A 107,936-nucleotide genomic window follows, 5' to 3' on the forward strand; every position below is an offset into this window, starting at 1 on the left:
CCCACTCCCCCACCCGGCCACCCATAGAATACCGTGCCGTGGGTGGCCGGGTGGGGGAGTGGGCTGGTGCCGCCGCAAGGTCGGGACGGATGTCCCGACCGCACGCAACGAACTACCGCATGGTATTCCGCGCAATCCGCGCGACCAGTACGCCCATCCCTGCGTGATTGGCGCCGTGATAGCTCGAATCCGCTTCGAGCTCGGCGACCAGGCGACGGTGCGCCTCGGGCAGCGAGTGATAGGGCATCGATGGCATCAGATGGTGCAGTGCATGATAGCGCAGGCCCACCGGCGCCCACAGTTCGGCGATCATGCCGGGCGGCGGGACATTGACGCTGTCTAGGAACTGCGCGGTAACGGTCATCGCCTCGCCCTCGTTCTCCCAAAGATGGGCGACCAGCGTACGCAGCTGGTTCAGCAGCGCGACGACCGAAGCCACCGCGAAGGCGACGAGCAGCGGTTTCCAGCCGAAAGCGAAGACGCTGCCGATCAGCGCCCAGCTCCACAGCATGCCGCCGACTTCCTGCAACACCACACGCGGACGCAGATCGCCTTCGGGCGGGCGGCGGCGGAACTCGGGATTGATTGCCAGCGCGCTGAGGCGCTGCCAGGTCAGCCGGCGGATGGGCGGGATGATCGCGCCGAGGGGGACCAGCACCGCAAACCGGAACAGCAGCGCGGCTGGCGCCAGCAGGGCGATCAGCACGAACGCGGGCAGGCTCCACGGTTTCATCAGCGCCAGGGGCAGGTATTCCGGATCCGCCACGGTCCCGTATTGCGTGCGCTTGTGGTGCAGCGTGTGGACCTGTTCGTACATAAACGACGGCGTCAGCATGGGAACGCCCACGAAGGCATTCCACGCGGTGCGGAAGCCGGGCAGCGCGCCATTCCGGAAATGCGAGATTTCATGGATGAACAACAGCGCACGGTAGAGCGCGAGAACCGAAATCACCGCAAGCCCGATCGCGACCGGCACGCTATCGACGAGAATGGCCCCCGCGAGCGAGGCATAGCCCACCACGGCGGACCCGATCATGTCGGGCCAGTAGATTGCCGCACGGTGATCGGCGATGTCCTTGGTCAGGTCGCGCGCGGCGCGCAGCATTGCCTTGTCATCGGGAATTTGGGCATGCCAGCCCGATCCCGCGTCGCGACGCGAGACGATGTCGGCAGCCGAAATCTGTGTCTGTTGCACACTCATGGTCGAAATTCCTGGGAGGCCTCTAGCCGAAAACGCACGCGCGATACAGCGCGCGGTGTCGATCATAGTGATCGTGGACGCGCGTTTCCTTGACAAAGATCAGCTAGCGCACACAGGGCTAATCGAGGCTGAACGAAGGTAATGCGCGAATGTTGGATGCAAATGTGGTGATCGAGCCGGTCGAAGGCAAGAAGGGGCGCGCCGAGTTCGTCGACATCGGCCGTGCCTTCGCTGCGCGCGAACCGCATGCCGTGCCGCAACTACGCTCCGAGCAGCTCGAATTGGTCAATCCGGGCAAGAATCCCTTTTTCGGTCACGCTTCGCACCAGCTGTTCGTTGCACGCCGCGGCGGCAAGCCGGTGGGCCGGATTTCGGCGCATATCGACCACCTCGCGCTCGAATTGCCGCGCGAGCAGGGCTTCGGGCCCGGCGCGGGCATGTTCGGCTATTTCGACGCCGAGGACGAGGCGAGCGCGCATCGGCTGCTCGCACAAGCCGAACACTGGCTGCGCGACCGAGGGATGGACCGCGCCATCGGTCCGATCTCCATGTCGATCTGGGAAGAACCCGGCCTGCTGACCAAAGGCCAGGATCACGCTCCGCTCATCATGATGGGCCACCACCCTGCAGCCTATCAGGATTGGATCGAAAGCGCGGGTTACGCGCGTGTCATGACCTTGCTGACCTACGACCTCGACGTCACCCACGATTTCCCCCCGCTGGTGCGCCGCATCGTTCAGTCGGGCCAGCGCAACGAGCGCATAACCGTGCGCACGGTCGACAAGAAGCGCTGGGACGAGGAGGTCGAGGTGATCCTCGCCATCCTCAACGATGCATGGTCGAACAATTGGGGCTTCGTGCCCTTCACCCCCGAGGAAATCGCCTATGCCGGCAAGAAACTGAAACCCGTCATTCACGAGGAGATCAACATGATCGCCGAACTCGACGGTCGCCCGGTCGCGTTCATGCTGACTTTCCCAGACGTGAACGGCGTGCTGCGCAAGGTCGATGGCAAGCTGTTCCCGTTCGGCTGGCTTCACCTGCTGCGCTGGATGCGCAAGCCTATGGGATCGGATATGCGCGTGCCATTGATGGGCGTCTTGAAAGAGTTGCACAATTCGCGCCTTGCCAGCCAACTCGCCTTCATGATGATCAGCCAGATCCGCGAGACTGCGACCCGCCTTTACGGCACGCAGCGCGCGGAAATCGGCTGGATTCTCGATGACAATCGGGGGATGAAGGCGATCGCCGATGCCATCGAGAGCAGCGTCAATCGCGAATACGCGATCTATCAAAAGCCGCTGGCCCGCTGAGCCGCGCCTGCTGTCGCAAGAATGCCACGGTCCGCAGGAGAACGGCACGCAACGGGAACTGCCCGCGCAGCCGCTCCGTTGGGCGGATAGATGCGAGGCGATTTCCGCCCATCCTTACGGGAACCGATGACGCAACACCCCAAGACCACCGCGCGCGAGAAGTTGCCGGCCCATGTGCTGGTGGTCGAAGATGATGCGGTTCTCGGCCTGACGATCGAGCAGACGCTGCTGGATGCAGGCGTTGCACGCGTAGAGCTTTCGACATCGACCGAAGACGCGCTGCGCCACCTGCGCGAAGAGCAGCCCAAGGTCATCGTCCTCGACGTCCACCTGGCCGACCGCGATGACGGATGGGCGATCGCCGAGCTCGTCCGCACGCTCGGCCCCGACAGCCCGCGGATCATCTTCTCGACCGGCGCGCCGCAAGACATTCCCGCGGACGTGGCCGCGCTCGGCTGTATCCTGGAAAAGCCGTATGACGCGGAAGTGCTCGTCGAATTGTTGCGCCAGCCCAAACGGCGCGGGATCATTTCGCGTTTGCGCGGCGCCCTGCGCTGATCGCCCGGCAGGGGACCTGGCTTAGGAACGGTAGGCTTTCGTCCGCTCCGCCCCCTTCGTCACGCCAAAGTCGTGTCACCACCAAGAAAAAAGGCCTCCGTTGCATTGCAACGGAGGCCTTTCGGGATCGTATCACCAGCCGCTTGGACGGGAGGGGGGGTCTCGGCGGTGACATAGAGGATACGCGCTGCCAGAAAGAGGGTTCCCGGCCACCAACATTTTTTTTGAGCCCGGTCAAAACCTCCTCAAATGAAGGGCCTGCACTTGTCCTTGTCACGATCGAACTGCGCGTAATCCGCCGCCTTGGCCGGGTCCGGCACGTGGATTTCCCGCGATTTCCATTCGACCAGTCCTTCGCGCTGCAGCTGGCGCAGCGTGCGGTTGGTGTGGACGAGTGAGAGCCCGAGCATATCGGCAATCTGTGCCTGCGTGATCGGCAAAGAGACGATATTGTCGTCGTCGGCCAGACAGGTCGATTTCGCCCGGTCCAGCAACCAGACCGCAAGATAGGTCACGCGTTCGCGCGCGTTGTGCTGCCCCAGCGAGACGATATGTCCCTCGAGTGCAGTCTCCTCCTTCGCGGCGAGCCAGGTTATGTCGTAGCCGAGGCTCGGATGCTCCGACACGAGTTCCACGAAGTCGGCCCGGCGGAAGCGGCACAACCGCGCGTCGACCAGCGCCTCGATCGTGTGGCTCGAAGGCTCGTCGAAAGCGCCCTGAAGGCCTATGAGGTCGCCCGGGAACATGAAGTTCACGATTTGCCGCCGCCCATCGTCGAGAGAGCGCGACCGGATCAGCACCCCGTCGAGGACCGTATACAGGCGCTCGTGCTGCATTCCCTCGTCGATCAGCACATCGCCACGATCGAGCCAGACTTCGCCGTCCTTGAATTTCTGCATGTAGGCGAGCTGGGTTTCTTCCAGCTTGCGCAGCCCCGGACAGGATTGAAGCGGGCACGCCGGACAGGCGATGGGATCGGCAATCTCGTGCAACGCTCTCGCCTCCTCTCGGCTACGTTTCGCTGGCGTGGATGCGCCTGAAAAGACGCGTTTGTCAAACCGCGCCTTGCAGCCGGAGAGCTTGGAACCTAACCACGTGCAGTACGTTAGAAGCGCGCACCTTAAGGAAGGGGTCTAAATGTCGCTTGGTGATCAAATTGCTCGTAACCTGCCCTATTTGCGTCGCTATGCGCGCGCGCTGACCGGATCGCAGGCTACGGGAGACGCGTTTGTCCGTGCCACGCTCGAAGCCGCTCTGGCCGACAGCGAGCTCAAACAATCGCTCGAAGGCGGCCGCGTGCCGCTTTATCGGGCATTCAACAAGGTCTGGTCGAGCGCCTATATGGATGTGCCCGAAACCGTCGGCGGCGATGGGCACGAAGGCGCGGCCCAGGACCGCCTCAAATCGGTCACGCCGCTCAACCGCCAGGCGCTGCTGCTGACGACGCTGGAAGATTTCTCGTCGGATCAGGCCGCCGAGATCATGGACATGTCGGCCGACGATATCGAGCGACTGGCGCAGGAAGCGGTTTCCGAGATCGACCGCGAATCGACGACGAGCGTGCTCATCATCGAAGACGAACCGCTGATTTCCATGCAGCTCGAAGACCTCGTGACCTCGCTCGGCCACGAAGTTTGCGGCACGGCTGCCACGCGCACGCAGGCGCAGGAAGTGGTCGCCGAAAAGACCCCCGGTCTCGTGCTCGCGGATATCCAGCTTGCCGACGGCTCCTCTGGCCTCGACGCGGTCGACGACATTCTCGCGATCAGTTCCGTGCCGGTGATCTTCATCACCGCTTATCCCGAGCGCCTGCTGACGGGCGATCGTCCCGAGCCGACCTATCTCGTGACCAAGCCGTTCCAGGAGCAGACGGTCCGCGCGGCGATCAGCCAGGCGCTGTTCTTCGGCTCGAGCCGCCCGCTCGGCTGACACGTTCCGAAGCATATTGGTAAGATGCAAAAGCCCGGGCCGTTCGGTCCGGGCTTTTTCGTGGGCGAAGCGCTTCAGTGCCCGCGCCCGCCTGGCCCCTTGCGGCGAAGCTCGAACTCGCTCGGCTCGCGCACGGGAACGAGCAATGTGCAGCGCACGCCTTCGGGGCGGAATTCGAGTTCGACGGGGTGGCGCAATTCATGCGCGACGATCTTCTCGATCAGATCTGTGCCGAACCCGCGGCGCTGCGGGCGCGAGACGGGCGGGCCGCCGCGTTCGATCCACTCTACCTTGGCCAGCGTATCGTTCACCTGGCTCCAGCGCACCGCAACGCTACCGCCCGACACGCTGAGCGAGCCGTATTTGGCGGCATTGGTGGCCAGTTCGTGGATTGCAAGCCCAAGCGATAGGGCATCGTTGGGCGCGAGCTCGGTATGCGGACCGTCGAGTTCGAGCCGATGGTCGGCGTCGCGCGCATAGGGCGCCAGTTCGACTTCGATTACCGAGCGGATGGGGGTCGTGCCCCATTCCGACTGGGTCAGCAGGTCGTGCGTTGCCGACAGCGCGCGAATCCGCCCGTCGAGCCCTTCGGCGAATTCGTCGAGGTTTTCGGACCGGCGGCGCGTCAGTGAGACGATCGACAGCACGTTGGCGAGCGTGTTCTTGACCCGGTGATTGAGCTCGCGGGTCAACGAGTTGCGAATCGAATTCTGCTCTTCGAACCAGCTGATCGCACGTCGGTCTTCGAGGCTCTGCTGGGTCAGCAGGCGCGAGACGAGCATCAGGAGGCTGGCGACGGCGAGGCCGAACAGCAAGGTGATCATCGACATCGATGACAGCCCATCCTCGCGTGCCGACTGCACTTCGAGCACCATCCGGCGATTGGCGAGGTTCACTTCGCGCGTCACCGTCGAGCGACCATCGACCCACGCTTCGGTCTGCGCCATCGAGTTTTGCGACGTCGCCTCGCCATCGAGCAGCCGCGAAGCGATGGCTTCATAGCTCACCAGATCGGATGCCGATCCGAGGAACTGCGCGGCGTTGAAGGGACTGTAGATGAATCCCTTGAGCTCGCGCGAGCTGCTGAGGCCTTCGAAGACCGGCATGTAGATCAGGAAGCCGGCCGCATCGCCGTCCCCCTCCTGCACCAGCACGATCGGGCCACTCGCCGTCGGTCGGTCGTTGGCGGCAGCAAGGTCCATCGCTGCGCGGCGGACGGGTTCGGAATACATGTCATAGCCCAACGCCCGGCGATTTCGCACCGTGTCGGGCTGCAGATAAAGGATCGGCGTCAGCGTATCGCGCGGCTGTTCCGCGATAGAGGGAGAGACCGATTGTTCTTCCACGCGGCTCATGCCGAGGCGCGCTTCGAATTCGGCGAGTTCCTCGGCCTCGACCACGGGGGCCCAGCCGATACCTTCGGCGCCGCGATAATTCGCATCGAGCCGCAGCTCCGAAACGAAGCGGCGGAACAGTTCGGGTGTCACATCGTCCTGCGTCGACAACAGCGCCGCGCCCGCGCGCAGATAGGCCGAGCTGGTGTAGGCCCGGCGTTCGATCGCCGAAGTCATCGCCTGCGCCTTGCGAGCGACATCCGCGGCATCGCGCTGCTTTTCGCCTCGCTCGATGGCGAAGACGCTCAGCACCGTGATGCCGGTGACGAGGATGAATATCAGCACCGGAATTCCGCGCGGATAATCGATCAACCAACGCCTGCGGCGCCCTTTGCGTTGGAGTTCTTCGGCTACCAGCTCATCGCCCCTGCAAACTTATGCGGCCCCATAGTATGCGATAGTATGCGGCGCAGCGCGATTGGTTCCAATGCGTTGCATTCGGGAACTTGCCGGCTAGACGTGCGTTGTGCGAAGCACATCCGGGATCGACACTCCTGCCGCAGGACCATACCCGCGCCAGGAAACCAAGAGGGTATAACCTTTCAAGCCATGAGTTCCGACACTCCGAAAAATCCGCAGCGCGTGCCCGCCGGCGGTCCGCACCCCGGTTCGGGTTCGCCCGGCAAGGGCAAGGATCCGGACTGGGCGAGCGGGCTTCGGCGTCTCTATGATTCGGTCGTAGAAGAGCCGCTGCCCGACAGCTTCCAGGACCTCCTCGACCAGCTGGACACCAAGAAGTGATGGCGGCCGAGGAACGGACGGCTTCCGAAAAGGCCGATTTCAAGCGCGAACTGACCGAAGTGGTTCCCCACTTGCGCGCCTTCGCCCGCGGGCTGTGCGGCCGCGCCGACATGGCGGACGATCTGGTGCAGGAAACGCTGCTCAAGGCATGGGCGGCGCAGGAACGCTTCCAGCCCGGCACCAGCATGCGCGCCTGGACCTTCGTCATTCTGCGCAACGCCTATCTCACCGATATGCGTCGCAATCGCTTCCGCGGGGAATATGACGAAACGGTCGCCGAGCGCGTGCTGACCGCGCCGGCCGGTCAGGAAGAGCCGATCCACCTGTCGGACATGCACCGTGCGCTGCTGACGCTGCCGCCCGAACGCCGCGAGGCGCTGCTGCTGGTCGGCGCTGGCGGCTTCTCCTATGAAGAGGCAGCGACGATCTGCGATTGCGCGGTGGGAACGATCAAGAGCCGCGTGGGCCGCGCACGCGCCGCGCTCAACGCCATGCTTGCCGATGGGAATATTCCCAAGCGCTCGATCGACGACAATGCCGCACACCGCGCGATCCTCGAGGAACTCGACGATGTCGCCGCAGGCCAGGGTGGCAGCCGCAATTAGAAAATCGAGGTGCGCTCGCCGCTTGTCACGATTCGCGGCGCAGGGCAGATAGGCGCTGATGAGCGAGACCAAGCCTCCCGAAGACACCGCGCGCCCGGCACAGACCCGCCGGTCGCGCAGGCTTGCCTTCGCCGAGCAGGAATTGCGGCTGATTTCCTCGCTCGTGCTGCTGATCGGCCTCGGCCTGTTCTTCGCGCTGCCCTTCGTCCTTTCGATCGGATCGGTGGTGTTCCTCCCCGTCGTCACCGCGCTCGTGCTTACGGTGATCCTTTCGCCGCTGGCAGACAAGCTCAATGGCTGGGGCCTGCCCAATGCGCTCGCCTCGATCACGGCGCTCTTGTTCTTCTTCGCGATCCTGCTGCTCGCGCTGGCGCTGATCCTGCAGCCCGCGATCGCGCTGTTCGACGACGTGCCGGCCATGGCCCAGGGGGTGATGGCACGGTTCGGAGAATTGCGTGAGCGGTTCGCCTGGGTGGCGACGATCAACGAACAGCTCGCGGCATTGATGAGCGACGATCGCACGCGCGAAGTCGTTCTGGCCGCGCCCAGCCTGCTGGAACAGGTCGCCTTTGCCACGCCGGGCCTGATCATCGAGACCATCCTCACCCTGCTGATGGCCTATTTCATGATCGAGGCGCGCGTGCGCCTGCGCCAGCGGCTGCTGTTCGGGCGCGCAAGCTTCGGCACCAGCATCAAGGCGGCTCGGGTGATCCGCGAAGTGCAGGACCGGGTCGCCGCCTACATTCTGACGGTCGGCTGGATCAACGCGCTGGTGGGTGTGGTCGTGGCACTGGGCGCATGGGCGCTCGGCGTCGATGCGCCGATCATGTGGGGCGGCCTCGCCGCGCTGCTCAACTTCCTGCCCTATGTCGGCCCGATCGTGATGATCGCGCTGCTCGGCCTGTTCGGTATCGGCACCGCCGACACGATCGTGCTCGGCCTGGTGCCGGCGGCCGCCTATCTGGCCCTGCATACGATCGAGGCGAATATGATCACGCCCTCGATCCTGGGCGCGCGCTTTACGATGAACCCGGTGATGATCCTGATCGCCCTGTCCTATTTCACGTGGATCTGGGGCTTCTTCGGCGCCCTTCTCTCCGTACCGATCCTGCTGATGCTGACCGCTCTGTTCGATCATATCGGGCGGCCGAATCTGGTCGGATTCATCTTCGGCGAACCGCTGTTCGCCACCAATCTCTTCGACGATCACGATACCGCCGAGCCATCGCCCAAATAGAAAACCCGCCACCATCGCTGGCGGCGGGTTTCGATTTTTCAGGCGGAGTTCCGGCTTAGGCGGGATACTGCCAGGTCGTGCCACGCGCGAGGTTCTCGCTCGCGAACTTCCAGTTCAGCTTGCCGTTGACCGCATCGAGATAGGCCGGGCGCGCGTTCTGGTGGTCGAGGTAGTAGGCGTGCTCCCACAGATCGATCACGAGCAACGGGTTGACGCCGTCCTGGTCGGCCAGCGTATCGCCGTCATGCGTTTCCTCGATCGTCAGCTTACCGCCCTTGACCGCAAGCCAGACCCAGCCGCTGGCGAAGTGGCCGGCACCGCGCTCGGCGAGCTTTTCCTTGAGCCCGTCGACCGAACCGAAGGCATCGTCTATCATGCTCTTGAGCTCGTCCGACGCAGCGGTCTCCGAACCGGCCATCGAATGCCAGTAGAAACCGTGGTTCCAGCTCTGCGCCGAATTGTTGAACAGGCCCTGGTTGCTGCCGCGGGCGGCCGCGATCACCTCTTCCAGGCTCTTGTCGGCCAGGTCGCCGCCTTCGATCGCCGCATTGGTCTTGTCGATATAGGCCTTGTGGTGCTTGCCGTGGTGGAACGACAGCGTCTTTGCCGACACGGCGGGTTCCAGCGCAGTATCGTCGTAAGGCAGGTCGATCAGCTCAAAAGCCATGGATAGTCCCCTCTTGGGTTGGTGTTGAAATCTTCCGTACTCGCGTCCTTAACGCCCGTGCGGACGCGTGGTTGCACATAGCGGCGATATTGTACGCGAAAAGGGCGCAAGGCGGTCTTTTATTCGTAGGCCATTCGCGCCATGGGGTGTGCAGGACAAGGAGACATCCCACCGATGGCACGCAAATTCTTCGGCACTGACGGTATTCGCGGCCGCACGAACGAAGGCTTGATGACCGCTTCGACCGCAATGCGCGTCGGCCAGGCGGCAGGCGCCTATTTCCTGCGCGGCGGACATCGCCACCGCGTGGTGATCGGGAAGGATACCCGGCTGTCGGGATACATGATGGAAAGCGCGCTGGTAGCGGGATTCACCAGCGTGGGAATGGATGTCATCATGACCGGGCCGTTGCCGACGCCGGCGATCGCGCTGCTTACCCGCGAAATGCGCGCCGACCTCGGTGTCATGATCTCGGCCAGCCACAATCCGTTCCAGGACAACGGCATCAAGCTGTTCGGCCCCGACGGGTTCAAGCTGTGCGACCAGGCCGAGGCGGAGATCGAGCGCTTGCTCGACCAGGAGCCGCCGCTGGTCGAGCCCGAACGCATCGGCCGCTCGCGCCGGATCGAGGATGCGCGCGGTCGCTATATCCATGCCGTGAAACAATCGGTTGCGAGCGATATTCGCTTCGACGGGCTCAAGGTCGTGCTCGATTGCGCTCATGGGGCGGCTTACCAGGTAGCCCCCAGCGCGATCTGGGAATTGGGTGCGGAGGTCATATCTTTGGGAGTCGAGCCCAATGGCACCAATATCAACGACGGGGTCGGTTCGACCGCGCTCGATGCGATCAAGGCGCGCGTGGTCGAGGAAGGCGCGGATATCGGCATTGCGCTCGATGGCGATGCGGACCGCCTGATCGTGATCGACGAGAAGGGCAAGACGGTCGATGGCGATCAGATCATGGGGCTGATTGCTACTCGCCTACAGGAGAGTGGCGACCTGCAGGGCGGCGGTGTCGTCGCGACGGTTATGTCGAACCTCGGCCTCGAACGCTATCTCGCCGGCATCGGCCTCTCGCTCGAACGCACCAAGGTCGGCGATCGCTACGTTCTAGAACGTATGAAAGGCGGCGGATTCAATGTCGGTGGCGAACAATCGGGGCACATGATCCTGCTCGATCACGGCACGACTGGCGATGGCACGGTGGCGGCGCTGCGCGTGCTGGCCAGTCTCGTGCGCTCAGGCAAACCGGCGAGCGAGCTGCTCCACGTATTCGATCCGGTTCCGCAATTGCTCAAGAACGTGCGCTATTCGGGCGGCGAGCCGCTGGAGAACGGGACCGTCCGACAAGTGGTGGCGAAAGCCGAACAAGAACTCGATGGCAAGGGCCGCTTGGTCATCCGTCCCTCGGGCACCGAACCGTTGATCCGTGTCATGGCCGAGGGCGACGACGCCGCCCAGATAGAGGACGTCGTCGACCGGATCTGCGATGCGGTAAGGGAAGCTGCCTGATGCTCGAAATGCGCCCCGATTGCGAACGGTGCGGCACCGACCTCCCGGCGGAGGCTTCGGGCGCGTTCATCTGCAGCTTCGAATGCACCTTTTGCGCCGAGTGCGCGGAGGAACTCGACGACATCTGCCCCAATTGCGGCGGCGAACTGATGGACCGTCCGACTCGCGCGAAACAGCTCCATGGGAAATTCCCGCCGAGCACGACGCGCAAATTCAAGGGATGAGCGACACGCCCCCTCCCCGCATCCTGTCGATCGCCGGATCCGACAGTTCGGGCGGTGCGGGTATCCAGGCGGACATCAAGACGATCACCATGCTCGGCGGCTATGCGATGACCGCCATTACCGCCGTCACGGCTCAGGACACGCTCGGAGTGCGCGGGGTCGAGGCGCTGTCGCCCGGGTTCGTTCTCGAGCAGGTAGAATGCTGCCTGGCCGACATTGGCGCCGATGCGATCAAGATCGGCATGCTCGGCTCGCCCGAAACCGCGCGGCTCCTGGCCGAACGTCTCGATACCTTCGCCGGGCCGATCGTGTTCGACCCGGTCATGGTCGCGACCAGCGGATCGGTTCTCGCAGATGAGGAGACCATCGCCGGATTTGCCGGGTTGATGGAAATCGCGACCGTCGTCACGCCCAACCTGCCCGAACTCGAAGTTCTTACGGGGCGCAAGGGTATCCCCGATGACGCTGTATTCGACGCCGCCAAGGCGCTCGCCGACCGCCATGGCGTGCAGGTGCTCGCGAAGGGCGGCCATGCCGGCGACGAAACACAGGTGGTCGACCGGATCGTTTCGCCTACCGGCAAGCTCGCCAGCTTCGCGCACGCGCGGATCGACACCACGCATACACATGGCACGGGGTGCACGCTATCGAGCGCGCTGGCGACCATGCTCGGCCATCGCCAGCCGCTCGTCAACGCGATCCGTATCGCACGGGCCTTTACCTATGCAGCGATCGAGAACGCCCCCGGCTACGGGAGTGGTTCCGGCCCGCTGGGTCAGCAGGCGGTGCGCCGGCTGAAGCCCGCAGAAGATAGCTAGCGATCGAGGTCGTAGAAGGCTGCGATATGCGCCCAGGCCTCTTCCGCGGTTTCGCACCAGCGGAACAGGTCGAGGTCCTTCTTCGAGATCGTGCCTTCCTCGGCCAATGCTTCGAAATCGACCACCCGGGTCCAGAATTCCTTGCCGAACAACAGGATCGGCATGGGCTTCATCTTCCCCGTCTGGATCAGCGTCAGCAGTTCGAAGAATTCGTCGAAGGTGCCGAAACCGCCGGGGAACACCGCGACGGCCTTGGCCCGCAGCAGGAAATGCATCTTGCGCAGCGCGAAGTAGTGGAAGTTCAACGACAGATAGGGCGTCACATAGCTGTTGGGCGCCTGCTCGTGCGGCAGGATGATGTTGAGACCGATGCTTTCCGCACCCGAATCGCTGGCGCCCTTATTGGCCGCCTCCATGATCGAAGGCCCGCCGCCCGAGCACACGACGAACTGGCGCTTACCCTCCTCGACGATCGATTTCTCCGAGGCGATTTTCGCCAGATTGTAGGCCTCGGCGTAATACTTGCTTTTCTTGACGAGATTCTCGACCACCCGGCACTCATCCTCGGGCAGTTCCTTGGCACCTTCGAGCGCGGTCTCGGCCGCCTCGGGTGGGGGAATGCGCGCCGAACCGTAGACGACCAGAGTCGAGCCCACGCCCGCCTCGTCGAGCAACATTTCGGGCTTCAGCAGCTCGAGCTGGAAGCGCACCGGACGCAACTCGTCACGCAGCAGGAAATCGGTATCCTGAAACGCCAGCCTATAGGCGGGATGCGCGGTCTGCGGCGTTTGGTGCAGCAGGGTTTTTCCGAATTCGGCCTCTTGGTCGGCCGCGTAGAATTTGCGATCCGAAAGGTCGCGTTCGCTTTTGTTGTCGGTCATGCCTCGCGCGATAGGGCGGGCGTCGGCGGCGCACAAGCGCCGAAAGCGCGGGAAATGGCAGGGGTGACAGGATTCGAACCCGTGGCCCTCGGTTTTGGAGACCGATGCTCTACCAGCTGAGCTACACCCCTGCAGGAAGGGCGCGCATTAATGGGCTCGCCTGCACTTGGCAAGACGCATATCGCCGGGCGTCGCGAAGTGATATGATGTGCCGCAATGCACGCCCCCGCCACCTCCCGCATCCCGGTCGACCTTTTGCTGCGCGCCTATCGCGGCGGGGTCTTCCCGATGGCCGATCACCGCGGCGACCCGGAAGTCTACTGGGTCGAGCCACGTGAACGGGCGATTATTCCGCTGGGCGGCTTCCGCCTGTCGAAAAGCCTGAAGAAGGTGCTGCGGCAGGATCGCTTCCACGTCACCTGCAATACAGCGTTCGCGCGCGTCATCGCCGAATGCGCGGCCCCACGCGAGGAACATGCCGAAAGCTGGATCAGCCATCGGATCGAAACCAGTTACAATGCGCTGCACATGGCCGGCCATGCGCATTCGATCGAATGCTGGCAGGGAAGCGAGCTGGTCGGCGGCCTGTACGGCGTGGGGTTCGATCGCGTCTTCTGCGGCGAAAGCATGTTCAGCCGGCAGACCGATGCCAGCAAGGTCGCGCTGGCCTGGCTGGTCGCTGCCATGCGCGAGGCGGGATATGCATTGCTCGACTGCCAGTTCATGACCGAACACCTGGCGCGGATGGGCGCGGTCGCGATCCCGCAAGAGAAATACATGGCCTTGCTGGCCGGAGCCATCGGCTATCCGGCTGCCTCGCTGCCCGATGTGATCGCGCGTTTTGGCGCCTATTCCTCGCCTGGAAAGTCCATCGCGCAGTCCTTGACCCAGACGTCGTAGATCGGGTGCTCGACCACATTGAGGCTGGGCGAATTCTTGAACAGCCAGCCTGAAAAGATCTTGCGGAAATCGTCTTCGGTGCCCCGTTCCTTGACCAGGACCTGGACGAAGGCGCCGGTTTCCTTCGGCATTTCCCACGGCGCGGTTCGCTCGCAGGCCTGCAGGCGCACGATCACGTCGCCCACGCGCTGCTGTTCGCCGGGCCTCATCTCGAGGTTCCGGCTGACATTGTTGCGCTTGTTGAGCAGGCCCAGCGTGGCGACGCGTTCCTCCATCGGCGTACCGATCCCCGCCTCGGCGGCGGGCTGCGCAGGCATTTCGCCCTGCTGCAAATCTTCGGGAATGGTCGTTTCGACGGCGTCGGCGGGCTCGCTTGCCTCCTCGCTGCATGCGCCCAGCACCAGCGCGAGGCCAATGAGGGCATGCGCCCCGCGCATCGTCACGCCTCGGGCGACCAGGCTTCGTAATCGCCCGACGCGCTGGCACGCCGCCCGCCGCGTTCGAGCGCACCGGCCGGACGATAGGCTGCCGCCGTGCCGGTAGCGTTGGGCGTGTAATCGGTTTCCCAGATGCGGGCCGGGGGCAAGTGACTTTCGGGAACGTCGTCGAAGGCGCCATGCAGCCAGCCGTGCCATTCGCTCGGCACGCGGCTGGCATCGTTCGAACCTTCGTAGATCACCCAGCGGCGCTCACGACCGTCGCCGGTCGTCTTTTTCGAGCGGTAGTACTTGTTGCCCTGCGCATCGGTGCCGACGTGCTCGCCATTGCGCGAGGACCAAAGGTGGGTGCCGATGGTGGCGCCGTTCCACCAGGTGAAGATCTTGCCGAGAAAGCTCATGGCCGCGCGGTTAGCGGATTCGCGCGCGCGGGCCAAGCCAGTTCGATACTTACCATTCGACCAAATCGCCCGGTTCGATGCCCAATTCCTCCGCGCGGCCTCCGCGCAATTCGAGCACGCCGAGAACCGGGCCGATCGAATAGACCGATTCGAGCGAATAGGGCTGGGTCATCGCGGCAATATTGCTGATGCGCCGGTCGGGACCGATAAAGATGATGTCGAGCGGGAGCGGCGTGTTCTTCATCCAGAAGCTTTGCGCCGTGGTGCCGTCATAGGGGAAGATCATCCCCTCGAAATCGCCCAGCTCGGTGCGGAACATCAGTCCGCGCGCCTGTGCTTCGCGCGTGTCCGCGACCTCGACCGCGAATTCGATACGCTTCCCGTCCGCGGTCACGGTAAGCGGGGCGATTTGCAGGCCCGACACCGGATGCACTTCGGCCGCGGCCGTTTCCGCAGCCGCGACGCCCTGCTCGGCAGGCGATCCGGCCTGCGTCTGCGGCGAACAACCGACTGCGACGGCGAGCGCCGCGAGCGCGCCGAGGGCCCTCAATCCGTTTCCTCTCTTGCTTCTGCGATCCATTCCTCGAGTTCCTCGATGCTGCGCGCCTCGACGACGCGCCTGGCGTGCTCGAACTCATGACCCGCGCGCACCAATGCGGCAAGCCGCTTTTCCTTGTGCTTGCGCGCATCATCGGGCGCGACATCGGCTTTTTGTTCGAAGGGGCCGAAGCCGCGTTTGCGCGCGAAAACCAGCGCCGCATTGCGCTTTTGCGCTTCCCCCGGCGCAAGCGATTGCCGCAGCCCCTCGTCGATTCCGGCCGCCCGCAAATTCTGCTCGACTCGCCGCGCGCCATAGCCTCGTGCCGCAAGGTCGTTCGCCTTGGCCCGTCCGTAGGCCTCGTCGTCGACATAGCCCTTGGCCACGAATCGCGAGACGATGTTTTCGACATCGGGCTCCTCTTCCTCGACGAATCCGCGCTCGCGAAGCTTGCGCCGAAGATAGGCCTCGAGCTTGCCCGCGCTGGTCGCGAAACGCGCCACATAGGCCACTGCCAGCTCCTCCAGCCGCGTACGATCGAGCGGTTTTGCCCGGCGGCGAGTGCGTCCGAAAGTTGCGCGTTCATCATCCATCGGCCATATTCCTGCCACACTCCTTTCAGATTGGGAAACGCGGGAGAGCGCTCGACCTTACGGATTGCGCGCAAGATCAAGCAATGAGGGAGGCCGCAAGGCCCCAGCTATTCACGGGTATCGCCGATAATTATGACCGACGCCGTACTTACGCCGACGCCGAACGACTGCGACCTGCCGCGCCGCCGTTCGGACTTCGCGACCTTCAACGAAGCCATCGACTACGCTGCGCGTAGCGCGAAGGGCCTCAATTTCCATGACATGCGCGGGACACTGGAGCGAATCTACCCCTATGCCCAGATGCGCGAGGACGCGCTCGAGGCAGCCTACCGGCTCGTCGAGATGGGCATCGAGAAGGAAGACCGCGTCGCGCTGGTCGCCGAGACCAGTCCCGAATTCGCGGCGCTCTTCTGCGCCTGCACGCTGATGGGCGCCTGGCCGGTCCCCCTGCCCCTCCCGACCACTTTCGGCGGCAAGGAAAGCTATATCGACCAGCTTTCGGTGCAATTGCAGAGTTCGGACCCGAAAATCCTCATCTATCCGGGCGAAATCGCCGATATGGCCAAGGCTGCCGCCGATCGTCAGGGTTGCGACGGGGAAAGCTGGGAAGACTTCGCCCGGCGTCCCGCGCCCAGTGTCGATCTCCCCGAAGCGCAGCCGGACGACATCTGCTATCTGCAATATTCGTCCGGTTCGACCCGCTTCCCTACCGGGGTCGCCGTTACCCACGAAGCCCTGCTGCACAATCTGCGCGGCCACGCCGAATCGATGGATATCGGCACCAACGACCGGGTGGTCAGCTGGCTGCCCTGGTATCACGACATGGGGCTCGTGGGCTGCTTCCTGTCGCTGGTTGCCAACCAGGTGTCTGTCGATCTGCTCAAGACCGAACATTTCGCGCGTCGCCCACTGGCCTGGCTCGACCTGATCAGCCGCAACAAGGGCACCACGCTAAGCTATTCGCCCACCTTCGGCTACGACATCTGCGCGCGGCGCATTTCCAGCCAGAGCCATGTCGCCGACCGCTTCGACCTGTCGCGCTGGCGCGTGGCGGGCAATGGCGCGGACATGATCAGGCCCGACGTGATGCAGAGCTTCGTCAATGCCTTCTCCGATGCGGGTTTCCAGGCGAGCAGCTTCAACCCGAGCTACGGCCTTGCCGAGGCGACGCTGGCGGTCACCGTCATGCCGCCGGGCGAGGGCATCCGCGTCGAATTGGTCGAGGAAGAGCGCCTGTCGGGCCGTCCGCGCGACCTGTCCAAGCCTGCGCGCTATCGCGCGATCGTCAATTGCGGCAAGCCGATCCCGGGCATGGAGGTCGAAATTCGCGGCGAGAACGGCCAGCCACGCGGCGATCACCAGATCGGCAAGGTCTGGTGCCGCGGCAAGAGCGTGATGCATTCCTATTTCCGCAATGAGGAGGCGACCGCCGACTGCCTCGTCGATGGCTGGCTCGATACGGGCGACATGGGCTACATGGGCGATGGCTATCTGTTCATCGTCGGCCGGGCGAAGGACATGATCATCATCAACGGCAAGAACCTGTGGCCGCAGGACATCGAATGGGCGGTCGAGCAATTGCCGGGCTTCAACCACGGCGACATCGCCGCCTTCTCGGTCGACACCGACAATGGCGAAGAAGCACCCGCCGTGCTGGTCCATTGCCGCGTGTCGGATCCCGAAGAACGGATCAAGCTGCGCAACCAGATTGCCGACAAGGTTCGCGGCGTAACCGGCATGAGCTGCGTCGTCGAACTTGTCCCGCCGCGCACCTTGCCGCGCACCAGCTCGGGCAAGTTGAGCCGGGCAAAGGCGAAGAAGCTCTATCTCGCTGGCGAAATCCAGCCGCTGGATCTCGCTGCCTGATACTTTTCGGCAACAGTGAGCGTCAGGAAATTCAAACGCTTCTCGGCTCGTCGCGGATCACCCGCTCTTAATCGAATTCCGGCGGAACGCGGCGGGCTTTCGCGTATTGAAGACGATAACCGCTCGGGTCGCACCAGCTGGTTGATAGGCGCCAAGATGCCACACAATCTTCCAGGCAAGCGGGTTCTGGTCGTCGAGGACAACCCGATCCTTGCCTATGACATCACCGATCTGGTCGAGGACGTAGGGGCGAAGGCGGTCGGCCCGGCCTTCGACGTCGCGACAGGTATGCGCCTGGTGTCGGAAGAGGAACTGGATGCCGCGCTGCTCGATATCGATCTGGGCGGAGAGCTGGTTTGGCCGATCGCCGAAGCGCTCGATCGGCACGATGTTCCCTTCGCCTTCGTCAGCGCACAATGCCAGCCCGAATTGCTGCCGGAAGCCTTCCGCGCCAGGGTCTGCATCGACAAGCCAGCACGCTACAGTCAGATAATCGAGGCGCTAGTCAGCTTCGTCACGCGGCGCGAGGATTCCTCGCCGGATTAGCCCTGCACCCGCGCGCGGAGATCGATCGACAGGCCGACCGGTCCCTGCTGAAAGTTACGCGCGACCTCCCGTATTCTTGGCCAGGGTCTGCATGGCCACGCCGCGCTCGCCGATATTCGGCGGGACGCCGACGTCGCATCGCGAAGCGCGCGGCAATTCCGATCACGAAGAGATCGGTCTTTAGGCGCGTGCCGGACGACTAACCCCCTTTCGACAAAGAGAAATCTGCGCGAATATTTGCTCACGGCCGGAAGGTGGCCCGCTGAGAATTGGCTTGCCCAATTGCCATCTGGCGCGGCATGATCCGCCCGACCCCACGCAACCGCGCTTGAAGATCGTGTATTGCCACCCTAATACAGGATTGAAGCCGCTTGGAGAGAACCGCGCCCATGAGCGATACCAAACCGCAGACTGCCACTGCCACCGAAACCGCCTTCGACCTGACACCGCCCGAACCGGTGCCCGAGGTAAAGCCGGAGAAGGCGGCGGGCCTCGTACCGGTATCCGAGGAGGTTAAGAGCAAGCTGGAATCGAAAGTCGATGGCTTCGTCGAGGACCTCATCGCCGAAGATGCCAATTCGCCCGAATTCGGCAAGAAGGTCGACCAGCTGACCAATATGGGCCGCAAGGAAATCATGGCCGCTGCGGGCATGTCGAACCGCTTTCTCGACCGGCCCGTGCGCGCGATGGACAAGGACGAAGGCGTCGGCGCCAATCTCGCCGAACTGCGCCGCGTGGTCGAGGATCTCGATCCGGGCAAGCGGGGCAAGCTGTCGGGCCCGCGCAAAATCCTGGGCATCATCCCCTTCGGCAACAAGCTAACCAATTATTTCCGCAGCTACCAGAGCGCGCAAACGCACATCCAGTCGATCCTCAACAACCTCGCCAGCGGCAAGGACGAGCTGATCATGGACAATGCCGCGATCGACGTCGAACGGCAAAAGCTGTGGGAGGCGATGGGCAATCTGGAACAGATGATCCACATCTCGAACTCGCTCGACGGGAAGCTCGAGGAAAAGGCCGCCGAACTCGACGCGACCGATCCGGCCAAGGCCAAGGCGATCCGCGAAACCGCGCTGTTCTATGTCCGCCAGCGCACGCAGGACCTGCTTACCCAAATGGCGGTGAGCGTGCAGGGCTATCTCGCGCTCGACCTGGTGAAGAAGAACAATGTCGAGCTGGTCAAGGGCGTGGACCGCGCCAGCACCACCACCGTGGGCGCATTGCGCACCGCGGTGACCGTGGCCGAGGCGATGACCAACCAACGGCTGGTGCTGGGCCAAATCACCGCGCTCAACGATACCACCGCGGGCATCATCGATTCCACCAGCACCCTGCTGCGCGACCAGACGGGCAAGATCCACGAGCAGGCCGCGGCCAGCACCATCCCGCTCGAAACGCTCCAGCGTGCGTTTCAGAACATCTACGATACGATGGACGAGGTCGACAGCTTCAAGCTGCGCGCGCTCGACAGCATGAAGCAGACGGTCAACCTGCTCAGCGACGAGGTCGAGAAATCGAAGGGCTACATCGCGCGGGCCGAAGGCCAGGCGCAGGCGCAAAAGCAGGTCTCCGAAAGCAGCCTGCTGAGCATCGAGGGCTGAGGAGCTTGGCCCAGTGAACGACCTCACTCGCGATAACGATCGCATTCTTTCCGAAGGCAAGGCGCTGCTGCGCGACAATCGCGAAGGCGGTCGCCACCGCCGCGCGCCGTCCATCGGCGAGGGTTCGGCCAAGGTGAAACGCGATCACCTGATGAAGAAGGTCCGCAATATCGCCATCGCGCTGTTCGCGCTGTGGGTGGGCATGGGCGTGCTCGGCATGATCATCGACGGGATCGGCTTCCTCGGCGTGATGGCGCTGGTGGTTGCCAGCGTGGTGGCGATCGGCGTGCTCGGCAATTACCCCAAGATGAAAACGCCCAAGCGCGCCGACATCAACAAGGGCAATGTCCAGCAGATGGTCAGCCGCACCGAATTGTGGCTCGAGGCGCAGCGCCCCGCCCTGCCCCCGCCCGCCGCGCGCATCGTCGACGAGATGGGCGTCCAGCTCGATGCGCTGGGCCTGCAATTGGAGGGGCTCGACCAGAACCATCCCAAGGCCCGCGAAGTGCGCAGCCTGGTGGGCGAACAGCTGCCCGAGATGATCGACAGCTACCGGCGGATCCCGGCGCATCTGCGCAAGGAAGAGCGCGCCGGCGCGACGCCCGATACCCAGCTTACCGACAGCCTCGGCAAGATCAGCAACGAGATCGATTCGATTACCCGCCAGCTCGCCGAAGGCTCGCTCGACGATTTGGCGATCAAGCATCGCTATCTCGATTACAAATTCGGCGAAGGGGCCCAGACCAGCCCCCGGCTCGAGGACAAAAGCTGATGCGCGTTCCCATTCCCCACAATCTCGACAAGGCCGAGGTCCGCCGCCGCCTGCATTCGCGCAGTCACGAGATCGGTCAGTTCGTCCCTGGCGGCATGGCCGACGTCGCCACCAGCTGGCCGCACGAAGACCGCATGGACCTCTCGGTCAAGGCGATGGGCCAGGGCGTCGACGGCGCGGTGATCATCGAGGACGACCAGGTGATCTTCGAGGTCAACCTGCCGCCGGCCATCTCTTTCGTCGAGCCGATGGTCGCCAGCGCCATCCGCCAGAAAGGGCAGAAACTGCTCGAGGCGAAATAATCCGGAGCCGCTCCCGGCAAAAATACTTGCGGATCGGGGAACTATTCGCGAGCATGCGCGCTTTGCGTTGAAGCGGGAATTGATCTTACCGCGCGGCGGGCCCATGCCTGCTTCAGGGCAGGACGGTACGGAAAGCGAGGCCGAGCGAATGCCGGTGACCAGTGGGGTGGGTCGCACCACCAGGGAATATCTCAAAGCCTGTACCGCGCCGAGCCACGACCGGCTCGATGGGCGCCTCGGAACGCTCACCGAAGGGAGTGAGCGCGACTATGCCGATTTTCTCGAGATTCAGTACCGCGCCCGCCAAGACGTCGAACTGTGGCTGGCCGACCGCGCGCCGACAAGCGGACCGCCAGGCCAGACCGGCCTGATCGCGCAGGATCTCAAAATGCTGGGTCGTGCTGCGCCTACCGATTTCCCGGCTCTGGAGACGCCTGCCGATGCGGACCCGATCGGCGTTTGCTGGGTGATGGCAGGGTCATCGCTCGGCAACCGGGCGATCCTCGCGCGGCTTGCCAAAACCGGTATGCAATGGCCCACCGCCTTCCTTTCCGACCGGCGTATGACCGCCTATTGGCAGGATTTGCGCCCGATACTCGAACGGCCGCATTCCCCCGATCGGGACCGGGCGGCGCTCGCAGCCGCGCAGGCAACATTTGCGCATTTCAATGCGGTCGTCGCACATGCCCTGTCGCCGGTCGCCGCGTGATGGGCGTGCAGGAGGTCAATCTTTCGAACTGCGATCGCGAACCGATCCACCAACTCGGCCGGATCCAGGCCTTCGGGGCGCTGATTGCGGTCAACGCGGACTGGTTCGTCGCGCATCGCTCGACCAATCTCGAAGCGATTTTCGGAGCGGGCCGATCTCTCGAAATCGGCGACCGGCTCAGCTCGCTGGTCGCTCCCGCCGCGCTCGAACAGCTGCGCAGCGCCGCCGCCGCACTCACGATTCCCGACCAGGTCGAGCGAGTGTTCGGGCTTGACCTATTCGACGATGGCACGCTGTTCGATTGCGCGCTGCACAGTTCGGGCGCGAATACCGTAATCGAAGCCGAACCCCATGCAGCGGGGGACCTCAATCGCCAACTCGCTCTCCTCCGCCCGATCATGGCGCGGCTCGAGAAACACCGCGATGTCCAGGCGCTGGCCGACGAGGCCGCACGCCAGCTTCGCCATGCGCTGCAGATAGACCGCGTCATGGTCTATCGCTTTCGCGAGGATCTTTCGGGCGAAGTCATTGCCGAGGCGGCGCGGGAGGATCTCGAGAAGTTCCACGGCCTGCGCTATCCCAAATCGGACATCCCCAATCAGGCGCGCACGCTCTACCTGCGCAACAGGTTCCGCATCATCGCCGACGTCGAGGCCGGCCCGGTGGAGATCGAGCCGGGCGTCTCGTTCGATGGCGAACCGCTCGATCTCGGCATGAGCACGCTGCGCGCCGTCTCTCCGATCCATATCGAATACCTGAAGAACATGGGGGTCGGTGCCTCCTTATCGATCTCGATCATCATCGGGGGGAAGCTCTGGGGCCTGTTCGCCTGCCATCATTATGGTCCCAAATTGCTGCCCTATTCGCAGCGCACTGCGGCGGAACTGTTTTCCGAACTGTTTTCGCTCATGCTCGACCGCACGCTGTCGAGCCAGGCGGCCGACCGGCGCGAGAAGGGCCGCGAGGTCCATTCGCGGCTGATGCGCGACATCGCCGCAGGCACACCGCTTTCCTCGAGCCTGCCGACGATCGAACCAGTCATCCAGCAGGTGATCCCGCACGATGGCGTGAGCGTTTTCGTCGAGGACATTTACGATTCGCGTGGCTCGGCCCCGAACGAGGAAGAGTTTCGCGCGATCCTTCCCAGCCTCAACGGCGGGGCGACCAGTAAACTGCTCGCGAGCGAGGCGATTGCCGAAAGACTGCCGCGAGCCGAGCGGTTCGCCGACCGCGCGGCGGGCGCGCTGGTGATCCCCGTATCGCGCACGCCGCGCGACTATCTGATACTGTGGCGCAAGCCGCTGACCCACACCGTCACCTGGGCCGGCAATCCCGAAAAGCCGGTAGAGGCAGGTCCGAATGGCGATCGCCTGACCCCGCGCAAGAGCTTCGAGGCGTGGCAGGAAACGGTCGAGGGGCGCGCGGAAAAATGGTCGCAGGCCGAACTCGACATTGCCGAGGGCCTGCGTGTCACGCTGCTCGAGATCATCCTGCGATTGACCGACGAGGCGGTGACCGAACGCACCAAAGCGCAACAGCAGCAGGAATTGCTGATCGCCGAACTCAACCACCGCGTGCGCAATATCCTCAATCTCATTCGCGGCCTCATCAACCAGTCGAAAAACGATGCGACCGATATCGAGACCTTCGTCGAAATCGTCGGGGGCAGGGTCAGTTCGCTTGCGGCGGCGCATGACAACATCACCAAGGGCAATTGGTCCCACGCACCGTTTTCGGAACTGATCGAGACCGAGGCCAATGCCTATCTGAGCGGCAAGACCGATCGGCTGGAGGTGAAGGGCCCGGAGGCGATGATCTCTCCCGAGGCCTATACGGTGATGGCGCTCGTGATCCACGAGATGATAACCAATTCGGCCAAATACGGCTCGCTGAGCGATCAGTCCGGCAAGCTCGAGGTCGAAGTCAGCCGCGACGACGAGGACAATTTCTGCGTCGACTGGCGCGAAAGCGGCGGCCCGCCGGTCAAGCCGCCCAAGCGGCGTGGATTCGGCAGCACGATCATCGAGCGCTCGTTGCCTCACGAGCTCGAAGGCACCGCCGAAGTCCATTACCGTTTGGAAGGCGTCGAGGCGCGCTTTTGCATCCCTGCGCGCTTCGTCGAATGGCGTGGGCGCGCCGGCGGACCAGTTGCACAGGCAAAGAAGATGAAGAACGACCGTCCCCAAAACCTGCCCGAGAGCGTCCTGTTGGTCGAAGACAGCATGATCATCGCACTCGATGCGGAAGACTGCCTCAAGGAACTGGGTGTTGAGAAGGTGCGCATAGAGAGTTCGGTCGCGGCCGCGCTCGACGCCTTGGCGAAGACGCGGCCGGCGCTTGCCATCCTCGACTACAATCTCGGCAAGGAAAACAGCGAGCCGGTGGCGGAAAAATTGCGGGAGGGCGGCGTGCCCTTCTGGCTGGCGACCGGATATGGCGAGATGGAAAGCCGGGTCGCCGAACTTGGAGCATCGGGCCTCCTGACAAAACCCTATGGCAGGGACGAGCTCGTCGAGATGCTCACCACCTTCGACCAGCAGTGAGCAGCACCGCTACCGTCGCTCAATTGAAGAAGCGCTGCTGGTAGTAGAACGTCGCGGCGACCGGCCTGCCGCGTGAATCGCGCGCCGGTTCGAAACGCAATTGGTCGAGGGCGAGCCGGCACACGGCGGCATCGGTTTCCGGGAACGGGCTCGGGCGATAGATACTGCAGCGCGTGGCGCGGCCTTGGGCCGAAACGGTCAGCCGGACGATAACCGACTGGCCGATCCGCGCTTGGCGTCCGCCTGGCGGTACGGGAAAGGCACGTGCATCGGTGATCGCGCGTGTCAGCACGGGTTTCGTCGCCACTCCGCCGCCCTGCCCGCTGCCGCCCTCGCCGCTCCCCGTGCCTTCACCCTGGCCCGAGCGGCCCGTGCCCTGTCCCTCCTCGGTCGCGCCGGAGGTAGCGGCGGTCCCCGTCGATGCCGCCCGCGGCGCGGGTGGATCTTCGCGCAGCGGGCGCTGCTGTTCGGGCGCAGTCACCGGAGCCGGCACCGCTTCGCGCCCGGGATCACCCTGCGCTCCCTTGGGCTCGGGCTCTACCGGTTCCGGCTCGGGCGGGCTCGTGACGGTTACGGTGACGGCGGAGACGACCGAACGTTCGAGGCTGCCGACCACATCGGGCGCCAGCGCGCGGACCAGCAGATAGAAGATGCCGATGTGGACGAGCACGATAAGCGCGATCACCCAGGGATTGGGGCGATGCTTGATCGCGCTGAAGTTGGACGCACCTGCAGTCATTGCCGCAAAACGGTCCAATATTGATGCCTGTTCCGAACGATCGCGGTTCTGGCAGCGGAAAAGGGAAACGGCGGCCCTGTGGGGGCCGCCGCTCCTTTGTCCGCATCACTGCGGTTACGAGGCGATTTAGAACTCGTAACGCACGCCGACCTGGATACGCCAGACCGTATTGGATTCGAACGTGTTCGCTTCGCCGTCGCCCGCATCGAAGCTCTCGATGATGTAGCGGCCCTGATCGTCGAAACTGCCGTCCACGAGGGCGACACGGCCATCGAAGCCACCAAGCGCACGACGCGTGTTCCAACCGCTGTCGAGCAGATTGAGGAAGTTGTCGAAGTCGGCGAACAGTTCGATGCGATCGCTCACCAATCCGGTCAGGCTACCGAGGAACGGTATTTCCTGGCTGATGCGCAGGTCGAGATCATAGAACCAGTCGTTCCGGCACTGATTGCGCTTGACCGTCTGGCCGGGCGTGAAGTTGCAATTGATCTTGCTGACGATGTCCGGATTGGTGTTGTTGATCGCCGAAAGGAATGCCTGCACCGCTGCCGGATCCGAATCGGGCGACAGGTTCGGATCATTCACACCGGTCGGGATGTAAGCGAGGATGTTGTTCTCGCTCGAGCTCGAGTCGGTGAACTCGCCGCCACGAATGTCGTCGAAGACGAGGCTGTAGGGGCGACCTTCCGAAGCACGGAAAAACAGGCCAAGCCCGGTGCCGAAATCGCCGAAGAATTCCTCGCGCAGATTTATCGACGCGACGAAGTTGTGGCGGGTTTCGAAGCCCGACTGCGAAATCGCAGGCGTCTGACGGTTGAACGACGGCGTATTGTCGAAGTTCGAACCGGCCGTCGACGAGCGGAAGTTGATCGTCTGCTCGCTATCGCTGAATGCGTAGCCGAAGCTGACATTCACGCGACCGCCTTCGGTGAAGACACCTTCCGAAAAGCGCTTGGACAGGATCAACGAAGCATTGTGGCTATCGAAGCTCGGCCCGTTGGTCAGCTGGAGGAAGTCGTCGATCCGGGTGCCGAAGCATGCCGACGTGACATTGTCGTAGGTCGGCGGATTGTTGTCGATCAGCGTCGCGTTACAACCTGCATTCAACGGATCGATCGGACGAATGATCGGACGACCGTCGACGGTGAAACCATTCGCTCCGAGGCTCGGGTCCACGATCTGGGTCAGATCGACGATGCTCAGCGTGTCGTTGAAACGAGTGTAGATGTAGTCGACGTTGAGGCGCCAGTTGCTGAAGAAGCCAGTTTCCGTGCCGAAGTCGGTCGCGATGCCGATGTTGGCGCGCATGGCGGTCGGGATGTCGAAGTCCGGATCGGTGGACTGGACGTCGGCACGCCCCGCCGCAGCTGCCGCCGAGCCAGCGGCAATGGCGCAGGCCGGAATGCCGGTGAAGGTCCCGCCGGTCACTACGTCGATCTGGCCGGTGGCCGGATCGATGTTGAGATCGCTTGCATTACAGTCGAACGTATCGCCGTTAGCGGTCGAGAAACCGTTGTTCGAGAAAGCGTTCGAGAAGAACACGACCGGGTCGCCGCCCGAGAAAATTCCCACACCGGCAGTCAAGCGGGTGTTGGAGAAGATCCCGGTATTGTCGAAGTCGTAGGTGGCAGCGAAACGCGGCAGCAGGACCGGGTCGATCTTGCTGAAGGGATTGGCGTTGGTGTAGCCGAAGCGTTCCAGGAACAGCGGGTTTGGACGCGGGGCGTCACCCGTGTAGAGCTGGACACGCATACCGCCCGTCAGCGTCAACTGATCGGTTGCCTGCCAGGTGTCCTGTGCGAAGAAGCTGTAGGTCGTGCGATTGAAAAGCGCTGCAGCTTCGTTGATGTCTCCCGAAGGCGTGACCGCGATCGTGGCGCCGCCAAGAGGACCGCCGTTCACCAGATCGTCGGCACCGGCAAATACGCTGGAGAAGAAGCCTGGTGCGACGAGACCCTGTTCGAAATCGTCGAGGTTCTCGAAGAAGATCGTGCCGGTTGCATTGATGGCGAACAGGTTGAACACTTCGAGGTCATTGATTTCGGCACCCAGCTTGAACTGGTGATCGCCGCCATCGATGTTCATTACGAAGCGAGCCTGGTCGATCTTGGTATCGAGCTGGTTGGCCGAACGGAAAATGCCCGGTCCGGTCGTCAGGATGCCGTTGTCGCCGTTCGGAATTAGACCGTTGGTGGCGTTGTCGAGACCGACGGCGAGGCGGACAGTGGGGTTGTCACTCTGTGCTTCTCCGAAGCCAACAGGCCCCTGCACATCGCCGACTTCCGAGCGCGAAAGCCGCAGCTCGGTGCTGACTTTATCGCTCCAGTCCGAGTAAAGGCGCACGGAGTAATAATCGCTAATCGTGCCTTCGTCTTCGAAACTGTTGAGACCGCCGAACTGATCGCTGCCGAAGTCGGTTTCGATGTTCGTTTCCTCGAGGCGCTGATAGGTTGCCTCGAGACGGTGATCTTCGGTGATGTAGGCGTCGAGACGACCGAAGTAACGGACGTCGCGCTGAGCCAGCTGAGTGGGGACAGGACCAATTTCCTGACCGTAAACGTCACGTGCGATCTGCGCGAACCGGTCGAACTGCGCCTGAGTGACGAAATCAAACTCGTCGGCCGCACCCGAGCCGAAGGGGCCGTCGTTGAAGCCGTCGCCAAGATCGGTTTCTTCATAGCCAGCGAAGAAAAACAGGCGGTCGGGAACGATCGGACCGCCAAGCGTCACGCCCCAGCGCTCTTCACGGCCCGCATTGATGTCGCGCAAGCTGCCGTCCGCCTGTTCGACCTGGTCACCCTGCATGCCACCGTCGAAATAGGTGTAGAAGGCGCTGCCGGAAAACTGGTTGGTACCCGACTTCGTAACAACGTTCACCAGACATCCGGTGAAGTCGGAATATTCAACGTCAAAGGGCGCGAATTCAACCGAGGTTTCACGGATCACATCAAAAGGGAGCGGAAGCGAGTTGCGTGCGGCGAAGGGCGTACCGTTCAGCCCGAAGACATCGGACTGGACGATGCCGTCGACGGTAAAGGTATTCGCGCGGTCATTGCCGCCGAGACAGGAGATGCGATCGACGTCGTCCGATCGCTCAAGGCTGACGCGCGGGTCAAGGCGAATGATGTCGCGGACGTCGCGATTGAGCGAAGGGAAGCTTTCGAGCGTCGTGACGCCAAAGGCGTTGCCCGGGCCGACAGCGAGCTGCTGGACGTTTGCACGTGCACCGCTGACGACGATCACGTTTTCGGCGACGTTTTGGGTCAGTTCGAAAGTGAAGTCGGTGTTGCCCGAAACGGTGATGGAGATGCCCTCGACCGTCTGGCCCTCGTAGCCGGGCGCCGTGACGGTCACGGTGTAGGGGCCGCCGGGGACGAGCGACGCAGTGCGGAACGAGCCCTCATTGTTGGCCTCGAGCGTACGAGTCTGGCCAGTACGCGTATCGGTAACAGTGATCCTCGCATCTGCGAGCGGAGTGCCGGTCTCGCTGACAACGCGTCCCTCGATGCCCGAGGTAATCTGCTGAGCTGCGGCGGGGGCTGCAACGATGCCCGCTGTGGCAGTGATGCTGACGACCGACGCCGCCAGGAGATATTTGAACTTCATCGAGATGATCCCTTCAGTCTCGTGTGAGGTGTGCGGAGGCTTGGAACGCGCTCCCTCTGGCGGGAGGACGTTGCGCCCAAGCTATCTTTTTATGACAAGGTCAAGACACTTGTTGCGGATGCGAGACGCACCTGCGGAAAATCGCAACAAATGTCTATTTTTCAAAGATTTTTGTGCGTTGCAAAATAGCAACGGCGCGAAACTTTCTCGGTTTCGGTGCTCTATTGCAACGAATTCGGCAATGCCGGAGGCCGGGTCACGCCAGATTGATCTCGCGCAAACGCTGCATGAGGAAATCGTGACTCGAAATCGGCGCGGGCCGATTCTCCGGCTGATGCGGATCGATGCAGGATGGGAGCGTCTCGATCACGTAATCGGGCCGGAAGTGGAGGAAGAAAGGCATCGAATAGCGTGCGCGATAGGCCGCCTCGCCGCGCGGATTGACCACGCGGTGGGTGGTCGAGCGCAGCTTGCCGTTGGTCAGCCGGTCGAGCATGTCGCCGACATTGATGACCAGTGCCCCTTCCGGCACGTCGACCGCCTTCCACTCACCCTGCTTGGTCAGCAGTTCGAGGCCTGCCTCTTCGGCACCGAGCAGTAGCGTGATCGTGTTGATGTCGCCATGCGCGGCCGCACGGATCGCGCCTTCGGCTTCTTCGCCCTCCAGCGGGGGATAGCGCAGCAGGCGCATGACCGAATTGCCGTCCTCGACGGTCGGCGCGAAGAACTCGCGGTCAAGCCCCAGATGCAGCGCGATACCTTCGAGCACGCGGCCGCCGGCTTCCTCGAACGCGGCGTAGAGCTCGGTGAAGGTCTTGCGGAAACCTTCGACTTCCTCGGGCCAGACGTTGTCCGCCATATATTCGGACAGTTCGTGTCCCTCGGGCAATTCGCGCCCGACATGCCAGAATTCCTTGAGGTCGTGGACCTCAGCGTCCTTGGCCTTTTCGGTGCCGAAGGGCGTATAACCGCGCGCGCCGCCGCCGCCCGGGATGTGGTAGGCCTTTTTCACCTCGTCGGGCAGCGCGAAGAATTCCTTGGCCAGCGCCTCGGCGCGGTCGATCAGGTCCTGCGGGATGCCGTGGTCGCGAATGACGGCGAAGCCGTATTCCTCGAAACTGCGGCCCAGCTCGTCGGCAATGCTCTCGAGCGGCTGTGCCAGCGACACAACCGCGATATCGGTGTTCGAATCGGTCATAGTGGGTGCGCCCTTTAGTATGGTAGGAAGAGTCCCGCCAGCGCCGCGCTCATCAGGTTGGCGAGGCTGCCGGCGGCGAGAGCGCGGATACCCAGCTTTGCAATCACCGGTCTTTGATTTGGCGCAAGTCCGCCGGTGACCGCCATCTGGATCGCGATCGAGCTGAAATTGGCAAAGCCGCACAATGCGAAGGTCACGATCGCGCGGCTGCGTTCGGACAGGACCGATCCGTCCATCGCGCCGAGATCGATGAAGGCGACGAATTCGTTGAGCACGATCTTGGTGCCGAACAGCCCGCCAGCGGTTCCGGCCTGCTCCCAGGGAATGCCGATCAGGAACATGACCGGCGCGAAGACGAAGCCGAGCAATTGCTGGAAGCTCACATCGGGATAGCCGAACCAGCCCCCGATCCCGCCGAGAATGCCATTGGCGAGCGCCACCAGCGCGACGAATACCATCACCATCGCGCCGACCGCGACGGCGAGCTTGACGCCGGTCTGCGTGCCCTGCGCGGCGGCCTCGATGACATTGGCGGGCTTATGCCCTTCCTCGAAGGTTTCGGCGACCTGCACCTCGTGCGGCTTGCCGCTTTCGGTCAGGGCTGCCGGCCCCTCGGCGCTGATCCGCGCTTCGGGGAGCACGATTTCGCCTTCGGGATCGACTCCGGCCAGTTCGGCTGCATCGCGCGCCAACACGCTTTCATCGTCGGGCATGATGATCTTGGCCATCAGGATGCCGCCCGGGGCCGACATGAAGGCCGCCGCCAGCAGGAAAGGCACCGCATCCGCACCGATAAAGCTGGCATAGGCGGCGAGGATGGTGCCAGCGACGCCCGCCATGCCTACGCTCATCAGCGTGAACAGCCGGCTGGGCGTCAGGGCGGCGAGATAGGGGCGCACAACCAGCGGGCTTTCGGACTGGCCGACAAAGATATTGGCCGCGCTGCCCAGCGCCTCGACCTTGCTGATCCCGGTGATCCAGCCGATCGCGCCGCCCACCCAGCGTACCAGCCGCTGCATGATGCCCCAGTGGTAGAGGATCGAGACGATCGCGGCGAAGAACACGATTACCGGAAGCGCGGCTATCACGAATGTGTTGGTGAAGGGGTTCGCGCCCATCGGGCCGAACACCGCCTCGATCCCGACCTTCGAATAGTCAAGCAGCGCGATGACCCCGTTGGACATCGCCTGGATCAGCTGGACGCCCCACGGCGTGCGCAATACCAGCAGCGCCATCAGCGCCTGCAGGGCGAATGCCGCACCCACCACCCGCAATTTGATTCGCCGCTTGCCCGTCGACAGCAGGAAGGCAATTAGCAGGATCGCCGCTATACCGACGAGATTGATCAGGATGGGCGACATGAAGGTCCCTTCGAATGCGGACAAGTTGCGGATGAAATCGGCTGCTGTCTTGCTTGCGGGGCTCCATTAGTCAATTTTCACCGCTCGCCGACGGCCTCGCCGTCCACGATATCTACGAGGCCGAACCCATGACCGAACCCGCCAACGAGACCCGGCTCGCAGCCGCTGCCATGCCGCGTGGCCTGTTCGTCTATACGATGCTCTATGGCGGGATGACCGTGCTGGCGGGCGTGCTGGCATTCAAGCAGGTGCAATTGTGGCCGACCGACCTGGCGGTCGAGTCGGGCATTTTCGCCTTCCTGCTGCTGGTGGTGATTTCGAGCACGATCGCGCAGCTTTATGGCGAAAAGCTCGCCAACCGGATCGTCTGGTGGGGATTCGTGCCCTTGCTGGTGGCGTCCGTGCTGATGCAGCTCGTGCTGAACCTGCCCGCCTCGACCGAAATGGTCGAATTCCGGTCGGAGGATCTCGCCGCCTTCGAGCGCGTCCATGCCACCTTGTGGCGCGTGTGGATGGCCGGGCCGGCCGCCTATATCGTTTCGCTGCTGCTCAACGTGTGGATCTTCTCGCGCCTGCGCGGCTCTTCCGAAGGAGCGTCGACCGTCTCGCTGATGGTGCGCGGCGCGATCGCTTCGGCATTGAGCCAGGCGATCGATTCGGTGATCTTCATCACGCTCGCCTTTTACGGGCAGTTCGACATCACCAATCTGCTGATCGGACAGGTGATCGCCAAGGTCGCGCTCAGCATCGTAATGGTGCCCTTCCTGATTACCGGCGGCGTCGCCCTGGCGAGGTGGCTCGACCGGCGCTAGAGCCGCTTCACGTTCTCGATCAGGGTCTCGTCGAGCCTCTCGCCATGGAGGACCGAGACATCGCCCGTCGTCTCCAGAACCACCGCGCGGACCTTGGTCAGGTCGAGCACATTGGCCTCGCGCAGCTTGGCGATCAGGTCGCTCTTGGCCACGCGCGTCGATCGGAGCGCTTCCTCGAAGAACTCGCCATCGCGCATGAGGAAAACCGGGTCGTTCTGCATCGCGCTTTCCGCTGCGTCCGAAGCCTTGCGCATACGTGCGGCCGTGTACTGCACAACGAACAAGCCCAGCATCGCAATCATCGCCTGCACGAATGCCTGCCAGTCGCTGGCCTGCCCCGCCCCGGCGACGAGACTGCCCAGCGCCACGGTCATCACGAAGTCGAAATTGGTCATCTTGGAGAGGGACCGCAGCCCGTTCACGCGGATCAGGACGACGATCCAGCAGAGCGCCGCAGCGGACAGGAGGATGCCGCGAAGGGCTAAGTCGAGCCAGGTATTATCGACGAACATGCCGAGGCAACGCACGAGACCCATGCGTCTTTCCCGCTCGGTCGTACCGAATTAGCGCGTCAGGCGCTCGGCATGCCAGCCGACATGCTCCGCCAAGAAGGTCGAGACGAAGTAATAGGAGTGGTCGTAACCGGGCTGCATGCGGATATCGGCGGGGATACCGGCCTTCTCGCACGCCTCGACCAACAGCTCGGTCTTGAGCTGGTCCTCGAGGAAATCGTCAGCCGTCCCCTGATCGACGAGCAGGTTTTCGAGCCGCGCGCCGTCCTCGATCAATGCGCAGGCATCATATTCGCGCCAGGCATCGCGATCTGCGCCAAGGTAGCCGCCCAGGGCCTTCTCCCCCCAGAGACAGTTCGAGGGGCTGACGATGGGCGAAAAGGCGCTGACCGAGCGAAAGCGGTCGGGATTGCGCAGACCGATCGTCAATGCGCCGTGGCCGCCCATCGAATGACCGGTAATGCCCTGCCGATCGAGATCGACCGGGAAATGTTCGTCCACCAGCGCCGGAAGTTCCCGTTCGATATAGCTGCGCATGGCGAAGTGCCGCGCCCACGGTTCCTGCGTCGCATCGACATAAAAGCCCGCGCCCTTGCCGAAATCATAGGCTTCATCGTCGGGCACGCCCTCGCCGCGCGGCGAGGTGTCGGGCGCGACGAAGATCATGCCATGCTTGGCGCAGGCCGCGCGATATTCTCCCTTCTCGGTGACGTTCGCATGCGTGCAGGTGAGGCCGGAAAGGAACCACAACACTGGCAGCTTGGCGCCTTCTTCGTGCCCGGGCACGAAGGCCGAGAAGGTCATCTGTGCGCCGGTGCTGGTCGAGGCGTGGGCGTAGACGCCCTGCACCCCGCCATGGCTGCGATGCTCCTCGAGGGTCTCCAGCGCGCCCGCCATCCCGCTAGAGCGCGACCTCGTATTGCGCCGTGGTCTTTTCGGCCACTTCCTCTGCGGTCACCCCCGGCGCCAGTTCGATCAGGCGGAAGGCGCTGTCGTGGTCCGGCCGGTGGAACACGCCCAGATTGGTGATGATCATGTCGACCACGTTCTGCCCGGTCAGCGGCAGCGTGCATTCGGGGATGAATTTCGGGCTGCCGTCCTTGGCATTGTGGTCCATCACGACGATGATCTTCTTCACGCCGGCGACGAGGTCCATCGCGCCGCCCATGCCCTTGATCATCTTGCCCGGGATCATCCAGTTGGCGATATCGCCGTCCTGCGCGACCTCCATGGCGCCGAGCACGGTCAGGTCGATATGCCCGCCACGGATCATCGCGAAGCTCGCCGCGCTGTCGAAATAGGCGCTGTGCGGCAGTTCGCTGATGGTCTGCTTGCCCGCATTGATCAGGTCCGCATCGACCTCGTCCGGATAGGGGAACGGCCCGATGCCGAGCATGCCGTTCTCGCTCTGCAGCGTGACATGCATGCCCTCGGGGATGTGGTTGGCGACCAGCGTCGGGATACCGATGCCGAGGTTGACGTAATAGCCGTCTTCCAGTTCCTTCGCCGCGCGGGCGGCCATCTGGTTGCGATCCCAGGCCATCAGGCGCTCTCCCTTTCGCGGGTTGTCTCGAATTCGATTTTCTTGTCGTAGGGTGCGCCCACGATCATGCGCTGGACGTAGACGCCCGGCAGATGGATGCAGTCGGGATCGAGGCTGCCGGTGGGGACCACTTCCTCCACCTCGACCACGCAGACCTTGCCGCAGGTTGCGGCGGGCAGGTTGAAGTTGCGCGCGGTCTTGCGGAAGACGAGGTTGCCGGTCTCATCGGCCTTCCACGCCTTCACGATCGCAAGGTCGGCGAAGATGCCGCGTTCGAGAATATAGGTCTCGCCGTCGAACTCCTTGTGTTCCTTGCCCTCGGCGACCTGGGTGCCGACGCCGGTCTTGGTGTAGAAGCCGGGAATGCCCGCGCCGCCTGCGCGCATGCGTTCGGCGAGCGTGCCCTGCGGGCAGAACTCGACTTCGAGCTCGCCGGAGAGGAACTGGCGTTCGAACTCCTTGTTCTCGCCGACATAGGACGAGATCATCTTCTTCACCTGCTGGGTGCGCAGCAGCATGCCGATGCCCTCGTTGTCGATTCCCGCATTGTTGCTGGCGAAGGTCAGGCCCTTCACCCCGCTGTCGCGGATCGCGGTCAATAGGCGCTCGGGAATGCCGCAGAGGCCGAAGCCGCCGCTGGCAATGAGCATGTCGTCCGTCAGCAGCCCGTCGAGGGCCGCCGCGGCGTCGGGATAAAGCTTGTCTGCCATCAATACACCACCACGCTGCGGATGGATTCGCCTGCATGCATCAGGTCGAAGCCCTTGTTGATTTCCTCTAGCGACAGGACATGAGTGATCATCGGGTCGATCTCGATCTTCCCGTCCATGTACCAGTCGACGATCTTGGGCACGTCGGTGCGGCCCTTGGCACCGCCGAATGCGGTGCCTCGCCAGTTGCGGCCCGTCACCAATTGGAACGGCCGCGTCGCGATTTCCTTGCCCGCTTCGGCCACGCCGATGATGATCGAAGTGCCCCAGCCGCGATGGCAGGCCTCCAAAGCGGTGCGCATGACATCGGTGTTGCCGGTGCAGTCGAAGGTATAATCCGCCCCGCCGTCGGTCATCTCGACGATTCTAGCGACCACCTCGTCATTGCTCATCCCCTTCGTGTTGAGGAAATGGGTCATGCCGAACTTGCGGCCCCATTCCTCGCGGTCCGGGTTGATGTCGATGCCGACGATCATGTTCGCACCCGCGAGCCGCGCGCCCTGGATGACGTTGAGGCCGATCCCGCCAAGGCCGAAGACCACGACATTGTCGCCGACCTGCACCTTGGCAGTGTTGGTCACCGCGCCGACGCCGGTGGTGACCCCGCAGCCGATATAGCAGCTTGTCTTGAACGGCGCGTCCTCGCGGATTCTGGCGACCGCGATTTCGGGCAGGACGGTGAAGTTCGAGAAGGTCGAACAGCCCATATAGTGGAAGATCGGCTCGCCCTTGTGGGAGAAGCGCGTGGTGCCATCGGGCATCAGGCCCTTGCCCTGCGTCGCGCGGATCGCGGTGCACAGATTGGTCTTTCCCGACAGGCACGACTTACACTGCCGGCATTCGGGGGTGTAGAGCGGGATCACATGATCGCCCGACTTCACGCTGGTGACGCCCGCACCGACTTCGCGCACCACGCCTGCGCCTTCATGGCCGAGGACGCTGGGGAAGATGCCTTCGCTGTCCAGCCCGTCGAGCGTATAGGCATCGGTGTGGCAGATGCCCGTCGCCATGATCTCGACCAGCACTTCGCCTGCCTTGGGCCCTTCGAGGTCCAGCTCGACGATTTCGAGCGGCTCTTTCGGGGCGAAGGCGACGGCGGCGCGGGTCTTCATAGGCAAAATGCTCCAGACGATGGATGCCGGTACTCCGGCCTAGGGCGATCGGTGACGGTGTCCAATTCCCGGGGCCCTAGTCGCTCATCATCACGGAATCCACCGCGAACTTGATCGGATCGCCAGCCAAGCGGCTCGCCACGCTCATCGTGTTCGGTCGCTTTTGTCGCTATCCGCGATGAACGGAGGCCCAGCCATCTCAGGATTTTTCACTTTGTCAGTGCGCGACTTCGTAGGTTGCGATCTGTGCCTCGTCTATCGCGGCGCGAAGCTCGCGGATTGCTTCGCCAGCGTTCAGACCCGCTAGAAACGGGATGGAGCCGAGCTTCGCCCGGAGAGGGTCGGATGCGTTTTCGCTGTCCACGACACTGGCCATGCCCCATTCCGCAAAAATGCGCGAGGGTACCGTCTGGAGGTCGAGCAGTCTCACCATCTCATGCCGGAAATCACAGCAGATCCGCTCGAATACATCTTCTAGAACGTCACCAGGTCCTTCGAGGACTTGAATGAACTGCCCTTCGAAGAAGAGCAATGCGCCGGTCACGCCGACGCGCCGATTATTCTGCGATGCGTGGGCAACAATCTCGTCGACCAAAGCCTTTTCCTCGCCCGGCGTCGGAAGTGGTGCTGCCTTGCTACTGTAAAGGAGACGTTGGAGCATTGTAATGCGCTTTCGTTGTCAAGCTGCCGCAGTCTGGCTGTCGCGGCTGTTGAACAATGCGGCAGCTCGTTCCCGCTTCAGCGGCCTGCTGAACAGATAGCCCTGGACGTGATCGCATCCCTGCCCCGAAATAAACGAGAGCTGCTCATCGGTTTCGATACCTTCCGCGGTAATCGACAGGTTCAGGCTGCCACCGAGCTGGGTGATCGCGCGCACGATCGATGCACTTCCCGCGTCACTCGGCAGTTTGTCGATAAAGCTGCGGTCGATCTTGATTCTGTCGATCGGGAATTTGTGGAGATAGGTTAGCGACGAATAGCCCGTTCCGAAGTCATCCAGCGAAATACGGACGCCAAGTTCCCGCAGTCGACTGAGTGTGGAAAGCGCCTTTTCGGCGTTCCCGAGAAGCGCAGTTTCGGTGATCTCCAGCTCCAGACGATGCGCAGACAGACCCGTTTCCTCCAGCGCCTGCGCTACCGTCTGTGCAAGACGCGGATCCATTAATTGAACCGGTGAAACGTTTACAGAGACGGTCAGGTCGCTCGGCCAGCGCGATGCATCGCTACAGGCACGACGCAGTACGGCGTTGCCGATACGGCTGATCAGGCCAAGTTCCTCGGCCAGCGGTATGAAAACTTCGGGAGAAATGTCGCCGTGGCTTTCCGACTGCCATCGAACCAGCGCTTCGGCTCCGATGTATCCGCCGCTAGTAATGTTCATGATCGGTTGGTAAACCACTTCGAATTCATCGCGCATGCACGCGCGCCGCAATTCGGTCTCGAGCTGTCGGCGGCTCTGCAATTCCACGATCAGGCTCGGTTCGAAGAAGTAGTGCCGTCCCTTGCCTTCGTGCTTTGCCGAGTAGAGCGCAACATCGACATGCTGGGTCAGCACTTCTGCTTTACGGCCGTGTTCAGGCGCCAGAACGATTCCAACACTGCCGCCGATTTCGGAAACATTTCCGTCGATGGCGAAAGGTCGCGAGAGCACCTCGACGATCCGCTCGGCAAGCTTGCCGACTTCCGCAGCATCGTCGGTGCCGGGCATGATCACCGCAAACTCATCCCCACCAATGCGCGCCACGAGATCGCTGTCCCTTACAGCATGGGTCAATCGCTTTGCCACTCTCGCTAGGACCAAGTCGCCAACCGGATGGCCCTGCGTATCGTTGATTTTCTTGAAGCGGTCGAGGTCGATCATGAGCAGGGCAAAAGGTCGGCCACTCCCCGTCGACAGTCCCTCGCATAGCGATTGCAGCTTCTCATTGAAGTGACGGCGGTTGGGGAGCTGGGTCAGCGCATCGTGCAGGGCGATATGGCGCAAGCGACTCTGCGACTCCCGTCGCGTACGCAGCTCGACAATATTGGTCGATATTCCCGTGCCGACGATAAGCATTGCGACCACCGCGATGGCTCCCGCCATTGCATCAAACGCTTCACTGTCAGCGCCTGTACCCATTCCGGCGATCGGTGCGACCGCGAATGCCGCCATTCCTACGAAATGGAGCGCCACGATCGCAGCGACGAGCAGAAACGTAGCGAGCCAGGGGTGTGTCTTGCCCGAGTGGCTCCGCAAGCGATCTATAGACAGCGCGGATAGGAGGATGGCGAAGGCGATCGATGAGAGAACGTATTCGGGTAGCCATTGGACCACACCCTCGGCGCGATATGCGAACATGCCGACATAATGCATCGAACTGATCGCCAGTCCGATTAGCCCCCCACCGCACAACGCCGCCAGCCAACGCTGCTGCATGCTCGCGAACAGCAGCCCCGCGCCGCTGCCTGCCACCGCTATCAGCGCCGATACGATGGTCAGCGTTGCGTCGAAATTCACCGGGACTCCTGGATCGTAGCCCAGCATCGCTATAAAATGAGTCGCCCAGATTGCCGAGCCTGCTGTCGTTGCCGATAGGAGAGTCCAATGCAGCTTGGCTGTACCCGTTTCGGCGAGTGTGCGCTCGAACAGCTTGACCGTGACGAAAGATCCGACGACGCACATCAGCGATGCCAGCAAGACCAAAGATAGGTTGTGTTCGTATATCAAACAGTTGAGGACGCGCATTGTGTTCCGATGTTCATGGCGAGCCGAGGAAGTCGGTCCGCTCATTCGGGCGCTATGCGCAAGCCGGTATAAGACGTGTTACAAAGACCTCAGTAGTTTCGCCCACCCTATCGTCCGTCGACGACGACGCCGTTCCCGAAAAGGGTCATCTGATGCGCTCGCTTCAGGCAAACCGGATCGCGTTGCTCTTGGGGTAACTCCCGGCGTCCCGTCATACAGCTATCCCCGTGTCATGACGCTCAGTCTCGATGCTCGGCTCATGCGCAAACCGAAGGTGCAACAGGATCGAAGGCCATGCAGGCAGCCCACCCGGCGATCCGCCCGGGCCGGCATTGAAATGCGAGTAGTTTAGGTGGTGGTGGTGGTGAGCCGTGCTGGGTTCGAACCAGCGACCTACTGATTAAAAGTCAGTTGCTCTACCGACTGAGCTAACGGCCCGACCACGGCGTGCCACCTAGGGCTGCTGTCGCGGGTGGTCAAGCCGGTCATGCCGCATTCCACCCGCATCGCTCAGGAAAGGCGTGCGGCGAGCTGCCTGACGGTATGCCCGGTTACCGGATCGCGCCAATCCGGAGCAATTTCCGCTGCGGGGCGCAGTACGAAATCGCGCTCGCGGAAGAGCGGGTGCGGGATGGAAAGATCGTGAGCATGCCACGCTCCGCCGCTCCACAGGACAATGTCGAGATCGAGCGTGCGTGAGCGCCAGCGCTGGCCGCGCCGCTCGCGCCCGAAGCCACGTTCGACATCCTGCAGGCTGGCGAGCGCCTCGGCCGGTTCGAGGTCGCCGGCAATCACCGCCGCGCCATTGGTATAGCGGCGCAGCGAGGGGCCAACCGGCGCGCTGGCCATCCAGCCGGACACGGCCTCGATATGCCAGCCTTCTTCGGCCAGCGCGGCGATCGCCGCCTCAAGCACCGCGCGCGGACTGCCGATGCCGGGCAATCGCCGGTTCGAGCCCAGCGCGATCAGATATCGGTGCCGGCCTGCCTCGGTCATGGCCCCGGCTTCGATGTGCGATCATCGCATTGCGGGCCTGTCGACGGTCGGAATATCTCGTTCTCGACCGTGCGTACGGCAAATTCGCCAAGCGTGAGACTGCGCTTTCGCTTGAGCAGGCCGCCACGCGCCAGTTCGAAGGGAGCGTGCACATCACCCGAGTAATTCGGGGCGCGCAGGCGCACTTCCATCGCTCCCTGCATGGCATGGTGCTGGACGATGGCGACGGCCTTGATCGTGCCCTCCTCGGCACGCATCCGGAGTAGCTCGGCGAATCGGTCGAGCACGGATTGCGCGCCGTCGATGGCCGCAGTTTCGAGAACGGCGACGTTCTGGATGGCACCGTTCGCGCGCAATTCGAACAGCAGTGGGAAGAATGTGCCGTCCTTCTCGATCCGGGCGATACCCGCCTCAAGGGCGACCGTGAACAGCGCATCGAGCTGAACCTGGTCGATGCCGCCGCCCAAGATCAGATGTCCTCGCAGATGCGCCCATAGAGCTGCGGTCGCCGATCGCGGAAGAAGCCCATGCCAGCACGGTGTTTCTTCGCCCGGTCGAGATCGAGCGTCGCGACCAGCACGCCTTGGCTCGAGCCGCCGAATTCCTTCACCAGATCGCCCCATTCGTCGGAAATGAAGCTGTGACCGTAAAAGCTCTGCTGGCGGTCGGCGGGGCCTTCATGCCCGATCCGGTTCGCGGCGCAAACGGGCATGCAGTTCGACACCGCATGGCCGATCATCGCGCGGCGCCACATGCGGCTGGTGTCGAGATCGGCGTCATAGGGTTCGGAGCCAATAGCGGTCGGGTAAAACAGCACCTCGGCGCCCTTCAGCGCCATGACCCGCGCGCATTCGGGATACCACTGGTCCCAGCAGATGCCGACGCCGATGCGCGCGCCGAACACATCCCACACCTTGAACCCGTCGTTGCCCGGGCGGAAATAGTATTTTTCCTCATAACCCGGCCCGTCGGGGATGTGGCTCTTGCGATAGGTGCCCATGATCGCGCCATCGGGTCCGATCATCGCCAGCGTATTGTAATAATGATGCCCGTCGCGCTCGAAGAAGCTGGTCGGGATCGCCACGCCGAGCTTTGCGGCCAGGTCCTGCATGGCCAGCACGCTGGGACTTTCGGCGGTGGGGTGGGCGAGGTCGAAGAGCTCTTCTTCCTCCTCGCGGCAGAAATATTCGCCCGCGAACAATTCGGGCGGCAGGATCACCTGCGCGCCCTTGCCCGCCGCTTCTTCGACCAGCGCGGAAACCGCGGCGATGTTGTCCGCCGCCTCCTCGCGGGAAAGCGGCAATTGCAGGACGGCGACGGTCAGGCTTCTCATTCTGGCGAGATAGGTCGCCGTCGCCGTACAGGCAATGTTTACCGGGCCTTACGGAAGAGCAGCGTCATCCGGTCGCTTTCGCCAATGGCGAGGTATTTCGCGCGGTCCTGGTCGCCGTAACGCAGCACCGGCGGCAGCGTCCACACGCCGCCTTCCCAATCGGCGGGATCGTTCGGATTGGCGTTGATCTCGCTTTCGGCGGCCAGTTCGAAGCCATTAGCCTCGAAAATCGCGACGACATCCTGCTTGCGCATATAGCCGCGCTGACGCGCGCCGTAATCGTCGTAGCTCGCCCCTTCGGGCGCACGGTGCTGGACCACGCCGACCATGCCATCGTCCTTGAGCATGCGGCGCGCGGCCTTGAGCACGTCGTCGGCGCTGTTGCCGATGTTGAGACCGTGCATCGAGCGGAAGATCAGCACCCGATCGACCGTGCCTTCGATGCCTTCGGGCATCTCGTCGATCTCGAAGGCGGTTACGCTGTCGGCCTCGACACCCAGCCCTTCGGCGACATTCTGCTTGAACCGCTCGGTCCAGCCCTTGGCGCGCGCCTCTTGCGCGCGATCGCGATACTCGCGGCCGTCGCTGTCCTGATCGAAGGCCATATATTTACCAGCGGGCAGCAGATAGGGCGCGAGTACGCGGGTGTACCAGCCACCGCCCGGCCCATATTCGGCCACGGTCATGTCGGGCGTCACCTCGAAAAAGGCGAGCGTTTCGGCCGGGTTGCGATATCGGTCGCGCGCGCGATCGTCGTCGCGCAGGTCGGCGGCCAGCACGGTTTCCAGGTCGGCCGCGTGATCGTCGGCAGCGAGCGGCGCCGCGACAAGGGCGGCAGCAGCGGCAGTCAGCATCAGGCGCATGATAGTAACTCTCCTCGGTTCGTCCGCATGGTCTTCTGGACGTGCATTGGGTGGATGACAAGGCGAAGACGGCTACCTATCTCTCCTGCGCAAAGGAGATTGACGGACATGGCTACACAGCAGGCGATCGTTGCCGGCGGGTGCTTCTGGTGCACCGAAGCGGTGATGAAGGACGTGATCGGCGTCAATGAGGTCGAAAGCGGCTATATCGGCGGCGACAAGCCCGACCCGACTTACAAGGAAGTTTGCACCGGCAATACCGGCCATGCCGAGGGCGTGCGCGTGACGTTCGACGACGAGCGGATCACGCTCGCCCAGCTTTTCGACGTGTTCATGGGCACGCACGACCCGACCCAGCTCAATCGCCAGGGCAACGATGTCGGCACGCAGTACCGCAGCGCAATCTTCCCGCTCGACGGGCAGGAAGAAGAAGCCAGGGCCGCCATCGCGCGCTGGAACGAGGAGCATCCGGGCGAGGAAGCCGTGACCACGATAGAAAGCGGGGAATGGTATCCGGCCGAGGATTACCACCAGGAATATTGGGAAGGCGAAGGCCAGCGCAATCCCTATTGCCTCGCGGTCATCCCGCCCAAGCTGATGAAGCTGCGCAAGAGCTTCCAGAAATACCTCAAGGAAGACGCCTGAGCCGAGTACCGCAGCGATGAAGATCGCGATCGTCGGCGCCGGCATGGCCGGGATGAGCTGCGCGCTGCGCCTGGGCGAGCTGGGGCACGAGGTGGCGCTGTTCGACAAGGGCCGCGGCCCCGGCGGGCGCATGGCGACCCGGCGGATCGAGCACGACGGCCGCATGCTCCACTTCGATCACGGGGCGCAGTATTTCACGGTGCGCGACCCTCGCTTCGCCGCGCAGGTCGAGGCGTGGGAGCGCGGCGGCATCGTCGCGCGCTGGCCCGAAGCGGGGGCGGAAGCCTGGGTCGGAACGCCCGCGATGAATGCACCGCTCAAGGCGATGGCGAGCCATCTGGACCTGCGCTTCGGCACGCGGATCGATAGCCTCGATCGAACGGGAGAGGGCTGGCGGCTTCTGGGGGATGGCGTCACCGACGCGATTTTCGAAGCAGTCGTCGTGGCCCTGCCCGCAGAACAGGCCGCCCCACTGCTGACCCCGCACGCCAAAACCATGGGCGCACTCGCGGCAGCGACGGCTTCCGATCCCTGCTGGACGCTGATGGTCGCTTTTTCCAAACCACTATCGAACGTCGAAGCGACACTGCGCGACGCAGGCCCGATCGGCTGGGCGGCGCGCAACTCTACGAAGCCGCAGCGCTCGGATGAGGAATGCTGGGTGGTGCAGGGCTCTCCCGAATGGTCGCGCGCGCATCTGGAGGAGGATGCCGAAATGGCAGGCGCAGCCTTGCTAGACGCGTTCTCGGACGCCGTTGGCGCCCCCCTTCCCCCGATCCTTGCCAGCAGCGCCCATCGCTGGCGCTACGCTAAATCGGGCGCCGCCGGCACGCAGCCCCTGTGGGACGACGCCCAGCGCATCGGCGCATGCGGCGACTGGCTGATCGCCCCGCGCGTCGAGGCCGCCTACCTCTCGGGTCTCGAACTGGCCGAAACCATCGGCGCCGGAGAATAAAGGCGCGCAGGATTGTCGGATCGCTGCCGACCTGCAATCCTCCCACCCATGCCCGGGGCGCATAGTAAGGCTTTCACCAGCGACCACGTCGTCCATCGGAACGGCAGCGTCGACTTCACCTGCTCGCAGGATGGAAAGGCGTGGCCGTGGACGCGCATCGGCCCACATCATCCCGGCGCGATCCAGGCGGCAAGCTACTGGCTCGGCGTCGAATGCGCTGCGGCGCTTGGGCTGCGGGATCCCAAGAAATGGTCGGCCCTGACCTCGAGCCACTGGAACTGCGGCGCGGTCGGCATCGGGCGCGTTGCGCGCGGGCGCTACGAACCCAAGTGTATCGAGGGGAAGGAAGGCGCCACGGTCCATCTCTACGATGACGCAGGAAGGCCGGTATGCCAGCTCGAGAAGCGCTGGGTGGTCTTTCGCACGCGCAATTTCGAAGACTGGCGCAGCAGCGCGAAGAGGGTCGGGGATCATGTTTCCTCGACCGGTTTCGACTACGCCGATCGAAACCGGCTCGGTTTGTCCGACGAGGACCTCCCGTTTCTCGGCCCATTGTCGGATGGCAAGGCGACCGGCCTGCTCGATCCAGCCAATTCGATGCCCCCGGCACATCCCTGGCTCGACGGATCGGGCGACCATGTGAATTCGGCCCACCTCGCCGAGATCGCACGGCAATTCGTCAGCCTGCTGCGTGGCGGCGAACCTTTTCGGGTGACTGCAGGTGCGATGCGGTTCGATCGCTATGTCGAACTGAGCGTGCCGTTCGAGATCGAGCGGATCGGACGAGATCCAGGGGTCGTGACGATGCAGTTGCGGCAGTCCGGACGAGCCTGCACCTGGGCCGAATATCGGGTCGAATAGATTCAGCGCGCCTGCCAGCGCGCAATGAAGAACCCGTCGAGACCACCTTGCTCCGGCAACATGCCCGGATCGGTGCGCAGCCAACCCTCGGTGCTAGGGGCGAGACCATCGGGCAGTTCGTCGGCGCGGATCGGCAGCAGCTCTCGATTGACCTTGCGTACCTGCTCTTCCCCCTCCTCGCGTTCGAGCGCGCAAGTTGCATAGACCAGCGTCCCCCCGGGCTTGAACCAGTTCTGCGCGCGTTCGAGCAGGGCCGCCTGCAATTCGGCCATCTCCTCGATCTGTCGCGCACCGATCCGGTGGAGCACATCGGGATGGCGGCGGGCGGTGCCGGTCGCGGTGCAGGGCGCGTCGAGCAGGATGGCATCGAACCGGTGCTTGGGCTGCCATTGCAACGCGTCCGCGCGGATCGTGCCGGCCTTCAGTCCGGTGCGCTTCAGATTGGCCTTGAGCAGATCGAGGCGCCGTTTCGATATGTCGAGCGCGGTGACCTGCCAGCCCTGCGCTGCCAGTTGCAGCGTCTTGCCGCCGGGCGCGGCGCAAAGATCGAGCGCATGGCGGCGCTCTCCCCGGCCCAGAAGGCGGGCGGGCAGCGAAGCGGCGATATCCTGCACCCACCATGCGCCATCGGAAAAGCCTGGCAGCTTCTCGACATTCTCACCACGCGGCAGGCGCAAATGGCCGGGCATCAGGCTGTCGGCGGAGAGCTGGACCTTCCAATGTTCGGTCTCACCCGGATCGCGCAGCGTCAGGTCGAGCGGCGGAGGGTCGGCAAGGCCCCCGGCAATGGCCATGGCACGGTCGCCCCAACGTGCGGCGACCTTGGCGGGCAGCGTCGGCACCCTGGGCAGCGATGCCTCGCGCCTGGTCAGCGTCGAAAACACGCCATGCGCCAACCTGCGCGGGCCGCCCGCGAGCAGGTCCAGCCCGGTCGCGACCACCGCATGCGGCGGCGTTCCCAGCCGCAGCCATTGGGCCAGCATCATGCGCAACACCATGCGCGCCTTGGCATCGCCGGGCAGCGGCTTCTTCGTGGCGCTATCGATCAATGCATCGAGATCGACCAGCCAACGCAGAACTTCGCTGGCAATCGCGCGGGCGAGCGCCTTGTCCTCGAACTTGCGCACGTCCTTGGTCGCACCGGCAAAGGCGATGTCGAGCGTCTCGCCGCGGCGCAGCACCGCATCGAGCAGGCGCAGCGCGGCACGGCGCGCGTGGATACCTTGGGGTTGAGCCATCGCCAGCGCCCCTAGCCCCACTTGAAACCGCGCGCCAGCTTGCGCATTTCCCATGCATGACCGAGCGCGCGACCAAACGACCCGAAAGCTTCGAAAAGCCGGCCCACTGGACCAACGATCCCCCGCCCGAACCGCGGAAGAGCGAGGACCAGGAAGAGCTGAGCCCGACCCGCTATGGCGACTGGGTAAAGGACGGCATAGCGATCGATTTCTAGAGATGATCCCCCGCGAAGGCGGGGGTATTTGGCCGAAAGCGCGGACCCGCCCGACTGACGTCCCCACCTTCGCGGGGACTCACAGCGCCCGCAATTCGATTTTCAGCCCGTCCTTCGGCTTGGGGATCGGCCAGGCCTGCCAGTCGGGATCGCCGCCTGCCAATTCCACGCGATAGCGCGGCAGCAGCTGCGCCATCAGGATCTTCACCTGCATGTAGGCGAAATGCAGCCCCAGGCACATATGCGCGCCGCCGCCGAAGGGGACCCAGGCATATTTGTGCCGCGCCTTCACCTTCTCGGGCGTGAAACGCATGGGATCGAACTTCTCCGGTTCGTCCCAGTAATCTTCGCTGTGGTGGGTCCAGTGGATATTGATACCCACCGGCGTGCCCGCGGGGATCCTGTAACCGCCATACTCGAAATCGCGCAGCGCGCGGCGCGGCATCGAGGGCACCGGCGGGATGAAGCGCAGGGCTTCCTTGAACGCCATCTCGGTCAGCTCGAGCTTGCCGAGGTCTTCATAGGCAAGATCGCGCGGGCGCCCGTTTGCATCGGCACCGCCCGTGACCGCCTCGACCTCCTCGCGCAGCTTCTCCTGCCATTCGGGATGCTTGGCGAGCAGCCACAAGAGCGAGGTCGCCGAAGAGGTGATCGTGTCGTGCGCGGCCATCATCAGGAAGTTCATGTGGTCGACCACCTCGTCGACCGGCATCAGGCTGCCATCGTCATATTCGGCGGTGGCGAACTGGCTGAACATGTCCTGCCCACCCCCTTCGGCTCGGCGGCGATGGGTTTCTTGCGTGAAATAATCGACCAGATAGGCGCGACCGTCGACGCCCCGCTTCATCTGGGTAAAGGGCAGCGGCTTGCGCACCGGAGCGACGCTGGCCTGCACCATATCGACGAAGGCGCGATTGATCGTGTCCGCCTCGGGACCCCAGGGGATGCCGATGAAGCTGTCGGCCGCAAGGTCGAGCGTCAGCTCCTTGATCGCGGGATAGAAACGCATAGGGCCCGCGCCCCATTCCTCGACACGCTTGGCGATCCCGCGATTGAGCGCGCCCGAATAATGCCGCATCGGGCCGGGCTTGAAAGCGATCGAGAGCGCGCGGCGGTCGGCCCGGTGATGATCGAAATCCATCAGCATCAACCCGCGCGGAAACAGCTTGTCGAGGATCGGGCCCCAGCCCTGCTCGGAGGAAAATAGCTTCTCGCGATCGAACAGCACCAGCTCGTTCGCATCGGCCCCGATCAAGGCCACGTTCCAGCCGCCGAAGGCGCGGTTCTTGTACACCCGCCCGTATTTCTCGACCATCCTGCGCGCCATGCCATGCGGATCGGCCAGCATCTTGAATGTATTACCGACCAGCGGCCAACCCTTCTCGCCGGGGATATGGGCGAGCGAGTCCTCGTCGGGATTGCCCTCGGTCCAGTGCGAGGGGATGGCTTCGGCAGGTTGGTGCGGGGCAAGCGTGGCCATAGGTAGCTCCTGACAACTTACCGCAGTGTAAGTAATTCCTAGGCGGGAATCCACCCCGCCAATTCGCGCCGCAACAGCGTCTCCAACATGGCAAGGCCCGCATCGGACGTGTTGAGGCAGGCAAGCGCGGCGAACCGCTCGCCACCTGCCTCCTCGAACTGCTCCCTGCCCTGAATTGCGAGCTCCTCCAGGGTCTCGAGGCAGTCGGCGGAGAAGCCCGGTGCCGCGATCGCGAGCCGCCTGGTGCCCGCCTGCGCCTCTTCCTCCAGCACCATGTCGGTCGCGGGCTCCAGCCATTTGGCCGGCCCGAACCGCGACTGGAAGCTGGTCCGAAAGCGCAGCCCCGGGCGGGAGAGCTTCCCCTGCAACAGGCGCGAGGTTTTCTGGCACTGGCAATGATAGGGATCGCCCAGGTGCAAGGTGCGCTCGGGCATGCCATGGAAGCTCAGCACCAGTACCTCGGGCGCGAAGTCGAGCGCGTCGATCTGGCGCGACAGGTCCTGTGCCAGCGCATCGATATAGGCTGGATCGTCGTGATAGGGCGGCAGCGTGCGAAGGCAGGGTTGCCAACGCATTTCCCGCAGCTTGTCCGCAGCCTTGTCCACAACCGTCGCCGTCGTGGCCGAGGAGTATTGCGGGTAGAGCGGAGCTAGCAGAATGCGCTCGCACCCGGCATCCATCAGCGTCTGCAATTTTTCTGGAATCGAAGGCGTACCGTAGCGCATCGCCCAGTCGACTTGCACGGCATCGCCCAGCCGCTCCTGCATCGCCACCGCCTGGTTGCGCGTGACCACCGCCAAAGGCGAGCCTTCCTCGCTCCAGACCTCGCGATAGGCCTGCGCGCTCTTCTTCGGGCGCGTATTGAGAATGATGCCGCGCAGGATCGGCTGCCACGCGATCGGCGGGATCTCGACAACGCGCCGGTCGGACAGGAATTCGGCCAGGTAGCGCTTGACCGGCCCGGTTTCGGGAGCGTCGGGCGTGCCGAGATTGACGATCAGCACGCCAATCCCGCCCGATTTCACCGGGGGATGGTCGGCAGGAATTTTCTGCGGCTGCCAGGTCATAAACCCTCCGAAAGCAATGGCAGGCGGCGAAAGCGCACTCCGGTCGCCGAGTAAAGGGCATTTGCAATCGCCGGGGGGGCAACCGCGACGCCGAGCTCGCCCGGATCGAAGGCCGGCGCATCGCTGGCTAGGAATTCGATCACGATCTCGGGGCAGTCGGCCAGCGTCGGCAGAGCGAGGCCCGCGAGACGGCCGGGGACCGGCTTGCCCTCTTCGTAGGCAATGCTCGATCCGGTGGCGAGCGACAGCCCGAAGACGAGGCCCCCCTCTATTTGCTGGCGCGCGATATCGAGATTGACTACGCGCCCGATATCGACCGCCGCGTGCAGGCGCGTCACCCGCACGCCTCCTTCGCCGAGCGCTGCCTGCGCAACGCAGGCAATCCGACCACCGCTGTCGGGCGAACCGATACGTGCCATGGCCAGCCCCTGCCCGGTCCCGCGGCGCCCGCCGTCCCAATTGGCAAGACGGGTGGCACGGCGCAGCGTATCGGCCATGCGTGGCGACTGCCCGAGCATCTCCATCCGGTAGAGGAAGGGATCGCGCCCCGCACGCTCGGCTAGTTCGTCGATGAAGCTCTCGGTGAAGAACGCGTTGTAGGCCTGCGCATTGCCGCGCAGGCGCCCGGTCGGGAAGGGCAGCGTCACGGGCAGGTGATCGACCGCGACATGTTCGATTGCATAGGGCGGTATCGCGCCTTCGCAGGCAAGCGCGTCCGATTCCTGCGCAGCGTGTTCCATCGCGGCCTGCGGGGTCTTGTTGTCGAACAGGCGATGACCGAATTCACGCACGGTGGCGGGCATGGCCAGCCGGCTGCGCCAAGCGGCGATGCGCCCGCCGCTCGCGGCGAGGAATGCCGCTTCCAGTCGTGCGCTGACGGGTGTGCGCACGGGGATCGACTGGAGCTCCTGCACGCGCGGCCAGGTCAATTGTACGGGCCGCCCGATCTCCTTCGCGATCTGCGCCACCTCGATGGCGTGCCGCCGTTCGAGCCGGGCATCGAAACTGCCGCCGGCCGCGGTCGGATAGAGCACGACGTCCTCGACCGACAATCCGATGGCCTTGGCGGCCGCGCGGCGCGTGAGCTCGGGAGCCTGCGCGGCGATCCACAGTTCCAGCTTTCCGCTGTCGTAGCGCGCGGTCGCGCTGGCGGTCTCGATCGTCGCATGCACTGCGGGGGCGACGGAATAGCTTTGCGTGTAGTCGGGCCGCGCCAGCAGATCGTCAGCATCGCCCGTCGCATATGTCCGCTCGGGTTCGATCGTCCCATGGGCCTCCTCCAGACTCTGGAGCGCCGCGGCGCTTTCCGCCGCGGGCGGCCCGGCAAAGACCGGGCGCATTTTCTTCAGGGCCTGTTCGGCGATCCACCAGCTTTCCGCGACGGCGGCAAGATACCGTTTCGACCGCACGACGCCGACCAGGCCGTCGAGCCCTTCGACCGCCCCCGCCTCGAACGCGGAGAGATCGGGTTTGCCCAGGGGCCCGTGACGGATCGAGGCATAGACCAGGCCCGGAAGGCGGATGTCGCCGGCGAACAGGAAACTGCCGTCGACCTTGGCGGGCAGGTCGAGCCGGGGAAAGGCAGGGGCGAGTTCGGCTTGTGCGGGAGAAGGATCGTCGCTGGCCGGAGCCACGCGCAGGGGCGGAGGATCGGGCGGATCAAGCTGTGCCCCATCCTCGACCAGATCGCCGAAGCCGAGTTGCTGTTCGCCATGGCGTACCAGGCCTGCCCCTACCGCGCATTCCTCCCATTCGACGTCCCAGCGCTCTGCCGCCGCCATGGCGAGCATGGCGCGTGCGGCAGCCGCCGCCTCGCGCAGCGGCTGTTCGTAGGCGGTCAGAGAGGATCCTTCGGCGGTCGCGGCGAAAGCATTGGAGCGCGCGAAGTTCTCGGCCAGCCGGCTGTCGGGATCGCTCGCAAAGCTGGGCAGGTTTGACCATAGCGGCGCCCATTTCGCCGCCAGCGGGATATTGGCATAGAGGCCCGCGGGCGGCGCGGGCTCGACGGCGACCTGGCGCCAGTCGGCGCCCAATTCCACGGCGACCACCTGTGCGAGGACGGTGGTCACGCCCTGCCCCATTTCGAGCTGCGGCACCGCCACGGTCACGACCCCGTCGGTGCCGATGGTGATCCAGCCGACGAAATCGCGCTCGTTCGGGCCCGGCGCGAGCGGGCTTGTATAGTGCCGCGGCCATAGCCACCAGGCTACCGCCAGCCCGCCGCCCGCCGCCGCACCCGCGACCAGCTGACGCCGCGTGACGGGGAGCGCGTCTAGCTTCGCGCGCCAATCCATGCGTCGACCTTGGCGGCGATGTCGTGAAACGGCTTGGCAAACGCATCGTCGCCGCTCGCGGGCGGCTCGCCCCTATCGCTGCCTTCGCGAATGGCAAGATCGAGCGGTATGCGTCCCAGGAACGGCAGCTCGAGCCGTCCGGCGGCCTTTTCGACCCCGCCCTTGCCGAAGGGATCGGACACTTCGCCGCAATGCGGACAGACATAGCCCGCCATGTTCTCGACCAGCCCGATCACCGGGACGCCCGCCTGATCGAACAATTGCCCCGCGCGAGCGGCATCCATCAGCGCGAGATCCTGCGGGGTGGAGACCAGCACTGCTCCGACCGGCTTGAAGCGCTGCAACATCGTCAATTGCACATCGCCCGTGCCCGGTGGCAGGTCGACCAGCAGCGTGTCGACATCGCCCCAATGCGCATCGACCAGCTGCGCCAGGGCATTGCCCGCCATCGGCCCGCGCCAGGCAAGCGCGCGGCCCGGCTCCACCAGGTGTCCCATCGACAGCACCGGAATGCCGAAGGCGCTTTCCACCGGCACCAGCTTCTCGTCGCGCGCCACCGGCTTTTCTCCCTGATTGCCGAGGATCACCGGCTGCGAGGGGCCGTAGATATCCGCATCGACCAGCCCGACCTTGCGGCCCGCCTTCTGCAGGGCGATGGCGAGATTGGCGGTGAGCGTCGATTTGCCCACCCCGCCCTTTCCGCTGCCGATCGCGATCAGGCGGCGCTGTGTGCGTTCGGCCGTCATCACCACGCGCACGTCCGAAACCTCGTCCCGTTCGCCAAGGATTTCGGTAATCGCGCGCTCGATTTCGGCCCGCTCCTGCTCGCCCAGACCGGCCGCATCGACGACGGCTATCGCACGACCATTCTTGATGGTCAGCGCGGAAACACGGGCGGCGAGGCTGTCGGGAAGCAGCGATTTGGGATCGGTCGAACTCATGGGGGCGGCTGCTGTAGCATCGAAAAGCGCGTCGCAACCCCTGTTTTTCCCGAGAAGCGCACCTATAACAAAGACCATGAGAGTTTTTGACGGGTTAGGACAGAGGATTTCCCTCGCAATGGCAGGCAAGAAAAGCCCCTGGGGCAGCGGCTCGGGCAATGGGGGCGATGGCGACAAGCCGGCAGGCGCCGAAAGCGGCGACAAGCCCAAGGGCCCGCGCAACCCGTGGCTCCCCCCCGGTGGCGGTGGCAATGGCGGTCGCCGCGCGCCCAATATCGAGGACATCTTCAAGAGCCGCGGCCCCGAAGGCCCGCGCCGCAGCGGCGGCGGTGGACCCGGTGGACCGAATTTCCGCTTCCCGCAGCGCCCCGGCGGCAAGAGCTGGTTCCCGATTGCCGTGGTTGCCATCGTGGGCATCGGCCTGCTGGCGACCAGCTTCCACCTGATCGGGCCGCAGCAGGAAGCGGTGGTCAAGACTCTCGGCAATTACACCCGAAAGATGGAGCCGGGGCTCAATTTCTCCGCCCCATTCCCGATCGAGACGGTCGACGTCGAGGATGTCGAAGGCGTGCGCACTGTCCGTATTCCGGGCAATAACAGCCAGGCCAAGCTGATCCTGACTGGCGACCAGAACCTGGTCGATCTGTCCTATATCGTGCGCTGGAACATCAAGGATCTCGAAGGCTTCAAGTTTCGCGTGGTCGACCCCGTGGAGACGGTGAACGAGGCAGCGGAGGCCGCGATGCGCGCTTCGGTTGCCGAAACCGAGCTCGACGAGACCTTCTCGGGCCAGGGCCGTGCGGCGATCGAACTCGATGTGCGCGAACGCATGCAGGCAACCCTCGACAGCTATGGCGCGGGCATCCGCGTTCTGGGTGTCGAAATCGAAAAGGCCGACCCGCCCGCGCAGGTGGTCGATGCCTTCCGCGACGTGCAGGTGGCCGAGCAGAATGCGGATGCGGCGCGCAACCAGGCGCGCGGCTACGCCCAGCAGGTGCTGGCGCAAGCCGAAGGTGAGGCGGAGGCTTTCGACAAGGTCTACGAACAGTATCGCCTTGCGCCGGAGGTCACCCGCCAGCGTCTTTATTACGAGACCATGGAGCGTGTGCTGAGCCAGACCGACAAGACCATAGTCGAAACCGACAATGTGACCCCCTATCTCCCGCTGCCCGAAATCCGCCGTCGGGCGCAGCAGCCCACCACTACCGTGACGGCGACGGAGGGTCAGTGACATGAGCAATTTTCTGCAGAACCACCGCACCTCGGTCATCGCGTTCGCCGTGCTGCTGATCGCCTTCATGATGAGCGCCTATGTCGTCCCCGAAGAGGAGCAGGCGGTCATCATCCGCACGGGTAATCCGATCGGCACGGTGAACACGCCGGGCGGCGAAACGGGCGCGGGCCTTTACCTGCGCGTACCCTTCATCGATTCGGTCCGGCGCGTCGAAAAGCGCCTGCTCGATCTCGAAATGAACGACGAGGAAGTGCTCTCGGCCGACCAGCAGCGTTTGCTGGTCAACGCCTATGCCCGCTTCCGCATCACCGATCCCGTCCGCATGGTCGAACGTGCGGGCACCACGGATGGCGTGCGCAATGCGCTCGAGCCGATCCTCAACTCGGTCCTGCGCCAGGAACTCGGCCGCCGCACCTTCCAGTCGATGCTCACCGCCGAGCGCGGCAGCGCGCTGGCCAATGTCCGGGCCAATCTCGACCGGCAGGCACGCCAATACGGCGCCGAAGTGGTCGATGTGAAGATCATGCGCACCGACCTGCCCGAGGCGCCGCTGCAATCGGCCTTCCGAAGGATGGAATCGGACCGCGAGCGCGAAGCCCGCACGATCCGCGCAGGCGGCAGCCGCGACGCGCGTATCATTCGCGCGGAAGCCGATGCGGAAAGCGCGCGTATCTATGCCGAGGCTTTCGGCAAGGACGCAGAATTCTACGATTTCTACCGCGCGATGCAGAGCTACGACGCGACCTTCTCCAATAACGAAAACCCGTCGGAAAGCAGCATCATCCTGTCGCCGGACAATGAGTATCTGCGGCAGTTCCGCGGGCGGCGTTGACCGTTCGTCGAGCGGCATAGGCGTCGTTCAAACGGCATTCAGCGGCGGGCGCGACATTCGCCCGCCGGAACGCAAGGCGCGCAGAGCGGTAGCCATACCGTGGCTGCAAGCCGTGTAAGCTAGAGAAGAGGACGAAAAGGACGTGAAGCCCGTGCGATATGCATATTCCGTGACGAGTGCGCTGCTGGTGGGCGGTGCCGCAATCTCGCTCGCGACCGGCTATCCGGCCGGCGCCCAGGTTGCCCAGAACGACGACAGCCAGATGGCGCGCGTCGTACCGCGTGCCGGCGCGCCCGAAAGTTTCGCCGATCTGACCGCGCAATTGCAGCCGGCGGTGGTCAACATTTCGACCCGCCAGCGGATCGAAGTAGCGACCAATAATGGTAACCCCTTCGCGGGCACGCCGTTCGAGGGATTGTTTAACCGCCGCCGTGGCCAGCAGCAGGAACCGCAATTCCGCGAAGGCCAGTCGCTCGGCTCGGGCTTCATCATCTCGGCAGACGGTTATGTCGTAACCAATAACCACGTGGTCAGTCCCAGCGGACGCGGCACGGTGGAAGAAATCACCGTCACCATGCCCGATGGCACCGAATACGAAGCCGAACTGGTCGGCACCGACGCGCAGAGCGACCTTGCCGTACTCAAGATCGCCCGCCGCGAAGCCTTTCCCTTCGTCGAGTTCGGCGACAGTGCGCAGGCGCGCCCGGGCGACTGGGTGGTGGCGATCGGCAACCCCTTCGGCCTCGGTGGCACGGTGACCTCGGGCATCGTCTCGGCGGTCTATCGCAACACCGGTCAGGGGGGCGCCTACGACCGCTACATCCAGACCGACGCGGCCATCAACCGCGGCAATTCGGGCGGTCCGCTGTTCGACATGCAGGGCAATGTGATCGGCATCAACAACGCGATCTTCTCGCCTTCCGGCGGCAGCGTGGGCATCGGCTTCGCCATCCCAGCCGAAATCGCGGCGCCGATCATACGCCAATTGCGCGACGGCGTCGAAATCGAGCGCGGCTATCTCGGCGTGCAGATCCAGCCGGTGACCGACGATCTCGCCGATTCGCTCGGCATTCCGCAGAATCGGGGCGAATTCGTCCAGGCGGTCCAGCCTGGCGAACCGGCCGAAAGCGCAGGTATCCGCCCAGGCGATATCGTGACCAGGATCAATGGTCAGGATGTGACTCCCGACCAGACGCTGTCCTTCCTCGTCGCCAATATCCGTCCCGGTACCACGATACCGGTCGAGCTGATCCGCGATGGCGAGACGCGCCGCCTCAATGTGACCGTCGGCAAACGCCCGAGCGAAGAGGAATTGCGGCAGCAGCAGCTCTTCGATCCGGACGCCGAGGAAGAAGAGGCGATGGAACCGAGCGAGAATGCCGTGATCGAGGAGAGGCTCGGCCTGCAGGTTCTTCCGCTCACCGCGCAGATCGCGCGCCAGCTGGGCGTGAGCGCTGATACCGAAGGCCTGGTTGTCGCGGGAGTCGACCAGAACTCCGATGCGGCTCGCAAGGGCCTGCGCCGCGGCGACATTATCCTGACCGCGAACTATCGTCCGGTGACCGCACTCGAGGACCTGGAAAACACCATTCTCGAGGCCCAACGCGAGAACCGCGAAGCAGTCCTGCTGCGCGCGCAGCGCCGTGGTGGCCCCGCACAATATATCGCAGTACGCCTGCGCTGATCGCTAAAGCGTCGAAAAATGGGCGGTCCTCCTTATTGGAAGGGCCGCCCATTTCTTTGCCGGCCGCCTAATTGGTCTGGCGGGGCGTGGGCGGAGGAGGCTCATCGCGTCCTCCGCCGGTCGCTTCGTCGAGGAAATCGTCGCCGACGGCCTGCGGTGCGCCATCCGCTCCGCGAGGAAGCTGCTGCGGGGGACGCGGCGATGGCATTACCGGCCGACGGGGGCGATTGGGATCGAGAGTGCGGTCGAATTCGTCGGCGAAGGGATCGTCGCGCGGCAAGTCGGACGTGCCCGGTTCGATCAGGTTGCCCTGCTCGTCGATGAAGTAGTAATCCTCAGGATCGCCGAGCATATATTCGTCGTCCGGCTCGAGCTGCCACTCGGGCAGTTGCAGGTCGGTGTCGAATTGTTCGACCGGGCGATCTTTCACCGCATAGCGCATATAGGCGGCAAAGGCGCGCGCGGGTGCGGTGCCGCCCTGCAGTCCGCCGACGCGTGAATTGTCGTCGCGTCCCATCCATACGCCGGTGGTGATGCCCGAGGAAAAACCGACGAAATAGCCGTCCTTGTTCGAGCTGGTCGTGCCGGTCTTGCCCGCTACCGGCCGACCGATCTGCGCCGCACGACCGGTACCCGTCGCCACCGCGGTCTGCAGCAGGTCGGTTATCCCCGCCGCCACGTAATCGGGCACCAGCTGCGATTGGCGCGCCGCCTCGTGCTGGTAGAGCAGTTCGCCTTCGGCTGTCTCGACCTTGAGGATGCCGTATGGTTCGACCGAATTCCCCTTGGCCGAAACGACCGCGAAGGCGCGGGTCATGTCGACCAGCCGCACCTCGTTCGATCCCAGCACCATCGCCGGATAGGTGTTGATCTCGGTCGTGATCCCGAAGCGCCGCGCCATCGAGGCAACGGTACCGAAGCCCACTTCATTGCCGAGCTGCGCGGCGACCGTGTTGATCGAATAGGCAAAAGCGGTACGCAGGTCGATCTCGCCCACATTGCGCCCGCTGGAGTTGCGCGGGCTCCACCCATTGATGGTGACCGGCGTGTCGACCACGCGATCATCGGGCGTGTAACCGGATTCGAGCGCGGCCAGATAGACGAACAGCTTCCACGACGATCCCGGTTGGCGCTGCGCATCGGTCGCGCGGTTGTAATTGGTCTCGACATAGTCGGTGCCGCCGACCAGGGCGAGGATCGCTCCATCGCGATCCATGCTCACCATTGCCCCTTGGGCACCGTCGGGCGTGTTCGCCTGGATCGCGGCGGTCGCGGCGCGCTGCATTCCGACATCGAGCGTGGTCCACACCTCGATCGGCTCGAAGGTTTCGGGCAGCAACAGGTCGAGCTGCGGCAGCGCCCAGTCGGTGAAGTAGCGCACCGAGTTCTGGCCCGCCTGCTCCTTGAGGTTCACGGCACTGGGATCGACGGTAACGTCCGGGGCGATGCGCCCCTGTTCCTTCATCAGGCGCAGCACCACGCTGGCGCGACCGACCGCAGCGTCGATATCGGCGGTCGGCGAATAGCGGCTGGGTGCCTTGACCAGGCCGGCAATGATGGCTGCCTCGGCCACCGAGAGCTCGGTTGCCGGATGGCTGAAGAATCTCCGGCTGGCGCTATCGATACCATAGGCCCCGCCGCCGAAATAGACCTTGTTTAGATAGAGCTCGAGGATCTGTTCCTTGGAGAACTTGGCCTCCAGCGCCATCGCCAACACCGCTTCGCGCAGCTTGCGATCGAACGAGCGGTTAGTGTTAAGGAAGACATTGCGCGCGAGTTGCTGGGAGATCGTCGAGGTCCCACCGACGCGTGCGCGCGAGCCGGTGATCCCCTCGATGATGGCACCCCCGGTGCGCCAGAAGTCGATTCCGAAGTGCGAATAGAAGCGCCGGTCCTCGACCGAAATCATCGCATCTTTCATGACCTGCGGAATTTCCTCGGAGGTCAGCCATTTTCCGAAGCTCGGGCCCAGTTCGACGATTTCGGTGCCGTCGCGCGCGCGCACGACGATGGTCTGCGCGGTCTGGGTCGCCTTGAGCTGGTAGTAACCCGGCATCGAACGCGCGGCGAATGCCACGGCGAGACCGACGAACAGCGCCACCAGCAATGCCAGTGCGCTGCCCCAGATCGCCAGGCGACGCGCCCAGAATTTCACCCCGCTCTGCGGCCGATCCGCTGCGGCGCGCTTGCGGCTGGCCGTGCGCTTGCGGCGGCTCCCTCTCTTATCCATCGATTATGCAGGTACCCTTGCTGTTCGCCGCCCTATAATTGCCATGATCTTGCATGGCGAGGTCTAACCGCGTGTGAACGGGACGGACCGAATTTACTCCGCGCGATCCTCCGGCTCGAAATCGAGCGCGGCCGAGTTGATACAGTAGCGCATGCCGCCGCGATCGCGCGGTCCGTCTGGGAAGACATGGCCCAGATGGCCCCCGCAATTCGAACAGGTGACCTCGGTGCGAATCATCCCGTGCGAAGTATCGCGATGCTCGTCCACCACCTCGCCCTCGGCCGGCGCGGTGAAGGCCGGCCAGCCGCAGCCACTGTTGTATTTGTCGTCGCTTTCGAACAGCTTCTGCCCGCAGCCCGCGCAATAATACTCGCCCGGATCGTAATGCTTGTCGTATTTCCCGGTGAAGGCCCGTTCGGTGCCGGCTTCGCGCAGGATGTGGTACTGCTCGGGCGTCAGTCTCTCGCGCCATTCGGCATCGGTCTTTTCGGGCTTGTCGCGCACGCCTTGTCCTTTCCAGTAGAGCGCCCCATATAGGCCCAACCGGAGCCGATGCACGCGGTTCCACTTCCCCGACGACGAATTGCTTGACGATTCGGGGCCATAGGGCTAAGTGCGCCGCTTTCCGGCGGCCCATGCCGCCCTTTCGCACGCATTACAGACATTTTCCGCCGCGCGAATTGTGCGGCCTGACGAGGACAGACCCGAGAACGTTTATGGCCAACACGCCGCAAGCCAAGAAGCGCATCCGCCGCAACGCCCGCCGGGCCGAAATTAACGGCGCCCGAATGAGCCGCATCCGCAATTTCCTCAAGAAGGTGGAAGTCGCGATCGAAGGCGGTGACAAGGACGGCGCTCAGTCCGCGCTCAAATCCGCGCAGCCCGAACTGGCCCGCGGTGTGGCCCGTGGCGTGATGCACAAGAACACGGCAGCGCGTAAGATGAGCCGCCTGACCAAGCGCGTCGCCGCTCTCTGATCCTTCACCGGTCTCAGGCCGGCTTTACTGAAAAATTCGGGGCCGCCGGTTCGACCGGCGGCCCTTTTGTCGTAATCCAGTTGCTTTTCGATACGGGCCGGAAACACCGCTGTAACATAAAGTACGGGTTTCTCACGATTCGCGTGCGCAAATTCTGGTAAGTGGCGCGATTTCATTGACTTGTACGGCAGCCTGCGGCTTACAACCGAGTCAACAACTATATTTCATATTTTTTGCAGTTATCCCCCTTGCGACTCATCCGGCGAGCGACTTACACAATGCATCTCGGCTCGGGGCGGGACAGCCCGGGCTCTTAGAAAATCGAATGAGTGAGGAAATCTCCGGACGCACCGAATCCGGAGCCGGGCCACGCTGTGCCCGGCCTTGCCGCAGATGGAAAATCGAAGCGTCGCGAGACGCCGACCGGGGGATTCAAGAGAATGCGCAAGGCATCGGAAAATGGGGCGCGGCAGTCACAGGACGATTTCATGGAAGATCAAGAAGCAGTGAACCTGGCAGCGGACTGGTCCGATATAAGCCAGGGACTGCGAAAAGATCTCGGTCACCAGCTTCATAGCCAGTGGATCAAACCGATCCAGGTCGGCGGGATCGACAAGGACACGGGCACGCTCGACCTGTTTCTGCCGACCGAATTCAGCGCCAATTGGGTCAAGGACCGCTTTGCCGACCGGCTGAGCCTGGCTTGGAAGATCGCGCGCAGCGAAGTGCGCGACGTGCGCATCCAGGTCCATCCGGGTCGCCGTCAGGTCGCCGATTTGCGGCTGCATTCGAACGGTCGCCGTCCGGCCAATGACGGCGCGGACACGTCGATGATGGCGATCGGCGCCGATACGCTGGGTGACACGGGCTTCACCAGTTCGGTCGGTCTCGACCCGTCGCTGACCTTTGCCGCCTTCATCACCGGTGAAGCCAATGTGCTCGCCTTCAATGCCGCGCAGCGCATGGGCGCGACCGAGAAGCCGCAGTTCTCGCCGCTCTACCTCAAGGCCGCGACCGGCCAGGGCAAGACGCACTTGCTGCATGCGATCGGCCACAGCTTCCTGCAGGCCCATCCCCGCAGCCGCATTTTCTACTGCAGCGCCGAGCGCTTCATGGTCGAATTCGTGCAGGCGCTCAAAGCCAACCAGATGCTCGAATTCAAGGCCCGCCTGCGCAGCTTCGACCTGCTGCTGGTCGACGATATCCAGTTCATCATCGGCAAGGCATCGGCGCAGGAAGAACTGCTCTACACGATCGATGCGCTGCTCGCCGAGGGCAAGCGACTGGTCTTCGCCGCCGATCGCGCACCGCAGGCGCTCGACGGGGTCGAGCCGCGGCTCCTGTCGCGCCTCTCGATGGGCCTCGTCGCCGATATCCAGGCCGCGGATATCGAGCTGCGCAAGAAGATTCTCACCTCCAAGCTGACGCGCTTCGCTCCGCTCGACGTGCCGGACGACGTGCTCGACTTCCTCGCCCGCACGATCACGCGCAATGTGCGCGAGCTGGTCGGCGGCCTCAACAAGCTTATCGCCTATGCGCAGCTGACCGGGCAGGAAGTCTCGCTCCAGCTGGCCGAGGAACAGCTGACCGACATCCTCTCGGCCAATCGCCGCCGGATCACCATCGACGAGATCCAGCGCACCGTGTGCCAGTTCTACCGCATCGATCGCAGCGAGATGAGCTCCAAGCGCCGCGCGCGCGCGGTGGTCCGCCCGCGGCAGGTGGCGATGTATCTTTCGAAGGTGCTCACCCCGCGCAGCTATCCGGAAATCGGACGCAAGTTCGGCGGGCGCGACCATTCGACCGTTATCCACGCGGTGCGGCTGATCGAAGACCTGCGCCAGCGCGATGCCGATATGGACGGCGATGTGCGCAGCCTGCTGAGGCAGCTCGAAAGCTGAGTGATGAGGCAGAATGCAAATCTCGATCAGATGTATCTGAACATCGAGATTAGCAGCCGCTACAATCTGCTCGATGAGATCGAAGACATCAAAGAGATCATCAAGGGTTTATCGTTTACAGCTAGGCTGCAACTGCACTCGGTTTGGTGCGATTCCAAAGCGACTGCATGCTACAGTATTGAAGCGAGCGCAGGGGCGGATCTCGATGCTTTAAAGTGGGAACTCTATGACCTGTTCCGAAGGGAACAAATGGGCCACAATGGGATCGACGTTCACTCGAAGGATGAGTCAGTACATTTAGACCCCGATTGGCCGGGCGACGAAATTTTCTAGGGCTGTGACCGTCAAGTTGGTTCTCGACAGCTGACTCACAATTCTTCAACAGCCTTTCCATGAGCTTGTCTCCCGACCGCCTCGACCGCTTTGCGCGCCACATCGTGCTGCCCGAGATCGGCGGCGCGGGTCAGGTCGCGCTGGCGGACAAGCATCTGGTGCTGGTCGGGCTCGGCGGGATCGGTTCGCCTGCGCTGCAATATCTCGCGGGCGCCGGGATCGGCAGGCTGACGCTGGTCGATGACGACCGTGTCGATACGAGCAATCTCCAGCGTCAAACCCTCTTCAACGCGCGCGATGTCGGGCATGGCAAGGCGGTGATCGCGAAGCGCTGGGTGACCGGCTTCGATCCCGAACTCGAGGTGCAGATCAGCGACCGGCGGATCACCGCCGCCAATGCGCACGACCTGGTGGTCGGGGCCGATCTGGTGCTCGACGGAACCGATAATTTCGCCACGCGGCTGGCCGTGTCCGATGCCTGCGTCGCCGAACGCGTGCCGCTGCTCTCTGCCGCGGTCGGGCGCTTTCAGGGGCAGGTCGGCGCTTTCGCCGGCCACCTTGCGGGCGAAGCCTGTTATCGCTGTTTCGTCGGCGATGCCTTCGATGCCGAGGATTGCGATACCTGCGCGGAAGACGGCATGCTCGGCGCGATGGCCGGCTGGGTCGCCACTTTCGCCGCCATGCAGGCGGTGCGCGTGCTGCTCGACGGGGTTAGCGCACTGGGCGAGGCCGACTGGGGCCGCGTCCACCTGCTCGACGGATTGAAGCCCGGCATGCGCAGCTTCACCATCGCCAAGGATCCGGCCTGCAAGACCTGCGGCTCAGCCGCCTAGAATCTCCTCCACCCATTGCGGCACCACCTCGGTCGCGGGGCCGTGGCGCGATTCGTGGAACCAGCGCGAACCCATGCTCGCTTCGAGGTTGAGTTCGAGCGTGCGGATGCGCATCGACCGCGCCTCCTGCACGAAGCCCGCGGCAGGATAGACGGCGCCGGAAGTACCGATCGAGACGAACAGGTCGGCCTCGCGCAGCGCCGAATAAATCCGCTCCATCTCGTAGGGCATCTCTCCGAACCACACGACATCGGGGCGGAGCGCGCTCGTCCCGCATGCCGGGCATGGCGGGCGCTCGATCAGCGGGCCGTTCCAGGGCGTCCGCACATCGCAGGCCGTGCACCAGGCGTTGAGATGCGTGCCATGCATGTGCAGCACGCGGCCCGCACCGGCACGTTCGTGCAGATCGTCGACATTCTGAGTGACGATCAGCAGCTCGTGTCCCGGCTTCCTGGCCCACTCCTCGTCGAGCCGCGCCAAAGCCTTGTGCGCGGTATTGGGCTGCTTCGTCTGGATCGCTTCGCGGCGCTTGTCGTAAAAACGCAGCACGAGGTCGGGATCGCGTTCGAAGGCTTCGGGCGTGGCGACGTCCTCTACCTTGTGCTGTTCCCACAAGCCGCCCGCGTCGCGGAAGGTATCGATGCCGCTTTCGGCGGAAATCCCCGCGCCGGTCAGGATCACGATGTTGCGTATATCGGCCATTGCCCTCAAGTAGCGATGCAACGGGACAGGTCAAATGGGGCCATGAACCAGCCCGGGCAGGGAGACCCAATGGCGCGGATCGGAGTTATCGGAAGCAAGGGCGCGATGGGGCAAGCGCTGGATGAAGTGATCGCGGCGAGCACGCACACGCTGGCAGGGGGCATCGACAAAGGCGGCGATGCGGCCGGCCTGGCCGATGCAAGCGATGTTCTGGTCGACTTCTCCGCCCCGGCCGCGCTGTGTGCCAACCTGCACGCCGCAATAGGTGCGGGAATCCCGATCGTGATCGGCACCACCGGTCTGGAAGACAAAAATCACAGCTCGATCGACGAAGCCGCGCGTGTTGTACCCGTGCTCCAGACGGGCAATACCTCGCTGGGTGTGACGTTACTCGCCCATCTGGTGCGCGAGGCGGCTTCACGGCTCGGTCCCGATTGGGACATCGAAATCGTGGAGATGCATCATCGCCGCAAGGTCGACGCACCCAGCGGCACGGCGCTGCTGCTCGGCGAAGCGGCCGCCAGCGGTCGCGGGATCGAGCTGGCGGGGCATTCGGAACGCGGGCGCGACGGGCACACCGGCGCGCGGACAGAGGGCGCGATCGGCTTCGCCGCGCTGCGCGGCGGGACCGTGGCGGGCGAGCACAGCGTGATCCTCGCCGGCGAAGAAGAACGCATCACCCTTGCCCACAGCGCCGAGAACCGCAGCATCTTCGCGCGCGGTGCGGTGCGCGCGGCGGAGTGGCTGATCGGCCGAAAGGCCGGACGCTATACGATGGACAAGGTGCTGGGCATCTGACGTCATGACCCTGCGCGAGCGCCTTCACCATCAATTGCACGTCGGCTCCTGGCCGAACGGCAAGCTGACCGGGCTCAACATTTTGGTGGTGTGGACGATCCTCGCCGCGCTGGGCGTGGGCATCATCGCTACCGAACCGATAATCCGCGTGCCCTACCAGCGCGAAATCCTGCTCGCCGAATTCGTCTTCGGGATGATCTTCCTGATCGAGTATGTGGCGCGCGTCTATGCCGCGCCCGAGCGCGAGGGTAAGGGCAGCGACTGGGGCAAGCGCTGGCGCTTCATGATTTCGCCCATCGGGCTGATCGACCTGCTGGTGGTCGTCGTCAGCCTTGCGCCTTTCTTCGTCGCCAATGCCGCCGTGCTGCGCGTGATCCGCCTGCTCAGGATCGTTTCGATCCTCAAGTTCAGCCGTTTTTCGGCTGCGATGCGCGAAATTGCGGGCGCGCTGAAGGAGCGCAGTTACGACTTGCTGGTCTGCGCAACGCTGGCCTTCGTGCTGGTGCTGCTCGGCGCGGCGGGGCTCTACTGGATCGAAGGGTCGATCCAACCCAAGGCCTTCGGCTCGATCCCCCGCGCGCTGTGGTGGGCGGTGATCACGCTGACCACGGTAGGATATGGCGACGTCTATCCTGTCACCACCGCCGGGCGCCTGATCGGCATGCTGGTCGCGATCGGCGGGGTTCTGCTGGTGGCACTGCCCACCGGCATCGTCGCGGCGGCTTTTTCCGATGCGATGCAGCGCCGGCGCGAGGCGATGAAGAGGGCGCTCGAAGAGATCGAGACCAAGACCGACCTATGACCTTGACCTCATGACCAAAGACCAGATTTTCGAGTTCTTCCGGCGGCTGGCGGAGGACAATCCCGCGCCCGAGACCGAATTGGAGTACGGCAATGCCTATCAGCTGGTGGTGGCGGTGGCGCTGAGCGCCCAGGCGACCGACGTGGGGGTCAACAAGGCCACCCGCGCACTGTTTCGCAAGGTCGAGACACCGCAGCAGATGCTGGACCTCGGCGAGGAGGGCCTCAAACAGCACATCAAGACCATCGGCCTGTTCAATTCCAAGGCGAAGAACGTCATCGCGCTCTCGCAATTGCTCGTCGACGAATATGGCGGCGAGGTGCCCGACACCCGCGAGGACCTCGTGCGGCTGCCCGGCGTCGGCCGCAAGACCGCCAATGTCGTGCTCAATTGCTGGTTCGGGCAGGAAACCTTCGCGGTCGACACGCATATCCTGCGCGTCGGCAACCGCACCGGGCTTGCCAAGGGCAAGACGCCCGAACAGGTCGAGGCCAAGCTCGAAAAGCGTGTGCCCCAGCCGTTCAGGCTAGGCGCGCATCACTGGCTGATCCTGCACGGGCGGTACGTGTGCAAGGCCAGGACGCCCGAATGCTGGCGGTGCAAGGTTGTCGACCTGTGCAGCTATCGCAAGAAGGTCACCGAGAAGCCGAAGGGACGCGCATAACTAGCGGATTTGATTGCAGGGACGTGGTATCGTGCCGTCGAGAGGAGACGCATTATGACCCGCACCTTCATCCTGCTGACCGCCACCGCCGCACTCGCCGCCTGCGCTCCGATGGAGAGCGATGCCGATTTCGATCCCGCCGCCGACGCTCCGCCGGTGCGCGTGGTGGGCGAACCCCGGAACTGCATCAACCGCAACCTCATCCGCAACTCTCGCGTGCGTAGCGATTACGTGATCGATTTCGAGATGACCGGGAACAGGGTGTATCGCAGCACGCTCGAGATCGGCTGCCCGCGCCTGGGTTTCGAGCGCGCCTTCATTTACGAGACGCCGACCAGCCAACTCTGCAGCACCGAAATCATCTACGTGCTCGAGGACTTTGGCGGCCAGGTCCAACGCGGCGCCGGGTGCAGCCTCGGTGATTTCGTGCCGGTCGAATATGTGGAGGAGGGGGAGGGCTAGGCGCTAATCTCCCCGGCCTCCAATGCATCCTCACACATCGTCCGCCGAGACCATCTCGGCGGTGTCGATTTCGCCGGTCATCACGCCCACCGTGGTCGCCACTGTGGCATCGCCGGTGACGTTGGTGGCGGTGCGCATCATGTCCATGATCCGGTCGACCCCGGCGACGAAGGCGATGGTTTCCAGCGGCACTTCGACCGCGGTGAAGATCGCCGCCATCATGATCAGCCCCGCGCCGGGAATGCCCGCAGCGCCGATCGAGCCGACCGTCGCGAGCACCGCGATGGTCACATAGTCGCCGGTCGAGAGGTCGACCCCGAAGATCTGCGCGCCGAACAGTGTGGCGAGGCCGAGATACATCGCGGTCCCGTCCATGTTGATCGTCGCGCCCAAGGAGGTGGTGAAGCTGGTGACCGAGCGGCTGACGCCCAGATTGCGCTCGACGCAGCGCATCGTCACCGGCAGCGTCGCATTGGAGCTGGCGGTCGAATAGGCGACCGCCATCGCATCGACGATCCCGCGGAAGAAATCGACCACCGGCAGCCTGGCCAGGAACTTCACGATTCCCGCATACATCAGCAGGATCAGCAGCAGGCAGCCGCCATAGACCAGCGCGACCAGCTGGCCGAGCGCGAGCAGCGCCGGAACCCCCAGAGTGCCGGCCACCCAGGCCATCAGCGCGAACACGCCGAAGGGGGTGAGTTCCATCACCACGATGGTGACCTTCTGCATCACCACCGCGCCCGAATCGAAGATGCGTTGGGCGGGTGCGCCATCCTCCTTGGCCATCAGGATCCCGATGCCGATCAGCAGCGAGAAGATGATCAGCGGCAGCACGTTGACGTCCGCCATCACCTGCACCGGGCTTTGCGGGACCATGCCCAGCACCATGTCGCGCCAGGTGGTGACCGCCGGCTCGGGCACCTCGCCCATCTCGATCGCGCTGGTGTCGAGCCCGATGCCGGGCTGGAACACCGTGCCTAGGCCCAGGCCCAGCCACACCGCAATCTGCCCGGTGACGACGAACAGCAGCAGCGCGCGCCAGCCGACATTGCCGAGCTTGCGCAAGTCGCCGATCGCCGCGACGCCCGCGACCAGGCTGAAGAAGATCAGCGGGACCACCAGCATCTTGATGAAGGCAATGAAGACATCGCCGATGATCTTGATGCTTTCCGCCCCCGGCCCCCACGCGAAGCCGACAATGATGCCGAGGACCAGCGCACCGATAACGCGCTGCCACAGCGGAATTGCGAACCAGGTCTTCAGCATGCGGTGTCCTCTCCCGTGATTGCGGCATGGCTACGCAATGAGCCGCGGGAAGGGAAGCACCAACACCGCCTACCCCCACAATCGTCACCCCGGACCCGATCCGGAGTCGTGCTTCCCTGCGGCGCAGTGCAAGGTTTCAAGAAGAAGCCCGACCCCGGCTCGAAAGGCCGGGGCGACGGCGATCTAGGTTGCAAGGCAATCGCGCGCAATCCGCGCGTATATGCGGCTCAGCGTCGACAGGTCCGCCACTGCCACCGCCTCGTCGCGCTTGTGCATGGTCGCGTTGCACAGGCCGAATTCGATCACCGGACACATTGCGCGCAGGAACCGCGCATCCGAGGTACCGCCGCTGGTCGAAGGTTCGGGGTCGATCCCCGTCTCGGCCTTGACGGCGGCGGCGATGATGTCGCTGAATTCGCCCGGCGGGGTGAGGAAAGGCTCGCCCGAGATGATCGGCTTGGCCACGCCGCCGTGCTTCTCCGCGATCGCGCCCACCTTCTCCGACAACGAGGCGCCCGAATGTCGGTCGTTGAAGCGGATCGAGATGCGCGCTTCGGCTTTCGCGGGGATGACGTTGTGCGCCATGTTCCCAACCTCGAGGTCCGTGATCTCGAGATTGGAGGGCTGAAACCAATCGGTCCCCTCGTCGAGCACCAGCGCGTCGAGTTCGGCGAGCATGGCGACGAGCTTGGGGATCGGATTGTCGGCCAGATGCGGATAGGCGACATGGCCCTGCGTCCCATCGACCTCGAGCCAGATATTGACCGAACCGCGCCGCCCGATCTTCATCATGTCGCCGAGCCGGTTCACCGAGGTCGGTTCGCCGACCAGGCACAGGTCGGGCTGGTGGCCGTGTTCGCGCATGAAATCGATCAGCGCGCGCGTGCCGTGCAGCGCGGGGCCTTCCTCGTCGCCGGTGATGATGAAGCTGATCGTCCCGGCATCGGCAGGCACCTTCGCCACCGCATCGACCATGCAGGCGATCGATCCCTTCATGTCGACCGCGCCGCGTCCATAGAGCAGTTCGCCGCGCTGTGCGGGTTCGAAGGGCTCGCTCGCCCAGCCGCTGCCTGGGGGCACAACGTCGAGATGCCCGGCGAAGGCAAAGTGCTTCGATCCTTCGGGTCCGCTGCGGATCGCGAACAGGTTCTCGACCGGGGCCTCGGGCGAACCTTCCTCCCCCTCACCGCGTTTGAACCGCGTTACCTCGAAACCCAGCGGGGCGAGCATCGCCTCCATCGCATCGAACACCGGGCCCGTCGCCGGGGTCACGCTGGGCGCGGCGATCAGCCGCTTGGCGAGGTCGAGAACTTCGGTCATCCTTGCCCCGCTAGCAGGAGTGCGCGACAATGCCCAAGCTCGATCTCGATGCCATTCCCCAGACCAATGCCACGGGGTATCCCGCGCCCTTCGACGCCGATGTCGCGGGCCGCTGGTATCGCCGCCTCGCGCCCGCTGCCGGCCTGACACAGATGGGGGCGAGCCATGTCGTGCTGAAGCCGGGCGCCTATTCCTCGCAGCGCCACTGGCACCGGCTCGAGGACGAGCTGCTGGTGATGATCGCAGGCGAGGCAGTGCTGATCGAGAACGAGGGCGAGACCGTTGTCCGCCCCGGCGATGTGCTCGCCTGGGCGGCGGGCGTCGAGAACGGCCACCGGCTTCACAACCGGTCGGACGCGGACTGCATCTTCGTGGCGGTCAGCGCGGGCGACAAGGACCGCGATTCGGGCGAATATCCCGATATCGACATGGTCTTCGATCCCGACGGCTACGCGCGCAAGGATGGCACGCGCTACCCGAGCAAGCGTATCCCCTGAGATCGCTAGTCGCCTCCGCGCGGTGGGGCGCGGAAGGAGCGAACGCCGCGCTCCGATGCTTGGGCGGGACCCAGCGCCTCGTCGAGCAAATCGGCAATGCGCAAGCCGGCCTGCTGCACGCGGCGGCGCAGCGCGGGCAGTTGCGCCACGATGTCCTCCTGCCTCAGCGCGGTCTTGCCGGGCAGGTCCCCCGCGCACGGATCGTCCGTGTCGAAAGCGGTGGGATAGACCAGCTCGCGCGAGAGCTGCCAGCTTTCGCGCCCCCAGTCGGCAGGGGTGCCGCCAGCCAGCGCGGCGCGTTCGACGCTGTCGTAGCGGCGCACCAGCGCCGGCTGCGCGGAGGTTATCGCGCGCTCGGCCATGGGGCCGTCCCAGATCCAGTGCAGGTTGAGCGAGGGTACGATGCCGTAATCGGTCTCGCGGTCGTTGCCGCCGCGATCGTCCTTATCGCCCGAATGCAGCGGCATGTGGATGTCGCCGGTGAAATGGACCAGCCACGCCAGCGCTTCGAGCCGCACATTGTCGGGCAGGTTGCGCCGGGAAAGCACGGTCATCGCGCGCTCGATCTGACCGTTGACGCAGGCCCCGCCGGGGCAATTGGCGAAGGCGGAATACTCCTCGCAGATCGGCGCGGTCTTGTAGTGCCACTGCGCGGTATAGCCCCAGCGGTCGCGATCGCGGCGCACGCAATCGGCCCAGACCGAAGCGTCGGCAAGGCTGTCCAGAGCGCAATCGGGCGTCCCCAGCAGCGGGGCCGCCTCGAGCAATCGCCCAATCTCGGCGCGCGTTTCGGGGCGCAGGTTTGCCTCCGCGATCTCGGCGGTCACCCGATGCGCGTAGAACCCCCAAGCCTGCGCCTGCGCGGGCAGCAGCAGCGCGGCCAGCGCCGCAAATGCGCTCAGGCAATGGTTTCGTATTGTTCGATGACCCATTCTTCGTTTTCCGATGCCTCTATCCACGCCTGCATCCACTCGTGCTCCCACACCGCCTGCATATAGGCGGCGGCGAATCCGGGAACCGGGATCTGGTAGCTGATGAACCGTGACACTACCGGGGCGAAGAAGACGTCCGCCGCGCCGAAAGTGCCGAACAGGAACGGCCCGCCGTTGCCGAACCGGCTGCGCGCTTCCGCCCACAGGCCGAGGATGCGCAATATGTCCGCCTTGCACGCCTCGCTGGGCTCGAACCCGTCGAAGCGCTTGCGCACATTCATCGGGCATTCGCTGCGCAGCGCCTGGTAGGAGGAGTGCATTTCGGCGACCATCGATCGCGCCATGCCGCGCGCCACCTCGTCCTTGGGCCAGAAGCGATCGCGCCCGACCTTGTCGCCCAGATATTCGAGGATCGCGAGGCTGTCCCACACCACCGCCTCGTCGTCCCAAAGGATCGGGACCTTGCCGCTGGAGGGCTGCGTGCCGCCATCGCTCGCCTTGAGCTCGTTCCACGCCTCGCCGAACATCGGGACGGTGATCTCCTCGAACGACAGGCCCGACTGCTTGGCCGCCAGCCAGCCGCGCAGGCTCCAGCTCGAGTAATTCTTGTTGCCGATGATCAGTTTCATGCGGTGCCCCTTGCCGTTCGAGTCGGTCGTTAGGCGTTCATCCTTCCGCTGTCGATGCTGAACAGTGGACCGCGTGGACCGCAGTCCAGCGATAAAATCGTCCATTATGGCGCGGGCGTCCTCGGGTGACAGATCGGGCAGCATGGCAGCAGGCTGGCACGCGCATTGTGCTGTAGGAAAACGAAAAGCGCTGGCCTAGGTTGCCAGGCATGAGCCTGCGCCCCTTCCACCTTGCTTTCCCCGTCGACGACCTCGCCGCAGCGCGCCGCTTCTACGGCGAGACCATGGGCTGCGCCGAGGGGCGTTCGTCGGACGAGTGGATCGATTTCGACTTCTACGGCCACCAGATCGTCGCGCACCTGGCGCCCGGGCAGGCTGGCGACCGGGCCAGCAACCATGTCGACGGCCACGGCGTGCCGGTGCCGCATTTCGGCATCGTGCTGGCGATGGAGGACTGGCAGGCGCTGGCCGACCGGCTTCAGGCAGCGGGCGTCAAATTCGCAATACCGCCGACGATCCGCTTCAAGGGCCAGCCCGGCGAACAGGCCACGATGTTCTTCCGCGACCCCAGCGGCAACGCGCTGGAGATGAAGGCATTTGCGAACGATGCGATGCTGTTTGCGAGGTAGGCGCGTTGCAGGCCGACTGTCCGCTAACGACCCGTTTGCGGACGTACGGGGAGCCAAGCCGTTTCCCCAATAGCAGACCGTTAGGCGGAAGCGGCAGGTGGCGCGATAATTGCTGTCGCGCTACGAAAGGAAATGCTCACCCAGAACGTCACCCGGGCTGCAAGGTCATTCAGTCTCACGGTTTCTGAGTTCATCGCTTTCCTTCGTCGGCCAGACGTTGGAAGCGTAGTTGAGCTATCGATCCGCGAGAAGGCTTGGACAGGCATTGGCCTATTCATTCTGTCAATAATGACCACAATGATCTTCGGCGTCCTCGCACTGCCAGTGATATTGGCGACTGATCTGACAACCGGAGAACAGCTTAACGAAGCACTTAGCGGCTCGATCTGGTCGGTTCTTCTGTTGGTGGTCATACTCGGCCCACTTGTCGAAGAAATCATCTTTCGTGGATGGCTTTCTGGCACATGGCGGTCCGCGCTCGCTTCGGCGTTCGGCCTGACAGCGATTTATGGTGGGTCTGCGCTTCTCGACCCTTACCTTGCGGAAGGTAGTGCGATTAAACCTCTCATCCTCGTGACTGGCGCAAGTGCGATCTTTTTCGCTTTCTCACCGCTTGATTATGATCGCCGCATCATCGGTTTCGATCGAGTATTCCCAATCATCTTCTATGCGCAGGCGGTCGCCTTTGGCACTCTCCACTTTCAGAACTACGCCGCGAGCTCTCTAGTCATTGCTTTGTTCGCGACACTCCCATTGATCGCGTGCGGTCTGATTTGGGGTTACGCGCGGGTCAGGCTTGGATTGGCCCCTGCCGTCATTCTTCATGCAGCGTACAATGTGCCAGCAGCAATTGGCTCGATCATCATGGTGCACTACGCTGGCTAACGTCCGCTATTTTTGACGAAAACCAGACCGTCCACTTCCCATACAATTCCGGTCAGTCGCCTCGCGAGACGACGAGCCTGAAAGCTGACCCGGCCTAAACCCCCGCGTCCGCCAGCACCGCAGCCCTTAGCTCGCCGATCCCCATGCCTTTCTCCGCGCTGGTCACGTGGATTTCGGGATAGGCGGCGACGTGCTTGCGGGCTTCGGCTTCGGTCGCCTCGATCACCTTGGCGAGTTCGCTCGCCTTCATCTTGTCGGCCTTGGTCAGCACGACACGGTAGCCGACGGCCGCCTCGTCGAGCATCTTCATCATCTCGCGGTCGACGTCCTTGGGGCCGTGGCGTCCGTCGACCAGCACCAAAGTGCGGGCCAGCACGGGTCGGCCGCGCAGATAGGTCTTCACGAGATTCTTCCACTTCTCGACGACCTTTACCGGCGCCTTGGCGAAGCCGTAGCCGGGCATGTCGACGAGGCGGAACAGCGTGGGGTCGCCGATCTCGAAGAAATTGAGTTCCTGCGTGCGGCCCGGCGTGACCGAGGTGCGCGCGATCGCCTTGCGGTTCGTCAGCGCATTGAGCAGCGAGCTCTTGCCCACGTTGGAACGCCCGCAAAAGGCGATTTCGGGCACGGTCGGTTCGGGCAGGAATTTCAGCTGCGGGGCCGAGAGGAGGAACTCCACCCGCCCCGAGAACAGCTTGTTCGCCCGCCGCTCCAGTTCCCGGCGTTCTGCTTCTTCCTGCTCGTCCATACCTTGTCCGTTCGTGTCGAGCGCAGTCGGGACTCCTATCCCGACCACGGCCTGAGGCCTCCGCTCGACACGAACGGAGGTTTGGTGGATCAGTTGGCCTCGGCCGCTTCGGCCGCCTTCTTTTTCTTTTCCTCCTCGATCGAAGCGCGCAGCTGCGGGTGCTTCGAATAGAGGTACTTCTGCTGGGCGAGCGTGAGGATGTTCGAGGTGACCCAGTAGAGCAGCAGGCCGGCGGCAAACGGCGCCATCACGAACATCAGGATCCACGGCATGATGTCGAAGATCTTCTGCTGCATAGGGTCCATCTGGCTGGGGTTCAGCTTGAAGGTCAGCCACATGGTGAAGCCGAGCAGCACGGCGAGCACGCCGAGACCGAAGATAATCATCAGCCAGCCGGGCACCTGGATGCCGACCATGGACAGCGCATTGGCGAGGTTGGCCGGATCCGGCGCGGAGAGGTCTTCGATCCAAAGGAACTCGCGGTGGCGCATCTCGATCGCGAGGTAGAGCACCTTGTAGAGTGCGAAGAACACCGGGATCTGCAGCAGCATCGGCAGGCAGCCCGCAACCGGGTTCACCTTCTCGCGCTTGTACAGCTCCATGATCTCCTGCTGCTGCTTCTGTTTGTCGTCCTTGTATTTCTCCTGGACGGCTTTCATCTTCGGCTGGATCGCCTTCATCTCGGCCATGGAAGCGAAGCCCTTCTGCGCGATCGGGAACATCAGCCCGCGCACGATGAAGGTCAGGCCGATGATCGCGATGCCGAAATTGCCCACCGCGTCGTAAATCGTGCGCAGCAGCCACAGCATCGGCTTTTCGAACCAGCGGAACCAGCCCCAGTCGATCGCGAGGCCGAATTTCTGCAGGCCGGCGTCTTCATAGCTGTCGAGGACGACGCTTTCCTTGGCGCCGGCATAAAGGCGCGAGGTCACGGTGAGCGCATTGCCCGCGGGAACGGTGGTCGCTTCGTAGATCATGTCGGCGCGGTAGGTTTCATCGCCCATCGCGCGGAAAGTGGTGTCGGGCGCGCTATCGTCCTGCGGGACGAGCGCGGCGAGCCAGTAGATGTCGGTGAAGCCTGCCCAGCTCGTGCGCCCCTCGGGGGAGATCCGCTGGTCCTCGTCGAGATCGTCGTAATCGACATCGTATTCTGCGCTGTCGCCGAATACGCCGATGGGGCCCGAATGGGCGATCCACAGATCCTCGCTGGCGGTGCGGCTGGTGCGGTTGACGAGGCCGAACGGCTGGACGACCACCGGGTTGCCGCCCGAATTGGCCACGGACTGTTCTGCGGTGACCATATATTGGTCGTCGATCGAATAGCGGATCGAGAAAGTCAGCCCCTCGCCATTGTCATGCGTGAGCGTGACGGGAGTTTCGGCGGTCAGGACCTCGCCATCGGCTTCCCACAGCGTCTGCGGGCCGGGCACCTGGAGGTTCGAGCCGACCCAGCCGAACTGCGCATATTGCTGTTCGGGCGTGCCGCTGGGCGCGAAGATGCGCACCGGCTCGCTGTCGTCCCGGGTGTTCTCGTTATAGCCCTTGAGCACGATATCGTCGATCACCCCGCCGCGCAGGTTGATCGAGCCGGCGACGCGCGGGGCGTCGATCCGCACGCGCTCGGCACTGGCAAGCGCGCTGTCGAGATCGACCACCCGACTGGCCTCGATAGCCGGATCGGCCAGCCCGCCGGTACGCGCGCGCTGCGCAGCCGCCTGGCTGGCCTGTTCGCGCGGCGTGTCCGCCCGGTCTTCGACCAGCGCCTGTTCAGGCTGCGGGTAGAAATAGTCCATCGCCGATGTCCAGCCCAGCAGCAGCAGGAAGGAGAGCGCAATGGCGAGGATCAGGTTACGCTGGTTGTCCAAGGTCGGTCCCGTCTTTGTCCGGTCGAATGTTGAATTTGGGGCGGTGTCTTAGCCTGTCAAGACAGTCAAGTTCTGGAGCCTAAGGCACCGGGTCGTGGCCGTGGCCGCCCCAGGGATTGCAGCGCAATATACGCTTCAATGCCATCCATCCACCCTTGATCGCGCCGTATTTGCTCAAGGCTTCGATCGCATACTGGCTGCAGGATGGGGAATAGCGGCAGGTGGGCGGCAGGATGCGGCTCGGGCCGAGCTGCCACAGCCGCGCGATCCAGATCAGCGGATACTTCATGCGCGCCGGCTCCGCCGGTGGCGGGGTGTGCGGGCGCGGTCGCCCTTGCCTTCGGCAGCGTGGGCGAGCGCGGCGGCGAGCTCCTCGCGCAGGGCCGCGAAATCGCGCTCGACCCCGCCTTCGCGCCCGATCAGGATATGATCGTGGTCGGGCAGCCCATGTTCGGGCAGCGCCGCCCACAGCAGTTCGCGAAAGCGCCGCTTCATCCGGTTGCGGACGACTGCATTGCCGATCTTCTTCGTGACGGTGATGCCGTAGCGCTTGCCCTCCCCGTCATTGGGTCGGGTGAGCAGTACGAAGCCGGGCCGCGCGACCCGCAGCCCGCGATTCGCGGCGAGGAAATCGCTGCGCTTGCGAATGACGGAGAGCGAGGGGTGCATGGTTACCGGATACGCAAAACGGGCCCCCGATGGGAGCCCGCTTGCATCGCAGTGATAGTCGCCGCGCTTCAGGCGCGACGGGTCACATCACGCGCAGAGGTTCTTGCGGCCGCGGGCGCGGCGGGCGCGCAGGACCTTGCGACCACCCGGGGTGGCCTTGCGTGCGAAGAAACCGTGACGGCGGGCGCGCACGAGGTTCGAGGGCTGGAATGTCCGCTTCATCGGATCGTCCTTACAAAAGAATTCGGTTGGCTGTCGGCCCGAGCGATTCGCACCAACAAAAAGGGCCGCTTCTCGAAGCGACCGCCTACAGGGCCGCGCGCCTAAGCGAAACCGGCCCCGAGGTCAAGCCCGACGATGCGTCAGGAAAAGGTGACGTTGGCATAGGCCAGCGTCGGAGCAGGCCGTGCAGGCTTGCGCTGGACAGGCGTCTTGGCCTGCTGCGGGCGACCGGTCCAGCGACGCATCTCGCTCGCGCCCAGCCACAATGCGCGGTGGTGCGGCACCGAATTGGTGAAGTCGTAGAAGGCACGCGCCTGTTCCGCGCTCATGCCCATCTCGCGATAGTAGTCGAGATACTGGCGATTTTCCGGTGCATTCATCGAGAAATCCTCAGCCTCGCGGCCATAGGCATCCATCCAGCTATGCACGGCGAACTCGGCGCCCTGGGCGATGTCGCGCTCGACGCCGGCGAAGAAGAGTTCGACTGCGCCCGAGCGTACCGAACCGATCGTCGGGACATGCGTGACGAGACGCGCTTCCCGGATCATGCGGCCGACCTTGAGGTTCGCGCGATCGTCGCGCGTGCCGGGGCATTCGACCATGTCGAGCTGCTCGAGCCCGGGAAAGGCGCGCATCATCGCACGGAAATAGCCGGGAGTTGCGGCATCGGTCTCGCCCACGAGCGCCACGCGGCGCTCGTCGAGCACGCGGAACGGGCCATATTGGGCCAACCCGCGATTATAATCGCGGAAGCGGCGGTCGATATAGGCGGGGGCCTTCCACACCGGCAGCGCGGCAGGAGTATAGGTCTGTGGACGCACGGCGGCGAGCTGCTGGCGCCGGTCTTGCGGCTGCGTCGTCGGTCGGACCGCCGGGACGGGAGCGATGGCCCGGCCCTGGTGCGTCTGCTGCACGATCGGACTGGAAACGTAGACGACCGGCAGATTGACGAGCGTCAGCGATTGTGCGGAAACGGGCGCTGCGAAGAGCGACCCGATGGCGGAAAGCAGGATTGCGGCTTGTCGAAACATGCCGATCATTTGCCGCCCGGCCACTTTCCAGCCGCCCAACAGGTTTGGATAACTCGCTGTTAACCATGTTCCTTTGCTCCACGTCGGAGGCTCTTTACCCTCGACAAACCGCGCCTTTCGAGGCATCCCTCCGTACGATCACGGAGTGGGGGTTAACGCTGGTCGCACTGGTCAAAACGGTGGCCTATCTGGGGCTCGAGGCGCGCAGCGTGGAGGTGCAGTGCTCGGTCGCCCCCGGGCTGCCCAAGTTCAACATCGTCGGCCTGGCGGACAAGGCGGTTGGCGAAAGCAAGGAGCGCGTGCGCGCCGCGCTCTCGAGCATGGGCCTCGCGCTGCCGCCCAAGCGGATCACGATCAACCTTTCACCGGCGGACCTTCCCAAGGAAGGCAGCCATTACGATTTGCCGATCGCGCTGGCACTGCTCGCGGCGATGGGCGTCACCGATGCCGAGCAATTGGGGGACTGGATCGCGGTGGGCGAACTGGCGCTGGATGCGCGAATCGTGCCCTCGCCCGGCGTATTGCTGGCGGCGATCCATGCGAGCGAGGCCGAGGTCGGTCTGATCTGCCCCAGGGCCCAGGGTTCCGAAGCCCGCTGGGCGAGCGAGGTTCCGGTCTGCGCCGCGCCCGACCTTGCCAGCCTGCTGAACCATCTCAAGGGCACGCAGCGCCTGCCCGAGCCCGAGCCCGGCGTGGTCGAGAACGAACCGAGCGGCGGCGACCTCAAGCAGGTCAAGGGGCAGGAGACCGCCAAGCGCGCGCTCGAAATCGCCGCAGCCGGCGGGCACAATCTGCTGATGATCGGACCGCCGGGCGCGGGCAAGAGCCTGCTCGCAAGCTGCCTTCCCGGGATCCTCCCGCCGCTTTCCCCTGCCGAAGCGCTCGAGGTAAGCATGGTCCAATCGGTCGCCGGCACGCTGGAAGAAGGCCGCATCAGCCGCACACGCCCCTTTCGCGCGCCGCACCATTCGGCGAGCATGGCCGCGCTCACCGGCGGGGGGTTGCGGGTGAAACCGGGCGAGGTGAGCCTCGCGCATCTGGGCGTGCTGTTCCTCGACGAATTGCCCGAGTTCCAGCGCGCGGTGCTCGATTCGCTGCGCCAGCCGCTCGAAACCGGCAAGGTCGATGTCGCGCGCGCCAATGCGCATGTGACCTTCCCCGCCAATGTCCAGCTGATCGCGGCGATGAACCCGTGCCGCTGCGGGCATCTGGGCGATCCCGCGCTTGCCTGCAGCCGCGCGCCGCGCTGCGCTGCGGACTATCAGGGCAAGGTTTCGGGCCCGATGCTCGACCGGATCGATCTGCATGTCGAAGTCGATCCGGTCAGCGCCGCCGATTTGGCCCTGCCCCCGCCTGCCGAGGGCAGCGATGAGGTCGCCGCGCGGGTGGAGGCGGCACGCGCTCGCCAGACCGCGCGCGCCGAGGCCACCGGCGCGCGCACCAATGCCGATCTCGATGGCGATGCGCTGGAGGAATTCGCCGGGCCCGACGAGGCGGGGCGCCAATTGCTGATGCAGGCCGCCACCGCGATGCGCCTGTCAGCGCGCAGCTACACACGCATGCTCCGCGTGGCGCGGACGATCGCCGATCTTGCAGGAGCGAAAACGGTCGGTCGCATCCACGTGGCCGAAGCGCTGAGCTACAGAAGGCAGCCGCCACGCGCTTGAGAGTCAGCTAATGGGGGGGGGAAAGCCGACAACTGTTGTTAGGGCTCGTCTGCTTCCCCGCGCACACTGTCTTCGATTTGCACCATAGCAATTGCCGAGCAAACGAAGAGTAGCCCGCCGATTGACGCTAGCCCAAGCGCGATAAGCAACAAAAGTGGAGGCTCGAACGCTGGAAGCCAGATGCCGACCAATGCAATCAGCCCGATCGGAATGAACCAGGGGATAGATTGCACCTGCATTTCGACTAACCGACCACCGAGACTACTCGAGGTCTGTGCCCGCTTTTGCAGGTAAGACCAGTATGATTTGACCCGAAGTCGCATCGCGTTAACCTACGGCAGTCTCGAAGATCCGCAACGGCGTCGTTACCTGCTGGTCCGCTTCTGGCCCAACGCTAGCTCGGATAAAGCGGCTACTGATGGGGGGGGGGTTAGCTGCCGTTGGTTCTAAGGACGGATGAAACAGCGATTTGCCAGTCACCCCATGATGCAGGATCGCCGGGCACTCCGTTTGCCCAGACATTGCGGTCTATATTTGAAAGCAGGTTTGCGATGTCGTCGGACGTCTTGCCGCGCAATTCCCAATAGGCCCGAATGAAAGCGATCATCGCGTCGAAAGCCTCCAACTCGTTGAGATTTCTGATCTCGGTGGGCGGAAAATGATTCATATCGCGAAATAGACCTTTGAAGCGCGATTTCCGCAATGGCGTCGTGAGTAGCCGGTCTGCTCCTGGGGCGTCGTCCACTCGATGAAACATGCGCAAAGTGGGGGGAAGGCTGACATTCAGCCTTCGGCGCTTATCCAAGGGACCGTCGCTTCAAGTTCACTGATGACAGCACTTTCGCTTTCGAACATTCCTGACTGATAACCGGGAGACCAATAGGTCCCCGCGATGTCATCGAATGCTTCAAAAAATTCCTCATACTCGAAAAAGCCATCCGGCCTCTCATAAAGCCGGATCTTCCTTTCACCCTTCGGGCTGACAAACTCTCGTAACAACTCCACGCGATTTAGATTGGCGACATTCGCCAATGTCCGCAATGGCGTCGTCAGCTGCCGGTCGGTATTTGCCTGAGAGGGTGGCTGTTCGAGTGGGATGCTCATCATGAAACCTCAATCCGGGTCGCTCACCGCGCGGTCGAGCGTCGCCGCGTACATCACAGCGCGCCAGTGGCCTTCGACCGGGGCATCGGCCGGGTAGACGTCGACGGCGACTCGTGGATCGAGGCCGTGCTCTTCGTATACCTTGCCGTCGGGCGCAGCGAAGACCTCGTTCGAAAGTTCGAGCAGCCAGCCGTTCGGCAGGCGTTTCGCGAGCGGTGTCGAGAAGGACCCGCGGGTCGTCGCCCCGACCTGGGTCACGTTCGGGTTCTGCCGCAACGCCAGCGTGGCCAGCTCGCCGCCGCTGACGGTGACATCGCTGGTCAGGACATGGACGGGGCCGAGGAAGCGGGGCCCGGCAGCTGGCTCGATGACGTGCGGGAAAGGCGCCAGGCCTGAGCCCTGGCTGACGGTGGTGAAGCCGGTGTAGGAACGATCGGTGAAGCGTCCGGGAATGGCCTTGGCGATGCGGTCCCAGCCGCCGCGATTATTCGACAAGTCGAGTACCACGCCGTCCACCCCCGCCTGTGCGAAGGCGGCGAAGGCTTCGTCCATGATGCGGTCGAATTCGGCCAGCTCCGCCTCGGCCCATTCATCGCTGCCGAAATCCTCGCGGTCGGTGAAGCCACCCATCTGGAAGATCTGCAGATAGCCCATCCGGCCATCGATCACGCCCCACAGGATCCGGTCGCGCCCCGTGTGATGCGCCGTGTCGCCGAGCGCGGCGGTGGCCTCGCCAATCAGGCCGATCAGCCACGCCCGCTCGCCGCCCTCGGCCGCACGCTCGCGCGGCAAGGTCACGCCCTGGCCGTCCTGCACGCGCCGCCGCTCGCCATCGACTTCGCCGATCAGCTTGGTGTGGCTGTCCGACAGGCCTTCCATGTAGGAAGACAGCGCATTCCATAGCCCGGCCTCGTTCATACCCGGTGTAACCAGGGCCCGCACCCGAACGGCCCGCGCCGCGTGATCGGGCGGACGGCGATCGAAGAAGGCATAATGCCGCTCGAAGGCGTCGAGAAACGCTTCGGCGACCGCTTCCGGGCCGGTATCGAGTTCGTCCCTACAGGATTCGGGAAGGTCTGCGAGGCGGTCGAAGACGACATTGGTATCGCCGCGCAGGAGCTGGAAGATCGCACTGTCGCCATCGGGGAGCATGCGGAAATAGCGATAGCCGACCGAGTCCATCGCGCTCAGCGAGCCGGAGGCGCGATCCGGTCGGTAGCAGGTGGCCCCGACCTCGTATTGCGTGAGCCCGTCGGCGTAGATGGCGACGATCCGTCCGTAGCCCCTACTCTGCCAGATCCCGCGAACCGCGGGATCGGTCTCGCCGGTATCTGCGGTGATTTCCGATAGGGGACCAGCCTCGGTCCACGGGCTGGGCAGGTCCTGTGCATAAGCCCCGGAGGCATGTGCCCAGCAGGCTGCGAGCAGCGAAGCGGCGAAAGTCCTGATAATCGGATTACTCATGCCCGCTTCCTATGGTGGAAGCTTGAGCTTTCAAAGCCATGCCGTCGAGCCGGCTACCGAGTTCGACGAAGCGCAATATCCAAGACTGGCCTCAGTCCGCCTCGCTCAGGTCGAGGTTGAGCTTGACCGGTTCGTGTTCGCGGTCGCCTTCGAATTTCTTGAGAAAGTCCTCGATCGGCACCTGTTGTCCCTTGTCGACCAGCGGCGTGACGCTTGCCGCTTCGCCGGCCTTCAGCTCCTCCGGCGTCATGCGGACGTGGATGTAGGGGACCCAGACCTCGCCGAACTCGGCCTGCTGGTACCAGACGTCGAGGATGTCGTAGGAAGCCCATTGCCCATTGGGTTCGAGCAGGCGAATCCCCTCGCCGATGCGAGGGACCGCCATCGCCTTGATACGATGCACGTTCTGGTGCGTTTCGTTCTGGACTTCGATTTCGATCACGGCGGATAGTCCGGCAATGCTGGGTGGATTCGCGAATGGGCTTCAGCCTGCCAGCGACATGTTGAGATCGTTTTAACGATGACGTCACGGTGCCACGGGGCCGTTTTACCACGCGACTGGGCCACGCTTTGCTTGTCACCACGGCGTAAATCGCGCATGCGAAGGCGCGTGTGGCACCTATCGAAATCCGGCCGCTGCCGCTGACCGTCGAGGCACGATTGCGATTGATCCGCCCAGCCGCGGCCCTGCCCACCGACTCCATCGCCTCGCTGCGCCGGCGGTATGCCGAGTTGCGGCCCGCGCTGCGCGAGCGTTTACCGGCCCTGGCGCTGGCGCTGATCCTGGAATTGCTGCTGGTCCTGGTGCTGCTGTCGCTCGGTTCGGTGCAGCGCGAGGTGACCGAGATGCGCGACACGCTGGTCGCCTTCACCACATCCGCCACTGAAGACGAACCGGCGGAGGCGCCCGCGCCTGCGCCGGCCGAAGTGCCCGAAGTCGTCCGGGCTGCTCCGGTGCCGCCGCAACGCCCGCAGGCGACAGACGAGCCGGTCCCTCCCCTTGCACCGCCGCTGCCCGCCCCGCGCCCGATCCTGCGCAATAGCTTCTCGCTCGAAAGCGTGCCGAAGGCCGCCCCGCCTGCCACATCCGCCAAGCCGCAGACCTATGGGCCCGCCTTCAGCCCGGCGGCGGGGGATACGCCGCGGGTCGCGGGCAGCGGCCCGAATGGCGAGCCGCTCTACGCCGCGCGCTGGTATAGGCGGCCCTATGACGACGAGCTTGCCGGCTATCTATCGACCGCGCGCGGGCCGGGCTGGGGCCTGATCGATTGCCGCACGGTGGCCGATTTCAGAGTCGAGGATTGCGTGGTGGTCGGCGAATCGCCGCGGGGGTCCGGGATCGGCAAGGCCGTGCAGGCAGCGGCCTGGCAGTTCAAGGTGCGCCCGCCGCAAAGGGGCGGTCGGCCGATGGTCGGCGAATGGGTGCGGATCCGAATTTCTTACGAGATCGATCCGGGCACGGCTGCGCGAGCGCGCTTCCGCGACTGAGCGGCGATCAGGCGGCGCTCTTCGCCTTGCGCGCGCTGGCGATGTCGATCACGTCGCCGCATTCGAGCATGGTCTCGGCCTTCGCCTTGGAGCCATCGGCGCGAATGCCGAGATTGGCGCGTTCGACCAGGTAGAGGTCGGCGGGGCCGAGAATGCGACCGTCATGGCTGAGGATCGAGGTCGGTCCGATCGGCAGCCGGTCGCGCTCGTCGACGAGTACCGGGTTCTCCACCACTTCGGCGCCGTATTTCTGGCCCCATTGGCGCAGCGCGACCATGGCGGGCAGCAGGTCGAAGCCCTTGTCGGTCAGGCGGTATTCGATCTTGCGCTTGTCGTCGGCGCAGGGATCGCGCTTGAGGATCCCGTGTTCGACCAGCTTGGCGAGGCGGTTCGACAGGATGTTACGCGCGATGCCCAGCTCGCTGAGGAATTCCTCGAAATGGTGCAGGCCGTTGAAACTGGCGCGCAGGATCATGAAGGACCATCGCTCGCCCATGACCTCCAGCGCCTGCGGCAGGCCGCATTCGGTCAGTTCACGCAACGGTTCGCGGATGTCACCCATAAATTCAGTCCTCTTCCGACAACCTATCTACCGCAAATTCGGCGTTTGCCAACTTTTTCGAGATTTGGGTTGCATTGGGCAACCTATAGGCATAGGTAGTGATTCGCAACGGGTTGCTATTTGAAACTCAATTGCACTGAAATCAAGACCCGTTGAAAATTTTGCAACCAGGAAGGATCTCCCCATGACCTCCACTCTCCCCCGCTCGGTCAATATCGGCGCCATCGCCGCTGCCTTCGCCTACACCTCGCTGACCTTCGGTGCCGCCATCGCGCCGACCGCCGCCGAAGCACGGTCGAACAGCACCTTCTACACCGTCGAACTGGCCCAGCCGGTCTCCGAACGCACCACCACCATTGCCGGCGGTGTCGCTTGGAACTGCAAGGGCACGACCTGTGTCGCGCAGAAGGGCAATTCGCGTCCGCTGCGCGTGTGCCGCGAACTCCAGCGCGAACACGGTGAAATCGCCGCCTTCACCGCCAAGGACGAAGCGCTCGACGCCGAAAAGCTGGCGAAGTGCAACGGCTGAACCGTCTTACCCCCACCCCTCTCCATCGGGTGGCAGACTCGGAGGCCCTGGCGAGCGATCGTCGGGGCCTTTTTCATATCAGCGCGCGGTTCGCGAGATCATCCTCGAGTCGTTTCGAGGCGCGGAAGTGATGGACCTGCCAGCCGCATCGGGCGGCGGCATCGACATTGGCGGGATTGTCGTCGATGAACAGCATCGACCTTGCCGGCAGTCCGAACCGCCTTTCCGCCAGGGCGAAGATCGCCGGATCGGGTTTCGCCAGCCGCTCCTCGCCCGAGACCACGATATCGCGAAACCGGTCGAATACAGGCGCGGTCGGACGAAAGCCGGCCCAGAACTCGGCCCCGAAATTGGTGATCGCGAACAGCGGCACATCGCGCGCATCGAGCCGCTCGACCAGGGCATGGCTGCCCGGCACCGGGCCGGGAATGGTTTCGTTGAACCGGGTGGCGTAGGCGCGAATCTCGGGTTCGAAATCGGGATAGAGCGCAATCCGCTCGGGCACCATTTCGGCCAGCGGCCTGCCGTGATCGGCCTCGAAATGCCATTCTTCGGTCACAACCTCGCCCAGCACCCTCTCCAGCCGCGCCGGGTCTTCGACGATCTTCTCGAACAAATGGCCGAGGCGCCATTGGTAGAGCACCCGCCCGACATCGAAGACAACCGCATCGACCTGCATCATACGACCTCAAATGCGAACGGCCCGCACTCCCTCGGGAGCCGGGCCGGTCTGCAAGACTGCTGCTCCCACGCGGAAGCAGCGCGCTAATCAGCCCTGGCGGGCCTTGAAGCGACGGTTGGTCTTGTTGATGACATAGGTGCGCCCGCGGCGGCGGATGACGCGGCAATCGCGATGGCGGCCCTTGAGCGACTTGAGGCTGTTGCGGATCTTCATGATGTCTCTCGTCAAATAAATACGCGCCGGAAATGGTGTTCCGACGCGCCGAAATCAAGCGCGCCGTTAAAGGCTGACGGGGATTCGGTCAACTGCTTTTGCGTGCGGGAAGCACATCCGCGCTTCCCTTGGCTGGTCCGTCCCGCTCCCCCTCCCGGCCACCCACGGCACGATATCTCATGGGTGGCCGGGAGGGAGCGGAATGGTACAGCCGAGCCGTCAGGCGAGCAAAGGAAGTCGGGGAGGTACGGCCCGAACCGAGCAGATTCGAACCGACGCCCCTAACCACGCCTCGCTATCATCGGACCCAGCGGCTGCCCGCCGAAGATATGCACGTGCAGGTGGGGCACTTCCTGCCCGCCATGCGCGCCGACATTGGCCATCATCCGATAGCCCGGCTCGACCAGCCCCTTCTCGCGGGCCACCTTGCCCACCGCGCGGACGAAACCGGCGATCTCTTCCGCGCTCGCCTGTTCGCTGAAATCGTCCCAACTGACATAGCGACCCTTGGGCACCACCAGCGTATGCACCTCGGCCTGCGGGTTGATATCCTCGAAGGCGAAGGCCCACTCGTCTTCATAGACCTTGGTCGAAGGGATTTCCCCGCGCAGGATCCTGGCGAAGATATTGTCGTCGTCATAAGGCTGCGTCGGATCGATCGGCATTATTTCTCTCCTCCATCGGGTCCCCAGAAGATCACCCAGACCAGCAAATCCTCGCCGAATTCCTCGAACCGGTGCTCGGCACCGGCTTCGACGAAGATGACATCGCCCGGCCCGAACGGCAGCGTTTCGCCGCTCTTGGTGAAAGTCCCCGAGCCGGCGCGGATGAAATAGAGTTCGTCCTGGCGGTGCGGGGTCTGCACATTCGGATGATCCGGATGGTAGAGCATCACCCGCATGGTGCCGTGGCGAAGAACGTAATCACCGGGATTCGCTTCGAACCGGGCGAAGGGAACCAGCCAAGATGCGTCCGGGTCGGCGGGCATCACTCGCTCCTGCTTGCCTTTTCCTCGATACCGGACACCCCCTCGCGCCGGTCGAGTTCGGCCAGCACGTCGGCCAGCGCAATGTCGCGCGCATTCAGCGCCACCAGCAGATGGAAAAGGATATCCGCGGCCTCGCCGACCAGTTCCTCGCTGCCGCCCGACAGCGTGGCCACCGCCGCTTCGACGCCTTCCTCGCCCAGCTTGCGCGCGATCTGCGGCAGGCCCCTGGCATGCAGGCTGGCGACGTAGCTTTGCGAAGGATCGGCCTCGCGCCGCTGCGCGATGGTCTGTTCGAGGCGGGATAGTGTGTCCATGCCCCGCGCTATGCACGGGCCGGGCGCACAGCGTCAATCGGCGTTGCGGCCGATCAGGAACCGTCCGATCAGCAGGCCACCGAGGCCCGCTGCCAGCAGCGTCAGCGCGCTCGGTTCGACCAGGCGCGCGGCGATGCCGGCGGGACCGCCGAGATCCGCGAATTGCGCGGCCAGCGAGATGATCTGGCTGGACATGGCGATACTATATCATCTGGAGGCAAACGCGCGGTAAAGAGCCGCGGCGCTGTCCCGTCGCGGGACAGCTTTCGCTCAGCCGCGTGCGGGCAATCCCGCCGCGCGCAAGGCGGCATGCGCCTCGGCGATCGTGTGTTCGCCGAAATGAAAGATCGAGGCGGCGAGCACCGCGCTGGCATGGCCGCGGGTCACACCCTTGACCAGATGGTCGAGCGTGCCGACCCCTCCGCTGGCAATGACCGGAACCGATACCGTATCGGCAATCGCACGGGTCAGGTCGACATCGTAGCCTTTCTTGGTGCCGTCGCCGTCCATCGAGGTGACCAGCAATTCGCCCGCGCCAAGGCCGGCAAGCCGGATCGCGTGTTCGACCGCATCGATCCCGGTCGGCTTACGCCCGCCGTGAGTGTAGATTTCCCATCCCCGCGTCTTGCCGGTGATCGAGGCGCGCGCATCGACGCTGGCGACGACGCACTGGCTGCCGAATTTCTCGGCGATCTCGCGCACCAGTTCGGGGCGGCCGACGGCAGCGGAATTGACCGCGACCTTGTCTGCGCCGGCCAGCAGCAGCGCGCGCGCATCCTCCACGCTGCGCACGCCGCCGCCGACGGTCAGCGGCATGAAGCAGACCTTGGCCGTGCGTTCGACCATGTCGAGCAGCGTGCCGCGCCCTTCGTGACTGGCGGAGATATCGAGGAAGCACAATTCGTCCGCGCCTGCGGCATCATAGGCCTGCGCCTGTTCGACCGGATCGCCGGCATCCTTGAGGTCGACGAAATTGACGCCCTTGACCACGCGCCCGTCGGCGACGTCGAGACAGGGAATGACGCGGATGCGAACGGTCATGCCGCCCTCGCCAGGTCCAAAGCGGCGGGCAGATCGAGCCGCCCGTCATAAAGCGCGCGGCCCGTGATCACACCCTCGATCCCTTCATGCGCATGCCGCGCAAGCTCTTCGATATCGGCGATTCCCGCGACCCCGCCGCTCGCGATGACCGGAATATCGACCTGCCGCGCGAGCCCGACCGTAGCCTCGAGATTGACGCCCGTGAGCAAGCCATCGCGGCCGATATCGGTGAACAGCAGGCTGGCGACACCCGCATCCTCGAACCGCCGGGCGAGGTCGATTACCGGCACGTCGGACACATCGGCCCAGCCCTCGGTCGCGACCATGCCGTCCCTGGCATCGACCGCCACGACCACGCCGTACGCATGTTCGCGCGCCATGTCCTTGACGAATTCGGGATCCTTCAGCGCGGCCGATCCCATTACGACCCGCGTCACCCCGGCGGCGAACCAGCCTTCGACATCCTCGCGCGTGCGGATACCGCCGCCGAGCTGTACGCGACCCGGGAATGCCGCCACGATTGCTTCGACAGCCTTGCGATTGCGCGCACCGCCCGCGAAGGACCCGTCGAGATCGACGACATGCAAATGCTCCGCACCCGCCTCTGCGAACAGTCTCGCCTGCGCGACGGGATCGTCGCCATAGACGGTCGCGCGATCCATATCGCCTTCGGCAAGGCGGACGACTTCGCCGCCCTTCAGGTCGATAGCCGGAAAGACGATCATGTTCCCGCTCCCTCTGCGGCGGTCGCGGCTGGCGAGGCTCCGATCGAACTCAAGGCTTCCACTCCAGGAACTTCGAGAGCAGATCGAGCCCATAGGCCTGGCTCTTCTCGGGGTGGAACTGCACGCCCACCAGATTGTCGCGACCGATGGCGGCCACCATCCCGCCGCCGTGGTCGGTCATCGCAAGGACGTCTTCGTGGTGGCGCACCTTGAAATGGTACGAGTGGAGGAAATAGGCCTCGCCCTCGACAATCACCTCATGTCCGCGCGCATGCGGCATCGGAGCCACATCGTTCCACCCCATATGCGGAACTTTCACGCTGGTATCGGTCGGTTGCATGAGCCGGACCGTGCCATCGATCCATCCGAGCCCCGGCGTCTCGCCATGTTCGAGCCCGCGCGCCGCGAGCAACTGCATGCCGACGCAGATGCCCAGAAACGGTGCGCCGCCGACGAAGACGCGTTCGTGCATCGCCTCGACAACGCCCTTTTCCGCGCGAAGCCCTTCGGCGCAGGCCTTGAACGAGCCGACACCGGGCAGCACGATCCGGTCCGCCGCGCGGACCACGTCGGGATCGGCGGTGACCGTGACCCTCGCCCCGACCTTGCGCAGCGCGTTTTCCACCGAGTGGAGGTTGCCGGCCCCGTAGTCGATGAGGGCGACGATTTCACTGGCAGGCATTTACGATGCCTCCCGAGCGCACCAGACAGATAGCACGTCACCCACCGAGCTGGCCCTTGGTGCTCGGGATAGCGCCGCCCTTGCGCGGATCGATCTCGACCGCGGCGCGCATGGCGCGGGCGAAGCCCTTGTAGATCGCCTCGCAGATATGGTGGTTGTTCTGGCCGTAGAGCAGCTCGACATGCAGCGTCAGCCCGCAGGCCTGCGCGACCGAATGGAACCAGTGCTCGATCAGCTCGGTGTCCCATTCGCCCAGCTTTTCCTGGCTGAACCCGGCGCGCCACACGAGATAGGGGCGCCCCGAAATATCCAGCGCGACGCGCGCCAACGTTTCATCCATCGGCGAATAGGCGCTGCCGTAGCGCGCGATCCCGCCCTTGTCGCCCAGCGCTGCGGCCAGCGCCTGGCCCAGCGCCAGCGCGCTGTCCTCGGTCGTGTGGTGCTGATCGACATGCAGGTCGCCATCGACCTTCATCGTCACGTCGATGAGCGAATGTTTGGCGAACTGTTCGACCATGTGATCGAGAAATCCGATGCCCGTGGCAATGTCATAGGACCCCGATCCGTCGAGATTGACCTCGACGAGAATCTTGGTTTCCGCGGTGTTTCGCTCGATCCGGCCTGTACGCATGCCCGCCGCGCTAGAACCGCAAGCCGCGAGGCGCAAGAAAATGCGCCTATCGACAGGGTAAAGACGCGCTTAAACCGCTTGACCCCGCCCGCACGCCGCTCCACCTAAGAAGGCATGAGCGACGATACGCCCGACAGCCTGATCCCCTACGATTCCATCGTGCAGGAAGCCCTGCGCGCCGTCGTCGGCCGCGTGCTCGGCGAAATCGAGGAAGGCGGCGGCGAACTGCCCGGTGCGCATCATTTCTACATCACATTCAAGACCCATGCCCCCGGCGTCTCGATCCCCGCGAACCTGCGCGAGCGGTTCCCCGACGAGATGACCATCGTGCTCCAGAACAAGTTCTGGAACCTCAACGTGCGCGAGGATGGGTTTGCGGTGGGCCTGTCGTTCAACCAGGTTCCGGCCGAACTCGACATCCCCTACGCCGCGATCACGCAATTCGTCGATCCCGCGGTCGATTTCGGACTGCAGTTCCAGGCGACGGTCGCCGACATGGCCCCCGCGGCCACCGAACACCCGGACAATGACGGTTCGGAACAGGCAGAAGGCGCGACCGTTGATGATACCGAAGACGGCTCGAACGTCGTCACGGTCGATTTCGGCCGCAAAAAGTAAGCGCCGGGCCTTCCCGGCCATACGGGGCAGGACATGGCGAAACTCGGGCTGACCGACGAAGACAAGCCGAACCATCTGACCGACGCGGTCGGCAAGAAGCTCGAGCGCGCGACGGACGATCTTCCCGGGCAGGACGATCCGGTGCCCGGCCCAAGCCCCAATCCGGCGACAAATCTCATCATCCACGATATCATGCTGCGCAGCGCAGGCCGCCTGTCGCGCATGGCGGTCGAGAAGGCGGTCCTGGGGCGACAATACGGACAGCAATTCGCCAAGGACGCGGTCGAGAACCGCAGCCTGGTGCACACGCTTGCCGCCTACGGCGTGACCAAGGTCGCGACCAAGTCGGTGCCCGGCGCGCTGCTGGTGGGCACGGGGCTGGTGCTCAAGGTCCTGTTCGATCGCAGCCAGTCGCGGCGTAAGTCGCGGCGCCGGGGCAATCGGACCTTGCAACGCCAGGCCGATCCCGACGGCGAGATCTGACGGCAAGCCTTGCGCGGGGGTTGATTCGCCCCCGCCCGATGCGCCAACAGCGCGCATGGCCGATTCCACCGTTTCGCACGACAAGCTCGCCCGCCGGGGCCTCATGTTCATCCTTTCCTCGCCCAGCGGCGCGGGCAAGACCACGATTTCGCGGATGCTGCTCGAGGCGGACGAGGAGATAAGGCTCTCGGTCAGCGTCACCACGCGCCCTCCACGCCCGGGCGAGATCGACGGCGTGCATTACTATTTCGTCGACGATGCGGAATTCGACCGGATGGTCGAGGAGGACGATTTCTACGAATGGGCATACGTCTTCGGCCATCGTTACGGCACCCCCAAGGGCAGGATCCGCAACGCGTTGAAAGAGGGGCAGGACTTCCTGTTCGACATCGACTGGCAGGGCACGCAGCAGCTCTACCAGAAGGACCAGCAGGACGTGGTCCGCGTGTTCATTCTCCCGCCGAGCATCGCCGAGCTGGAGCGACGGCTGCGCAGCCGCGACACCGACAGCGACGATGTGATCGCCGCGCGAATGGAGCGCGCGCGCGCCGAGATCAGCCACTGGGACGCCTATGACTATGTGGTCATCAACGAGGACGTCGACGCCTGCTTCGCGCAAGTCCGAGAAATTCTCGACGCCGAACGCATGAAACGCCAGCGCCAGACGGGGCTGATCCCCTTCGTGCGCGAGCTGATGGCCTGAGCAGGCTCATGATCCGTCTTGAGACGCCGGGGCCAAGATGCGATTTGTCGATCGACGCGCGGCATGCACGCCTGCGTGATTCGTCGCGATATGGGTTCGATTTTGCAGGGTAGCGATGGCCGCGGTTGACTTCGAGAAGGGCGAGAAAACGATGGCTTTCCTCAAGAGCCATCGTCTGCCGCCGAGCCCGCAGAATTATACCCTCGCCTATATCGCGCTGTTCGACAGCGGCTCGCCGATCGGCCGGGCCATCCAGGAAATCGTCGACGAAGGCTACCGCATCAAGCAGGAAGAAGTGGACACGATCTTCGACCGCCACGGCGGCGCGGCGATCTATGGCCTGACGGACAAGGCGCAGGGTGAGCGCGCGGCCCATCTGCGGCACCAGACGATCAAGCTGGGCGAGCTTGCCTCTTCGGCTGCGGATGCCACGGGCGCCTTCGCCCGCGAGCTGTCCGAGGAAGCCGATCACTTCACCGGCGACAGTGCCAATACGCTGTCGATCGTGGGGCGCATGATCGAGCAGTCGCAGCAGGCGCAGGGGCGGCTGACCGAAGCCATGCAGGAGGTGAAGGAGCTGCGCGAAGAGCTCGAAGCGGCACGCAACGATGCGCATCGCGACGAGCTGACCGGCCTCGCCAATCGCCGCGCCATCGAGGCCTATCTTGCCGAACTGGCCGAGAAAGGCGCGCCGCGCGTGATCGCCTTGTGCGACATCGACAAATTCAAGTCGGTCAACGATCGCTACGGTCACGGCGTCGGCGACCGGGTGATCAAGCTGGTCGCCAAAACGCTGGAGGACATCTGCCGTCCGCATTTCGTCGGTCGCTGGGGCGGAGAGGAGTTCATCTTCGTGATGAGCGATGCCGATGCCGAAGCGGGCGTCAAGCTGCTCGATCACGCGCGGCACGAACTCGCCAAGAAGGAATTCAAGCTGCGCGAAACAGACGAGCCGATGGGCCTGATCTCCTTTTCGGGAGGCGTCGCGCTGGCAGTGGGCGGCGAGGATGCCAATGCCGCCACACTGAAACTGGCGGACGAGGCCCTTTACCGAGCCAAGTCCGAAGGCCGCAACCGCATTCTGGCGGCCTGATTAGAGGCCTTCGCCGGTTCGGATCATCCCGGCTGGGCGAAGTGGCTCGGCAGCAGCGCGTTGACGATGCCGCCGTCGACGGTGAGCGTTTCGCCGACGGTGTAATCGCCCGCGCGGCTGGCGAGGTACACGGCGGTTCCGCCCATATCGAACTTGTCGCCCACCCGCTTGTTCGGGATGCCGGCAGCCGATTGCTCCTCGAAATCGCGCGCGGCGCGGTTCATGTTCGACGGGAAGGCGCCGGGCGCGAGGCTCGTCACGTAGATATGGTCCTGGACCAGCCGCGCGGCCATCCTGCGCGTGAGGTGGATCAAGGCAGCCTTCGACGCCTGGTAGCTGTAGGTCTCCCATGGATTGACCCGCTGACCATCGATCGAGGTGATGTTGATCACCTTGCCCGGCTGCTCCGCACTGGCGGCGGCGGTCAGCAGCTTGTGCAGCTTCTGCGTCAGGAAGAAGGGCGTCTTGACGTTGAGGTCCATGACCTTGTCCCAGCCGCTCTCTGGGAATTCGAGATAATCGACACCCCAGGCCGCGCCGGCATTGTTGACGAGAATGTCGAGCTTGCTTTCGCGCTGCGACAGCTCCTCGACGAGGTTCTCGATCCCTTCGATCGTCGACAGATCGCCCTGAATGCCGATCACCTTCTCGCCCAGTTCGGCGCAGGTTTCCTCGATCTCGTTGATCTTTCGCGCGCTGATATAGACGCGCTCGATCCCGGCGGCGAGGAAGCCCTCGACGATCATCTTGCCGATGCCGCGGCTGCCGCCGGTCACCAGCGCCACGCGGCCCTTGAGGCTGAACAGGTCTTCGAGGGTCATTGATCTTTTCCTTTCGTCATCCCGGCGCAAGCTGGGATCGCTCGCCGCACGGGGCGGGACGTGCCGACCGCGACCCCAGCCTTCGCTGGGGTGACGGTTTGATTAGTAGCCGCTCATCTCGGCGACGCGGCCGGCGTGGTAATACTGGTCGCCCAGGAATTCCTGCAGCGCGCGGTCGCGTTTCATATAGAGGCCGATGTCGTATTCATCGGTCATGCCGATGCCGCCGTGCATCTGCACGCCTTCGCGCACGGCGAGGCCGGCGACCTTGGCGACCTTGGCCTTGGCGACCGAGGCCATCAGATCGGCCTTCTCGCTGCCCGCATCGAGCAGCTGAGCGGCCTTGACGGTTACGGCGCGGGCGATCTCGACTTCGGAATAGAGATGCGCGGCGCGGTGCTGCAGCGCCTGGAATTCACCGATCACGCGGCCGAACTGCTTGCGCTGCTTGAGATAGTCGACAGTCATGTCCATCGCACCGCGGGCAACGCCGACGCCTTCCGCCGCCGAACCGACCCGGCCCGCCATCAGCATGGCGTCGAGCACTTCGCGGCCATTGTCGACCTCGCCGATCACCGCATCGCCGTCGAGCTCGACGCCGTCGAAGGTCACATGGCTCGCCATCGAGCTGTCGACCAGGCGCACGCTGTCGTGGCTCATGCCCGCCGTATCCTGCGGCACGGCGAACAGCGTGAGGCCGTCCCTATCGCTATCGTCGCCCGAAGTGCGCGCGGCAACAACGATCATCTCGCTGCTGGCGCCGTAGACCACGAAATCCTTCTTGCCGGTAAGCTTGAAGCCGTTGCCCGACTTCTCCGCCTTGCAGGCGATGCGTTCTGGGCGGTGCTTGCGGCCTTCGTCGATCGCCACGCCATAGACCTTGTCGCCCGCAAGCAGGCCGGGCAGCCAGCGGCCCTTCACGTCGTTGCTGCCGTGTTTCAAGGCCGTGGCGGCCAGCACCGAAGAGGACAGGAAGGGCGAAGGGGTGAGGTTTCGACCGATTTCCTCAAGCACGATATTCGCTTCGACCTGGCCCATGCCGAGCCCGCCATCGTCTTCATCGACCAGCATGCCGGTGAAACCCATTTCGGCGAACTGCTTCCACAATGCGTGGCCGAAACCGTCCTTGCATTCGCGGTCGCGCCAGTGGCGCAGCTGGTTCTTGATCGAGCCTTCCTCGGCCATGAACTGGCCCGCGGTGTCGGCCAGCATCGTCTGGTCGTCGTCGTAATAGAGAGGCATCGATCAGGCTCCCGGGAGTTCGAGGATGCGTTTGGAAATGACGTTTAGCATGACCTCGGACGTGCCGCCCTCGATGCTGTTCGCCTTGGTGCGCAGCCAGTTGCGCGAGGGCTTGCCGCCGCTCGTCTCCTCGCTGTCCCATTCGAGCGCATGGCTTCCGCCCGCCGCCATCATCAGCTCGTGGCGGCGCTTGTTGAGCTCGGTCCCGGCATATTTCATCATGTTCGGCTGCGCGGGATGCGCCTTGCCGACCTTGATCTCGTCGAGGAACTTCTCGCCCATCGCGGCATAGGCCAGCGCATCGACGTCGAATTGCGCCAGTTCGGCGCGCAGGACGGGATCGATCTCGCCATTGGCACGGGCGAGCGCTGCGCCGATCGCGCTGGTGCGATCGCCGCCGTCCGCGCCAGAGATCATCTCGCGCTCATGACCGAGCAGGTATTTCGCGACATCCCAACCACGATTGATCTCGCCGACATAGGCGGGAACGTCCTCGCCATAACTCTTGGGCACTGTCACATCGTCGAAAAAGGTCTCGCAGAACGGGCTGTTTCCGCTGATCAGCAGGATCGGCTTGGTCGACACGCCTTCGCTGGCCATGTCGTAGAGCATGAAGGTGATGCCGCGGTACTTGTCGTCCTTGTCGGTGCGCACCAGGCAGAAAATCCAGTCGGCCTTGTCGGCATAGGAGGTCCACACCTTCTGGCCGTTGACCACCCAGTGATCGCCCTTGTCCTCGCCAAAGGTCTGCAGGCTCACGAGGTCCGAGCCGCTGCCCGGTTCGGAATAGCCCTGGCACCAGCGGATTTCGCCGCGCGCGATCTCGTTGAGGAAGCGCTGTTTCTGGCCCTCGGTGCCGAAATGCAGCAGCGCCGGGCCGAGCATCCAGATACCGAAGCTCGACAGCGGCGGCCGCGCGCCGATCGCGCTCATTTCCTCGCGCAGGACCTTGGCCTGTGCGGGCGAGAGGCCGGCACCGCCATATTCCTTGGGCCATGCGGGAACGGTGTAACCCTTGTCACGCGCGGCCTCGAACCAGGCCTTCTGTGCGTCATTCTTGAAGGTGGCGTTGCGGCCGCCCCAGTAAATGTCGTCCTCGTCGCGGACCGGCTCGCGCATTTCAGGCGGGCAGTTGGCTTCGAGCCATGCGCGCGTTTCGGCGCGAAAGCTTTCCAGATCGCTGTCGGACATTGGCCAATCCTCTCTTTTCAAACCAGCGGTATGTTGACGCTTACGTTAGGGTGATTCGCCCTAATTGCGCAAGGCCAGTCGCGATGGCCCGCATTGCCGTAACGTCGGCCGGAATGCGTTGACGCATTGCCCTGCTCGCCTAAGCTGGGCGCGGAGAAATTCGGGGAGAGAGTAGGGATGCGATTCTCGGACAGGACCGTGGTCGTCACGGGGGCGGCGTCGGGTATCGGCGCGGCCGCGACTGCGCTGTTCGCGCGCGAAGGAGCGGTGGTTTTCGCGAGCGACATCGACGTCGAAAGCGGCAAAAAGCTCGCCGAAGAAACCGAAGGCGACGTGCGGTTCGTCCGCTGCGACGTCTGCGATCCGGCGGCAATCGAGGCGCTGATGGACCGCGCCGCCGAAGAAACCGGCGGCATCGATACGCTGCTCAACAATGCCGGTGCGGGCGGAGCGCGCGAAAGCATCGAGGAGATCGGGCCCGACGCCTGGGACCGCACGATGGACCTGCTGCTGCGCTCGGTCGCCATGGGCATCCGTTACGCGGTCCCGCATATGAAGGGCCGCCCCAGCACGAAAAAGGGCGGCGCAAGCATCGTCAATATCTCGAGCGTCGCCGCGGTCGGCCCCGGCTATTCACCGACCACCTATGCTGTCGCCAAGGCCGGCGTGCTGCATCTGACCAAATGCGCGGCGACCGATCTCGCGCAGCACGGCATCCGCGTGAATGCGGTGCAGCCGGGCTTCATCAATACGAATATCTTCACCGCCAGCCTCGACATCCCCGATGAGCTCAAGACACAGGCCAAGGCGATGATCGCGCAGATGTCGTCCAATGCGCAGCCGGTGGCACGCGGCGGCGAGCCGATCGATATCGCCGAGGCGGTCGCCTATCTCGCAAGCGATGCGGCGGGCTTCGTCACCGGCACCTCGCTGATCGTCGACGGCGGCATCACGCTCGGCCCGCGGCACAGCTGGGACCCGGAGGAAGGCGGCGCCTTCGAAGCGCTGATCGCGCTCGAGGAGCAGGTCAAACAGGCACAGCAGACCGCCTGATGCCCTTCGTCACCGGCCCCCTCCCCCAGCGCCTCAAGCTGATCCACGGCTTCGGCGCGGTGGCCTTCGGGGTGAAAGATTCGGGATTCTCGTTCTTCCTGCTGATCTTCTACAACCAGGCCTTGGGCATGGATGCCGGTACGGTCAGCCTGGCGCTGGCTCTGGCGCTGCTGATCGACGCCTTCATCGACCCGCTGCTGGGCAATCTGTCCGACCGCACCTGGTCGCGCTGGGGCAGGCGTCTGCCATGGCTTTATGCGGCGCCCATTCCGCTGGCCTTTGCCTGGGTGCTGATGTGGCACCCTTCGGGCGGCGGTACGCCCGGTTTCTGGGAATTGCTCGCCATCGCGGTTTCGGTGCGCATCCTGCTGTCGGCCTGCGAAGTGCCCTCGGTCAGCCTGCTGCCCGAGATCACCGCCGATTACGACGAGCGTACAACGCTGTTCCGCTATCGCTACCTGTTCGGATGGTGCGGCGGGTTGTTGATGATGTTCCTCGCCTATTTCGTCCTCATGCCGGGCGCCGAAGGCCTGCTGCAGCCCGAGGGCTATTTCTGGTTCGGGCTTGTCGGTGCTTTCGTGATGGCGATTTCGGTGCTCGGCTCGGCGCTCGGCCAGCATTCGCTCGTCGCGGGATATCCCGAAACCAAGGCGCCGCCCTTCACCTGGCGCGGTGCCTTCGGCGAGATCGTCGACGCCTTCAGCGAGAAGGCGTTCCTGATCTTCGCAGCCGGCGCGCTGGCAGCCTATATCAGCCAGGGCCTGACCTTCTCGCTGACCAATTATATCAATCTGTTCGTCTGGCAGTTCGACACCGCGGAACTGCGCATCTTCCCGGTCATCCTGTTCCTTTCGGTCATCGCGATGTTCTTCATCGTCGGGCCGATGCACCGCCGCTGGGGCAAACCGAAGAGCGCGGTCATCGGCGCGCTGGGATCGCTGGGCGTGATCCTGACCCCCTTCACGCTCTACCTGACGGGCTTTTGGCCGACGGTCGGCACGCCGACCAGCGCGGCGCTGTTCTATGCCTTCCTGCTGGTATCGAACACGTTGGGCGTGGTGGTGATGATTTCGGGCAGTTCGATGATCGCCGAGATCGTCGAGGCCTATCAGGAGCGCACCGGCCGCCGCGCCGAGGGGAGCTTCTATTCGGGCAACTGGTTCGTCCAGAAATGCGCCACCGGCGGAGGCATATTGATCGGCGGCCAGGTAATCGCGCTGTCGAACCTGCCCGCGGGCGCCGCGCCCGAAACGGTTGCGCCCGAAGTGGTGACGCAGATGATCCTGCTCTATTGCGGATCGATCACCGTGCTCGGCTGCATCGCTGCCTACTGGCTGGGCCGCTTCCCGATCGACCGCGCGCAGCACGAAGCGCGTGTCGCCGCGCTCGACGCGGCGGCGCGGGCCGATGTCGATGCGGCCGTCACCCCACCCTGATTATCGCTTGGCGTGGCCCGGCTGCCGTGCCAGTTTCCTGAAGATACGGAATCGAGAGAGAAGAGGATAGCAACGATGGATTTCGAACCGACAGAACGGCAAGCATACTGGCGCGACCGGGTGAAGAATTTCATCGACGACCATATCCGCCCCGCAGTTGCCACCTACAAGCAGCAGGACGCCGAGGGCGACCGGTGGAAGGTCATTCCGGTGGTCGAGGAGCTCAAGGCCAAGGCCAAGAAGGAGGGCATCTGGAACCTCTTCATGCCGCCGCGCAACGAGGGCCATCACCATGTCGAGGAGAGTTACGAGTTCGAAGGCCCGGGCCTGACCAATCTCGAATATGCGCTGTGCGCCGAGGAAATGGGCCGCATCGGCTTCGCTTCCGAGGTGTTCAACTGCTCCGCGCCCGACACGGGCAACATGGAGGTGTTCCACCGCTACGGCACGCGCGCGCAAAAGGACGAGTGGCTGACCCCGCTGATGAATGGCGAAATCCGCTCGGCCTTCCTCATGACCGAGCCCTTCACCGCCTCCTCGGACGCCACTAATATCGAGACGCGGATCGAACGCGATGGCGACGAATATGTCATCAATGGCCGCAAATGGTGGTCCTCGGGCGTGGGCGATCCGCGCTGCAAGGTCGCCATCGTCATGGGCAAGACCGATTTCGAGGCCAAGCGCCACGCGCAGCAGTCGATGATCCTGATGCCGATGGACGCGCCTGGCGTAAAGGTGCTGCGTCACCTGCCCGTCTTCGGCTATGACGACGCGCCGCATGGCCACATGGAGGTCGAGCTCAAGGACGTTCGCGTCCCCGTCGACAACATGCTGCTGGGCGAAGGCCGCGGCTTCGAGATCGCGCAGGGCCGCCTCGGCCCGGGCCGCATCCACCACTGCATGCGCACCATCGGCGTCGCCGAGGAAGCGCTGCACAAGATGTGCAAGCGGCTGCAGGAGCGCGAAGCCTTCGGCAAGCCGATCTACAAGCATTCGGTCTGGGAAGAGCGCGTGGCGCGCGCCCGCATCGATATCGACATGACCCGCCTGCTCTGCCTCAAGGCGGCCGACATGATGGACAAGGTCGGAAACAAGGCTGCGAAGCAGGAAATCGCCATGATCAAGGTGCAGGCGCCCAACATGGCGCTCAAGATCATCGACGATGCGATCCAGGCGCATGGCGGCGGCGGCGTATCGGACGATTACGGCCTCGCAAACGCCTATGCGCACCAGCGCACGCTGCGCCTCGCCGATGGTCCGGATGAAGTGCACGCCCGCTCGATCGCGCGGATGGAATTCGCCAAACACCTGCCCGAAAAGAGTCCCTCCGCCAATGCCCTGCGCGAAGGCGCCGCCCCGACCGCGGGAGACGAAAACCTCAGCTCGGGCGACATGGGTGTGGCGCGCTGATGGCCAAGGCAGCAATCCTCGAACAGGTCGGCGGGCTCACCATCGGTGAGGTCGAGCTTGCCGACCCGGCCCCGCACGAGGTCCTCATCGACACCAAGGCCTGCGGCCTGTGCCATTCGGACCTCCACTTCATCGACGGCGCCTATCCGCACCCATTGCCCGCCATCCCCGGCCACGAGGCTGCGGGCGTGGTGCGCGCGGTCGGCAGCGAGGTGAAGACGGTGAAGCCGGGCGATCACGTGGTCTCCTGCCTCTCCGCTTTCTGCGGACACTGCGAATTCTGCGTCACCGGACGCATGGCGCTGTGCATGGGGGCCGACACCCGGCGCGAGCAGACCGCCGCGCCGCGCATTACGCGCGGTGGTGGCGAAACGGTCAACCAGATGCTCAACCTGTCGGCCTTTGCCGAACAGATGCTGATCCATGAGCATGCCTGCGTCGCTATCGACAAGGACATGCCGCTGGACCGTGCCGCCGTGATCGGCTGCGCGGTAACCACGGGCGCAGGCGCGATCTTCAACGCCTGTTCGGTCGTCCCCGGCGAAGCCGTGGCGGTGGTCGGCTGCGGCGGCGTGGGTCTAGCGACCGTCAACGCCGCCAAGATCGCGGGTGCGGGTAAGGTCATCGCCATCGATCCTCTGCCCGAAAAACGCCAGCTCGCCCAAGTGCTCGGCGCTACGCATACGGTCGATGCCATGGCCGACGACGCGGTCGAGCAAGTGATGAAGATCACCGGCGGCGGTGTGCACCACGCGATCGAGGCGGTCGGCCGGCAGGCCAGCGCAGACCTTGCGGTCAAGCTGCTGCGTCGTGGCGGTACAGCCACGATCCTCGGTATGATGCCATTGGACTGCAAGGTCGGCCTCGGCGCCATGGATTTGCTGTCGGGCAAGAAGCTGCAGGGCGCGATCATGGGGATGAACCACTTCCCGGTCGACTTGCCGCGCCTGGTCGATTTCTACATGCGCGGGCTTCTCGACCTCGACACGATCATCGCCGAGCGCATCCCGCTCGAGAAGATCAACGAGGGCTTCGAGAAGATGAAACAGGGCACCTCCGCCCGCAGCGTGATAGTGTTCGACTAGGCAATGCGCCCCAGCGAAGGCTGGGGCCTCCACCGGCCCGGCGCCGATCCGAAGGAGGTCCCAGCCTTCGCTGGGAAACAGCTATGAGTGAAATCGATTTCGACAAGGAAATGGTCGGCACGATCGAAGTGCCAGAGGCCGATCGGATGGACCTCGACGCGCTGACCGCGTGGTTCGAGGCGCATGTCGAGGGCTTCGCAGGCCCGATCAGCTATACCAAGTTCAAGGGCGGACAGTCGAACCCGACCTACCGGATCGACACGCCGGAACGCAGCTACGTGCTGCGCCGCCAGCCCTTCGGCAAGCTGCTGCCGAGCGCGCATGCGGTGGACCGCGAATACAAGGCCATGCACGCGCTGGGGCCGACCGGATTCCCCGTACCGAAGACCTATGGCCTGTGCGAGGACCCGGAGGTTATCGGCAGCAAGTTCTTTGTCATGGGCCTCGCCGACGGGCGGAGCTTGTGGAACGGCGCGCTGCCCGATTATTCGCCCGAAGAGAGGCGCGAAATCTACAATGCCATGATCGACACCATGGCCGAGCTGCACCTGCGCAAGCCGGACGAGATCGGCCTGGGCGATTACGGAAAGCCGACCGATTATTGCGCGCGCCAGATCTCGCGCTGGTCGAAGCAGTACAAGCTGTCCGAGACCGAGCACATGCCGCAAATGGAGCGCCTGATCGAATGGCTGCCCGAGACCATCCCGCCGCAGCACGAATCGAGCGTGGTTCATGGCGACTACCGGCTCGACAATCTGATCTTCCACAAGAGCGAGAACCGCGTTTTGGCGGTGCTCGACTGGGAGCTGTCGACACTGGGCGATCCGATCGCCGACTTCAGCTATCTGATGCTCAACTGGCACAACCCGCATGACGGGCGCGCGGGCCTGCTCGGCCTCGACCTCGAAGCGCTGGGCATCCCGACGCAGGACGAGGCGGTCGAACGCTATGTCGCGCGCACCGGCTATCCGGTCCCGCCGATGGACTGGTACTTCGCCTACAATCTGTTCCGCCTCGCAGGGATCATGCAGGGCATCAAGAAGCGCGTGATCGACGGGACCGCATCGAGCGCACACGCCAAGTCGATGTCCGAACGCGTCGCACCGCTGGTCGAGCGCGCGTATCAGTTCGCGCAGGCTGCGGGGATGGACTAGCGCGGGGGGCCTGCTAACGAGCGCTCCGGAATTGCAAACGGAGACCAGCATGAGCGCCGACCTCGAAAATCGCATCACCGCCGCGTGGGACGACCGCGCCAATGTCACGCCGCAAAGCGCGGATGTGCGCGAGGCGGTCGAGGCGGCGCTGGCCATGCTCGACAGCGGAGAGGGCCGCGTCGCCGAGCCCGACGGCCAGGGCGGCTGGACGGTCAATCAGTGGCTCAAGAAAGCGGTGCTGCTCAGCTTCCGCCTCAACGACAACCGCGTGATGGAAGGCGGCAGCGCCGGCCACCCGGCCTTCGACAAGGTGCCGAGCAAGTTCGCCGGCTGGGACGATGCCCGCTTCCGCCAGGCAGGCTTCCGCGTCGTGCCCGGCGCGATCGCGCGCGAGGGCGCCTATATCGCGCCCGGCTGCGTGCTGATGCCCAGCTTCGTCAACATTGGGGCCTATGTCGGCAAGGGCACGATGGTCGACACCTGGGCCAGCATCGGCAGCTGCGCGCAGATCGGCGAGAATTGCCATATCTCGGCAGGGGCGGGCATCGGCGGCGTGCTCGAACCCATGCAGGCCAATCCGACCATCATCGGCGACAATTGCTTCATCGGCGCGCGCAGCGAGATTGTCGAGGGCGTGATCGTCGGTGAAGGCTGCGTCGTGGCCATGGGCGTCTTCATCACCCAGTCGACCAAGATCGTCTACCGCGATACGGGCGAGGTCATCCGTGGCCATATCCCGCCCTATTCGGTGGTGGTGCCCGGATCACTGCCCGGCAAGGATGGCGGTCCCGGCCTCGCCTGTGCGGTCATCGTGAAGACGGTCGATGCGCAGACTCGGGAGAAAACAGCGATCAATGACCTCCTGCGCGACTGAGCGCACAGGAACATTCGCAACAGCGGAGCGTAAATCCTCCTAGAACGAGTGGGATCGCAAAATTTCAGGGAGTACCAATTCGTGCACAAGCAAGGCGACGAAATTCATGTAACCGATACCGAGGCGAGCGGCGGCTCGAAGGAAGGCGTCGTGCGCTGGGTGCTGGCCGGCGGCCTGCTGCTGGCCGTAATCCTGATGTCGATCGTCTGGATCGTTCCCGCGCTCACCACTGGAGACGTGGAAGAAGAGGGCACCGTCAGCGGCCAGATATCGTCGATGGAGGAAGAGGGCGACACCACCGACAGCATCGTCGGCGTACCGAGCGAAACCGATCTCGGCGACGATCAGGTCGCCGCACCCGAGGGGGATCAGACCGAATTCGAGAACGGCATCGAGGTCATCGAGAACTGAGCAAGCCGGAGAGAGGTCGCCATGAGCAATTCGAACAGTTTCCAGACCGACCAGTACGTCCAGTGGGAATGGGGCAACGGCAAGGGCAAGGGCCAGATCAAGGAGCGTTTCGAACGCGAGGTCACCCGTACCCTGCAGGGCACCGAGGTCACCAAGGATGGCGACAAGGACAATCCCGCCTACCTCATCAAGCAGGATGACGGCGACGAGGTGCTCAAGCGCGGTAGCGAGCTGGAAGCGCAGGACTGAGCCATGGCCAAGGCTAAAAGCAAGGCGCAGCAACAGGCGGCCGGCGCCGCATTGGCGGCCAAGCGTGGCGAGAGCGACGCCGGTGATCTTCAAGGCGCGTCGAGGCAGATGTACGACAGCATGAGCGAGGACGAACTCGAGGAAATGGCCTCGACCGACCGCTCGGGCCTTCCCGAACAAGCCGATCAGAGCGACTGATCGCTTGGTCCGGGGCCGGTCCTGTGACGCCGTTGGCGAAGGGCCGACACTGGAGGGGCCGTGACGAACAGCCTGCCGGACGACGCGCAGGTCATCAGCGCGACGTTCAACGAACAATTGCTGATCGGCGCGGCGATGATCGCGGTTTGCGTGGTCATCCACGGGATGGGCCTGTTCACCATCCAGCGCGTGCTGTCGGGTGAGCGGATGAGCAAGCGTTTCGAGAAGCTGCGCCCGTTATCCGTCACCGGCGCCGGCTTCACGCTGATCGCAGTGTTCGCGATCATTTTCATCCATTTCGTCGAGATCTGGCTGTTCGCCTTCCTCTACGATTATCTCGGCGCGCTACACTCCTTCAGCGAGGCATTGTATTTTTCGACGATCAGCTATGCGACGATCGGCTATTCGGACGCGTCGATCCACCAGGAATGGCGCATGGTCGCCGCCCTCGAAGGCGTTGTCGGAATTATCTTGCTGGGCTGGTCGACTGCCTTCTTCGTTCGCATCCTCGGACGGCTCGAAGGCGATGACGGAAAGCGCCGTTAGTACCTAGCCTTCTTCGTCGCGCGGCTCGCCAACCGCATATTCGATCGGCGTCATGTCCGCAGCACTTGCGGCGTAGGCTTCTGCTGCGCGCATGACGCGCATCATGTTGCGCGCGGCAATCTTTTCGAGATCCTCCTGCGAATAGCCGCGCTCGGCAAGCTCTAAGAACAGCGCCGGATAGCCGGTAACGTCCTCCATCCCGACCGGTCCCGTAGGCATGCCGTCATAGTCCCCGCCGATCCCGATGGCATCGATACCCGCGACGTCGCGGATATGATCGATATGGTCGGCCATGTCCGAAATGGTCGAAACCGGCGGACGGTTTTCGGCATCCCATTTCGCCAATTGCGCTTCGACCGTATCGGGCAGGCCGGAATACAGGGCCTCGAGGCGAGCCTTTTCCGCCGCGCGGTCGGCCGCGTGCTGGCGCAGATCCTCGGTGATGAACCACGGCAGCGCGACCACCATCACGATCCCGCCGTTTTCGGGCAGGCGGGCGAGCACGCTGTCGGGCACGTTGCGCAGATGGCCGGTGACCGCGCGCGCGCCCGAATGGCTGAAAATCACCGGCGCCCGCGCCACATCGAGCGCATCGTGCATCGCGGCTTCGCTCACATGGCTGAGATCGACCAGCATGCCGATCCGGTTCATTTCGCGGACCACGTCCATGCCGAAAGCGTTGAGTCCGTCATGCTTGGGCGCGTCGGTCGCGCTGTCGGCCCAGCTCAGCGTCTTGCCATGCGTCAGCGTCATGTAGCGCGCGCCGAGGTCGTACATCTGGCGTAGCACGGCGAGGCTTGAACCGATCGAATGGCCGCCTTCCATGCCCAGCAGCGAAGCGATCCGGCCCGCCCCCATCGCTTCCTCGACCTCGTCGGCGGTCAGCGCCAGCTGGAGGTCGTTCGGATAGCGCGCGATCAGCCGCTTGGTGACATCGATCTGTTCGACGGTAGCCTGAACTGCCTCAGCCTCGGGCAGGCTGGGGCTGACATAGACCGACCACCACTGCGCCCCGACCTTGCCCTGGCGCAAACGGAAGATGTCCGAATGCATGGCATTGCGCCCATCGCGCGCGGTGTCGAGCGTGTCGCGGAAATCGAATTCGGTGATCCGGTTGCCGAAACGCGCGCGCAGCTGGATCGGCACGTCATTGTGGCCGTCCCACACTGGCGCCGCTTCGAGGGCCGCGGCGGCCGTTTCCTCTGCCGAGCTTTGCGCCGACACCGGTCCGGCAGTCGCAAGAGCGGTCGTGGCGGCAGCAGCAAGCAGGAAATGGCGCATGTTCAGGAACCCCTTGTCATCTTGCGGGCTGTCCTAGCAAAGAGGATCGGCAAGGAAAGGCCCCAATATGACCATGACCGCCCGCTGGAATGGCGAGACGCTGGCGCGCAGCGACGACACGGTCGTCGTGGAAGGCAATCACTACTTCCCCGCGGGCGACGTCGCGCGCGGCGTGCTGGTGCCGAGCGAGACCACCAGCCACTGCCCGTGGAAGGGCACCGCAAATTACTATTCGATCAATGCCGGCGGCGAAATGAACACCGATGCGGCCTGGTACTATCCCGAACCGAAGGAGGCGGCGGCCGATATCAGGGACCGCATCGCGTTCTGGAAAGGCGTCGAGGTGGTCGAGGAGTGACTTCGGCCACGACAATCATCGAAAAGCTCGGTCTGTCGCCACACCCCGAGGGCGGCTGGTACCGCGAGACCTGGCGGGTGCCGGCCCCCAATGGCGAACGAGCAAGCGCGACGGCGATCCATTTCCTCCTAGAGGACGGCCAGAATTCGCACTGGCACCGGGTCGATGCCGCCGAAATCTGGCTGTGGCATGCCGGAAACCCGCTCGAGCTGTCGCTTGCGAAAAGCGATGACGGCCCCATCGAAACCGTTCTGCTCGGCCCCGATGTGACCGGCGGACAGGTGGTCCAGCATGTCATTCCGCCGCACTGGTGGCAGGCCGCCCGACCAACCGAAGGCAAGGCAGGTTACGCGCTCATGTCCTGCATCGTCTCGCCGGGGTTCGAATTCTCCGGTTTCGAACTGGCCGCAGCAGACTGGCACCCGGGCGCATGATCCGCGCCGGGCTGCGCTGGTTGCTCGGCCTGTTCTATGCCCTGGCAGGATCTATCCACCTTGCCGAACCCGCACCTTTCCTGACCATCATGCCCGGCTGGGTGCCTGCTCCCGAAGCGGTTGTCTTCTGGACCGGCGTTGCAGAACTGCTGGGCGCGGCGGCGCTGGTACAATGGGCCAGTCTGCCGCTGCGCCGCGCGGGCGCCATCGGCCTGGCGCTCTACGCCGTCTGCGTGTTTCCGGCGAACATCCATCATTTCGCGCTCGACATGGCGCAGCCCGATGGCGGGCTCGGTCTCGGCTATCACATACCGAGGATGTTTGCGCAGCCGCTTATCGTCTGGCTGGCGCTGTGGACCGGCGGCGTAACGGACTGGCCGCTGCGCCGCCGGTGACCGCAGATCAGCTCATGTGCTTCGAGACGGCACCCGTCATCTTGAACATGGAGATCTGTTCCATGCCGATCACGCCACCCAGCGTGTCGTCGGGATTGATCATGCGCTTGTCGTTGGAATCCTGCAGGCCCTTGGCCTTGATGTAATCCCACACTTTCGAGGTCACCTGCGCACGGGTCATCGGACCCTTGCCGACCACGTTTTCGAGCTGCGGCGACAGGTTCACCGGCTTCTGCAGTGCATTGTTCTTGCCAGCCATGACTAATCCTTTCCTTGGCTATGCTTCATTCTACGTCGCCCAGATCGTCGACATCCAGTTCCTCGACCTCATGGCCTTCGAACCTGGCTGTCAGAACTGCGGCGGCGGTCACGTGTCCGTCCAGATTGCGGACGAGTTCCTCATGCGTCGCGCCCGGCATCAGTGTGAGCGGGAGGTCGATCGCAAAAAGCTGGAAAACGTAGCGGTGTTCTTCGCCCAGCGGCGGGTCGGGCAGTAGCCATTCGGAATTGCCCTGCGCGTTCTTGCCGGTGCGCGGCGGGGTCTCGCCTTCCATCAGCTTGCCCTTCTGCGGCGCGAGGCCCCAGACGGTCCAGTGGACGTGACCCTTGTCCGCATCTTCTGCCACCAACACCAGTTCCTGCGCACCGGGAGGGGGCGCAGTCCATTCGAGCGGCGGGGCCACCGCGTCTTCCTCGATCGCGGTAAAGGAGGGATCGAGCTCGCCGTCATGGCGGAACGCCGCGCTGGTCAGCGTGAGGCCACCGCGGCCGAGCACACGCTCGTCGGCGACCTTTTCCAGGGTCAGCGTATGTCCGACGGGGTTTCCGCCGACTGCCTTTTGAACCCAGGGCGCAACGCCGCTTGCCATGAATACTCCTCCAGATCGACGCTCATTGCTGCATTTGGCCAACCTTTAAGGCATAGCTCGGGGTCACAAACCATCCCGCCGGACCGAATTTGCACCGTTTTTAAGGGAAAGCGGGTCTTTGGGGCGCCTGTGCGGACCCTTGCCCGCCCCCGATTAAGCCGCCATGGGATCATTATCGCCTCGCTTACGGGGCATCGGACATATCGTACGGGAGTAATCGCATGGGGCTGGGTCGCACCATTCTAACCACAACATTGGCAATTTCGCTCGCTGCCTGCGGGGGCGGGGGCGGCTCGGGCGGTGGCAACACAGCTGGCGGCGGTAGCGGTGCCGGCACTGGCGGGGGCGGAGGCGGCACGGCCAACACCTGCTCGCTCGGCAGCCGTCAGGACTGGGTGCTCTCCCAGATCGATGAATGGTACCTTTTCCCCAACCTGATCGACCAGACCGTCAACAAGGCGAATTTCACCACGGTCCAGGACTATATCAACGCGCTGGTCGCACCGGCGCGCGCGCAGGATCGCGATCGCTTCTTCACCTATATCACCTCGATCCAGGAAGAAAACGAACTGATCAACAGCGGCTCCAGCGCAGGCTTCGGCGTCCGGCTGAGCTACAACCAGTCCGAAGGCAGGGTCTTTGTGGTCGAGGCCTTCGAGAATGCCCCCGCCTTCGCCCAGAATATCGACCGCGGCAGCGAGATCCTCGCCATCGACGGGGAACTGGTCAGTACACTTATGGCATCGGGCGGGCCGCAGGCGGTGGTCAATGCGCTCGGCCCCAACAATCCCGGCGTGACCCGCAATCTGCGTGTCCGTCAAGCCGACGGCAGCGAAATCACAGTCGACGTAACCAAGGCCGAGTACGCGCTCGATCCGATTTCCGACCGCTACGGCGCGAAGATCCTCGACAATGGCGGCACCAAGGTCGGCTATGTCAATTTGCGCACCTTCATCGTCGACGATGCCAAGCGGCAGTTGCGCGATGCCTTCACCGTGTTCCGCAACGAAGGGGTGACCCAGATCATTCTCGACTTCCGCTACAATGGCGGCGGACTGGTCTCGGTGGCAGAGGTTCTGGGCGATCTGCTGGCAGCCGACAAGGTCGGCCAGATTTTCAGCAAGACCGTCTACCGCGATTCGAAGAGTGCCTTCGACGAATCCCGCCTGTTCGCATCGGAGCAGCAGGCCATCGCGGCGACGAAGATCGCCGTGATCGGCACAAATGGCACGGCTTCGGCGAGCGAACTGGTGGCCAATGCCTTCATCCCCTTCCTCGGCAACAACATCGCGCTGGTCGGATCGGACACCTTCGGCAAGCCCGTGGGCCAGATCGCCCGCGACCGATCCGCCTGCGACGATCGCCTGCGCGTGGTCGCCTTCCGCTCCGTCAATGCCGACGATCAGGGCGACTATTACAGCGGTCTGGCCGATGTCATGCCGCAAACCTGCGCCGCCTCCGACGAGATTCTCAAACCGCTCGGCGATCCAAGCGAGGCCTCGGTCGCTGCGGCGCTCGATTTCCTCGCCGGACGCAGTTGCAACGCCATCGGCGCGGCTCCTGCGACGCCTGCAACTGCGAGCGAGGAACCGGAACAGCGCGAATTGCTGATGCCGGACGCGCCCAGCCCGGCGCAACTCGAAATTCCGGGACTGCAATGACGGACCGACGCTACTCGACCTTTGCCGAGTTCTGGCCCTTCTACCTGCGCGAGCATTCGCGGCCCGGCACGCGGGCGCTGCATTACATCGGCACCACGCTGGTCGTGGCATTGGCCGTGACCGCCATAGTGGCGGAAGAATGGTTGTTGCTCGCGGCACTCCCGCTGGCGGGCTATTTCTTCGCCTGGATCGCGCATTTCGGGCATGAGAAAAACCGTCCGGCGACCTTCACCTATCCGCTGTGGAGCCTTCGAGCGGATTTCCGCATGTGGTGGCTGTGGCTGACCGGGCGGCTCGGTCCCGAACTCGACGCGGCGGGGGTCGAGAAACGCTAGGCCAGCGCGGCGGCGACCGTCGCGAGGCCGAGACCGACCGATAGCGGCACGCGCAGCGCCATCCACCAGCGCGGCGCCAGCGCGCCCAACCTGGCATCGACACCCAGGCTCACCAACAGCGCCCCGCCGAGCATGACCAACGACGGTTCGGGCCACTGCCAGCCCAGCACCCAGGGCAAGAAGCAGGCCAGCGCGACCAGGCTCGGCGTAACGGCGGCGATCCACACCCAGCCCAGCGTATGGCGTCGCTCGGCAGCCGGGGCGGCGGCGGCGATCCCCCACCACATGCCGCCAAGGAAGG

Annotated in this window: 122 protein-coding genes, 2 tRNA genes and 1 pseudogene (1 of these 125 running past the window's edge); 58 read left to right on the top strand and 67 right to left on the bottom strand. The window is 64.1% G+C overall.

Features of this window, described 5'->3' with window-relative positions:
- Positions 1-112: 112 nt before the first annotated feature.
- Positions 113-1,201 carry a fatty acid desaturase gene (locus ASS64_RS12945; protein WP_067695311.1) on the bottom strand — a complete coding sequence of 363 codons (1,089 nt, stop codon included), beginning with the start codon at positions 1,199-1,201 and terminating at the stop codon, positions 113-115.
- Between the two features lie 149 nt (positions 1,202-1,350).
- Here ASS64_RS12945 and ASS64_RS12950 point away from each other — a divergent pair, with 149 nt between their 5' ends.
- Together ASS64_RS12950 and ASS64_RS12955 are read left to right on the top strand one after the other, a co-directional pair.
- Positions 1,351-2,514: a hypothetical protein gene (locus tag ASS64_RS12950; RefSeq protein ID WP_067695313.1), complete on the top strand. Its 1,164-nt coding sequence runs from the start codon at positions 1,351-1,353 to the stop codon at positions 2,512-2,514.
- A gap of 126 nt (positions 2,515-2,640) precedes the next feature.
- Positions 2,641-3,072: a response regulator gene (locus tag ASS64_RS12955; RefSeq protein ID WP_067695320.1), complete on the top strand. Its 432-nt coding sequence runs from the start codon at positions 2,641-2,643 to the stop codon at positions 3,070-3,072.
- 245 nt (positions 3,073-3,317) lie between these two features.
- Here ASS64_RS12955 and ASS64_RS12960 read toward each other — a convergent pair whose 3' ends face one another.
- Positions 3,318-4,064, bottom strand: coding sequence for a Crp/Fnr family transcriptional regulator (locus ASS64_RS12960; RefSeq protein ID WP_067695323.1), 747 nt, complete (start codon positions 4,062-4,064; stop codon positions 3,318-3,320).
- Positions 4,065-4,209: 145 nt separating this feature from the next.
- On the opposite strand from ASS64_RS12960, the gene ASS64_RS12965 reads away from it, so the two are divergent.
- Complete coding sequence (locus ASS64_RS12965; RefSeq protein WP_067695326.1) at positions 4,210-5,001, top strand: response regulator; 792 nt, start codon at positions 4,210-4,212, stop codon at positions 4,999-5,001.
- A 74-nt stretch (positions 5,002-5,075) separates the two neighbouring features.
- On the opposite strand, the gene ASS64_RS12970 is transcribed toward ASS64_RS12965, so the two are convergent.
- Positions 5,076-6,707 carry a CHASE domain-containing protein gene (locus ASS64_RS12970; RefSeq protein ID WP_234002405.1) on the bottom strand — a complete coding sequence of 544 codons (1,632 nt, stop codon included), beginning with the start codon at positions 6,705-6,707 and terminating at the stop codon, positions 5,076-5,078.
- Between the two features lie 237 nt (positions 6,708-6,944).
- Between ASS64_RS12970 and ASS64_RS12975 the strand changes: the two genes are divergently transcribed.
- From ASS64_RS12975 to ASS64_RS12985, 3 genes are read left to right on the top strand one after another with little or no spacing between them, the layout of a single operon-like run.
- Positions 6,945-7,136, top strand: a complete 192-nt coding sequence (locus ASS64_RS12975) for a NepR family anti-sigma factor (RefSeq protein ID WP_067695329.1) — start codon at positions 6,945-6,947, stop codon at positions 7,134-7,136.
- Positions 7,136-7,741, top strand: a complete 606-nt coding sequence (locus ASS64_RS12980; RefSeq protein WP_067695332.1) for a sigma-70 family RNA polymerase sigma factor — start codon at positions 7,136-7,138, stop codon at positions 7,739-7,741. The genes ASS64_RS12975 and ASS64_RS12980 overlap by 1 nt, the downstream gene beginning before the upstream one ends.
- Before the next feature lie 58 nt (positions 7,742-7,799).
- Positions 7,800-8,978, top strand: coding sequence for an AI-2E family transporter (locus tag ASS64_RS12985; RefSeq protein ID WP_067695335.1), 1,179 nt, complete (start codon positions 7,800-7,802; stop codon positions 8,976-8,978).
- Between the two features lie 55 nt (positions 8,979-9,033).
- On the opposite strand, the gene ASS64_RS12990 is transcribed toward ASS64_RS12985, so the two are convergent.
- Positions 9,034-9,645 carry a superoxide dismutase gene (locus tag ASS64_RS12990; RefSeq protein WP_067695338.1) on the bottom strand — a complete coding sequence of 204 codons (612 nt, stop codon included), beginning with the start codon at positions 9,643-9,645 and terminating at the stop codon, positions 9,034-9,036.
- A 174-nt stretch (positions 9,646-9,819) separates the two neighbouring features.
- On the opposite strand from ASS64_RS12990, the gene glmM reads away from it, so the two are divergent.
- Genes glmM through thiD form a run of 3 tightly spaced genes read left to right on the top strand, consistent with a single transcriptional unit; the run spans position 9,820 to position 12,199 of the window.
- The gene (gene glmM / locus ASS64_RS12995; RefSeq protein WP_067695344.1) at positions 9,820-11,157 is read left to right on the top strand and encodes a phosphoglucosamine mutase; all 1,338 of its coding nucleotides are present in this window, start codon (positions 9,820-9,822) and stop codon (positions 11,155-11,157) included.
- Positions 11,157-11,381: a DUF1272 domain-containing protein gene (locus ASS64_RS13000; RefSeq protein WP_067695346.1), complete on the top strand. Its 225-nt coding sequence runs from the start codon at positions 11,157-11,159 to the stop codon at positions 11,379-11,381. Before glmM ends, ASS64_RS13000 begins: the two co-directional genes overlap by 1 nt.
- On the top strand, positions 11,378-12,199 hold the full coding sequence (thiD, locus tag ASS64_RS13005) for a bifunctional hydroxymethylpyrimidine kinase/phosphomethylpyrimidine kinase (RefSeq protein WP_067695349.1): 822 nt from the start codon (positions 11,378-11,380) through the stop codon (positions 12,197-12,199). Before ASS64_RS13000 ends, thiD begins: the two co-directional genes overlap by 4 nt.
- On the opposite strand, the gene ASS64_RS13010 is transcribed toward thiD, so the two are convergent.
- Together ASS64_RS13010 and ASS64_RS13015 are read right to left on the bottom strand one after the other, a co-directional pair.
- Entirely contained in the window at positions 12,196-13,080 is an 885-nt protein-coding gene (locus ASS64_RS13010; protein WP_067695352.1) for an LOG family protein, read from the bottom strand. The two genes, thiD and ASS64_RS13010, sit on opposite strands and share 4 nt — an antisense overlap.
- 55 nt (positions 13,081-13,135) lie before the next feature.
- Positions 13,136-13,211 (bottom strand) — tRNA-Trp (locus tag ASS64_RS13015).
- An 85-nt stretch (positions 13,212-13,296) separates the two neighbouring features.
- Between ASS64_RS13015 and aat the strand changes: the two genes are divergently transcribed.
- The gene (aat, locus tag ASS64_RS13020) at positions 13,297-13,980 is read left to right on the top strand and encodes a leucyl/phenylalanyl-tRNA--protein transferase (RefSeq protein WP_067695355.1); all 684 of its coding nucleotides are present in this window, start codon (positions 13,297-13,299) and stop codon (positions 13,978-13,980) included.
- Here aat and ASS64_RS13025 read toward each other — a convergent pair.
- Genes ASS64_RS13025 through ASS64_RS13040 form a run of 4 tightly spaced genes read right to left on the bottom strand, consistent with a single transcriptional unit; the run spans position 13,929 to position 15,949 of the window.
- A complete protein-coding gene (locus ASS64_RS13025; RefSeq protein WP_067695357.1) occupies positions 13,929-14,417 on the bottom strand; it encodes a DUF2155 domain-containing protein in 489 nt (162 codons plus the stop codon). The genes aat and ASS64_RS13025 overlap by 52 nt on opposite strands.
- Before the next feature lie 2 nt (positions 14,418-14,419).
- Complete coding sequence (locus ASS64_RS13030) at positions 14,420-14,818, bottom strand: NADH:ubiquinone oxidoreductase subunit NDUFA12 (RefSeq protein ID WP_067696165.1); 399 nt, start codon at positions 14,816-14,818, stop codon at positions 14,420-14,422.
- A 49-nt stretch (positions 14,819-14,867) separates the two neighbouring features.
- Positions 14,868-15,368: a DUF192 domain-containing protein gene (locus tag ASS64_RS13035; protein WP_234002406.1), complete on the bottom strand. Its 501-nt coding sequence runs from the start codon at positions 15,366-15,368 to the stop codon at positions 14,868-14,870.
- Entirely contained in the window at positions 15,365-15,949 is a 585-nt protein-coding gene (locus ASS64_RS13040; protein WP_067695361.1) for a regulatory protein RecX, read from the bottom strand. Before ASS64_RS13040 ends, ASS64_RS13035 begins: the two co-directional genes overlap by 4 nt.
- A gap of 132 nt (positions 15,950-16,081) precedes the next feature.
- On the opposite strand from ASS64_RS13040, the gene ASS64_RS13045 reads away from it, so the two are divergent.
- From ASS64_RS13045 to ASS64_RS13075, 7 genes are all read left to right on the top strand, one after another.
- Entirely contained in the window at positions 16,082-17,815 is a 1,734-nt protein-coding gene (locus ASS64_RS13045; RefSeq protein ID WP_067695364.1) for a fatty acyl-AMP ligase, read from the top strand.
- A 156-nt stretch (positions 17,816-17,971) separates the two neighbouring features.
- Positions 17,972-18,361 (top strand): response regulator, encoded by a 390-nt coding sequence (locus ASS64_RS13050; protein WP_157075193.1) that lies wholly within the window; start codon positions 17,972-17,974, stop codon positions 18,359-18,361.
- 389 nt (positions 18,362-18,750) lie between these two features.
- Positions 18,751-19,965: a toxic anion resistance protein gene (locus tag ASS64_RS13055; protein ID WP_067695371.1), complete on the top strand. Its 1,215-nt coding sequence runs from the start codon at positions 18,751-18,753 to the stop codon at positions 19,963-19,965.
- Between the two features lie 13 nt (positions 19,966-19,978).
- On the top strand, positions 19,979-20,737 hold the full coding sequence (locus tag ASS64_RS13060; protein ID WP_067695374.1) for a hypothetical protein: 759 nt from the start codon (positions 19,979-19,981) through the stop codon (positions 20,735-20,737).
- Positions 20,737-21,039, top strand: a complete 303-nt coding sequence (locus ASS64_RS13065; RefSeq protein ID WP_067695377.1) for a polyhydroxyalkanoic acid system family protein — start codon at positions 20,737-20,739, stop codon at positions 21,037-21,039. The genes ASS64_RS13060 and ASS64_RS13065 overlap by 1 nt, the downstream gene beginning before the upstream one ends.
- A gap of 103 nt (positions 21,040-21,142) precedes the next feature.
- Positions 21,143-21,748, top strand: a complete 606-nt coding sequence (locus ASS64_RS13070) for a biliverdin-producing heme oxygenase (protein ID WP_067695379.1) — start codon at positions 21,143-21,145, stop codon at positions 21,746-21,748.
- Positions 21,748-24,291, top strand: coding sequence for an HWE histidine kinase domain-containing protein (locus ASS64_RS13075; protein WP_067695382.1), 2,544 nt, complete (start codon positions 21,748-21,750; stop codon positions 24,289-24,291). Before ASS64_RS13070 ends, ASS64_RS13075 begins: the two co-directional genes overlap by 1 nt.
- Positions 24,292-24,310: 19 nt before the next feature.
- On the opposite strand, the gene ASS64_RS13080 is transcribed toward ASS64_RS13075, so the two are convergent.
- From ASS64_RS13080 to ASS64_RS13095, 4 genes are all read right to left on the bottom strand, one after another.
- A complete protein-coding gene (locus ASS64_RS13080) occupies positions 24,311-25,030 on the bottom strand; it encodes a TonB family protein (RefSeq protein WP_067695384.1) in 720 nt (239 codons plus the stop codon).
- A 126-nt stretch (positions 25,031-25,156) separates the two neighbouring features.
- The gene (locus tag ASS64_RS13085) at positions 25,157-28,636 is read right to left on the bottom strand and encodes a TonB-dependent receptor (protein ID WP_067695388.1); all 3,480 of its coding nucleotides are present in this window, start codon (positions 28,634-28,636) and stop codon (positions 25,157-25,159) included.
- A 256-nt stretch (positions 28,637-28,892) separates the two neighbouring features.
- Complete coding sequence (locus tag ASS64_RS13090; protein ID WP_067695391.1) at positions 28,893-29,834, bottom strand: isopenicillin N synthase family oxygenase; 942 nt, start codon at positions 29,832-29,834, stop codon at positions 28,893-28,895.
- 14 nt (positions 29,835-29,848) lie between these two features.
- Positions 29,849-31,195, bottom strand: coding sequence for a NupC/NupG family nucleoside CNT transporter (locus tag ASS64_RS13095; RefSeq protein ID WP_067695394.1), 1,347 nt, complete (start codon positions 31,193-31,195; stop codon positions 29,849-29,851).
- 128 nt (positions 31,196-31,323) lie between these two features.
- Here ASS64_RS13095 and ASS64_RS13100 point away from each other — a divergent pair, with 128 nt between their 5' ends.
- Positions 31,324-32,007 carry a queuosine precursor transporter gene (locus ASS64_RS13100; RefSeq protein ID WP_067696171.1) on the top strand — a complete coding sequence of 228 codons (684 nt, stop codon included), beginning with the start codon at positions 31,324-31,326 and terminating at the stop codon, positions 32,005-32,007.
- On the opposite strand, the gene ASS64_RS13105 is transcribed toward ASS64_RS13100, so the two are convergent.
- The 13 genes and pseudogenes from ASS64_RS13105 to ASS64_RS13160 all read right to left on the bottom strand — a co-directional run bounded on the left by ASS64_RS13105 (position 32,004) and on the right by ASS64_RS13160 (position 41,801).
- Positions 32,004-32,543, bottom strand: a complete 540-nt coding sequence (locus tag ASS64_RS13105) for a DUF421 domain-containing protein (protein ID WP_234002407.1) — start codon at positions 32,541-32,543, stop codon at positions 32,004-32,006. The genes ASS64_RS13100 and ASS64_RS13105 overlap by 4 nt on opposite strands.
- A gap of 27 nt (positions 32,544-32,570) precedes the next feature.
- On the bottom strand, positions 32,571-33,416 hold the full coding sequence (gene fghA / locus ASS64_RS13110) for an S-formylglutathione hydrolase (protein WP_067695397.1): 846 nt from the start codon (positions 33,414-33,416) through the stop codon (positions 32,571-32,573).
- Positions 33,417-33,420: 4 nt separating this feature from the next.
- Entirely contained in the window at positions 33,421-34,062 is a 642-nt protein-coding gene (locus tag ASS64_RS13115) for a CoA transferase subunit B (RefSeq protein WP_067695400.1), read from the bottom strand.
- Entirely contained in the window at positions 34,062-34,772 is a 711-nt protein-coding gene (locus tag ASS64_RS13120; protein WP_067695411.1) for a CoA transferase subunit A, read from the bottom strand. Before ASS64_RS13120 ends, ASS64_RS13115 begins: the two co-directional genes overlap by 1 nt.
- A complete protein-coding gene (locus ASS64_RS13125) occupies positions 34,772-35,884 on the bottom strand; it encodes an S-(hydroxymethyl)glutathione dehydrogenase/class III alcohol dehydrogenase (RefSeq protein WP_067695414.1) in 1,113 nt (370 codons plus the stop codon). Before ASS64_RS13125 ends, ASS64_RS13120 begins: the two co-directional genes overlap by 1 nt.
- A 217-nt stretch (positions 35,885-36,101) precedes the next feature.
- Complete coding sequence (locus ASS64_RS13130; RefSeq protein ID WP_067695418.1) at positions 36,102-36,545, bottom strand: BLUF domain-containing protein; 444 nt, start codon at positions 36,543-36,545, stop codon at positions 36,102-36,104.
- 18 nt (positions 36,546-36,563) lie between these two features.
- Positions 36,564-38,036: a bifunctional diguanylate cyclase/phosphodiesterase gene (locus ASS64_RS13135; RefSeq protein WP_234002408.1), complete on the bottom strand. Its 1,473-nt coding sequence runs from the start codon at positions 38,034-38,036 to the stop codon at positions 36,564-36,566.
- A gap of 102 nt (positions 38,037-38,138) precedes the next feature.
- Positions 38,139-38,654 (bottom strand): annotated as a pseudogene (locus tag ASS64_RS17120) (MHYT domain-containing protein); the annotation flags it as partial.
- A 317-nt stretch (positions 38,655-38,971) separates the two neighbouring features.
- Positions 38,972-39,047: transfer RNA gene (locus tag ASS64_RS13140), tRNA-Lys, on the bottom strand.
- Between the two features lie 72 nt (positions 39,048-39,119).
- Complete coding sequence (gene folK, locus ASS64_RS13145) at positions 39,120-39,605, bottom strand: 2-amino-4-hydroxy-6-hydroxymethyldihydropteridine diphosphokinase (RefSeq protein ID WP_067695424.1); 486 nt, start codon at positions 39,603-39,605, stop codon at positions 39,120-39,122.
- Positions 39,602-40,072, bottom strand: a complete 471-nt coding sequence (locus ASS64_RS13150) for a hypothetical protein (RefSeq protein WP_067695427.1) — start codon at positions 40,070-40,072, stop codon at positions 39,602-39,604. The genes folK and ASS64_RS13150 overlap by 4 nt, the downstream gene beginning before the upstream one ends.
- Before the next feature lie 2 nt (positions 40,073-40,074).
- On the bottom strand, positions 40,075-40,938 hold the full coding sequence (aguB, locus tag ASS64_RS13155) for an N-carbamoylputrescine amidase (protein ID WP_067695430.1): 864 nt from the start codon (positions 40,936-40,938) through the stop codon (positions 40,075-40,077).
- Positions 40,939-40,976: 38 nt separating this feature from the next.
- Positions 40,977-41,801 carry a class I SAM-dependent methyltransferase gene (locus tag ASS64_RS13160; protein WP_067695433.1) on the bottom strand — a complete coding sequence of 275 codons (825 nt, stop codon included), beginning with the start codon at positions 41,799-41,801 and terminating at the stop codon, positions 40,977-40,979.
- A 108-nt stretch (positions 41,802-41,909) separates the two neighbouring features.
- On the opposite strand from ASS64_RS13160, the gene msrA reads away from it, so the two are divergent.
- From msrA to ASS64_RS13175, 3 genes are read left to right on the top strand one after another with little or no spacing between them, the layout of a single operon-like run.
- Positions 41,910-42,446 (top strand): peptide-methionine (S)-S-oxide reductase MsrA, encoded by a 537-nt coding sequence (gene msrA / locus ASS64_RS13165; RefSeq protein WP_067695436.1) that lies wholly within the window; start codon positions 41,910-41,912, stop codon positions 42,444-42,446.
- Positions 42,447-42,462: 16 nt separating this feature from the next.
- Positions 42,463-43,401, top strand: a complete 939-nt coding sequence (locus ASS64_RS13170) for an NAD(P)/FAD-dependent oxidoreductase (protein ID WP_067695438.1) — start codon at positions 42,463-42,465, stop codon at positions 43,399-43,401.
- A 48-nt stretch (positions 43,402-43,449) separates the two neighbouring features.
- On the top strand, positions 43,450-44,262 hold the full coding sequence (locus tag ASS64_RS13175) for a hypothetical protein (protein WP_067695441.1): 813 nt from the start codon (positions 43,450-43,452) through the stop codon (positions 44,260-44,262).
- A 2-nt stretch (positions 44,263-44,264) separates the two neighbouring features.
- Here ASS64_RS13175 and ASS64_RS13180 read toward each other — a convergent pair whose 3' ends face one another.
- Positions 44,265-45,500 (bottom strand): RsmB/NOP family class I SAM-dependent RNA methyltransferase, encoded by a 1,236-nt coding sequence (locus ASS64_RS13180; RefSeq protein WP_067696174.1) that lies wholly within the window; start codon positions 45,498-45,500, stop codon positions 44,265-44,267.
- Positions 45,501-45,556: 56 nt separating this feature from the next.
- On the opposite strand from ASS64_RS13180, the gene ASS64_RS16455 reads away from it, so the two are divergent.
- The gene (locus tag ASS64_RS16455; RefSeq protein ID WP_083508371.1) at positions 45,557-45,715 is read left to right on the top strand and encodes a DUF1674 domain-containing protein; all 159 of its coding nucleotides are present in this window, start codon (positions 45,557-45,559) and stop codon (positions 45,713-45,715) included.
- A gap of 79 nt (positions 45,716-45,794) precedes the next feature.
- Here ASS64_RS16455 and ASS64_RS13185 read toward each other — a convergent pair whose 3' ends face one another.
- The 4 genes from ASS64_RS13185 to ASS64_RS13200 are packed head-to-tail and all read right to left on the bottom strand — an operon-like array spanning position 45,795 to position 51,497.
- Entirely contained in the window at positions 45,795-47,195 is a 1,401-nt protein-coding gene (locus ASS64_RS13185; protein ID WP_067695444.1) for a cytochrome P450, read from the bottom strand.
- A gap of 38 nt (positions 47,196-47,233) precedes the next feature.
- Entirely contained in the window at positions 47,234-48,262 is a 1,029-nt protein-coding gene (gene hemH / locus ASS64_RS13190; RefSeq protein WP_067695447.1) for a ferrochelatase, read from the bottom strand.
- On the bottom strand, positions 48,259-50,556 hold the full coding sequence (locus tag ASS64_RS13195; protein ID WP_067695450.1) for a xanthine dehydrogenase family protein molybdopterin-binding subunit: 2,298 nt from the start codon (positions 50,554-50,556) through the stop codon (positions 48,259-48,261). The genes hemH and ASS64_RS13195 overlap by 4 nt, the downstream gene beginning before the upstream one ends.
- Entirely contained in the window at positions 50,535-51,497 is a 963-nt protein-coding gene (locus tag ASS64_RS13200) for an Mrp/NBP35 family ATP-binding protein (protein WP_067695452.1), read from the bottom strand. The genes ASS64_RS13195 and ASS64_RS13200 overlap by 22 nt, the downstream gene beginning before the upstream one ends.
- A 118-nt stretch (positions 51,498-51,615) precedes the next feature.
- Here ASS64_RS13200 and hflK point away from each other — a divergent pair, with 118 nt between their 5' ends.
- The 3 genes from hflK (at position 51,616) to ASS64_RS13215 (ending at position 55,247) form a co-directional block, all read left to right on the top strand.
- Positions 51,616-52,728: a protease modulator HflK gene (hflK, locus tag ASS64_RS13205; RefSeq protein ID WP_067695455.1), complete on the top strand. Its 1,113-nt coding sequence runs from the start codon at positions 51,616-51,618 to the stop codon at positions 52,726-52,728.
- Position 52,729: 1 nt separating this feature from the next.
- A complete protein-coding gene (hflC, locus tag ASS64_RS13210) occupies positions 52,730-53,563 on the top strand; it encodes a protease modulator HflC (RefSeq protein ID WP_067695458.1) in 834 nt (277 codons plus the stop codon).
- A 151-nt stretch (positions 53,564-53,714) separates the two neighbouring features.
- Positions 53,715-55,247 carry a Do family serine endopeptidase gene (locus tag ASS64_RS13215; RefSeq protein ID WP_067696177.1) on the top strand — a complete coding sequence of 511 codons (1,533 nt, stop codon included), beginning with the start codon at positions 53,715-53,717 and terminating at the stop codon, positions 55,245-55,247.
- Between the two features lie 67 nt (positions 55,248-55,314).
- On the opposite strand, the gene ASS64_RS13220 is transcribed toward ASS64_RS13215, so the two are convergent.
- Both ASS64_RS13220 and msrB read right to left on the bottom strand, forming a co-directional pair.
- Positions 55,315-57,477, bottom strand: coding sequence for a transglycosylase domain-containing protein (locus tag ASS64_RS13220; protein ID WP_067695461.1), 2,163 nt, complete (start codon positions 57,475-57,477; stop codon positions 55,315-55,317).
- A gap of 93 nt (positions 57,478-57,570) precedes the next feature.
- Positions 57,571-57,981 (bottom strand): peptide-methionine (R)-S-oxide reductase MsrB, encoded by a 411-nt coding sequence (gene msrB, locus ASS64_RS13225; RefSeq protein WP_067696180.1) that lies wholly within the window; start codon positions 57,979-57,981, stop codon positions 57,571-57,573.
- A gap of 212 nt (positions 57,982-58,193) precedes the next feature.
- On the opposite strand from msrB, the gene rpsT reads away from it, so the two are divergent.
- The 4 genes from rpsT (at position 58,194) to ASS64_RS13245 (ending at position 61,521) form a co-directional block, all read left to right on the top strand.
- Complete coding sequence (rpsT, locus tag ASS64_RS13230; protein ID WP_067695465.1) at positions 58,194-58,454, top strand: 30S ribosomal protein S20; 261 nt, start codon at positions 58,194-58,196, stop codon at positions 58,452-58,454.
- A 488-nt stretch (positions 58,455-58,942) separates the two neighbouring features.
- Complete coding sequence (gene dnaA / locus ASS64_RS13235) at positions 58,943-60,355, top strand: chromosomal replication initiator protein DnaA (protein ID WP_234002409.1); 1,413 nt, start codon at positions 58,943-58,945, stop codon at positions 60,353-60,355.
- A gap of 30 nt (positions 60,356-60,385) precedes the next feature.
- Complete coding sequence (locus ASS64_RS13240) at positions 60,386-60,688, top strand: hypothetical protein (RefSeq protein WP_157075194.1); 303 nt, start codon at positions 60,386-60,388, stop codon at positions 60,686-60,688.
- Between the two features lie 59 nt (positions 60,689-60,747).
- Positions 60,748-61,521 carry a HesA/MoeB/ThiF family protein gene (locus ASS64_RS13245; protein ID WP_198147717.1) on the top strand — a complete coding sequence of 258 codons (774 nt, stop codon included), beginning with the start codon at positions 60,748-60,750 and terminating at the stop codon, positions 61,519-61,521.
- Here the strand turns inward: ASS64_RS13245 and ASS64_RS13250 are convergent.
- Positions 61,510-62,223, bottom strand: a complete 714-nt coding sequence (locus ASS64_RS13250; RefSeq protein ID WP_067695471.1) for an NAD-dependent deacylase — start codon at positions 62,221-62,223, stop codon at positions 61,510-61,512. The genes ASS64_RS13245 and ASS64_RS13250 overlap by 12 nt on opposite strands.
- A 69-nt stretch (positions 62,224-62,292) precedes the next feature.
- On the opposite strand from ASS64_RS13250, the gene dapB reads away from it, so the two are divergent.
- From dapB to ASS64_RS13270, 4 genes are read left to right on the top strand one after another with little or no spacing between them, the layout of a single operon-like run.
- Entirely contained in the window at positions 62,293-63,021 is a 729-nt protein-coding gene (gene dapB / locus ASS64_RS13255; RefSeq protein ID WP_067695474.1) for a 4-hydroxy-tetrahydrodipicolinate reductase, read from the top strand.
- Between the two features lie 4 nt (positions 63,022-63,025).
- Positions 63,026-63,823, top strand: coding sequence for an ion transporter (locus ASS64_RS13260; protein WP_067695475.1), 798 nt, complete (start codon positions 63,026-63,028; stop codon positions 63,821-63,823).
- Positions 63,824-63,833: 10 nt separating this feature from the next.
- Positions 63,834-64,487, top strand: coding sequence for an endonuclease III (nth, locus tag ASS64_RS13265; protein WP_067695478.1), 654 nt, complete (start codon positions 63,834-63,836; stop codon positions 64,485-64,487).
- Positions 64,488-64,541: 54 nt separating this feature from the next.
- Positions 64,542-64,949: a hypothetical protein gene (locus ASS64_RS13270; RefSeq protein WP_067695481.1), complete on the top strand. Its 408-nt coding sequence runs from the start codon at positions 64,542-64,544 to the stop codon at positions 64,947-64,949.
- Positions 64,950-64,979: 30 nt separating this feature from the next.
- On the opposite strand, the gene ASS64_RS13275 is transcribed toward ASS64_RS13270, so the two are convergent.
- Positions 64,980-66,218 (bottom strand): dicarboxylate/amino acid:cation symporter, encoded by a 1,239-nt coding sequence (locus tag ASS64_RS13275; protein WP_067695484.1) that lies wholly within the window; start codon positions 66,216-66,218, stop codon positions 64,980-64,982.
- Between the two features lie 183 nt (positions 66,219-66,401).
- Positions 66,402-67,538, bottom strand: coding sequence for a succinyl-diaminopimelate desuccinylase (dapE, locus tag ASS64_RS13280; protein ID WP_067695487.1), 1,137 nt, complete (start codon positions 67,536-67,538; stop codon positions 66,402-66,404).
- A gap of 29 nt (positions 67,539-67,567) precedes the next feature.
- Between dapE and ASS64_RS13285 the strand changes: the two genes are divergently transcribed.
- Positions 67,568-68,035, top strand: coding sequence for a cupin domain-containing protein (locus tag ASS64_RS13285; RefSeq protein ID WP_067695490.1), 468 nt, complete (start codon positions 67,568-67,570; stop codon positions 68,033-68,035).
- Positions 68,036-68,040: 5 nt separating this feature from the next.
- Here the strand turns inward: ASS64_RS13285 and ASS64_RS13290 are convergent, their stop codons facing one another.
- A complete protein-coding gene (locus tag ASS64_RS13290) occupies positions 68,041-68,967 on the bottom strand; it encodes a S1/P1 nuclease (protein WP_067695493.1) in 927 nt (308 codons plus the stop codon).
- The gene (locus ASS64_RS13295) at positions 68,934-69,596 is read right to left on the bottom strand and encodes a glutathione S-transferase family protein (protein ID WP_067696190.1); all 663 of its coding nucleotides are present in this window, start codon (positions 69,594-69,596) and stop codon (positions 68,934-68,936) included. The genes ASS64_RS13290 and ASS64_RS13295 overlap by 34 nt, the downstream gene beginning before the upstream one ends.
- 209 nt (positions 69,597-69,805) lie before the next feature.
- Here ASS64_RS13295 and ASS64_RS13300 point away from each other — a divergent pair, with 209 nt between their 5' ends.
- Together ASS64_RS13300 and ASS64_RS13305 are read left to right on the top strand one after the other, a co-directional pair.
- Positions 69,806-70,225 (top strand): VOC family protein, encoded by a 420-nt coding sequence (locus tag ASS64_RS13300; RefSeq protein WP_067695496.1) that lies wholly within the window; start codon positions 69,806-69,808, stop codon positions 70,223-70,225.
- 288 nt (positions 70,226-70,513) lie between these two features.
- A complete protein-coding gene (locus ASS64_RS13305; RefSeq protein ID WP_198147718.1) occupies positions 70,514-71,110 on the top strand; it encodes a type II CAAX prenyl endopeptidase Rce1 family protein in 597 nt (198 codons plus the stop codon).
- A 94-nt stretch (positions 71,111-71,204) separates the two neighbouring features.
- On the opposite strand, the gene yihA is transcribed toward ASS64_RS13305, so the two are convergent.
- The 6 genes from yihA to ASS64_RS13335 all read right to left on the bottom strand — a co-directional run bounded on the left by yihA (position 71,205) and on the right by ASS64_RS13335 (position 75,669).
- Positions 71,205-71,858 (bottom strand): ribosome biogenesis GTP-binding protein YihA/YsxC, encoded by a 654-nt coding sequence (gene yihA, locus ASS64_RS13310; RefSeq protein WP_067695502.1) that lies wholly within the window; start codon positions 71,856-71,858, stop codon positions 71,205-71,207.
- 89 nt (positions 71,859-71,947) lie between these two features.
- Entirely contained in the window at positions 71,948-73,723 is a 1,776-nt protein-coding gene (yidC, locus tag ASS64_RS13315; protein ID WP_067695505.1) for a membrane protein insertase YidC, read from the bottom strand.
- Positions 73,724-73,802: 79 nt separating this feature from the next.
- A complete protein-coding gene (yidD, locus tag ASS64_RS13320) occupies positions 73,803-74,012 on the bottom strand; it encodes a membrane protein insertion efficiency factor YidD (protein ID WP_067695508.1) in 210 nt (69 codons plus the stop codon).
- A complete protein-coding gene (rnpA, locus tag ASS64_RS13325) occupies positions 74,009-74,392 on the bottom strand; it encodes a ribonuclease P protein component (protein ID WP_067695511.1) in 384 nt (127 codons plus the stop codon). Before rnpA ends, yidD begins: the two co-directional genes overlap by 4 nt.
- Before the next feature lie 87 nt (positions 74,393-74,479).
- Positions 74,480-74,614 (bottom strand): 50S ribosomal protein L34, encoded by a 135-nt coding sequence (rpmH, locus tag ASS64_RS13330; protein ID WP_006833929.1) that lies wholly within the window; start codon positions 74,612-74,614, stop codon positions 74,480-74,482.
- Between the two features lie 140 nt (positions 74,615-74,754).
- Positions 74,755-75,669, bottom strand: a complete 915-nt coding sequence (locus ASS64_RS13335; protein ID WP_198147719.1) for a hypothetical protein — start codon at positions 75,667-75,669, stop codon at positions 74,755-74,757.
- Between the two features lie 134 nt (positions 75,670-75,803).
- On the opposite strand from ASS64_RS13335, the gene ASS64_RS13340 reads away from it, so the two are divergent.
- Positions 75,804-77,312, top strand: coding sequence for a YifB family Mg chelatase-like AAA ATPase (locus ASS64_RS13340; RefSeq protein WP_067696192.1), 1,509 nt, complete (start codon positions 75,804-75,806; stop codon positions 77,310-77,312).
- 430 nt (positions 77,313-77,742) lie between these two features.
- Here the strand turns inward: ASS64_RS13340 and ASS64_RS13350 are convergent, their stop codons facing one another.
- The 4 genes from ASS64_RS13350 to ASS64_RS16975 form a co-directional block, all read right to left on the bottom strand.
- Positions 77,743-77,979 carry a hypothetical protein gene (locus ASS64_RS13350; RefSeq protein ID WP_067695519.1) on the bottom strand — a complete coding sequence of 79 codons (237 nt, stop codon included), beginning with the start codon at positions 77,977-77,979 and terminating at the stop codon, positions 77,743-77,745.
- A gap of 116 nt (positions 77,980-78,095) precedes the next feature.
- Complete coding sequence (locus ASS64_RS13355) at positions 78,096-78,419, bottom strand: hypothetical protein (RefSeq protein WP_067695522.1); 324 nt, start codon at positions 78,417-78,419, stop codon at positions 78,096-78,098.
- 6 nt (positions 78,420-78,425) lie between these two features.
- Positions 78,426-79,880 (bottom strand): S41 family peptidase, encoded by a 1,455-nt coding sequence (locus ASS64_RS13360; protein WP_067695525.1) that lies wholly within the window; start codon positions 79,878-79,880, stop codon positions 78,426-78,428.
- Positions 79,881-79,971: 91 nt separating this feature from the next.
- Positions 79,972-80,322, bottom strand: coding sequence for a hypothetical protein (locus ASS64_RS16975; protein ID WP_234002410.1), 351 nt, complete (start codon positions 80,320-80,322; stop codon positions 79,972-79,974).
- A gap of 170 nt (positions 80,323-80,492) precedes the next feature.
- On the opposite strand from ASS64_RS16975, the gene ASS64_RS13370 reads away from it, so the two are divergent.
- Positions 80,493-81,368 (top strand): hypothetical protein, encoded by an 876-nt coding sequence (locus tag ASS64_RS13370; RefSeq protein ID WP_067695527.1) that lies wholly within the window; start codon positions 80,493-80,495, stop codon positions 81,366-81,368.
- A gap of 7 nt (positions 81,369-81,375) precedes the next feature.
- On the opposite strand, the gene ASS64_RS13375 is transcribed toward ASS64_RS13370, so the two are convergent.
- The gene (locus ASS64_RS13375; RefSeq protein WP_067695530.1) at positions 81,376-81,930 is read right to left on the bottom strand and encodes a helix-turn-helix domain-containing protein; all 555 of its coding nucleotides are present in this window, start codon (positions 81,928-81,930) and stop codon (positions 81,376-81,378) included.
- 184 nt (positions 81,931-82,114) lie between these two features.
- Between ASS64_RS13375 and ASS64_RS13380 the strand changes: the two genes are divergently transcribed.
- Positions 82,115-82,459: a hypothetical protein gene (locus ASS64_RS13380; protein WP_067695533.1), complete on the top strand. Its 345-nt coding sequence runs from the start codon at positions 82,115-82,117 to the stop codon at positions 82,457-82,459.
- 73 nt (positions 82,460-82,532) lie between these two features.
- On the opposite strand, the gene ASS64_RS13385 is transcribed toward ASS64_RS13380, so the two are convergent.
- The 10 genes from ASS64_RS13385 to hisB form a co-directional block, all read right to left on the bottom strand.
- Complete coding sequence (locus ASS64_RS13385; protein ID WP_369815375.1) at positions 82,533-83,141, bottom strand: HAD family hydrolase; 609 nt, start codon at positions 83,139-83,141, stop codon at positions 82,533-82,535.
- Positions 83,142-83,228: 87 nt separating this feature from the next.
- Entirely contained in the window at positions 83,229-83,354 is a 126-nt protein-coding gene (ykgO, locus tag ASS64_RS13390) for a type B 50S ribosomal protein L36 (RefSeq protein WP_050599643.1), read from the bottom strand.
- Between the two features lie 281 nt (positions 83,355-83,635).
- Complete coding sequence (locus ASS64_RS13395; RefSeq protein WP_067695536.1) at positions 83,636-84,019, bottom strand: histidine triad nucleotide-binding protein; 384 nt, start codon at positions 84,017-84,019, stop codon at positions 83,636-83,638.
- The gene (locus ASS64_RS13400) at positions 84,019-84,342 is read right to left on the bottom strand and encodes a cupin domain-containing protein (protein ID WP_083508373.1); all 324 of its coding nucleotides are present in this window, start codon (positions 84,340-84,342) and stop codon (positions 84,019-84,021) included. The genes ASS64_RS13395 and ASS64_RS13400 overlap by 1 nt, the downstream gene beginning before the upstream one ends.
- Positions 84,342-84,656: a phosphoribosyl-ATP diphosphatase gene (locus ASS64_RS13405; RefSeq protein ID WP_067695538.1), complete on the bottom strand. Its 315-nt coding sequence runs from the start codon at positions 84,654-84,656 to the stop codon at positions 84,342-84,344. The genes ASS64_RS13400 and ASS64_RS13405 overlap by 1 nt, the downstream gene beginning before the upstream one ends.
- Positions 84,657-84,689: 33 nt before the next feature.
- Positions 84,690-84,851 carry a hypothetical protein gene (locus ASS64_RS16720; protein ID WP_157075195.1) on the bottom strand — a complete coding sequence of 54 codons (162 nt, stop codon included), beginning with the start codon at positions 84,849-84,851 and terminating at the stop codon, positions 84,690-84,692.
- Positions 84,852-84,926: 75 nt separating this feature from the next.
- On the bottom strand, positions 84,927-85,697 hold the full coding sequence (hisF, locus tag ASS64_RS13410; RefSeq protein ID WP_067695541.1) for an imidazole glycerol phosphate synthase subunit HisF: 771 nt from the start codon (positions 85,695-85,697) through the stop codon (positions 84,927-84,929).
- On the bottom strand, positions 85,694-86,422 hold the full coding sequence (gene hisA, locus ASS64_RS13415) for a 1-(5-phosphoribosyl)-5-[(5-phosphoribosylamino)methylideneamino]imidazole-4-carboxamide isomerase (RefSeq protein WP_067695543.1): 729 nt from the start codon (positions 86,420-86,422) through the stop codon (positions 85,694-85,696). The genes hisF and hisA overlap by 4 nt, the downstream gene beginning before the upstream one ends.
- A 49-nt stretch (positions 86,423-86,471) precedes the next feature.
- Positions 86,472-87,104: an imidazole glycerol phosphate synthase subunit HisH gene (gene hisH, locus ASS64_RS13420; RefSeq protein WP_067695546.1), complete on the bottom strand. Its 633-nt coding sequence runs from the start codon at positions 87,102-87,104 to the stop codon at positions 86,472-86,474.
- 37 nt (positions 87,105-87,141) lie between these two features.
- Positions 87,142-87,735, bottom strand: a complete 594-nt coding sequence (gene hisB / locus ASS64_RS13425; protein WP_067695549.1) for an imidazoleglycerol-phosphate dehydratase HisB — start codon at positions 87,733-87,735, stop codon at positions 87,142-87,144.
- 114 nt (positions 87,736-87,849) lie between these two features.
- Between hisB and ASS64_RS13430 the strand changes: the two genes are divergently transcribed.
- The 4 genes from ASS64_RS13430 to ASS64_RS13445 all read left to right on the top strand — a co-directional run bounded on the left by ASS64_RS13430 (position 87,850) and on the right by ASS64_RS13445 (position 90,632).
- A complete protein-coding gene (locus ASS64_RS13430; protein WP_067695552.1) occupies positions 87,850-88,353 on the top strand; it encodes an SspB family protein in 504 nt (167 codons plus the stop codon).
- Positions 88,354-88,386: 33 nt separating this feature from the next.
- Complete coding sequence (locus tag ASS64_RS13435; RefSeq protein ID WP_067695555.1) at positions 88,387-88,836, top strand: hypothetical protein; 450 nt, start codon at positions 88,387-88,389, stop codon at positions 88,834-88,836.
- 55 nt (positions 88,837-88,891) lie between these two features.
- Positions 88,892-89,539: a guanylate kinase gene (gene gmk / locus ASS64_RS13440; RefSeq protein WP_067695558.1), complete on the top strand. Its 648-nt coding sequence runs from the start codon at positions 88,892-88,894 to the stop codon at positions 89,537-89,539.
- Positions 89,540-89,654: 115 nt separating this feature from the next.
- Positions 89,655-90,632 carry a GGDEF domain-containing protein gene (locus ASS64_RS13445; RefSeq protein WP_067695561.1) on the top strand — a complete coding sequence of 326 codons (978 nt, stop codon included), beginning with the start codon at positions 89,655-89,657 and terminating at the stop codon, positions 90,630-90,632.
- Positions 90,633-90,655: 23 nt separating this feature from the next.
- Here the strand turns inward: ASS64_RS13445 and ASS64_RS13450 are convergent, their stop codons facing one another.
- From ASS64_RS13450 to ASS64_RS13460, 3 genes are all read right to left on the bottom strand, one after another.
- Positions 90,656-91,453 carry an SDR family NAD(P)-dependent oxidoreductase gene (locus ASS64_RS13450; protein WP_067695564.1) on the bottom strand — a complete coding sequence of 266 codons (798 nt, stop codon included), beginning with the start codon at positions 91,451-91,453 and terminating at the stop codon, positions 90,656-90,658.
- Between the two features lie 102 nt (positions 91,454-91,555).
- A complete protein-coding gene (locus ASS64_RS13455) occupies positions 91,556-92,695 on the bottom strand; it encodes an acyl-CoA dehydrogenase family protein (protein WP_067695567.1) in 1,140 nt (379 codons plus the stop codon).
- 3 nt (positions 92,696-92,698) lie between these two features.
- Positions 92,699-93,886 (bottom strand): acyl-CoA dehydrogenase family protein, encoded by a 1,188-nt coding sequence (locus ASS64_RS13460; RefSeq protein WP_067695569.1) that lies wholly within the window; start codon positions 93,884-93,886, stop codon positions 92,699-92,701.
- Positions 93,887-94,063: 177 nt separating this feature from the next.
- On the opposite strand from ASS64_RS13460, the gene ASS64_RS13465 reads away from it, so the two are divergent.
- The 10 genes from ASS64_RS13465 to ASS64_RS13510 all read left to right on the top strand — a co-directional run bounded on the left by ASS64_RS13465 (position 94,064) and on the right by ASS64_RS13510 (position 102,302).
- A complete protein-coding gene (locus tag ASS64_RS13465; RefSeq protein WP_067695572.1) occupies positions 94,064-94,939 on the top strand; it encodes an SDR family NAD(P)-dependent oxidoreductase in 876 nt (291 codons plus the stop codon).
- Positions 94,939-96,375, top strand: coding sequence for an MFS transporter (locus ASS64_RS13470; protein WP_067695574.1), 1,437 nt, complete (start codon positions 94,939-94,941; stop codon positions 96,373-96,375). The genes ASS64_RS13465 and ASS64_RS13470 overlap by 1 nt, the downstream gene beginning before the upstream one ends.
- A gap of 75 nt (positions 96,376-96,450) precedes the next feature.
- A complete protein-coding gene (locus tag ASS64_RS13475; protein ID WP_067695577.1) occupies positions 96,451-97,785 on the top strand; it encodes an acyl-CoA dehydrogenase family protein in 1,335 nt (444 codons plus the stop codon).
- Positions 97,785-98,870, top strand: coding sequence for a Zn-dependent alcohol dehydrogenase (locus tag ASS64_RS13480; protein WP_067695579.1), 1,086 nt, complete (start codon positions 97,785-97,787; stop codon positions 98,868-98,870). The genes ASS64_RS13475 and ASS64_RS13480 overlap by 1 nt, the downstream gene beginning before the upstream one ends.
- 83 nt (positions 98,871-98,953) lie before the next feature.
- The gene (locus ASS64_RS13485) at positions 98,954-100,024 is read left to right on the top strand and encodes a phosphotransferase family protein (protein ID WP_067695582.1); all 1,071 of its coding nucleotides are present in this window, start codon (positions 98,954-98,956) and stop codon (positions 100,022-100,024) included.
- A gap of 49 nt (positions 100,025-100,073) precedes the next feature.
- Complete coding sequence (gene dapD / locus ASS64_RS13490) at positions 100,074-100,898, top strand: 2,3,4,5-tetrahydropyridine-2,6-dicarboxylate N-succinyltransferase (RefSeq protein ID WP_067695585.1); 825 nt, start codon at positions 100,074-100,076, stop codon at positions 100,896-100,898.
- An 81-nt stretch (positions 100,899-100,979) separates the two neighbouring features.
- The gene (locus ASS64_RS13495) at positions 100,980-101,309 is read left to right on the top strand and encodes a hypothetical protein (protein WP_198147720.1); all 330 of its coding nucleotides are present in this window, start codon (positions 100,980-100,982) and stop codon (positions 101,307-101,309) included.
- Positions 101,310-101,330: 21 nt separating this feature from the next.
- Positions 101,331-101,558: a DUF2945 domain-containing protein gene (locus ASS64_RS13500; protein ID WP_067695590.1), complete on the top strand. Its 228-nt coding sequence runs from the start codon at positions 101,331-101,333 to the stop codon at positions 101,556-101,558.
- Positions 101,559-101,561: 3 nt separating this feature from the next.
- On the top strand, positions 101,562-101,756 hold the full coding sequence (locus ASS64_RS13505) for a DUF3008 family protein (RefSeq protein ID WP_067695592.1): 195 nt from the start codon (positions 101,562-101,564) through the stop codon (positions 101,754-101,756).
- A gap of 60 nt (positions 101,757-101,816) precedes the next feature.
- Positions 101,817-102,302, top strand: coding sequence for a potassium channel family protein (locus ASS64_RS13510; protein WP_067695594.1), 486 nt, complete (start codon positions 101,817-101,819; stop codon positions 102,300-102,302).
- 3 nt (positions 102,303-102,305) lie between these two features.
- Here the strand turns inward: ASS64_RS13510 and ASS64_RS13515 are convergent, their stop codons facing one another.
- The gene (locus tag ASS64_RS13515; protein ID WP_067695597.1) at positions 102,306-103,583 is read right to left on the bottom strand and encodes a dipeptidase; all 1,278 of its coding nucleotides are present in this window, start codon (positions 103,581-103,583) and stop codon (positions 102,306-102,308) included.
- A gap of 67 nt (positions 103,584-103,650) precedes the next feature.
- Here ASS64_RS13515 and ASS64_RS16725 point away from each other — a divergent pair, with 67 nt between their 5' ends.
- The 3 genes from ASS64_RS16725 to ASS64_RS13530 are packed head-to-tail and all read left to right on the top strand — an operon-like array spanning position 103,651 to position 104,770.
- Positions 103,651-103,941, top strand: a complete 291-nt coding sequence (locus ASS64_RS16725; RefSeq protein ID WP_157075196.1) for a DUF427 domain-containing protein — start codon at positions 103,651-103,653, stop codon at positions 103,939-103,941.
- Positions 103,938-104,375 (top strand): cupin domain-containing protein, encoded by a 438-nt coding sequence (locus ASS64_RS16730; protein WP_067695600.1) that lies wholly within the window; start codon positions 103,938-103,940, stop codon positions 104,373-104,375. Before ASS64_RS16725 ends, ASS64_RS16730 begins: the two co-directional genes overlap by 4 nt.
- Positions 104,372-104,770: a DoxX family protein gene (locus ASS64_RS13530; protein WP_067695603.1), complete on the top strand. Its 399-nt coding sequence runs from the start codon at positions 104,372-104,374 to the stop codon at positions 104,768-104,770. Before ASS64_RS16730 ends, ASS64_RS13530 begins: the two co-directional genes overlap by 4 nt.
- A gap of 7 nt (positions 104,771-104,777) precedes the next feature.
- On the opposite strand, the gene ASS64_RS13535 is transcribed toward ASS64_RS13530, so the two are convergent.
- Positions 104,778-105,029, bottom strand: a complete 252-nt coding sequence (locus ASS64_RS13535; protein WP_067695606.1) for an SWIB/MDM2 domain-containing protein — start codon at positions 105,027-105,029, stop codon at positions 104,778-104,780.
- A 25-nt stretch (positions 105,030-105,054) separates the two neighbouring features.
- Positions 105,055-105,639 carry a YbhB/YbcL family Raf kinase inhibitor-like protein gene (locus ASS64_RS13540; protein ID WP_083508374.1) on the bottom strand — a complete coding sequence of 195 codons (585 nt, stop codon included), beginning with the start codon at positions 105,637-105,639 and terminating at the stop codon, positions 105,055-105,057.
- A gap of 254 nt (positions 105,640-105,893) precedes the next feature.
- On the opposite strand from ASS64_RS13540, the gene ASS64_RS13545 reads away from it, so the two are divergent.
- Positions 105,894-107,300: a S41 family peptidase gene (locus ASS64_RS13545; RefSeq protein ID WP_369815376.1), complete on the top strand. Its 1,407-nt coding sequence runs from the start codon at positions 105,894-105,896 to the stop codon at positions 107,298-107,300.
- Positions 107,297-107,635, top strand: a complete 339-nt coding sequence (locus ASS64_RS13550; protein WP_067695612.1) for a DUF962 domain-containing protein — start codon at positions 107,297-107,299, stop codon at positions 107,633-107,635. The genes ASS64_RS13545 and ASS64_RS13550 overlap by 4 nt, the downstream gene beginning before the upstream one ends.
- On the opposite strand, the gene ASS64_RS13555 is transcribed toward ASS64_RS13550, so the two are convergent.
- Positions 107,632-107,936, bottom strand: the 3' portion of a protein-coding gene (locus tag ASS64_RS13555) for a DUF3429 domain-containing protein (protein ID WP_067695615.1). Its footprint extends 148 nt past the window's final position; the window shows 305 of its 453 coding nt (coding positions 149-453); its start codon lies beyond the right edge, outside the window; its stop codon occupies positions 107,632-107,634. The two genes, ASS64_RS13550 and ASS64_RS13555, sit on opposite strands and share 4 nt — an antisense overlap.

It is taken from the genome of Erythrobacter sp. AP23 (assembly GCF_001542855.1).
Lineage (GTDB): Bacteria > Pseudomonadota > Alphaproteobacteria > Sphingomonadales > Sphingomonadaceae > Qipengyuania.

Coding starts and splice junctions, on each gene's coding strand:
- ASS64_RS13200 (WP_067695452.1), bottom strand. CDS start 51,497: ATGAGTTCGACCGATCCCAAATCGCTGCTTCCCGACAGCCTCGCCGCC.
- nth (WP_067695478.1), top strand. CDS start 63,834: ATGACCAAAGACCAGATTTTCGAGTTCTTCCGGCGGCTGGCGGAGGAC.
- dapD (WP_067695585.1), top strand. CDS start 100,074: ATGAGCGCCGACCTCGAAAATCGCATCACCGCCGCGTGGGACGACCGC.
- ASS64_RS13285 (WP_067695490.1), top strand. CDS start 67,568: ATGCCCAAGCTCGATCTCGATGCCATTCCCCAGACCAATGCCACGGGG.
- ASS64_RS13400 (WP_083508373.1), bottom strand. CDS start 84,342: ATGCCCGCCGACCCGGACGCATCTTGGCTGGTTCCCTTCGCCCGGTTC.
- aguB (WP_067695430.1), bottom strand. CDS start 40,938: ATGAGAAGCCTGACCGTCGCCGTCCTGCAATTGCCGCTTTCCCGCGAG.
- ASS64_RS12990 (WP_067695338.1), bottom strand. CDS start 9,645: ATGGCTTTTGAGCTGATCGACCTGCCTTACGACGATACTGCGCTGGAA.
- ASS64_RS12965 (WP_067695326.1), top strand. CDS start 4,210: ATGTCGCTTGGTGATCAAATTGCTCGTAACCTGCCCTATTTGCGTCGC.
- ASS64_RS13185 (WP_067695444.1), bottom strand. CDS start 47,195: ATGGCCACGCTTGCCCCGCACCAACCTGCCGAAGCCATCCCCTCGCAC.
- ASS64_RS13085 (WP_067695388.1), bottom strand. CDS start 28,636: ATGAAGTTCAAATATCTCCTGGCGGCGTCGGTCGTCAGCATCACTGCC.
- ASS64_RS13290 (WP_067695493.1), bottom strand. CDS start 68,967: ATGGGTCATCGAACAATACGAAACCATTGCCTGAGCGCATTTGCGGCG.
- ASS64_RS13100 (WP_067696171.1), top strand. CDS start 31,324: ATGACCGAACCCGCCAACGAGACCCGGCTCGCAGCCGCTGCCATGCCG.
- ASS64_RS13240 (WP_157075194.1), top strand. CDS start 60,386: ATGTATCTGAACATCGAGATTAGCAGCCGCTACAATCTGCTCGATGAG.
- ASS64_RS13360 (WP_067695525.1), bottom strand. CDS start 79,880: ATGAGTAATCCGATTATCAGGACTTTCGCCGCTTCGCTGCTCGCAGCC.
- ASS64_RS13090 (WP_067695391.1), bottom strand. CDS start 29,834: ATGACCGATTCGAACACCGATATCGCGGTTGTGTCGCTGGCACAGCCG.
- ASS64_RS13175 (WP_067695441.1), top strand. CDS start 43,450: ATGCCCGGGGCGCATAGTAAGGCTTTCACCAGCGACCACGTCGTCCAT.
- ASS64_RS13080 (WP_067695384.1), bottom strand. CDS start 25,030: ATGACTGCAGGTGCGTCCAACTTCAGCGCGATCAAGCATCGCCCCAAT.
- ASS64_RS13530 (WP_067695603.1), top strand. CDS start 104,372: ATGATCCGCGCCGGGCTGCGCTGGTTGCTCGGCCTGTTCTATGCCCTG.
- ASS64_RS13115 (WP_067695400.1), bottom strand. CDS start 34,062: ATGGCCTGGGATCGCAACCAGATGGCCGCCCGCGCGGCGAAGGAACTG.
- ASS64_RS13130 (WP_067695418.1), bottom strand. CDS start 36,545: ATGCTCCAACGTCTCCTTTACAGTAGCAAGGCAGCACCACTTCCGACG.
- ASS64_RS13120 (WP_067695411.1), bottom strand. CDS start 34,772: ATGGCAGACAAGCTTTATCCCGACGCCGCGGCGGCCCTCGACGGGCTG.
- ASS64_RS13270 (WP_067695481.1), top strand. CDS start 64,542: ATGACCCGCACCTTCATCCTGCTGACCGCCACCGCCGCACTCGCCGCC.
- ASS64_RS13385 (WP_369815375.1), bottom strand. CDS start 83,141: ATGATGCAGGTCGATGCGGTTGTCTTCGATGTCGGGCGGGTGCTCTAC.
- ASS64_RS13250 (WP_067695471.1), bottom strand. CDS start 62,223: ATGGCCGATATACGCAACATCGTGATCCTGACCGGCGCGGGGATTTCC.
- rpmH (WP_006833929.1), bottom strand. CDS start 74,614: ATGAAGCGGACATTCCAGCCCTCGAACCTCGTGCGCGCCCGCCGTCAC.
- ASS64_RS13430 (WP_067695552.1), top strand. CDS start 87,850: ATGAGCGACGATACGCCCGACAGCCTGATCCCCTACGATTCCATCGTG.
- ASS64_RS13450 (WP_067695564.1), bottom strand. CDS start 91,453: ATGACCCTCGAAGACCTGTTCAGCCTCAAGGGCCGCGTGGCGCTGGTG.
- ASS64_RS13475 (WP_067695577.1), top strand. CDS start 96,451: ATGGATTTCGAACCGACAGAACGGCAAGCATACTGGCGCGACCGGGTG.
- ASS64_RS12975 (WP_067695329.1), top strand. CDS start 6,945: ATGAGTTCCGACACTCCGAAAAATCCGCAGCGCGTGCCCGCCGGCGGT.
- dapE (WP_067695487.1), bottom strand. CDS start 67,538: ATGACCGAAGTTCTCGACCTCGCCAAGCGGCTGATCGCCGCGCCCAGC.
- ASS64_RS13045 (WP_067695364.1), top strand. CDS start 16,082: ATGACCGACGCCGTACTTACGCCGACGCCGAACGACTGCGACCTGCCG.
- ASS64_RS12985 (WP_067695335.1), top strand. CDS start 7,800: ATGAGCGAGACCAAGCCTCCCGAAGACACCGCGCGCCCGGCACAGACC.
- hisH (WP_067695546.1), bottom strand. CDS start 87,104: ATGCCTGCCAGTGAAATCGTCGCCCTCATCGACTACGGGGCCGGCAAC.
- ASS64_RS13405 (WP_067695538.1), bottom strand. CDS start 84,656: ATGGACACACTATCCCGCCTCGAACAGACCATCGCGCAGCGGCGCGAG.
- ASS64_RS13170 (WP_067695438.1), top strand. CDS start 42,463: ATGAAGATCGCGATCGTCGGCGCCGGCATGGCCGGGATGAGCTGCGCG.
- ASS64_RS13480 (WP_067695579.1), top strand. CDS start 97,785: ATGGCCAAGGCAGCAATCCTCGAACAGGTCGGCGGGCTCACCATCGGT.
- ASS64_RS12945 (WP_067695311.1), bottom strand. CDS start 1,201: ATGAGTGTGCAACAGACACAGATTTCGGCTGCCGACATCGTCTCGCGT.
- ASS64_RS13275 (WP_067695484.1), bottom strand. CDS start 66,218: ATGCTGAAGACCTGGTTCGCAATTCCGCTGTGGCAGCGCGTTATCGGT.
- ASS64_RS12955 (WP_067695320.1), top strand. CDS start 2,641: ATGACGCAACACCCCAAGACCACCGCGCGCGAGAAGTTGCCGGCCCAT.
- ASS64_RS13535 (WP_067695606.1), bottom strand. CDS start 105,029: ATGGCTGGCAAGAACAATGCACTGCAGAAGCCGGTGAACCTGTCGCCG.
- ASS64_RS13125 (WP_067695414.1), bottom strand. CDS start 35,884: ATGAAGACCCGCGCCGCCGTCGCCTTCGCCCCGAAAGAGCCGCTCGAA.
- ASS64_RS13055 (WP_067695371.1), top strand. CDS start 18,751: ATGAGCGATACCAAACCGCAGACTGCCACTGCCACCGAAACCGCCTTC.
- ASS64_RS13180 (WP_067696174.1), bottom strand. CDS start 45,500: ATGGCTCAACCCCAAGGTATCCACGCGCGCCGTGCCGCGCTGCGCCTG.
- hflC (WP_067695458.1), top strand. CDS start 52,730: ATGAGCAATTTTCTGCAGAACCACCGCACCTCGGTCATCGCGTTCGCC.
- ASS64_RS16455 (WP_083508371.1), top strand. CDS start 45,557: ATGACCGAGCGCGCGACCAAACGACCCGAAAGCTTCGAAAAGCCGGCC.
- ASS64_RS13220 (WP_067695461.1), bottom strand. CDS start 57,477: ATGGATAAGAGAGGGAGCCGCCGCAAGCGCACGGCCAGCCGCAAGCGC.
- ASS64_RS13500 (WP_067695590.1), top strand. CDS start 101,331: ATGAGCAATTCGAACAGTTTCCAGACCGACCAGTACGTCCAGTGGGAA.
- ASS64_RS13030 (WP_067696165.1), bottom strand. CDS start 14,818: ATGAGCTTTCTCGGCAAGATCTTCACCTGGTGGAACGGCGCCACCATC.
- ASS64_RS13375 (WP_067695530.1), bottom strand. CDS start 81,930: ATGGGTGACATCCGCGAACCGTTGCGTGAACTGACCGAATGCGGCCTG.
- ASS64_RS13465 (WP_067695572.1), top strand. CDS start 94,064: ATGCGATTCTCGGACAGGACCGTGGTCGTCACGGGGGCGGCGTCGGGT.
- ASS64_RS13095 (WP_067695394.1), bottom strand. CDS start 31,195: ATGTCGCCCATCCTGATCAATCTCGTCGGTATAGCGGCGATCCTGCTA.
- ASS64_RS13105 (WP_234002407.1), bottom strand. CDS start 32,543: ATGGGTCTCGTGCGTTGCCTCGGCATGTTCGTCGATAATACCTGGCTC.
- hflK (WP_067695455.1), top strand. CDS start 51,616: ATGGCAGGCAAGAAAAGCCCCTGGGGCAGCGGCTCGGGCAATGGGGGC.
- hisB (WP_067695549.1), bottom strand. CDS start 87,735: ATGCGTACAGGCCGGATCGAGCGAAACACCGCGGAAACCAAGATTCTC.
- ASS64_RS13050 (WP_157075193.1), top strand. CDS start 17,972: ATGCCACACAATCTTCCAGGCAAGCGGGTTCTGGTCGTCGAGGACAAC.
- ASS64_RS13540 (WP_083508374.1), bottom strand. CDS start 105,639: ATGGCAAGCGGCGTTGCGCCCTGGGTTCAAAAGGCAGTCGGCGGAAAC.
- hemH (WP_067695447.1), bottom strand. CDS start 48,262: ATGACCTGGCAGCCGCAGAAAATTCCTGCCGACCATCCCCCGGTGAAA.
- ASS64_RS13010 (WP_067695352.1), bottom strand. CDS start 13,080: ATGACCGACAACAAAAGCGAACGCGACCTTTCGGATCGCAAATTCTAC.
- ASS64_RS13025 (WP_067695357.1), bottom strand. CDS start 14,417: ATGCGCGGGGCGCATGCCCTCATTGGCCTCGCGCTGGTGCTGGGCGCA.
- ASS64_RS13260 (WP_067695475.1), top strand. CDS start 63,026: ATGACCCTGCGCGAGCGCCTTCACCATCAATTGCACGTCGGCTCCTGG.
- ASS64_RS13160 (WP_067695433.1), bottom strand. CDS start 41,801: ATGCGCCTGATGCTGACTGCCGCTGCTGCCGCCCTTGTCGCGGCGCCG.
- ASS64_RS12950 (WP_067695313.1), top strand. CDS start 1,351: ATGTTGGATGCAAATGTGGTGATCGAGCCGGTCGAAGGCAAGAAGGGG.
- dapB (WP_067695474.1), top strand. CDS start 62,293: ATGGCGCGGATCGGAGTTATCGGAAGCAAGGGCGCGATGGGGCAAGCG.
- fghA (WP_067695397.1), bottom strand. CDS start 33,416: ATGGCGGGCGCGCTGGAGACCCTCGAGGAGCATCGCAGCCATGGCGGG.
- ASS64_RS13485 (WP_067695582.1), top strand. CDS start 98,954: ATGAGTGAAATCGATTTCGACAAGGAAATGGTCGGCACGATCGAAGTG.
- ASS64_RS13460 (WP_067695569.1), bottom strand. CDS start 93,886: ATGTCCGACAGCGATCTGGAAAGCTTTCGCGCCGAAACGCGCGCATGG.
- yidD (WP_067695508.1), bottom strand. CDS start 74,012: ATGAAGTATCCGCTGATCTGGATCGCGCGGCTGTGGCAGCTCGGCCCG.
- ASS64_RS13380 (WP_067695533.1), top strand. CDS start 82,115: ATGACCTCCACTCTCCCCCGCTCGGTCAATATCGGCGCCATCGCCGCT.
- msrA (WP_067695436.1), top strand. CDS start 41,910: ATGGCTACACAGCAGGCGATCGTTGCCGGCGGGTGCTTCTGGTGCACC.
- ASS64_RS13445 (WP_067695561.1), top strand. CDS start 89,655: ATGGCCGCGGTTGACTTCGAGAAGGGCGAGAAAACGATGGCTTTCCTC.
- ASS64_RS13470 (WP_067695574.1), top strand. CDS start 94,939: ATGCCCTTCGTCACCGGCCCCCTCCCCCAGCGCCTCAAGCTGATCCAC.
- ASS64_RS13515 (WP_067695597.1), bottom strand. CDS start 103,583: ATGCGCCATTTCCTGCTTGCTGCTGCCGCCACGACCGCTCTTGCGACT.
- ASS64_RS13305 (WP_198147718.1), top strand. CDS start 70,514: ATGACCACAATGATCTTCGGCGTCCTCGCACTGCCAGTGATATTGGCG.
- ASS64_RS13395 (WP_067695536.1), bottom strand. CDS start 84,019: ATGCCGATCGATCCGACGCAGCCTTATGACGACGACAATATCTTCGCC.
- ASS64_RS13455 (WP_067695567.1), bottom strand. CDS start 92,695: ATGCCTCTCTATTACGACGACGACCAGACGATGCTGGCCGACACCGCG.
- ASS64_RS13550 (WP_067695612.1), top strand. CDS start 107,297: ATGACGGACCGACGCTACTCGACCTTTGCCGAGTTCTGGCCCTTCTAC.
- hisF (WP_067695541.1), bottom strand. CDS start 85,697: ATGACCGTTCGCATCCGCGTCATTCCCTGTCTCGACGTCGCCGACGGG.
- ASS64_RS13300 (WP_067695496.1), top strand. CDS start 69,806: ATGAGCCTGCGCCCCTTCCACCTTGCTTTCCCCGTCGACGACCTCGCC.
- yihA (WP_067695502.1), bottom strand. CDS start 71,858: ATGGACGAGCAGGAAGAAGCAGAACGCCGGGAACTGGAGCGGCGGGCG.
- ASS64_RS13195 (WP_067695450.1), bottom strand. CDS start 50,556: ATGGATTGGCGCGCGAAGCTAGACGCGCTCCCCGTCACGCGGCGTCAG.
- thiD (WP_067695349.1), top strand. CDS start 11,378: ATGAGCGACACGCCCCCTCCCCGCATCCTGTCGATCGCCGGATCCGAC.
- ASS64_RS13065 (WP_067695377.1), top strand. CDS start 20,737: ATGCGCGTTCCCATTCCCCACAATCTCGACAAGGCCGAGGTCCGCCGC.
- ASS64_RS12980 (WP_067695332.1), top strand. CDS start 7,136: ATGGCGGCCGAGGAACGGACGGCTTCCGAAAAGGCCGATTTCAAGCGC.
- ASS64_RS13000 (WP_067695346.1), top strand. CDS start 11,157: ATGCTCGAAATGCGCCCCGATTGCGAACGGTGCGGCACCGACCTCCCG.
- rnpA (WP_067695511.1), bottom strand. CDS start 74,392: ATGCACCCCTCGCTCTCCGTCATTCGCAAGCGCAGCGATTTCCTCGCC.
- dnaA (WP_234002409.1), top strand. CDS start 58,943: ATGGAAGATCAAGAAGCAGTGAACCTGGCAGCGGACTGGTCCGATATA.
- ASS64_RS13355 (WP_067695522.1), bottom strand. CDS start 78,419: ATGATGAGCATCCCACTCGAACAGCCACCCTCTCAGGCAAATACCGAC.
- ykgO (WP_050599643.1), bottom strand. CDS start 83,354: ATGAAGATCCGCAACAGCCTCAAGTCGCTCAAGGGCCGCCATCGCGAT.
- ASS64_RS13070 (WP_067695379.1), top strand. CDS start 21,143: ATGCCTGCTTCAGGGCAGGACGGTACGGAAAGCGAGGCCGAGCGAATG.
- ASS64_RS13075 (WP_067695382.1), top strand. CDS start 21,748: ATGGGCGTGCAGGAGGTCAATCTTTCGAACTGCGATCGCGAACCGATC.
- hisA (WP_067695543.1), bottom strand. CDS start 86,422: ATGATCGTCTTTCCGGCTATCGACCTGAAGGGCGGCGAAGTCGTCCGC.
- glmM (WP_067695344.1), top strand. CDS start 9,820: ATGGCACGCAAATTCTTCGGCACTGACGGTATTCGCGGCCGCACGAAC.
- ASS64_RS13350 (WP_067695519.1), bottom strand. CDS start 77,979: ATGAATCATTTTCCGCCCACCGAGATCAGAAATCTCAACGAGTTGGAG.
- aat (WP_067695355.1), top strand. CDS start 13,297: ATGCACGCCCCCGCCACCTCCCGCATCCCGGTCGACCTTTTGCTGCGC.
- ASS64_RS16725 (WP_157075196.1), top strand. CDS start 103,651: ATGACCATGACCGCCCGCTGGAATGGCGAGACGCTGGCGCGCAGCGAC.
- ASS64_RS16720 (WP_157075195.1), bottom strand. CDS start 84,851: ATGTCCAGCCAGATCATCTCGCTGGCCGCGCAATTCGCGGATCTCGGC.
- ASS64_RS13295 (WP_067696190.1), bottom strand. CDS start 69,596: ATGAAACTGATCATCGGCAACAAGAATTACTCGAGCTGGAGCCTGCGC.
- ASS64_RS13135 (WP_234002408.1), bottom strand. CDS start 38,036: ATGGCGGCATTCGCGGTCGCACCGATCGCCGGAATGGGTACAGGCGCT.
- rpsT (WP_067695465.1), top strand. CDS start 58,194: ATGGCCAACACGCCGCAAGCCAAGAAGCGCATCCGCCGCAACGCCCGC.
- ASS64_RS13505 (WP_067695592.1), top strand. CDS start 101,562: ATGGCCAAGGCTAAAAGCAAGGCGCAGCAACAGGCGGCCGGCGCCGCA.
- folK (WP_067695424.1), bottom strand. CDS start 39,605: ATGACCGAGGCAGGCCGGCACCGATATCTGATCGCGCTGGGCTCGAAC.
- ASS64_RS13435 (WP_067695555.1), top strand. CDS start 88,387: ATGGCGAAACTCGGGCTGACCGACGAAGACAAGCCGAACCATCTGACC.
- gmk (WP_067695558.1), top strand. CDS start 88,892: ATGGCCGATTCCACCGTTTCGCACGACAAGCTCGCCCGCCGGGGCCTC.
- ASS64_RS13040 (WP_067695361.1), bottom strand. CDS start 15,949: ATGGATGATGAACGCGCAACTTTCGGACGCACTCGCCGCCGGGCAAAA.
- ASS64_RS13245 (WP_198147717.1), top strand. CDS start 60,748: ATGAGCTTGTCTCCCGACCGCCTCGACCGCTTTGCGCGCCACATCGTG.